Below are 111,894 nucleotides of genomic sequence, written 5' to 3' on the forward strand. Positions count from 1 at the left end.
GTCGGGGGCGCGGGGGCCGAAGGAACAGCCGGCGAGCGTTGCTACGATCGCAAGCCCAACCAGCCACTGGAGTCCATTTCTCATGGGTTTGATTCTGCTTGAAGCCCTCGCCGCGGGACTCGTCCTGATCTTGATCATCTGGTGGACCATGTTTTCCGGGCGCAACAAGGGTGAATTGCATGACGAACCCGACGCCGACCCCGGCGCCGAGCGTCCGGACCAGGATCCGCCGCCCAAAGTGTGAATTGCTCGTGTAGTCGCACGCTGCAGGCCGCTGTCGGACAAGCACCCTGTTGCTACAACTTTAGTAGCAATCATCGCAGTATTTACGCGCGATGGCGAAAGTTTTCTTATTTTCCGTAGGGCTTTGAGCACGTACCATCGCGTACCCGTCGGGGGCTAAGCTGTGGCCCGTTTGATTCAACCTGAAAGGGATCGCCATGAAAAAGTTCGTTCTTGCAACCACCGCAGCCGCCCTCGTCCTGTCCGGTTGTGCCGGCGGCATGACTGACACGCAGCGCAACACCGGCATCGGCGCCGGCATCGGCGCCCTGGGCGGCGCCGCGATCGGCTCGGCCACCGGCGGCAACCGCGGTGCCATCGGCACGGGCGCGGTGGTCGGCGCGGCAGCCGGCGCGCTCGGCGGCTACCTGTGGTCGCAGCGCATGGAAAACCAGAAGCGCCAGATGGAAGCCGCCACGCAGGGCACCGGCGTGGCCGTGACGCAGACGGCCAACAACGAGCTGAAGCTCGCCATTCCGAGCGACGTGTCGTTCGACGTGGGCCGCTCCAACATCAAGTCGAACTTCGCGCCCGTGCTCGACCAGTTCGCCAACGGCCTGCGCAACAACCCGAACGCCGAGGTGCGCATCATCGGCCACACCGACAGCACCGGCTCCGACGCCATCAACAACCCGCTGTCGGTGGACCGCGCCGCCAGCACGCGCGACTACCTGGTGGCGCGCGGCGTGAGCGCCGCGGCATTCCGCATCGAAGGCCGCGGCTCGCACGAGCCGGTGGCCGACAACAACAGCGACGCCGGCCGGGCACAGAACCGCCGCGTCGAGATCTACGTGGGCGAACGCGCGCAGCGCGGCTGATCGCAGCCCGCCCCCATCGGGAAACCGGCCGCATCGAACGGCCGGTTCCCGCCCCGGTTTTCAATGGTCCAAGCAGAGGGAAAATTCATGAGGAAGTTTGTTGTGTCCAGCGCGGCGATGGCCGCAGTGTTGTTCATCGCGGGTTGCGCATCGTCGCCCCCACCCGCCGAAGCGCCGCCCGCACAGCAGGCCGCTCCGGCCAACAGCTGGACCGCCCGCCTGGACGCGCTGAAGGCCGAACTCGAAAGCTCCACCAAGGGCACCGGCGTGGTGATCGAGCAGACCACCGACAACCAGCTTCACGTCGTGATTCCGAATGAACTCTCGTTCGACACCGGCCGCGCCAACGTCAAGCGCAACCTCGCGCAGGTGCTGGACAAGGTCGCCGAGGGCCTGAAGAACGCCACAACCGCCAGCCTGCGCGTGGTCGGCCACACCGACAGCACGGGCAGCGAGGAAGGCAACGAACGCCTCTCGGTGAGCCGCGCCGACAGCGTGCGCAACCACCTGGTGGGCCGCGGCGTGTCGACCACCGTGATCACCACCGACGGCCGCGGTTCGCGCGAGCCGCTGGCGGACAACGGCACGGCCGCCGGCCGCGCGCAAAACCGCCGCGTCGAAATCTTCGTCGCCGAGAAAATCTGAGCGTCGGGGCTGCACGCACGTCGCGCGGCCCCGCTTCTTTTTCTGAAACGCTGAGAAGCGACAGGCGCGGCGCCGTCAGGAAATCCCGCATCAGGGCACGGCACCGCCGGCCCTAACATCGCGGCCTGCACGCCAGGCGGCGCGCGCCATGCGCGCCATGCGCGCCGGGCGGACACGAGAGGAGACTCCGATGAACGCCATCGCGCCGGCCCCATCGCACGCCGCACCCCACTTCGCCCCGGACATCATCGCCGCGGGCACCGGCGCGCGCCCCCACTACCTCGTGACAGGCGGCGATCAGCTGTTCGCCGCCCGCTGGCAGCAGGAGGCGTGCTGGCTGCCCTTTCACGGCGCGGCGCATCACGTGCTGGTGCTGCACGAAAACGGCAGCACGGCGGTGCGCAAGTACGAGCGCGGCAAGCTCGTCGCCTCGCGTTCGCGACTGGGCACCGTGAGCTTCATCCCCTGCGACGGCACCGAATGGGAAATCGGCGGGCGCTGCGGCGTGGTGCACCTGTACATCGGACAAGCGCTGATCGCGCGTGTCGCGGCCGAGGAAGACCTGGGGCCGGCGGTGGAGATCGACCCCTTCTTCGCGATCCGCGATCCCTGGCTGCAGGGCTTCTTCCAGATGCTTGTGAGCGAGGTGGAGCTGTACGGCACCGTACCCATGAGCCCCGATTCGTTGCTGCTCTCGCAGAGCCAGCACCTGCTGGCCCATCACCTCGTGCGGCGCCACTCGGCCTCGGGGCGCGGCGTGCTGCCGCGCACGGAGGGCATGCGCCGGCAGCCGACGCTGACGCCACGGCAGTTGCGCCGGGTGACCGAGCACATTGACGCGCACCTGGCCACGCCGCTGGGCCTGGCCGACCTGGCAGGGCTGGTGCACCTGTCGCAGGACCACTTCATCCGCAGCTTCAAGGCGGCCAGCGGCATGGCGCCCTACCAGTACCTGCTGCGCCGCCGCCTGGAGGGCGCCGCCGAACTGCTGCGCACCAGCGACCTGCCCGTCGAGGCCGTGGCCCAACGCATGGGCTTCGGCAGCCCCGCCTACTTCTCGACGCGCTTCCGTGCGTTCCTCGGCGTGGCGCCGAGCGCCTACCGCCGCATGCGCTGAGCAAGCGGCGCGACGCGACGCAGCGCGGCCACTTGCGCAAAAGCGCGCAGCTTTCGACATCCCGTGCTTCGTTGGCGCCGACCGGCCCTGGCGTGAGAAGCCGCTCCTAGACTGGCTTCGCAGGCCGATCCCGGCCGCATCACCCCACGGAGACACCATGACCCTGACCGCCCTGAAAGCCACGCCGCCCGCCAGCGCCGCCCACGCGCGCATCACGCTGCCCTATCCGCATTTCCAGAAACTCGAGAGCTATCCGTGGAAGCCATGGGTCATGCCCGGCGTGGCCTACAAGCTGCTGAGCATCAACCGGCGCAGCGGCGGCTTCACCTGCCTGCTGAAGGTCGATCCCGGCACCGAGGCACCGGTCCACCATCACCTGGGCGCCATCGAAGTGATCGTGCTCGAGGGCGACATCTACTACGAACGCAACGACATCGGCCGCCCGGGCGACTACATGTACGAGCCCGCCGGCGACATCCATCAGCCCCGCTCCGACGGCGGCTGCGTGCTGTTCTGCGTGTTCGAGGGCGCCATTGCCGGCCTGGGCGAAGACGGCAACGTCGTCGGCATTCTCGACAGCCGCAGCATGCTCGAGATGGCCACGCGAGACGGCGCCGCGCAACACGTGCACAGCTGATCTGCGGGCTAGAGCTCCCGCAGGCGGTTGGCCAGCTCCACCGCCGACTTCACTTCCATCTTCTCGAACACGCGCGCGCGGTGGACTTCCACCGTGCGCACGCTGATCGCGAGCTGGTCGGCGATGAGCTTGTTCGGCAGGCCCTCGACCACGAGCCGCATCACGTCGCGCTCGCGGTCGGTCAGCTCGGCGATGCGGTCGGCCAGGCTGCGCCGCACGCGCTGCACCTCGAGGGCGCGCTGCGACATGCCCAGCGCCTGCTCGATGCGGTCGACCAGCGCGTTGTCCGAGAACGGCTTCTCGCAGAAATCGAAGGCCCCGCGCTTGACCGCCTCGACGGCGGTGGGCACGTCGGCATGGCCGGTCAGGAAGATCACCGGCATCTCGGCCAGCAGGCCGCGTTCGGCCAGCCGGTCGAACAGCACCAGCCCGCTCATGCCGGGCATGCGCACGTCCAGCAGCAGACAGCGCGGCTGATCGGGCAGCGGCGCCTCGGCCAGGTACTGCTCGAAGGCCTCGGCGCTGCCGAAGTGCTCGCTGGCCAGCCGGCGCGAACGCAGCAGCCAGGCCAGCGCCTCGCGCACGCTGGCGTCGTCGTCCACGATAAAGATCAAGCCATCGATCAGCGGTTGCATCTCAATTCCAAAAACGAATGCGAGCCCTTCGAGGGACACCGCGGAACCGGCTTCGCCGGGCCGCTGGTGTCGCCCCCGGCGAGGGGGAAGGAGAAGCGACACGAAGTGCGCGAAGCCTGGGGGTGAATCATGCACTCGGCAGCGTGAAGCGAAAGACGGTGCCGCGCGGCTTGTTGGGCTCGAACACCAGCGCACCGCCATGTTGCTCCACCACCGTGCGGCACAGGCTCAGGCCCAGGCCCATGCCGTCAGGGCGCGTGGTGAAGAAGGGCGTGAACAGGCGCGCCGCCACCTCGTCGCTGATGCCGCAGCCCATGTCGGCCACGGAGAACTCGAGCCAGCGCCGGCCATCGGCCGGCACGGCGGTGGCGCCCACGGGCAGGGCGCGTGCCACGCGCAGGCGCAGCACGCGGCTGCCGGGGCCGTGGTCGCCGCCGTCCATGGCCTGCATGGCGTTGCGCGCCAGGTTCAGCAGCACCTGCTCGACCAGCGTGCGGTCGCACACCACGGCGGGCAGGCGCTCTTCGAAGACGAGCTCGATCGTCACGTCGAGCTTGCGTGCCTGCAGCCGCACCAGCGGCAGCACGGCATCGATCAGCGCCTGCGGCGCCACGGCCTCGCGCATGCGGTCGCGCCGGCGCACGAAGTCGTGCACGCTACGGATCACCTGGCCCGCGCGGTCGGCCTGCTCGGCGATGCGCTTCACGGCCATGGCCACCTCGGCCTGCTCGCCGCGGGCATCGGGCCCGATCAGGTTGAGCGAGCCGGTGGCGTAGCTGGCAATGGCGGCCAGCGGCTGGGTGAGCTCGTGGCTCAGCAGCGAGGCCATCTCGCCCACGGTCGCCAGGCGCGCGCTGGCCTGCAGGCGCTCCTGGCTGGCGCGCGAGAGTTCCTCGATGCGGCGCTGTTCGCTCAGGTCGAGGAAGGCGCTCATCCAGCCGGTCTGCACCTTGTGCGCGTTGATCAGCGGCGCCTCGAAGATCAGCACCGGAAAGCGCGTGCCGTCCTTGCGCATGAAAACCGATTCGAAGCCCTCGCGCGGCGGCAGGCCGCCCGCGAACCGGCGCGTCTGCCGCAGGTGGTACTCGTGCGCCAGCTCGGTCGGCCAGTACGGCGCCTCGACGCTGTCGGCCATGAGTTCTTCGGGTGTGAAGCCGACCATCTCGCAGAAAGCCGGGTTGACGTAGGTGATGCGGCCCTGCAGGTCGCGCGCGCGCAGGCCGGTGACGACCGAGTCTTCCATCGCCTTGCGAAAGGCCAGCGCGTCGGCCAGGCCGCGCTCGGCGCGAAGGCGGCGGCGGGTGTCGCGCGCCAGCAGGATCAGCACCGACACGAGCGCGATCGAGATCGCCGTGACCAGCGCGGTGAGCATGTTGGGGAACAGGTCGGGCGCGGCGCGCCAGCCGTCCACGCGCAGCATCAGCGAGGCGCCCGGCAGTTCGATGCGCTGCTGCGAGGTGAACACGCGCGTGCCGATGCGCCGCGAGGTGCCCAGCGCCACCAGCCGCGTGCCGTCGGCCTCGGTGAAGGCGACCTCCTGGCCGCGCGTGAGCGTGGGGCCGACCAGCTCGATCAGCGTGTCGCGCAGCGAATAGCTCGCCACCAGGTAGTCGCCCGCGTCCATCGGCAGGCACAGCTCCATCACCTCGACGCCGCCGCCACCGGCCACGGGCACATAGTGACTGGGCGAATAGGCGGGCGCGCCGGCCTTGCGCGCGGTGGCGCAGGCCTGCACCACGTCGGCCTGCGCGGGGCCCCGGGTGTTCTCCTCGAGCAGGCGCATGCGGTAGGGCGTGTTCACGGCCTCGATCGGCTGCAGTTCGGCGTCGCGCCATTCGAGCCGCAGCCATTCGCGGTGCTCGCGCAGCTGCGCCGCCGCGCGGTCGGCCCAGTGCGCGCGCTCCATGCCCGGCGCGAGCGTGGCGCGCAGGCTCTGGGCGTTGCGCTGCAGGCCGCTGCGCAGGTCGACGACGGCGTCGGCGGTGTCGCGCTCGAGCGCCGCCTGCACCTGCTCGATCTCGTGCCGACCAGCCAGCCACACGACGGTGACCAGCAGCGCCGACACCAGCACCGCCAGCAGCAGCCAGAGGAACCAGCGCTGCCACAGCGAGCGCAGGCGCGCGAAGGCGACGACCCATGCCGGGCGCTGCCGCTGTTGTGGGGGCGGCGGCGGTGCGGGAACGTCCAGCGCCTCGTCGGCCATCGTCAGGCGAGCACGCGGTGCGTCAGCGCGGGCAACTGGGCGCGCGTGCGCTCGACCTGGCGGGCGTCGAGGTCGAACAGCACCACGCCCTCTTCGGCGGCCTGCTGCGCCACCACGGTGCCCCAGGGGTCGATGACCAGCGACTGGCCCCAGGTCTGGCGGCCGTTCTCGTGCGTGCCGCCCTGCGCGGGCGCGACCACCCAGGCCAGGTTCTCGATGGCGCGGGCGCGCAGCAGCACCTCCCAGTGCGCGGCGCCGGTGGTGCGCGTGAAGGCGCTGGGCACCAGCAGCAGGTCGGCGCCCTGCGCCGCCAGCGCGCGGTACAGCTCGGGAAAGCGCAGGTCGTAGCACACGCTCATGCCCACGCGCCAGGCGTGGCCGTCGCGCGAAGGCAGCTCGAACACCACGGGCTGCGCGCCCGGGGCGATGACGCGGCGCTCGTCGTAGCGCTCGGTGCCGTTGTCGAAGAAGAACAGGTGGATCTTGTCGTAGCGCGCCACGCACTTGCCGTCGGGCGAGAAGGCCAGCGAGCTGTTGAACACGTGGTCGGCGTCGTCGCTCTCGATGGGCAGCGTGCCGCCGACGATCCACAGGCCGAACTCGCGCGCCGCATCGGCCAGGAAGCCCTGCACGGTGCCGGCGCCGGCCGTCTCGCGCAGGCCGAGCTTGTCGGTGTCGCGCGCGCCCATCATGCAGAAATACTCGGGCAGCACCGCGAGCTCGGCGCCGTCGCGCGCCGCCTGCCCGAGCAGCGCGTGGGCCCGCACGAGGTTGGCTTCGCGGGTGATGGCGGACACCATCTGGATGGCTGCGACTTTCATTGCGTGGTCTCCGTTTTCTTGCCTTCGCCCGTGGTGGGCGCGCCCGGCAGGCCGGGCAGCAGCTGCAGCGAGCGCGGCACCTTGGCGATCTTCGGGTCGGCCCAGGTGCCTTCGACGTGGAACTCCTGCGTGGCGGCGGCCGCCAGCGGCTTGCTCAGCACCCACTGCGCGAGGAAAGTGCCCAGACCGATGGCCGGGTTGATGGCCGTGGCCACCAGCGCCGCGGTACCGGCGTTGATCTCGGGCACCACCACCACGCGCAGGTTCTGCGTCTCGCGCACGATGTCGGCCGAGCCGTCCATGAGCGCGGCGGCGTTGACGCCCTTCATCTGCAGGTTGTTGGTGCTGGCGATGCCCCGGTTGATCTTCGCGTCGCCGCGGATGAAGTCGAAGGCGAAGCCCTGGCTGAAGACGTCGCGGAAATCGAGCGTGAGCCGGCGCGGCAACGCCTGCAGGCTCAGCACGCCCAGCAGCTTGGCCAGGCCGGGGTCGGCCTTGAGAAACTGGCCCTGCTCCACGTCGACCTGCAGCTGGCCGCTCAGGCTCGGGTAGTCGAGCGAGAACGGCGAGCCGCGCCAGTTCACCTCGCCTTCGAGGCGGCCCTTGCCGCGCCGCAGCACGCCCGGCATGCCGAAGCGCGTGAGCAGGTCGCCGGCGTCGGCGATGTCGAGCTTGAAGTTCATGGCCGTGCGGCGCTGGCCTGCGCTCGCCCCGGCGGGCGCGGCCCACGTGCCCTTGGCGATGAAGGTGGCTTCGGGCACGCCGAACGCCAGCTTGTTGAGCAGCCATTCGCGCCCGCCCCGGTTGACGGCGTCGATCTCGGCGCGGCCCAGGCGCTTGCCCAAGAGCTCGAAGTCGTCGACCACGATGTCCAGCGCCGGCAGCGTGCCGGGTTGCTCGTCGAGCAGGGCCTCGACCTGCGTGGCCTCGGCCGGCGCGATCTTCAATCGGGCCAGCCGCGCGTAGAGCCTGCCGGCCTGGCTGTGGCTGTACTCGGCGTAGCCGCTCAGTTCGCTGGCGTCGACGTTGGCGCGCCACAGCGCCCCTTCGCGCGTGCCGCCGAGCACCACGTTGTGCAAGGTACGTCCCGCGATGCCCAGCTGCTGCGCGCGCACGGCGATGCGCGTGGGCAGATAGGCCAGGTCGGGATCGTCGGCGCGCTCGCCGGCGGCCGCTGCCGCGCCGGAGCCGACGAGCGTCTGCCAGGCGCCCATGTCGAGCTTGGCGATGTTGATGTTGGCGAACACGCCCCGGTCGGACGGCAAGGCCGTCTCGCCCGGCGCCAGCCCGATGCCGATGCCGCCGCGCAGCACGCGCGCCTCGCCCGTGGCCGACAGCTCGCGCACGTACTGGACCGTGCCGATGCGCCCGAGTTCGAGCGTCAGCTGGTCCTGCGTGGCGCGGCGGGCGTCGCGCGCCAGCACCTTCTTTTCGATGCGCAGCGGCATCTGCTCCTCGGCGGTCTTCACGAGCGGCGTCGGCAGTTGCAGTGCCAGCCCCTGCAGGCTGCTGGAGAGAGAGAACTCGGGCGTGTCGTCGCGCATCGAGAAGGTCGCGGCGTACGGCGTGCTGCCGGTGGCGTGCTTGGCCAGACGCGCGAGCCAGTCGACCTCGCGCGCGCCGCGCAGGCCTTCGGCGCTCGCCGTCCCCTGCGCCTTGAATGCCAGTTCACGCTGCGGCCCGCTGAAGCGGCCCTTGCCTTCGACGCGCACCTCGCCGCCCAGCAGGCGGGCCTGCACGCCGGCCAGCGAGAAGCCGGTGTCGGTGAAGTTGAGCGTGCCGCGCGCCTGCGTGAACGGCGGGGCCTCGGGCACCACCTGCAGCTCGTTGTCGGCCAACGTCACCGTCGCCTGCACCTTGGTGCTGTTGACGTTTTCCAGCGGCAGGTCGAGTCGCAGCTTGTAGTCGGCCGAGCCGGTGGCGCGCGCGTGCTGCAGGAAGGGGCCGGCCTCACCGGCCAGCGGTGCGCCCGCGCGCAGCACCTCGCCCAGCGGCCCCTTGGCCTGCGCGTCGACGCGCAGCAGCGCGGCGTGGTGCGACATGTCGGCGATCTGCGCCTCGGCCTTCGTGATCTCGACGCCGGGCGCGCCCGCGATGCGCCCGCGCGCATTACGCACCAGCATGCCCGCGCGCTCGAACACCAGCTCGCCCGACACCCCGGTGAGCGCCGGCCACACCGGCGGCGGCGCGGCGGGCGGGCCGGTGCGCGACGGCGGGGTCGCGGTGGCCGCCGCGAGCGAGGGCGGCACGTAGGCATAGTGGACATCCGACACCTTGGCCACGATGCGGAACTCGCCCTGCTTCGGGTCCATGAAGGGCATGTCGTGCAGGTCGCCGCGCACGCGGAAGTCGACACTGCTGGCCGTGCCCTTGATGACCGACTCGCGCACGTAGTCGCGCGTGTGCTGCGGGATGTCCAGCGGCAGGTAGCGGAACACGCGGGTGCCGTCGGCGCGCGTGAGCTTGCCCTGCAGGTCGAGCACGCCGGGGTGCTGCGCGCGGCTGCTCGAGGTGGCCGGGTCGCTGGTGCGCCAGGTGGCCTCGGCCTCGCCTTCGGCGTCGACGTTGGCGAAGCGCAGCTTCGACATCTGCACCTGCATGGCGCCGTTGTCGAGCTTCCACTGGAGCTGGGTCGAGAGCCGGTCGATGGGGATGACCGGGTCTTCGAACACGCCGGGGAATTCGAGCGTGCCCTTGGCCATGGCCAGCGTGGCGGTGCCGCCCGTGTGGCTGGCATCGAAGTCGAGCGTGGCGCCGCTGAGGCCGGGGGTGCCGGGGTGGATGCGGGGCGGCGCGGCAGCGGTGCCCGCCGGTGCCGAAGTGGTTGGCGTGGTCGGCGCCGGGGTGGCCGTGGCGGCCGGCGCCGGCTGCGATGCCACGCGCAGCCCGCTGACCCGGCCCTTGGCCTGGTAGCGCGCGATCGCGTCGGGCGCGCCCTGCCAGTTCATGTCGATGCGCTCGACCAGGCCGCGCGGCGCATAGGCGCCCAACAGGCGGTGCGTAGCCTCGCCCAGCGGCAGGCGGTCGGCGATGAGGGCCAGCGCCGCGAGATCGAGCCGGTCGGCCTTCAGCGCGCCGTGCTCGGGCGTGCGGCCCTTGGCCGGTGTGTGCTGCAGCCACAGGTTGCCGCCGGGCCAGCGCAGGCCGTCGACGGTGTCGAACTGCAGCGCGGTGGTCGAGAACTCGAAGGTGTCGGCGTTCAGCTGCCCCGCCAGCCGTCCGGTGACGGCGCGCAACACCAGCGGCTGCAACCCCTTGCCGAGCGAAGCGTCGACGCGGTTCAGTCCCAGGTCGGCGGCACCGCCGACGACGCGCCCGTCGTCCACGTCGGCCCACACGCGCAGCGCGCCGTTGCCTTCGCGGATGCGTGCGTCGAGCGAGACGTACTGGCCGAGCCGGGTGACGTCGATGTAGGGCAGGTCGGCATAGAGCTGGCCGTCCCAGGTCTGCCAGTGGCCGCTGCGCAGCGACAGCAGCGGCTGGCGGAACTGGCCGCGCAGCGTGAAGCGCTCGCCCCAACCGGCCGGCGGCGTGGCGTCCAGCCGCAGGCCGTGGCGGCGCGCGCCGTTGCGGGCCACGAAGCTCACGTCGGTCAGCAAGAGCGGCTCGGCACCGCGCTGCTCGTCGGTCCAGCGCACGGTGCCGCCCGCGATGACGAACTCGCGCTGCGCGAAAAACCAGTCGGCGGCGCGGGTTTCTCCGGTCGTATCGGTCTCCATGTGCAATCCAGCCACATGGAGTTTTCCCTGAGTGTCGCGGCGCACATCGAGCTGCGGGCCCTCGATGTAGAGCTGCTCGAAATTGAGGCGCCACAGCGACCGCGGCGACACGCTCGCCACCACGCGCACGAGGCGAAGCGCCTCGCGCTGGTCTGCGTCCTGCAGCACCACGTCGCGCAGTTCGAAGGCCGGGAATAGCCCTTCGGAGCGGGCGGTGATGGCGCCGATGCGCACCGGGACACCGATGGCCTTGCTAGCCTGCGCCTCGAGTGCACCGCGAAAATCGCCGATTCGCGGCACAATCCACGCGTGCAGGACCACGACTGACAGCGCCAGCAGAAGCCACGCAGCGAGAAGCAGACCCAATAGCCAGCGCGCTGTCACAGCGGTGATTTGGAGCAGACGTGAAGGGGAAGACGCCGTGTCGTTCATTGAGGATCGCGCTGTGTCGGGAATTATGACCGCCAGCCTTGAGCCGGGTTCCGCGCCAACCCACACCAGTGTGAATCAGTTGCCATCCAATCCGACGCCTCCCGCGTTTTCCTCCAGTTCCCGATTCGTCCAGCGGCTGCGCCGCCGCTATGCGGCCGAGCTCGACCTGCTGCCGCCCGGCGAGCCCCGGCGCGAATCGATGACCGTCGCCTACGACGCCCTGCGCGTACGCGGCGTGGCCGTGGGCGATGCGCTGCGCATCGTGCGGCAGCTCACGATGGAACGTCTGGTCACACTCGATTGCGACCAGCAGGCCCCGCTCGCGGTGGTGACCACCGCCGTCACCGAGCTGGCCGAACTGGCGCTGGACATCGCCTGCCAGGACGCCTGCCACGAACTCGACGCCCAGCACGGCGCGCCGCTCGGCCCCGAAGGGCAGCGCTCGCAGCTGTGGGTGATCGGCATGGGCAAGCTCGGCGCGCGCGAACTCAACGTGTCCAGCGACATCGACCTGATCTACCTGTACGACGTCGACGGCGAGACGGCCGGCGATGCCGACGGGCGCGGCAAGCTCTCGAACCAGGAGTACTTCGCGCGCGCCGTGAAGCGCATCTATGCGCTGGTGGGCGACGTGACCGAACACGGCTTCGTGTTCCGTGTCGATCTGGCGCTGCGGCCCAACGGCAACTCGGGCCCGAGCGTGGTCTCGCTCGATGCGCTCGAAGAGTATTTCCAGGTGCAGGGCCGCGAATGGGAGCGCTTTGCCTGGATGAAAAGCCGCGTGGTCGCGCCGCGCGACGTGGTGCTCGGCGGCCATGCCCAGGCGCTGCGCAACGTGGTGCTGCCCTTCGTGTTCCGCCGCTACCTCGACTACAGCGTGTTCGACTCGCTGCGCATCCTGCACCGGCAGATCCGCGAGCAGTCGGCGCGCCGCAGTGCCGGACGCCCCGAGCGCGCGAACGACGTGAAGCTCTCGCGCGGCGGGATCCGCGAAATCGAATTCACCGTGCAGCTCCTGCAGGTGGTGCGCGGCGGCCAGTTCCCCGAACTGCGCACCCGCCCCACGCTCGATGCCCTGCAGCGGCTGGCACGCGCCAACCTCATGCCGCAGGACACGGCCGACACGCTGGCCGCGGCCTACGAGTTTCTGCGCCGCGTGGAGCACCGCATCCAGTACCTCGACGACCAGCAGACCCACGTGCTGCCGGTCAACGACGACGACCTGCGCTGGATCGCGCAGTCGATGGGCTATGCCGACTGCTGCCCCTTCCTCGAGCAGCTCGACACGCACCGCGAGTTCGTGGCCCAGGAATTCGACAAGCTGCTGGGCGGCGAAAAGCCCTGCAACGGCAAGTGCAACGGCAAGAAGGCCGCGGCGCCCGCCGACCTGGTCGACCTGCTCGACGACCTGCCGCCCGCGTTCGCCGAACGCATCCGCGACTGGTGCGAAACGCCGCGCGTGCTCGCCTTGCGCGAAGAAACGCGCGGCCGCCTGCGCCAGCTGGTGCAGCGCACCGGCCAGTGGCTGAAGGAGCCCGACGGCGACGGCGCGGGACAGACACCACGCCACGTCGATGCCGCCATGCGCTGGGCCGACTGGATCGAGCCGCTGATGCGCCGCGAAAGCTACCTGGCGCTGCTGGTCGAACGCCCCGCCGTGCAGGAGCGCCTGCTGCGCCTGCTGGGCGCCGCGAAATGGCCGGCGCGCTACCTGATGCAGCACCCCGGCGTGATCGACGAACTCGCGAGCGACGAGATGCTCTCGGGCCGCTTCGTCGCCGAGGAGTTCGAGCGCGAGCTGGAAGCGCGCCACACCTCGCTCACCCGCACCGGTGAGGCCGATGAAGAGCGCCTGCTGAACCTGCTGCGCCACGCCCACCACGCCGAGGTGTTCCGCACGCTGGCGCGCGACGTGGACGGCCGCATCACCGTCGAGCAGGTGGCCGACGACCTCAGCGCACTGGCCGACACCACGCTGCGCGTGACCGCACGCTGGTGCTGGCCGCATGTGCGCAACCGCCATCGCGAGGTGGCGCAGTTCGCCATCATCGGCTACGGCAAGCTGGGCGGCAAAGAGCTGGGCTACGGCAGCGACCTGGACATCGTGTTCGTCTACGACGATGACGACGAGCGCGCCGGCGAGGTCTACGCGGCCTACGTGCGCAAGCTCATCAACTGGCTCACCGTGAAGACGCGCGAGGGCGACCTCTTCGAAATCGACACCGCGCTGCGGCCCAACGGCAACTCGGGCCTGCTCACCACCAGCTTCGAGGCCTACGAGAAGTACCAGCTCGGGCGCGGCAGCAACACCGCCTGGACCTGGGAGCACCAGGCCATGACGCGCGCGCGCTTCGTGCTCGGCAGCGAAGACCACGGCGCCGAACTCGGCGCGCGTTTCGACCAGGTGCGCGAGGCCGTGCTCGTGGCCCCGCGCGACCGCGAGGCGCTGAAGGCCGAGATCATCGGCATGCGCAACAAGCTGCGCGGCGCCCGCCCCGTCAAGGCCGACCGCTTCGACGTGAAGCACAGCCCCGGCGGCATGGTCGATGCCGAGTTCGCGGTGCAGTTCCTGGTGCTGTCGGCCTCGGGCGCGCACCCCGAGCTGATTCCCAACCTGGGCAACATCGCGCTGCTGCTGCGCGCCGAACAGGCCGGGCTGCTGCCCGAAGGCGTGGGCCGCGACGCGGCCAAGGCCTACCGCGAGCTGCGCCGCGTGCAGCACACTGCGCGCCTGAACGAAGAACCGACGCAGGTCACGCCACCTGCCCTGAGCGCCGAGCGCGACGCCATGCTGGCGCTGTGGAAGGCGGTCTTTGGCTGAATTGGCTCACCCCCAGGCTGCGCGCACTGCGTGTCGCTTCGCCAACCCCCTCACCGGGGGCAACACCAGCGGCCCGGCAGAGCCGGTTCCGCGGTGTTTCTGGCACGGGCCCCATCGACAACGAGTAGCCGCAGCGTGTGCGGTCGCCTTCGCCGTACTTCTCGCGGGCTGCGCCAGCGGGCCGCGTAGCAGCGGTGGCGGCGTGGCCAGCGGGCGTGACGGCCCCGGCACCAACATCCCCGCCGACCTCGACCGCGTGCCCGACGCCGAGCCGCGCATCGAGGCCATCCGCAGCAGCGGCGGCACCAGCAAGCCCTACACGGTGCTGGGCCGCGGCTACCAGCCGATCACCGACGACCGGCCGTTCCGCGAATCGGGCATCGCCTCGTGGTACGGCCGCAAGTTCCATGCGGCCTCCACCGCCAGCGGCGAGCCCTACGACATGTACGCCATGACGGCCGCGCACAAGACGCTGCCGCTGCCGAGCTATGTGCGCGTGCGCAACCCGGCCAACGGGCGCGAAGTGATCGTGCGGGTGAACGACCGCGGCCCTTTCGTGGACGGCCGCGTCATCGACCTCAGCTACACGGCCGCACTGAAGCTCGACCTGCTGCGCGGCGTGGCGCCGGTGGAAATCGAACGCATCACCAACGAAGACATTCGCACGGGTGCGTGGCGGCGCGATGCGGGCACGGCCTATGCCGCGGCACCTGTACCGACGCCAACTCCTGCGCCCCGGGTGGCCGCAGCGCCGGTGGCCGTGCCGTCGGCCTGGGTGGCGCCTGTCGCAATGACGGCCGCTGCGCCTGCGGCACCTGCAACTCCTGCGGCGACGATGCCCGTGGCACCACAGACGCCCGTGATGGCCTCCGCACCGTCGGAGCCCGAAGCACCGGCCGGACCGCGTGAAGCGATGGTGGTGACCGACCTCGCACCGCTGGCCCCGCTCTCGGCGCCCGCGGCCGCATCGACGCCTTCGTCCGCCGCTGCCACCTCCGGCTTCTGGGTGCAACTCGGCGCCTTCCGCGAACGCGATGGCGCCGAGACCTTGAGAAGCCAGGCGGCACGCGGCCTGCCAACGCTGGCACCGCAGCTGCGCGTGTTCAGCGAAGCCGGCACGCATCGACTGCAGGCCGGGCCGTTCCCGTCGCGCAATGCAGCGGGCGAAGCCGTCACGCAACTGCGCGACAACCTGCGCATCGCACCGATGGTGGTGGAGCGGCGCTGACGCGCGCCACTGCGTTCAGGCTCAGGGCATCGCCTTGGGCACGACCTGCGAACGCAGGCCCACACCCAGGCGGTTCCAGGCGTTGATCTGTGCCACGGCGAGCGAGAGCTCGACGATTTCCTGGTCGCTGAACACGGCCTTCAGGGCTTCGAATTCGGTGTCGCGCTCGGCGTGATGGTCGGCCAGGCGCGTCAGCGTCTCGGCCCAGTCGAGCGCCGCACGCTCGCGTTCGTTGAAAAGGCTCACCTCGCGCCAAGTGGCAAGGCTGTTGATGCGCTGCCAGTCTTCGCCCTGCACGCGAAGGTCGCGCACGTGCATGTCCAGGCAGTAGGCGCAGCCGTTGATCTGCGAGACGCGGGCAAAGACGAGGTCGATCAGCACCTTGCCGAGCGTGCTCGACTCGAAGCTGCCGTTGACGGCGATCATGGCCTGGAAGGACTTCGGGGCGAACTTGGTCCAGGCGAGACGGAGGGCGGGGGCTTGGCTCATGGCATGTACTCCAGGGTGGTGGGTGAAGAAAAGAGCAATCGAATCTGCTTGCTGCACCCTGAAGACGCGCCAGCCCTCGGCGCTGTGACACGCCGCCCGCTTTTTTTCGCTCAGTCGCCCTGTTTGGCCGCGAAAAGCTGCGCGATACGCGCCAGCTTGTCGGGGTTGCGCTGGGCGCGGATGCGCACGATGCGCTCGCCCTCGATCTCGAAGGTCTGGGCCGATTCGAGTTCGCCGTCGAGAAAGCGCAGCATCCCGGGCTCGCCGTTGAGTTCGACCAGCTCCATGCGCACGCCGGCGCCCATGCGGCGCCACAGCGCGAAGTACAGCTGCGCCAGCCGCTGGCTCCCGCGCAGGACCTTGCTGAAGGTCTGCACCTTGCCGCCGCCGTCGCCGATGAGTTCGACGTCCTCGGCCATCAGCGCCTTCAGGTCCTGCAGGCTGCCGCGCGCGGCGGCGTCGGCAAACGCGCGCAGCAGGCGCTGGTGGGTTTCGCGCGAGACCTGGAAGCGCGGGCGGGCCTCCTGCACCTGGGTCTTGGCGCGATGCACCAGCTGGCGGCAGGCCGCCTCGCTCTTGCCGAGGGTCTGGGCGATCTCGTCGTAGTCGGCGTCGAACACCTCGCGCATGAGGAAGGCGGCGCGCGCCTCGGGCGCCAGGCGCTCGAGCACGGCCAGGAAGGCGACCGAGATGTTGTCGGCGCGTTCGAGCACCTCTTCGGGCGTGTCGGGCGACGCCGTGAGCGTGGGCTCGGGCATCCACGGGCCGATGTAGTGCTCGCGCTGGACCTTGGCGGTGCGCAGCCGGTCGATCGACAGGCGCGTGACGACGGTCACGAGCCAGGCTTCGGCGCTGTCCAGACGTTCCTTGTCGGCTTCATGCCAGCGCAGCCAGGCGTCCTGCACCACCTCTTCGGCCTCGGCGACGGAGCCGAGCATCCGGTAGGCGATGCCTTGCAGGCGGCGGCGGTGGGTGTCGAAGGTGAGGGTCGGGTCGTCCATGCCCGATTAGACGTTCGACGCCGGCGCGCTGTGACAGCGCGCGCTCAAAAAAATCGCCCCGGCATGCGGGGCGATCTTTCGGTGCGTCGGGGCGACTCAGGCGCCCTGGTATTCCGGCCTGGGGCCGAGCGCCGCGGTGATTTCCTTGCGGTAACGGTTCAGCTCCTGCACGGTCTTGAAGCTGCGGTTCATCAGCAGGCTCAGGTTGTGCAGGATGCGCTCGCCCACCTTGGTTTCCCAGACGGCATCGAACTTGATCTGGTTGTCGAGCCAGTGCTCGAGCCAGTCCGGGTCGGGCATGCGGCTCTGGATGGTGTCGTTCGGGAACAGCGCCTTGTTGACGTGCAGGTTGGTCGGGTGCAGCGCCTGCGCCGTGCGGCGCGCGCTGGCCATCAGCACGCCGACCTTGGTAAAGGCGGCACGCGCCTCGTCGCCGAACTTTTCCATCGCGCGCTTCATGTAGCGCAGATAGGCGCCGCCGTGGCGGGCTTCGTCCTGGCTCAGCGTGGTGTAGATGTGCTTGATGACCGGCTCGGTGTGCCACTGGGCGGCGCGGCGGTACCAGTGGTTGAGGCGGATTTCGCCGCAGAAGTGCAGCATGAGGGTTTCGAGCGGCGGGGCCGGGTCGAAGTCGAAGCGCACATCGTGCAGCTCCTGCTCGGTGGGCGCATGCTGCGGGCTGAAGCGCTTGAGGTACTCCATGAGCACCAGCGAGTGCTTCTGCTCCTCGAAGAACCAGATCGACATGAACGCCGAAAAGTCGCTATCGTGTCGGTTGTCGCGCAGGAACATCTCGGTGGCCGGCAATGCCGCCCACTCGGTGATCGCGTTCATCTTGATGGTCTGCGCCTGCTCTTCGGTCAACAAGGAGGCGTCGAACGACTGCCAGGGAATGTCCTTGTCCATGTCCCAGCGGACGGATTCGAGTTGTCTGAAGAGTTCCGGGTACAGCATCAAAGTCTTTCTATGGCCGCCGATTTTAGTCGGCCCGTTTGGCGCGCCCATGACAGACGCGCGATGATGCGTGTACGTGCGCCCTCGCGCGACGGATGCACATCCCCCTTTTCGAATCAGGAGCCTGCCATGCGAACCCCCGCCCGATTGTCGACGTTGCGGCGCTGCGCCACGGCTTTTTCCCTCGTGGCGGGCCTGTCGGCGGCCCTGGCCGCGAACGCCCAGACAGCCCCTGCCGTACCGGCGGTCGGCGGCGGCGCGGGATGCCCGGCGATCCTGCAGCACACCTTCCCGCGGCTGCAGGATGAAAAGCCCCAGAACCTGTGCCAGTACTCTGGAAAGGTGGTTCTGGTGGTCAATACGGCCAGTTTTTGCGGCTTCACCCCCCAGTACAAGGGTCTGGAGGCGCTCGACGTGAAGTACCGCGAGCGCGGACTGGTGGTGCTGGGCTTCCCGTCGAACGACTTCTCGCAGGAATCGGGCTCCAACAAGGAGATCGCGGATTTCTGCGAAAGCACCTTCGGCGTGAAATTCCCGATGTTCACCAAGACGGCCGTGCGCGGCACCGACGCCAACCCGCTGTTCAAGCAGCTTGCGCAGGCCTCGGGCACGACGCCGAAATGGAATTTCTACAAGTACCTGATCGGGCGCGACGGCAAGGTGGTGCAGGCGTGGTCGAGCATGACGGCGCCGGACGAAAACGGCTTCATCAACGTCATCGAGAAGCAACTCGGGGCGAACTAGGACCGTGTCGCCCAAAAGGCGGCTCGGCAATGTGAACTTTCCGTCACAAACGTTTACGACTCAACCGGGAACCGTGTGCCGGGGCCGCGCTCATACTTCGGGTGGGCGGCCAAGGCCCACAGGTTTTCATGTTGCGAGGTCTTCCGGGCGCCTGCCGTCCGGTTGAAATCCCGAGGCGATTCTTCTCCTCCTCCCTCCCTCCCTCCTTCGTGTCGGGGCGCCTCGCAGCATTTTTGTCTTCATCCCCAGAACGGGAACTCCCAAAAAAAAAGCGCCGGTCGGCGCTTTTTTTCAGGGTTGCGTGTCGATGAAGCTCGGCCGCAGCATGAGCTTGTCGTACAGCTTCGCGAGGTTGGCGTGCTCGCCGCGCCAGTCGATCTCGGGAAAGCGCAACCCCAGCCAGCCCAGCGCGCAGCCGACCGCGATGTCCGACAGGCTCAGGTGGATGCCGCTGCAGAAGGGTTTGTCGCCCAGACCCTTGGCCATCGCAGCCACACCAGCCTCGACCTTGACGCGCTGGCGCTCGATCCAGGCGGCGCTGCGCTCGCCGTCGGCACGGCCGGCCCAGGTGGCCTCGAGGCGCCAGAGCACGCCAGCATCCATGACGCCATCGGCCAGCGCTTCCCAGGTCTTGACCTCGGCGCGCTCGCGGCTTTGCTGCGGAATGAGCTTGCCCACGGGCGACAGGGTGTCGATGTACTCGACGATGACGCGCGAGTCGAACATCGCCTCGCCGCCTTCCATGATCAGGCACGGCACCTTGCCCAGCGGGTTCGAATGGGCGATCGTGGTGTCGGCCGACCAGACGTCTTCGATCACGAACTGGTAGTCGAGCCGCTTTTCGGCCAGCACCACGCGCACCTTGCGCACATACGGGCTGGCGGCGGATCCGATCAGTTTCATGAAGGCTCTCTCCCCATCGCTTGTTAACGTTTGTTCGCAGGCATTTTAGGTGAACGGAAAATGACGGCACCCGAATTCCCCCGCGGCACGCCCACCCGGCGGCCGCCTAAAATTCGGGCATGAGCTTTTCCACCGTCTCCGCCCTCTCCCCCCTTGACGGCCGCTATGCGGCCAAACTCGCGGCCCTGCGCCCGCTGATGAGCGAACAGGGCTACATGCACCGTCGCGTGCAGGTGGAGGTGGCCTGGTTCATCGCGCTGTCCGACTGCGGCTTTGCCGAGTTCAAGCCCCTCACGGGCGGCGCCCGCAAGTACCTGATGGGGCTGGTGTCGCATTTCTCCGAGGCCGACGCCCTGGCCATCAAGGACATCGAGAAGACCACCAACCACGACGTGAAGGCCGTCGAATACTGGATCAAGTCGAAGTTCGAAGCCCGGCCCGAGCTGGTGGCCGCCGCCGAGTTCGTCCACTTCGCCTGCACCAGCGAAGACATCAACAACACCAGCCACGCCCTGCAGATCCAGGCCGCACGCGACACCGTGGTGCTGCCAGCCATCGACGGCCTGATCGCCAAGCTGCGCGAGATGGCGCACCAGTTCGCCGACGTGTCGATGCTTTCGCGCACCCACGGCCAGACCGCCAGCCCGACCACCGTCGGCAAGGAAATCGCCAATGTGGCGGTGCGCCTGACCAAGGCCCGCGCGCAGATTGCCGCCGTGCAGCTGCTGGGCAAGATGAACGGCGCGGTCGGCAACTACAACGCCCACCTGGCCGCCTGGCCCGAGTTCGACTGGGAAGCCTTCAGCCGCAAGGTCGTCGAGACGCCCGCGCCGCTGGGCCTGGGCCTGAGCTTCCAGCCGTACAGCATCCAGATCGAGCCGCACGACTACATGGCCGAGCTGTTCGACGCCGTGGCGCGTGTGAACACCATCCTGGTCGACTTCTCGCGCGACATCTGGGGCTATGTGAGCCTGGGCTACTTCAAGCAGCGCCTGAAGAAGGGCGAGATCGGCTCGTCGACCATGCCGCACAAGGTCAACCCGATCGACTTCGAGAACGCCGAAGGCAACCTGGGCCTGGCCAATGCGGTGCTGCGCCACCTGAGCGAGAAGCTGCCGATCAGCCGCTGGCAGCGCGACCTGACCGACAGCACGGTGCTGCGCAACATCGGCGTGGCCTTCGGCTACGCCACGCTGGCCTACGCGAGCCTGGCCACCGGCCTGGGCAAGCTCGAGATCAACGAAGAAGCGCTCGCCGGCGACCTCGACGCTTCGTGGGAAGTGCTGGCCGAGCCGATCCAGACCGTGATGCGCCGCTTCGGCGTGCAGGGCGCCTACGAGCAGCTCAAGGAAGTCACGCGCGGCAAGACCGTGACGGCCGAGGCGCTGCACGGGCTGATCCGCTCGCTGGCCATTCCCGAGGAAGAGAAAACCCGCCTGCTGGCCATGACGCCCGCGAGCTACACCGGCAAGGCGGCCGAACTGGCCCGTAGAATTTAGGCCTCCTCCGCGACGATCCACGGCCCGTACCCACGGGCAGTGCGGTCCGTTCGCTTTTCGATCTCTCCCAGCCAACGTGCCCTATGCAGGGCATGCCAGCCGACAACCCTGACGGGACGCTGCGACGTCCCCGCTGCGCATGCGCGCTCCGCTCAGACGCTACTGGCTCACGCTCCACCGATGGATCGGCCTCACGCTCGGTCCGCTGCTCGCCCTCACGGCGCTCCTGGGCGCCGTGCTGGTGGTGGCGCTGCCGCTCGACCGCGCCGTCCATCCTGAGTTCTTCACCGCGCGAAGCGGTGCCAGCACCGCCTCGACGCCGCTGGAGCCGCTGCGCCAGCGCCTGCTGGCCGAGTTCGGCCCCAACACCAACCTCACGCTGCGCCCGCCGCGCCAGCCCGGCGACACGCTCTGGGTGATGGTGCGCGGCCCGTGGGAAGGCACGCTCTACCTCGATGCGGCGACCGGCGTCGAACAGGGCCGCCGCGGCACGCACGAAGGCGCCTACAACCTGCTGTTCGAGCTGCACAGCAGCCTGCTGCTGGAAGACACGGGCAAGGGCATCCTCGCGATCGCAGCACTGGCCTACTTGTTCCTGCTGGTCACCGGCGTGGTGCTGTGGTGGCCGGTTCGCTGGCCGCCTTCGCTGCGCATCGTGCTGAATCGCGGCCTGCTGCGCGGGCTGTTCGACCTGCACCGCACCGGCGGCGCCGTGCTCGGGCTGCTGATCGCGGTGTCGGTCTTCACCGGCGCCTACATGGCCTGGCGGCCGCTGGGCGGCTTCATCTCGACCGCGCTCGGGCAGACGCCCGTCAAGCCGCCCGTGGTGCCCAAGGGCACATCCACCGGCCCTCGTCTGCCGCTCGACGAGCTCGTCGCCCGCGCACAGGCCGTGTTCCCCGACCAGCCCATCGGCTACGTGCAGGTGCCCGGCCGCCCGGACCGGCCGCTGCGCGTGCGCTTCCGGCTCGCCGACGACCCGCACCCGAACGGCATCGGCTCGGTGTGGCTGCATCCGGTCACGGGCGAAGTGCTCGGGACGCGCCGCTGGCAGGACCTCGACGCCGGCAACGGCGCGGTGGCCGTGATCTATCCGCTGCACACCGGCGTGCTGGGCGGCGTGGTGCACGAGGCGGTCACCGCGGTGCTGGGCCTGGCGCTCGCGGGCCTCGGCCTGAGCGGCGTGTGGCTCTGGTGGCGCCGGCGCGCCGTGGCTGCGGCCGCGCGCAGCAATGCGTTGTCCCGCGGCACGACGCCCTGAACAACGCCCTGACCGGCGAGCACCCCCACCCCTTCACTCCATCACTACTACACCGAAGAGGACCTCCCTTGTTCCTGCATCAAAGAACCGCCATCGCGCTGGCCCTGCTGCCCTTGAGCCTGCAGAGCTTCGCGGCCGACGCCGAGCCGTCGAAATCGCTCGACGCCATCACCGTCACCGGTGACTGGCTCGGCACGCCCACCGAGACCAAGGTGCTGGAACATGCCGGCGCGCGCAGCATCGTCGAGCGCCAGCAGATCCAGGAAAGCGGCTCGTCCAGCGTGCGCGACGTGCTGCGCCAGGTGCCCGGCGTGCAGGTGCAGGAGAGCAACGGCACCGGCGGCAGCGACATCTCGCTCAACGTGGGCGTGCGCGGCCTGACCTCGCGGCTGTCGCCGCGCTCGACCGTGCTGCTGGACGGCGTGCCGCTGGCCTACGCGCCCTACGGCCAGCCGCAGCTGTCGCTGGCGCCGGTGTCGCTCGGCAGCCTGGAGGCGGTCGACGTGGTGCGCGGCGCGGGCTCGGTGCGCTACGGCCCCCAGAACGTGGGCGGCATCATCAACTTCGTGACGCGCTCGATCCCGAAGCAGTTCGCGGGCGAAGTGGGCGTGGGCGTCGAGAGCGCCAGCCATGGCGGCGGCACCAAGACCACGCCCAGCCTGTTCATCGGCGGCACCAACGAGAACGGCCTGGGCCTGGCGCTGCTCTACTCGGGCACGCACGGCGACGGCTTTCGCCAGAGCAACGACAAGACCCGCATCGACGACCTGATGCTCAAGGGCGCCTACCGCCTCTCGAAGACCGACGACATCGCGATCTCGCTGCACCACTTCGAAGGCAAGGGACGCATGCCCGGCGGCCTGACGACGGCGCAGTTCGCGGCCAACCCGTTCCAGTCGGACCGCCCCTACGACGAATTCACGGGGCGCCGCACCGACGGCTCGATCAAGTACACGCACAACGACGGCGTGAACAAGTTCGAGATGCTGACCTACTACACGGACTCGTACCGCAGCAGCTACCTCGAGCAGGAAGGCACGGGCGCCAACGCCAACCGGCGCCGCCTGACCACCGCGCCGCGCAACTACAAGACCTACGCCTTCGAGCCCCGCTACTCGCGCCTGGTCGACTCGGGCAGCGTGGTGCAGGAAATCAGCATCGGCGCGCGCTACCTCAAGGAAGAGGCCTCCGAAGTGGCCACGCGCAGCGCCTACTACCGGCCGGCGCCGGGCTTCGACGCCTACGCGCTCGCGCAGCCCGCGTACCAGACCAGCAAGGGCGGCACGACCGCCCACGCGTTCTACATCGACGACCGCATCGACTTCGGCAACTGGACGGTCACGCCCGGCGTGCGCTACGAGTCCTTCCGCTCGTACAACGACGTGTTCACCATGGCGAACAACCGCATCACCAACGCGATCTATCCGAAGATCAAGTCCAACGAGGTGCTGCCCACGCTGTCGGTGCTCTACCGCATGAGCGAGCGCTGGTCGCTGTTCGCCAATGCCGGCGTGTCGTTCGGCCCGCAGCAGTACGCCCAGCTCGCGCAATCGACCACCAGCCTGCACCCCGAGAAGGCCAAGACCTATGAAATCGGCACCAAGTACAAGGGCGAATCCTGGAGCGGCGAGCTGACGCTGTTCAACATCAACTTCGACAAGGAGCTGCTGCTGGCGCGCTCCATCACCGGCGACGTCGGCCAGTGGACCGACCTGGGCGCCACGCGGCACCGCGGGCTGGAATCGGCGCTGCGCTACGACCTGGGCAGCCTGAGCGATGCGCTCAAGGGACTGTCGGTGTCGGGCACCTACACGTACACGCAGGCCACCTCGAAGGCCGGCGTGTTCGCGGGTCGCGACCTGCCGTTCTACTCGCGCCATGTCGCCACGCTCGGCGCGCGCTACGAGCGCGGGCCGTGGACGCTCAATGCCGACCTCTACGCGCAGTCCAAGCAGCGTTCTCCCGGCTCGCCGGATGACGGCGCGAAGTACCTCACCGTGGAAGATGCGACCGGCCGGTTCGGCGACATCCCGGGCTACGGCACGGTGAACCTGCGCGCCGCCTACGATTTCGGCCCCTCGCTGAGTCACCTGAAGCTGGCCGTGGGCGTGAAGAACCTGTTCGACCGCCGCTACTACAACCGCTCGGTCGACAACAACGGCGGCAAGTACGTGGGCCAGCCGCGCACGGTGTACCTGCAGGCGTCGGTGGCGTTCTGAGGCTGGAGGGGCGCAGGCAGGCGCGGGGCCTACACTCGCGCACCCATGGCCCTCAAATCCACCATCTTCAAGGCCACCCTCGCGGTGGCCGACATCGACCACGGCTACTACGCCGACCATGCGCTGACCCTGGCGCGCCACCCCAGCGAAACGGACGAGCGGATGATGATCCGCCTCGTCGCGCTGGCGCTCAACGCGCACCAACTGCAGGACGTGTGCAACGGCGACGGCACACTGGCCTTCGGCGCCGGCCTGTCGAACGTCGAGGAGCCCGACGTCTGGCTGCGCGACTTCACGGGCCAGACCAGGATCTGGATCGAGGTCGGCCAGCCCGAGGACAAGCCCATCATCAAGGCCTGCGGCAAGGCGGACGAAGTGATCGTCTACGCCTTCAACCACGCGGCCGAGATCTGGTGGCGCGGCATCGAAAGCAAGCTCACGCGGCCCCAGAACCTGAAGGTCTACCGCGTGCCGACCGAGGCTTCGCAGGCGCTCGCGAAGTTGGCGCAGCGCAGCATGCAGCTGCAGGCGACGATCCAGGAAAGCACGCTGACGCTGGGCGATGGCGTGAACAGCATCGACGTCGAGTTGCTCAGGTGGAAGTAGGCCTGCGCAGCTAGTGTGCTGTCCCGCAAATAACTGCGCATATGAAATCGATGCGTTTCACGCCAGGGCAAGGCGCAAACCGCAGCGATACCCGTAGGTATCGCGAGGATTTGCAACGCCGCCCTGGCGTGAAAGGCGCGATTTCATATGCGCAGTTATTTGCGGGACAGCACACTAGGCCGCCGGCATCATCTCGCCGCACTGCCAGCACTGCTCGAAGCCACCCTCGACCTGCTCGCCGCAGACGCAGCGCCAGCTGCGTTGCGGGCGGTGCTGCAGTTCGTGCAGCAGGCGCCGCGCGAGGTCGTACTGCGATTCGTCGTCGATCCAGATCTCGGGCAGGCACTGATCGGGCGGCAGCTGGCCCATGACCGCGCCGAGGAATTCGCGCTGCACCGTGGCGGCCACGCCCTCCTCGCGCAATGCGTGCGCCCACACGGTCGCGATCGCGAGGTTGGGCGCTTGCGCGAGGCGGCGCATGGTCAGGGCGCCCAGTTCTGTTCGTTGTCGGGATCGAATCCGGGTTCGGCGTCGGCCGGCTGCGCCGGCTCGGCTTCGCGCGCACGCTCGGCGTAGCGGTTGAAGCGCCAGGCCGAGTCTTCCATGGTGATGCGGCGCCAGGTGACGCGCTTCTCGACCGGCGTCATCGCCGGCCAGTACTGCACCTCGTCGAAGGTGCGACCGCACCCCTTGCACTCGTCGTCGCCCTGGCTGGTGGAGCAGATCGCGATGCAGGGCGTGTCGGGCGTGCTGTGGTACCAGTCGAGCCAGGCCGCCCAGGCCTTGGCGGGAAAGCCGACCTCGTCGACCTCGTCTTCGTGGTGAAACACCATGAGCGCGTAGACCTCGGCCAGCGCGCGCAGTTCGGGCGCCAGCGTGACGCCATCGGACGAGGGACTCTTCTCGCGCCAGTGGTTGATGGCGGCCTCGATGTCGGTGATGTGGATGGCGGCCATGGAGAGTGAAAAAACAGCGAGCGGGCGATCATAGTCCCGCAATGTCCCGCTCCTTCTTAGGGCCATAGGTGCTACGAAAAATAGAGCGCGCATTGCCCAATAGGCGGGGCTTTCGGAAGGATCGTCTTCAAATGCAAAGAAAACTTTCGGTTGCCTCTGCGCTGCCTTCAATGCTCTAATCCGCCCCACGAAGGGGAGTAGCTCCCGATCGCTGTCCTTGGGCAGCGTGAATCGTCAGGTCGTCAATACGAAGCAAAACACTTCCGGCCTGACGGGCGACACACGCGCCGACGCCTGTCGGCGCGCCTGCTGTTGTCGAGCGAGACCTTCGATTTGAACCTGCGCAGGTTTGGTCGAAGCGTTCGCAAGTCCCCGGTGTCACCCGGCCTTCGCTCTTTCGCTTTCGACCGCTCCCGCGCAGGATGAATCGAAACGCATCGGAGTGCGCCTGCCCGTCGTCGTTCCCATCCGGGGAGGCTCAGGCGTGGCGCCAAGACAAAGAGGAATCTATGGAACAGTTCATGGCCCCGGAATTCTGGGTCGCGGTCGGTCAGATCATCATGATCGACATCCTTCTGGGCGGCGACAACGCTGTCGTCATCGCGCTGGCGTGCCGCAAGCTGCCGCCCGCGCAACGCACCCAGGGCATCTTGTGGGGTACCGCCGGCGCCATCGTGCTGCGCGTGATCCTGATCTTCTTCGCGCTCACGCTGCTCGCGATTCCGTTCCTGAAGCTGGTCGGCGCGATCCTGCTGGTGTGGATCGGCGTGAAACTGCTGGCTCCCGACCATGACGACGCGCACGGCAACATCGCCGGCAGCGACAAGCTCTGGGGCGCCGTCAAGACCGTGATCATTGCCGACTTGGTGATGAGCGTGGACAACGTGATCGCCATCGCCGGTGCCGCACAGGGCGCGGGCGAAGGCCATCAGATGCCGCTGGTGATCTTCGGTCTGCTCGTGAGCATCCCGATCATCGTCTGGGGCAGCCAGTTGGTCATCAAGCTGATGGACCGCTTCCCGATGATCATCACGCTGGGCGGCATGCTGCTGGGCTGGATCGCCGGCACGATGGCCGTGTCCGACCCCGCGCTCGCGAACCCCGCCAACTGGACCTGGGTGCCGAAGGTGCCGCAGACCGACACGATCAAGTACGCAGCCGGCATCGCCGGTGCGCTGCTGGTGCTCGCGATCGGCAAGTGGGCGGCCTCGCGCAAGCCGGCCCCCGCCACCCCGGCCCACTGACCGTCTTCCGACGATCGACACCCCGCACTGAAACTTCTTGCATCAATCCAGTCTCTGTCACTCTAACTATCAAAGGAGAGCACTCATGGAAAAGATCATTCTTTACGTCGACGACGCCGTCTATGCCAGCGAACAGTTCGCAGAACTGGCGCCGGATGCGGACAACGTCGTGGCACGCCATTGGGTACTCGTGGCCTGCGCACCGCGCATGACACACCGGATCAGCAAGTGGGTGAGCCACAGCGCGCGCGAAAACTGGCGCGCCAAGTGGTTCAGCAAGGTGCAGGCGCAGATGCTGCCGCTGCTCGAGCGCAACGGCGGCCAGGTGACGGCGGTGCTGGCCAAGGGCCCGCTGACCGACCTGACGCAGCAACTCAAGCGTGAGCACGCGGCCACCCACGTGGTCGATGCGCGTCGCCCGAAGATCGGCGTCGACCTGGAACCAGTCACGCCCGACCAGACCCCGCCCAAGCAATCGGGCTGGGCCTTTCCCGGCGCCGTGATGGGCATGGGCGCACTGCTTGTGCTGGCGAACGAGCTGGCCGAGTAAGCCGCTTCGGGCCACACGCCCGACCAATCTCTCGACAAGCCCCGCTGCGGCAACGCAGCGGGGTTTGTTCTTTTGCGCAGCCCCGTGGGGTATCCTGCGGCGCATGCGCATCATCCTCAAATGGCTGCTCAGCGCCGTCGCGCTGCTCGCGGTCGCCTACCTCTACAGCGGCGTCCAGGTCCAGAGCTTCGGTTCGGCGCTGCTCGCGGCGGCCGTGATCGGCCTGCTCAACATGATCGTGCGGCCGGTGCTGGTGATCCTGACCTTGCCGGTCACCATCGTCACGCTCGGGCTGTTCCTGTTCGTGATCAACGCCCTGCTGTTCTGGGCGGCCTCGGGCCTGCTCGGCGGCTTCCACGTGAACGGCTTCCTTGCCGCGCTGCTGGGCTCGCTGATTTACTCGCTGCTCGGCCTGCTCATCGAGAGCGCGCTGGGCGGGCTGCTGTCGTCCCGGCGCTGAGCGGCGCCGGCAACAGCCCTTTCCTCTTCACTTCAGCGGCGGCTCCTCGGCCTGCTGCTTGACCAGCACATCGACCGCCCGCGCGCGCGTGTCGATGATCGATGCCTCATAGTGGTCGATGGGCGCCCCCGACTTGCGGACCAGCTCCTGCGCCGCCTTGAAGCGGTCGCGCGCCGCCGGGTAGTCGAGGATCGCCACGTTCGCCTCGGCATCGGCACGAATGGCGCGCAGCGTGTCGTTCTGCGCCCCATACAGGTTGGCCAGCGTGCGCCAGGCCGTGGCGTCCCGCGGATGGACAGCCACCCAGTCGCGCAGCGCAGGCACCATCGGCGCGGGCTGGCGCTGGGCGATCGCCGCTTCGGCCGCGAGGATCATCTCGGGCCGCTCCTTCGATTTGGCATCGAGCAGCGCCGCCGCGCGGGGGGCCGCACCGGCGGCGAGTTCGATCTCGGCCTGCAGCCAGCGCGCCTGCTTCGATGCCGCAGCGTCGTCGGTCGTGCGGGCCACGAGCCGTTCAACCAGCGCGCGCGCCGCCTTGAAGTCGCGCAGCTCCTTGGCCGCCATCGCCGCCGCGTAGAGCGTGCCCGCCTGCTGCGCCGGCGAGCTGCCCGCGAACTCGCCGCTCGACGCCGCGTTGACCCACAGCCGCAGCACATCGACACCCGGACGCGTCAGCACGCGGGCGCGCGAGGCGACCATGGCGTGGTCCATCACCAGCGGCACCGTCGGCGGCGCCCCGTCGGCGCGGAACTGGAAGCGGCCCTGCATGTCCGAGATGCGCTCGGTCGTCAGCGGGTGGCTGCGCAGATAGGGGTACGAGCCGTTGTCGTTCAGGCGCGAGGCGTACTGCAGCTTCTCGAACATCGCGGCCGCACCCTGCGGCGCAAAGCCCGCCTGCGTCATCACGCCGAAACCGATGCGGTCGGCCTCGCGCTCCATGTCGCGCGAGAAAGCCAGCTGGTTCTGCATGAACAGCGCCTGGCTGCCCATGATCACCGCCTGGCCGGCGTCGGCGTTGCGGCTCTTGCTGGCCGCGATCATCCCGAGGATCAGGCCCGCGATCATCAGGGGCATCTGCTTGCCCTGCTTGCTCATGATGCGCGAGATGTGGCGCTGCGTGACGTGCGACAGCTCGTGCCCGAGCACCGTCGCCAGCTCGTCGCGGCTGCCGACCGCGGCCAGCAGCCCCAGGTTGAGGCCGAGGTAACCGCCCGGCAGCGCGAAGGCGTTGATGTTGCGGTCGCGCCCGAGCAGGATCGTCCACGCAAAGCGCTCGTCGAGCTCGGGCGTAAGCTCGCCACGCGATCGCGCAGCGGCGAGCAGGCGCTGCCAGATGTCCTGCACGTAGGCGGCGATCACCGGGTCGTCGATGTAGTCGGTGTCGCGGTACAGCTCGCGCACGATCTGGTCGCCCAGCTGGCGCTCGGCGCTCGCCGTCATCTCGCCACCGTCACCGAGGCCCGGCAGGATCTGCTGCACCTGCGCCAGCGCGGGGGCAGGAAGCAGCACCTGGGAAGCTATCAAAAAAGTAGCACACACCGCATGCCGGATGGGCGTCGGACGTTTTTTCTTTGGGGCAGAAGGAGTCAAGCGCGGCATTCCTCGTCAGTGGCTCGGACTCGTATGATGCCTCTTCAAAACGAACGTTCATCCATGCGCGCAACGCCATGCGACGCAGAAGGCACTCCCATGACCACCCTCACCCATTTCGACGCCCAAGGCCAGGCCCACATGGTCGACGTGGCCGCCAAGCCCGCCACCCACCGCGTGGCCGTGGCCACCGGCCGCATCGAGATGCAGCCCGCGACGCTGGCGCTGATCGCATCGGGCACCGCCAAGAAAGGCGACGTGCTGGGCATCGCGCGCATCGCCGGCATCCAGGCGGCCAAGAAGACCAGTGACCTGATCCCGCTGTGCCACCCGCTCGCGCTGACCCGCGTCGCCTTGGCCTTCGCGCTCTCGGAGGGCGGCGAGGCGCCGCAGGTGGCCTGCACCGCGACCGTCGAGACCGTCGGTCCCACCGGCGTCGAGATGGAAGCCCTGACCGCCGTGCAGGTCGCGCTGCTCACCATCTACGACATGTGCAAGGCCGTCGACCGCGGGATGCGGATCACCGACGTGCATGTGCTGGAGAAGCACGGCGGGAAGTCGGGGAGCTACGTCGCGACGGCGGGCTGAGCCGCAGCAGCGGCTACAGCTCGGGCGCGTCGTCCGGCCGGTTGTCCAGCCAGCGGGCGAAAGCGGCCGGAAACGCCACCCGGAAGCGCTCGGCCAAGGCATGTGCCTCGGCATCGCGCCCCAGCAGCTCGGCGCTTTCAATCAACTTCATGATGACGCGCGGCTCGGGCGAGAAGTGCAGCACACGCCCGGCCAGTTCGTGCATGTGCGCCGCATTCGCCGGGGTGACGGCCGTGAGCGTCACTTCGGCGAAATCCACCTGGCGTGAGAACAGCCACGAACCCTGGAGCTTGGCGAGGGTGTCGTCACGGTAGGCCGGCATGCGCGCGTCGCGTGGCAGGTAGATCTGGCTGATGCGGGTGTAGTCCCAGGCGGCGTAGCCGATGACGGCCATCCACGCTGCGGCGGCGAATGCGGCGAGCTTTTTGCCGTTCGCTTTTGAACGGTCAGACAACGGCTGCGGCGCCGGCCACAGGATGCCGAGGCACAACCCGAACACCAGCTGGAACGGCCCGTACCAGAGCGGGTACTCGAGCAGGCTGTGCAACAGGATCACGCCGAGCAGGCCCCACGCCATCAGCCGCAAGGGATCGCGCTCCCGCCACGGCTTCGCCGTCCACACCATCCACAAGAAGCCGCCGCAGATCAACAGCGCCGCCGGAATACCCAGCTCGACCGCAAGGTGCAGCGGCAGGTTGTGGGCGTTGTCGAGGATCACGGGGAAACGCGGGCCGTTGTAGAGCGTGGCGAAGTGCGCGAAGCTGAGTTCGCCCCAGCCCCAACCAGTGAAAGGGCGTTGGGCGATCAGGGACAGGACGTTCCGCCAGAGGACGACGCGGCTGTCGGAGCTGACGGTGGCGGGTTGAAGGCGGTGGAGCATGCCGCTGCCGGCGGTTGCCGCGTGGCCGACATCGCCTCCGCTGGCCAGGTACGGCATGAACCAGTGCAGGGCGGCATACAGCGGGATTGCGGCGAGCAGGATTGCAGGAGCCGGCAGGCGAAAGTCCCCTGCAGGTTGCGATGCCACCCGGCGCTCCCGCCAAGCCATGACGCTGGCTCCGGCGACGATCAGGACCAGTTGCAGCACGCCGGTGCGTGACCCTGAGGCCACCAAGGCTGCAATCAGGAGCACCGCAGCCGGGGCAAGCAGCCCGCGGGCACGTCGCGATCTGTGCGCGGCGTGCCACCAGAGCGCGGCGACCAGCGCCATGCTGATCAAGGTGGCGAACTGGTTGCGCTGACGCAGATTGCCCCAGGCGCGGCCGGTCGGGGGCGACGAGGTCAGCGGGCCGAGGAACTCTGTGAAGCCGTAGTACTGCAGCAGGCCGAGCAGGGCGCTGAGCAGGCCGGCGGCGAGCAGGCCTGCCGCCAGCGCGCGAACCAGAGGACCGCGGTGCTGCATGGCTCCCGCGCCCAGACAGGCCGCCGTGGCGACCCCGGCCAAAGCGCCCAATGTTGGCAACAAGAGCGTGGCCCCCGTACCCACTGCCGCGGACAACACAGCGAAACAAGCGATCACTGCCAGCCCGACACGCAATCCCCGAGAGGGAAACGCGGACGGTGCCATCGCGAAAAGGCCCGCGAGGCACCCCCACGTCATCAACTGCTGCCAGACATTGATCGAGGGGCCGCCCGCCAACGGGGAAAGAAAAGGCCAGGCCACAAGCGCGGCGCAGGCGAATTCCCTGATCCGCAAGGGCGCAGGCAAAGGAGGCGCCGGCAAGGGCGCATCAAGACGATTCATTGCCCCAGATCATGCCAACCGACCGTCGCCGATGAGTGGCAGCAGGCGGCGGATGAGTGGATTTGCATTTAGAAACAGTTATAGACAATCTATCACCATCCTAAATAACCATTGCCTGCTGCTTAGCCACTCAGCGGCAGCCGAGAGGCCCGTTCAATGACCAGACCCCAGATCGCCATGAAAGCAGCTGCCGCGCAGCGCCGCAACTTGCGGGGTTTCACACTCATCGAGGTCATGATCGTCGTAGCCGTTATCGGCATCCTCGCGGCCATCGCTCTCCCAAGCTACAACGACTACGTTCGGCGCGGGCAACTGCCAGAAGCGTTCAATACGCTTTCCGCCTACCGGGCGACGATGGAACAGTACTACCAGGACAACCGGAACTACGGCCCCTCGGGAACCAATTGCGCCGCCAACGCGGCGGCCGCCTTTACACCTTCCGGTGCCAAGTACTTTGGCTATACCTGCTCGACGTCAGCCAGTCAGCAGAACTACGTCATCACGGCCACCGGCAGTGCGGGGCGGGCGGTCGGCCATACATACACCATCAACCAGAACGGCGAGCGCGCCACGACCCAATTCAAAGGTAGCACCGTGACGCAACCGTGCTGGCTTACCAGCACCAACGCCTGCTGATCGAACCATGCCGATCACCATGCGTCAACGCGGCTTCACACTGGTTGAACTGGTCGTCACCATCGCGGTGCTGGCGCTGATCCTCTTTGCCGCCATGCCGAGCATCGGCTCATGGCTGGAAAACACCCGCATCCGCAACGTTGCCGATTCGCTGCAAAACGGGCTCCAACTGGCACGCGGCGAAGCTGTGCGGCGCAATCAGAACATATCGGTATGGCTGGTGTCGCTCGACGACCCTGCGGTGCTGAGCGATGACTGCTCCCTCTCGGGCGCCAGCGGCGCCTGGATCGTGAGTGTGAATTCACCTGTGGGGCATTGTGCCGATGCGCCGTCCACGACCAGCTCCCCCATGATCGTCACAGGACGTGCGTCTGGAGACAGTGGGGGACGCGTCTCGGTGGCGGCCGTGCAATCCGTAGACGGCTCGACCGAGGGCACGCGCGTCACGTTCAACGGATTTGGGCGCGTTGCCAACACCGACGCGATTGGCCAGATTGACGTGACAGGAACGAGCACTGGCGCCCGGGCGCTGCGCATCGTTGTCTCGCCCTCAGGCTCGGTGCGGATGTGCGAACCGGCCATCGTCGATAGCACGGCAAAGGATCCCCGTAAATGCTGAATCGAATGAATCGCGTCCGTGCGACCGAGCGGCTCAGCCCTACACGAGGCAAGCCTCGCGCAGCACGACATGCTCGAGGCATCGCCCTGATCGAAGTGCTCGTGGCGCTGCTGATTTTCATGCTTGGCGTGCTCGGGCTGATCGGCCTGCAAGCATCGATGACACGTGCCCAAACCGAATCCAAGGTGCGCGCCGATGCCGCCTACCTCGCCAGCGAATTGAATGGACGGATGTGGTCCGATCTCGCAAATCTCGCGAGCTATGACGGCACCGGCTGCGCCTCTCAAGCCCGCTGCAGCGAGTGGCAGAGCAAGGTCGGCAGCAGCCTGCCTGGTGGGACCGGAGCAGTCACTGTCAACGCAACCTCAGGCGACGTCGCCGTCACCATCAGCTGGACGATGCCAAACGGGGAGACCCATCGGTATGTCACGCATACAACCGTCACGAAGGCTGCGAACTGAGATGCGCACCATTCAATCCACCCTATCCAGACGGCTTTCCCTACGAGGATTCACCTTGGTCGAGCTCATGGTCGGCCTCGTCCTGGGACTGCTCACGGTTCTGGTGATCAGCCAAGTACTCGCGCTCGCCGAAGGCAAGAAGCGTTCGATCACCATGGGCGGCGATGCGCAGGTCAATGGAGCGCTGTCGCTGTTCACCCTCCAGCGCGACGTGCAGATGGCTGGCTATGGTGCCGCGGCCAGTCCAGATGCCCTCGGCTGTTCAGTGACGGGAAAGTACGACACAGGCGGCGCGTCGTTCGTTTTTCCACTGGCGCCGGTCGTCATCACCAACGGTACCAGCACCGACACCGATGCTCCGGACACGATCACGGTCTTGCAGGGTCAGACCACCAACTTTTCGGTGCCCATGGTCCTCAAGGAGGAACACCCGCAGTCCAGCAACTATTTCGAGGTAGCCTCCTCGTTGGGCGCTGCGGTCGGCAACATGATGATTGCCGTGCCGAAACTCCAAGGTTCCGGCGTGGGGTGCACGCTCTTCAGCGTGACCAACGACACCACATCCCCAGCCACGACCCTGGGGCCTACACGCGTACCTCACGCCGCCACCGCTGCAAGCAAATGGAATCAGAACAGCATATTTCCAGCGAGCGGATACATGTCAGGCAGCTACTTGCTGAACATGGGTTCGATGGTCTATCGCAGCTACTCGGTCAGCAGCGTCCATAGCCTTCAAATGGTCGAACGCTCCCCGATAAACGGAGCACTGACCGACCCACCACTAGAGCTCTATCCACAGATCGTCAACCTTCAGGCCCTCTACGGCAAGGACACCGATGGCGACGGCGTCGTCGACACCTATGACAACGTAACGCCGACCACCAACGCAGGCTGGCTCCAGGTGCTCGCAATCCGTATCGCGGTGGTGGCGCGCAGCAATCAGTACGAGAAAGAAATCGTCACGGCGAGTGCCCCCCAGTGGGACGTGGGTGCCAACGCAACCATCGCAGGCACCACGACCTGCCACGGTGCCAGCAAGTGCATTGCACTGAGAGTGAGCCAAGTCGCCGAGTGGCAGCACTACCGCTTCAAGGTCTACGACACGATCGTGCCGCTGCGCAACGTCCTCTGGAATTCCTGAGTCACCGTCATGCAAATCAGATTCTTGAAGCTTTCCCCGCCCCGGCGCGCGCAACACGGTGTCTCACTGCTCTTTGCCCTGCTGACCCTGGTCGCGCTCTTGCTTGCAACGTTGGCGCTGGTGCGCTCGGTGGATACCAGCACCCTGCTGCTTGGCAATATGGGCTTCAAGCAGGACGCCACCTCTGCAGCAGACCAGGCCGCGCGCCAGGCAATTGATTGGTTGACCGCCAACAGCGCCAGCCTGAACACCGATCTCGCATCGAACGGCTACTACGCAAGCACGCAGGAACTTGCTGCCGACGGGGTCACGGCAAGACCACCCATCGATGTCACCGGCCGGCAACTCGCGGCCAGCAACAACCGCCAATTGATCGACTGGGACGGCAACAGTTGCCAGTCCGCCACGACGGGCACATACAACGGCTGCACCGTCACCACGGCGGATGCTGGTGCCATCAACAGCAACAACGCCCGATTCGTCATCTTCAGGCTGTGCTCCAAGCCGGGCAACTACGCCACAGACGCGAGCATCAGTTGCGCCAAACCGATTTCGGGCGCTGGCGCCAACGTGAGCAAGAAAGGCGAAATGAACTACGCCGAGCAGCCATTTGCCGGCGGCACATCCGGCCCGTACTACCGCATCGTGGTACGCGTGCTGGGTGCCCGCAACACCGCCAGCTTCACCGAAACCATTGTGCATTTCTGATGAGGGAGCGCCTCCTCCAGCGCGAGACACAGAGAACTCAACACCATGAAAAATAGACCCAATCCTGTCCTCGACCGCAAATATCAAAGACAGGCCATCTGCTGCGCGGTGATGGTCTGCGCGTTGCTGCTGGGGTCGTTCGCGCCCGTGATCGAAGCGGCCCCCACTGACCTCTCGAATCAGCCGCTTGCGACGCTCCCTGCAGTTCAAGCCAAGCCGAACCTGTTGTTCGTTCTGGACGATTCGGGAAGTATGGACAACGACTACATGCCGGACGAAATGTCCAATGGCAACGGCAGGTATGGATACCGTTCTGCGCAGTGCAATGGCGTGGCCTACGACCCCAAGATGACCTATTCGCCGCCACTCTATGCGGATGGGACGCCCTATCCCAATGCGGTTTTTACAGCAGCACGCGTCGACGGTTATGACACGTCGAGTTCCACTACGAATCTCAACAACCGGTTGTACTACACCTACCGCGGCACTCAGCCCAAGATGGGCTGGGTATACACCAGCAGTGGCGCTGTTCGGAACACTTTTTATAACGAGTGCAGAAGTTCGACTGACTCGTGGAGCGACGTTTTCTCCCCTGTAACGGTCACCAGCGCTTCTGACGAGGCCCAAAATTACGCTAATTGGTACTCGTACTACCGCAAGCGCTACCTGTTGATGCGCACCGCCATGGGTCGGGCGATATCAGTACTCGACTCGAGTTATCGAGTTGGCTTCAGCACGATCAGCGATGGAACTGCAGTGGATGGCGACAACTACTTCCGCGACGTCAAAGATTTCGATACCGACCAGAAGGCCAACTTCTACAGGAGTCTCTACAACGCTTCGCCAAACGGCTGGACACCCTTGCGCGCGGCCTTGTCCAAGGCAGGGCGCTACTTCGCCAATAAAGCGCCCGGCCAAACTTATGATCCGGTCCAGTACTCCTGCCAACGCAACTACGCATTGCTTTCCACGGACGGCTACTGGAACAAGGCCAAGGGCCTGCAGCTCAACGGTACCAGCGAAATCGGGCAGCAGGATGGGAGTGAAGCCCGCCCGATGCGGGACGACACGCGGGTGATCATCACGACAACAACGCCCTATACCGTGGCGCTGACCCGAAATGCGCTTTCCGCCCAAACACAAACCAGGGATTGGACGCGCACCTCAGTCACCGTTTCTTCAACACCCAAGACCAACAATCCGAACAAGGGTAAATATCTCGTCACTACGCGCACCAATCAGCGCTACACCGAGACACAAACCCGGACCCGTACAACGCCGCAATCCGCGACTGAGTCCTACACCGAGACGGTAGTGACCACCGATGGCGTCGAGACATCCCGAAGCATCGGCTCGCGCACCACCTCCACCTGGATCAACACCGCGACGCCAACAGAGACGTTCACTGGCAACGGCCCTCCTACCGTCAACAGCAGCTTCACGGATGGAACCGCAGCGAATCCTACTTACCAGACTGCTCCAGGCAATGGCCAACCGGACTATTCGAATCCAGTCGCACTGGCTTGGGGTGCATGGTCCACACCAGCAATCACATCCAACTCGACAACGGTTCGCCAGCCTCCTGTTGCAGGCACACCCACTCAAACGCCGTCCACATCTGGAGGTACCGGCAACACACTGGCCGACGTTGCCCAGTACTACTTTGCAACGGACCTGCGCACCAGTGCGCTCGGCAATTGCACCTCGAGCAGCTCGGGTAGCAGTCAAGATGTTTGCAGCAACATCGTGCGCCCGATTGGTAACGACAGGGCCGCATGGCAGCACATGAATTCGTTCACGATCGGACTTGGCGTGAGTGGCACGCTGCCTTATGACAAGAACTACCTGACCCAGACCGCCGGCACCTACGTCGACCTGACCAGCGGCGCTTTGACCTGGCCTGTGCCAGAGGGCACGGATCTGAACAACGGCGAAGGTGGCAATGCCACCAACGTCGACGATCTGTGGCACGCTGCCGTCAATGGCCGCGGCCAGTACTATTCGGCACTCGATGCCGGTGCGCTGAGCGAGGCCATCAATGGCGTCGTTACCTCGGTGCAGCAGGTGGCCGGCTCGGGCGCGACCGCTTCAACCAGTTCGCTCCAGCTGGTGGCCGGCGACAACAACCTCGTCTTCCGAGCCAGCTACACCACGCAGTTGTGGACCGGCGATCTCCAGGCCTTTTCGATCAATGGCTCTACAGGTGTCATTGCGACTACCGCTACGTGGTCGGCGCAAGCCAAACTCGACGCGAAGGCCGCGTCGTCTCGCAGGATCTACTTCAGCGACGGCTCGGCCCTCCAGAGCTTCGAGTACGGGAATCTGAGTGCCGCGCAAAAGGCTTACTTCGACAATTTTTGCGGCCAGACACTCGTCGCGGCGCAATGCTCGCAGCTGTCGTCCAGCAACAAGACCGTGGCCAACAACGGCACCAACCTGGTCAACTACCTGCGCGGCGTACGAACCCACGAATCGGCCAGCGTCGATGCGTCCAACACCGACATCGCCGCGCTCTATCGCAAGCGCGATCATTTGCTGGGTGACATCATCAACGGCGCCCCAGTTTATGTCGGGAAGCCCCCGTTCCGGTACGCCGACTCGGGCTACGCCGATTTCGTCGCGGCGCAGGCAACGCGCACGCCGGTGGTGTATGTGGGGTCGAACGACGGCATGCTGCACGCCTTCTCAGCCGCCACCAACGACACGGGCGGCACCGAACTCTGGGCGTATGTTCCGAGTGCAGTCATGCCCAACCTCTACAAGATGGCCGACACGAGCTATGGGTCGAAGCACCAATACTCCGTGGACGGAGCTCCAGTCATGGGCGACATCAAGGTCGGAACCACCTGGAAGACCATCGTCGTTGGCGGCCTCAACAGCGGCGGACGCGGCTACTACGCACTCGATATCACAGACCCCAACGATCCGAAGGCTCTTTGGGAGTTCACCAACACCAACCTGGGGCTCAGCTTCGGCAACCCGGTGATTGCCAAGCGCAGCGATGGCACCTGGATCGTTGCCTTCGCCTCTGGCTACAACAACGCCGATGGCAAGGGTCATCTCTACGTGTTGAATGCCAATACCGGCGCCCTGCTACTGGACATCGCCACCAGTGACGGCAGCAACACGGATCCGAGCGGTTTGGCAAAGATCAACGCCTGGATCGAAAGCGCCAGTGACAACACCGCCAAGCGCTTCTATGGCGGAGATCTGCAAGGCAACCTCTGGCGTTTCGATATTGACGCGCTCCTGCTACCCAACCGGGCAGCGATGCGACTCGCCAAGTTCCAGGTCGACGCCTCGACGCCCCAGCCCATCACCACCAAACCGGAAACCGTCGAGATTTCAGGCCGCCCAGTGGTCGTGGTCGCGACAGGTCGCTACCTCGGTGCAAGCGACATCACGGACTCGACGCAGCAAAGCATCTATGCGGTGAGAGACACGCTGACCGCCACCGGATGGAGCGACGTGCGCGCCGATACCGCGAATTTCGTCAGGCAGACATTCACCTTGAATGGCCCTGTGGCAACGGCCACGGCAGCCTCTGTATCCAACACGGCGGTCAACTGGTCGACCAAGGGAGGATGGTGGATCGATCTGCCGCATTCACGTGAACGCGTGAACACGAACCTAGGCCTGCAATACAGCACCCTGTCGGTTGCCACTGCAATTCCGAACGGCGATGCCTGTGCATCGGGCGGCACGGCTTGGCGCTATTACCTCAACGTGGCCAATGGCGGCGTAGTCACCACCAACCCGGCTGGAGGACTCTGGAGCACGGACGGGTTGATCATGGGCATGACATGGGTGCAGGACAGCAACGGCAACGCCCGCATCATTTATCAGAAGAGCAATGGCGACAACGTGGTTGAAACGCCGCCGGTGGCAACGTCCTCCGGCTCCGGCAGTGTGCATCGGACCTCCTGGCGCGAGCTGGTGGACTGATCTGCGATGAAAGCGGTCCTGGCCAGGCATGCGTCGGGCCAGGCAAAGATGCGATACATACTTTGTGCGAGCGCAGTGCTCTCTCTAGCGCTTCACGCCGCTGTGCTTTCGATGCGCACCTCACCCGCCGTTCCAAAGCACACGGCGAGCACTGCAGTTGGAAGTGCTATTGCCTACATGCAAGTGCGAACGGTCCTCGCCCATGCTTCTCCATCACCACTTTTGGTAGCCCATGCCTCCCTGCGAACGCTAGGAGCGCCTCATGCATCTGGGCGTGCGCCAATCCTCAAAGAAGAACCGTCGACAAGCGAGCCGCCTACGCCCCCCGCCTCGACCACAACAGAGGCAGAGGTCGACAACTACATGCCCCGCAGTCAGCTGTCGAGGCCACCGATTGCCTTAACGGCTATCGTGCTCGAACCTCCGCCCGGCGAACTGGTGGGAGATCGACTTGTTGGCATTCTTTCGCTCTTCATCGATGAGCAAGGCCACGTGGAGCGCGTTGACGCCGAGGAGCCGACACTTCCCCCAGCTTTCGAGCAGGCCGCACGCGAAGCCTTCATCGCCGCGGAGTTTTCTCCCGGTGAGATCGATGGCCGAGCAGTCAAGTCACGGCTGCGAGTGGAAGTAGTGTTCGACAACACGTCGCTTTCAATGCCTTGAAGATGCGCTCTATCGCTCCCCTCACGTCAAATTTTGCCCGCATGCGACGAGGTGCGTAGTCGTCGATTCAATCCAGGAAGATCCGCCAGCCGCCCAAGATGGTGTCGATAGATACAGGCTTCAGGACAACGCGGCGCTCAATCATGGCCATGCAAGGCGATAGGACTACCTAACTCTTCGGGCCTGTGAGATGCGGGGGGAGACGCAAAAAAAGCCGCCCGAAGGCGGCCGATCCAGTCGCAAACTGAAATTACGGGCAGTCGCCTTGACCCGGCTTCAGGCCTCGCGACGCATTGCAAACCGTTCCAGATTGGGTAAAGACCATGGTGGGCTGGCCGGCGGCGGGAATGGTCGGGGTCAGAATGTAAGTCAATGCCACGCCGCCAGCATCGGTAGCACCCGTGGTGGTGTTAATCGCGCCAGTTGCAGCGGTGATCGTGACTGCAGCCGTGACGTTCTTGGTCGTCGCAGTCGGCGTATTGGGGATTCCATTGGAGCCCAGCGTGACGCAGTTGGCGAGCACATTGCCCTGTTCGGACATGCAAACTGCAAAGGCTTGCTTAAAGGCCGTCATTTCAGCCGCAGCGCCAGCTGCTCGTGTACGCGACGTGTAGTCCGAGTACTGCGGGATCGCGATTGCAGCCAAGATACCAATGATCGCCACAACGATCATCAATTCAATCAGGGTGAAACCCTTTTGCACATTGCGTGCGATAGAACGACGGTTCATTCAATTAACTCCAGGTTGGTTTGTAAAGCCCGGGAACCAGCCCGGAGCGCAGGACCTTCCGCAGCATCCGTGCCACCCGGCTTCCCCACCCTGCAGCCCTCGATCAGGCCGTCTTTGGTCACAAGATGGTTACATGATGTGACACAACTCGCACTCAGATGCCAAATGTGTCGACAAATTTGTCATGCCCGGCCGGGCACGGTCAGAAGGTCAGCACCCCATCCGCCTTGAGCCAGCGGATGTCCCGCTGCGCCAGCCCCGCCACCTCCCGGCCGGCCAGCATCTCGATCTGGCTCATGATTTCCTCGGTCTCCGCCGGCTTGGTGTGGGTGATGTAGATCGGGTACTGCTTCCCCGGATCGATGTGCGCCAGCTCTTGCGCGAGCGCGACGGGCGACAGGTGCAGGCTGCGTTCGGCCAGGGCCTCCTCGCGGGTGCTGAAGGCGGTTTCGATGACCAGCATCGCCACGTCGATCGCGTTGACGCGCTCCCAGAAGGGCGGGTTGCGTTCGGTGTCGCCGCTGAAGACCCAATGGGCGCCGCCTTCGGCCCGGCGGATGGCGAAGCCGCAGGCTGGCACGGTGTGGACGGCCGGGAGCACCTCGATGAGCTTGGGTGCATCGCCGAGTTCGAGACGCTGGCCGACGGCGATCTCGTGGAAGCTCACGAAGGGCAATTCCGGGCTGGGAATGCGCTCGAAGTTCGGCCATATGACGTTGTTGAACACATGCGCGCGCAGCGCGTTGATGGTGGCCGCGAGAGCATGCACGCGCAGCGGCCGGGTGCGGCGGCTGCCGACGGCGTCGAGCATCAGGGGCAGGGCGGCGATGTGATCGAGGTGCGAGTGGGTGAGCACCACGTCGTCGATGCCGGCCATTTCGTCGAGCGTGAGGTCGCCGACACCCGTGCCCGCATCGACGAGCAGGTCCGCATCGACCAGGAACGAGGTGGTCCGGCAGTCTTTGGCAATGGCGCCAGAGCAACCCAGCACGCGAACCTGCATTGTGGAAGACCCCTTGTATGCGTGTGTCGTCATTTGGTGTCGAACCGGGTGGAGCCGTCCCAGTCCGGGTCTTGCGGGCGTAGCGCCATCGAGGCTAAACGCTGCGCATAAAGCTGGTAAAGGACTTTTTTGGCATCCCCCGCGAGCAGCGGAGCCAGCAAGTTCCGGCCCAGCGCCCAATCCTGCTGTCGGTAGGCGGCCAGCACCTGGCCCCAACGCGCGAGCATCCCGTCTTGCTGCGCCGCCGCAGCGGCTTCGGGCGTGAGCGGGGTGTAGACGGCAACGGCCTGGGCCTTGCCCTTGACGCGCACGCTGTCGAGCTCCTGCCACGCGAAACCGGGCGCGGCCTCGCGCGTCGCGCCGCTGGCCACGATCTCGACACCGTAGTGTCCGCTCAAGCCCTCCAGGCGGGAGGCGAGATTGACCGCGTCGCCGACCACGGTATAGCTGCGGCGTGCCGTGGAGCCCATGTCGCCGACGCTCATGAGGCCGCTATTGAGGCCGATGCCCACGCTGATCTCGGGGCGTCCGTTGGCGCGGTGAAGGGCGTTGATGTCCTGCACGACGTTCGCCATGTCGAGTGCGGCCTGCACGGCGAGCGCGGCGTGGTCGGGCGCATCCATCGGCGCGCCCCAGAAGGCCATGACGCAATCGCCCATGTATTTGTCGACTGTGCCGCGGTTGGCGCTGATCACTTCGGTCAGCTGGCTGAAGACGGTGTTCAGGAAGGCTTGCAGCTCGGCCGGCGTCATCTGCTCGGACAACCGCGTGAAGCCGCGCATGTCGCAGAACATCACGGTCATTTCCTTGCTCTCGGCGCGCATGCTGTAGCGGCCGGGGCGCACGAGCATTTCGTCGACCAGCTGCGGCGGCACGTAGGTGCCGAAGAGCCGCACGAGCCCGCGCCGCGCGCGCGATTCGACGAAGTAGCCCCAGCTCATGTTGAGCGCGAAGGCCAGCGCCACCATGACGAGCGCCGACGCCAGCGGGAGCACGAGGTTGTGGCCGATGTAGAGCCAGGTGTTCAGTCCGACCAGCGCGGCGACCACGCCCGCCCCGAGCAGCACGGCGCGCGATGCCGACAGCAGTGACAGCCCGAACGCCAGCAGGAGTCCGGCCGCCAGCACGGTGAGCACTTCGTAGCCCGGCGCGTAGTCGGGCACGGCCAGCAGGCGCTGGTCGAGCAGGCCCGAGACGATGTTGGCGTGCACTTCGACGCCCGGGAACGCCGCGCCGACCGGGGTGGCGCGCAGGTCCTGCAGGCCGGGCGCGGTGGCGCCGAGCAGCACGATCTTGCCCTTGAGCTCGCCGGGCGCCAGTCGCCCTTCGAGCACGTCGGCGGCCGCCACATAGCGGAACGAGCCCGCGCGCGGGCCGCCGGGGCCACGGAACGGCACCTGCATGCTGGCGGTCTGGTCGACCGGGATGCGCAACGATCCCAGCACCAGCGCCTGGAGGCGCGGGAAGTTCCCGTCGCCGGCCACGAGCACCGTTCGCACCGGCGGCGAGCCGTTCGCGATCCGGTAGACGGCCAGCGCCAGCGACTCGTAGTGTCCGGGCGACGCGTGCTCGCCTTCGTAGCGGGCGATCAGCGGCACGCTGCGGATGACGCCGTCGTCGTCGCCATCGTCACCGACCAGGGTGTTCAGGAAGCCCGCGACCGGCGCCGCGCGCGCCAGCACCGGCAGGCTGGCGCCGAAGCCGTTCCAGAGCGTGACGAAGGCGGCATGGGCCGGAAAGGCGTCGGGTGGCAGTGCCGGCGTCGCCGGCAGCAGCCCCTTGGCGCTGGGCTGCTCGGTGCGCGTGAAGTAGTAACCCAGCGCCACGGGCTGGCCGCGCAGGGCCTGGGCCAGCGTGGCATCGTGGTCGAGGGTCGGTGCGAGCTGGTCGATCTCTGCGGCAAGGCCCGGCACGTCCCGCAAGGGGCCGGCTGCGATCTCCCTCAGGCGCCCGAGCCCGGAGCTGCGATCGGGCTCGAGAAACATGACGTCGAAGCCCAGCACGGCCGCGTGCTGGCGGGCGAGCAACTCCGTCGTGAGGCTGGCGATCTTGTCGCGGGGCCAGGGCCACTGGCCCTCGCGCGCCAGGCTGGCGTCGTCGACATCGACGATCACGACCCGCGTGTCGGGCGTGCCCGGCATGGTGGCCCGCAGGCGGGCGTCGTAGATCAGATGGTCCAGATGCTGGATCACGCCCAGCCGCCAGACGCCGGTGGCGTGGAGCAGTGCCAGCAACACCGGCAGCAGCGTGAGGGCGATGCGCGGCCAATGTCGCCGCAATGCGCTCATGGCCGGCCTACTTCGGACAAGGAATGCCGGAGGGCGAGAAAACGGGGAGTGGAGCCGGGCGCCTGGGGCGGCTCAGATCCGGACGAACTGCATGCGCGTGGCGCCGCCGAGCTCGAACACGTCGCCTTCCTGCAGCGCGACAGCCTCCGCGCCCAATTGCACGCCATTGAGCGTGACGCTGCCGACGACGGTGGCAGCCACGTAACCTTGCCGGCGTCGGGTGACGACGGCCACGGCCACGCCGGGCTTGCCGATGGTGGTGACCACCTTCTGCAGTGGAACGTCCTGGCCTTCGTTGGTGCCCGAGAGCACGCGCAGCATGGGCACGCCCAGTTCGACCAGCGCGCCCGATTCGGTGGGCGCCGACGAGAGCGGCATCGGGGCGGAATACTCGGAGAGCGAGGCCCGCACGGAGCCGGGGCCGACCATGAGATTGCTGTGCGCCCGGAAATGAATGCGGCAGCCACCGACCTCGATGACGTCGTTGTCCTGGAGCGCCTGCTTCTGGATGGCCAGCGCATTGACGTAGGTGCCGTTGGTGCTGTTGAGATCTTCAATTTCGACTTCGCCGCCGCTCATGTGCAGCACGGCATGCTCGCCGCTGACGGCGAGATTGTCGATCACGATGTCGTTGTAGGCGCGCCGGCCCAGCGTCGTGCGGTTCTTGGCGAGCGCCACTTGGCCGATGACGACGCCATCGACCGAAATGATCATCTTCGGCATGGCCGACTCCCCGTTTGCAAAGATCCAGCACCGTCAGGCGGGGCAAACGGTCTGCCGCCCGGCTTGGCTGCTACATGGCTCCGCGGGTCGCTTCGCTGACGCCCGCCTTGGCCAGAACAACGGAAATGTTATCCCGGCCGCCATTGTCGTTTGAAATTGCAACCAAAAGTGAAGCCTTTTCTCTGAGTCCCAGATCGCGACTCAAAAGCGTGAAAAGCTGCGCATCCGACACCATCTCGCTCAGCCCGTCGGAACAGAGCATGTAGAGGTCGCCCGCCCGGGCGCTGTGCTCGTGCATTTCCAGCAGGACTTGCGCCTCCACGCCGACCGCCCGCGTCACGAGGTTGCGGTTGGGGGAGTTCAGGGCTTCCTCGGCGGTGATCACTCCCGCGTCGAGCTGCTGCTGGCGCAGCGAATGGTCGCGGGTGAGCTGCTCCAGCTTGTTGTTGCGCAGGCGATAGCAGCGCGAATCGCCGATGTGGCCGACCACCACGCGCTGCGGGCGGAAAGCCGCCAGCACCAGGGTCGTGCCCATGCCCCGCAGCTCTTCGTGGGTGGCGCCGGCCTGGAGGATGGCGCCATTGGCCTCGTCGGTGGCCGCCTGCAGCGCACGCCGGACCACGCGGGCGGGTGCCTGCATGCCGGCCTGGGCAAACCAGCGGCCGAAGCTCGCGTGCAGCAGCGAAATGGCCATGGCGCTGGCCACTTCACCGCCCTTGTAGCCGCCCATGCCGTCGGCCAGCAGCGCCAAGCCGAGGGCCGGGTCGACGTGCACCGCGTCCTCGTTGTGGGCGCGCAGGCGCCCGACATCGGTCAGCGCCGCGAACTCCCAGCTCAGCGCCGGTCGACTGGAGAAAAGAGAAACGCCAACACCCGCCATCGTTTGTCAGCGCCTACTCTCGAAAATCAGTGTGCCGCAGCGCGCGCGCGCTGTTGCAGAAGCTTGCCCAGACCCACGACCACCACCACGCCGGCAATGGCGCCCGCGTAGTGCATCCAGGGGTTGGCCGCCAGCATGCCGTGCAGCGACACGTCGCTCACGATGGTCTCGCCGCCGACCCAGCCGATCAGCGCGGCGCCCAGCATGACGATGATCGGGAAACGTTCCATGAGCTTGATCATGAGCGTGCTGCCGAAAATCACCAAGGGGATGCTGATGGCCAGACCCAACACCAGCAGCACCATGCTGCCCTGTGCGGCGGCGGCCACGGCGATCACGTTGTCCAGGCTCATCACGAGGTCGGCCAGCAGGATGGTCCGCACGGCGACGAACATGCTGCCGTACTCCTTGGACTCGCCCTCGCCTTCGTCCTCTTCGCCGAGCAGTTGCAGGCCGATCCACAGCAGCAGCAGGCCGCCGATGATCTGCAGGTAGGGCAACGCGAGCAGCTTGGCCGCCACCACCGTCAGCACGATGCGCAGCACCACGGCCGCGCCCGAGCCGAACAGCACGGCTTTTTTCTGTTGCGCGGGCGGCAGCGATCGCGCCGCCATGGCGATCACGACGGCGTTGTCGCCCGACAGGATGATGTTGATCCAGACGATCTTGATCAGACCGATCCAGAAGTCTGTGCTTTGAAGAAATTCCATGTCTCTGATCCCACTGTGTTGTAGTGAAAAAAGCGCCCGCAACTCAATGCGGGCGCTTTTTTATTTCTGCGTGGTATTGCGAGCGGCGGGAACGCCGCCAGCGGTAGGGGTGCTTCTTACAGCTTGCCCTTGAGCAGCTTTGCGAGCTCCGAGAAGTTGCGCGTCACGGTGAAGCCGCACTCTTCCATGATGGCGAGCTTGGCTTCGGCCGTGTCGGCACCGCCCGAGATCAGCGCGCCGGCGTGGCCCATGCGCTTGCCGGGAGGGGCCGTGACACCCGCGATGAAGCCGACGACCGGCTTCTTCATGTTGTCCTTGCACCAGCGGGCTGCGTCAGCCTCGTCCGGGCCGCCGATTTCACCGATCATGATGACGGCATCGGTGTCCGGATCGTCGTTGAAGGCCTTCATCACGTCGATGTGCTTCAGACCGTTGATCGGGTCGCCGCCGATGCCGACTGCCGACGATTGGCCCAGGCCGATTTCCGTCAGCTGAGCCACGGCTTCGTACGTCAGCGTGCCCGAGCGCGAGACCACGCCGATGCGGCCCTTGCGGTGGATGTGGCCGGGCATGATGCCGATCTTGATTTCGTCGGGCGTGATCAGGCCGGGGCAGTTCGGGCCCAGCAGCAAGGTCTTCTTGCCGCCGGCCGCTTCCTTGGCCTTCATCTTGTTGCGCACTTCGAGCATGTCGCGAACCGGAATGCCTTCGGTGATGCAGATCGCCATGTCCAGGTCGGCTTCGACAGCTTCCCAGATGGCGGCCGCGGCGCCTGCCGGCGGCACGTAGATCACCGACACGGTGGCACCGGTCTGCGTGGCGGCTTCCTTGACCGAACCGAAGATCGGGATGTTGAAGATCGACTCGCCGGCCTTCTTCGGGTTCACGCCGGCCACGAAGGCGTTCTTGCCGTTCGCGTATTCCTGGCACTTCTCGGTGTGGAACTGACCGGTCTTGCCGGTGATGCCTTGCGTGATGACTTTGGTGTCTTTGTTGATGTAGATCGACATGACTTGTTCCTTAGGCCTTCTTGACTGCTGCCACGACCTTCTGGGCCGCGTCCGCCATGGTGTCGGCGCTGATGATCGGCAGGCCCGAGTCGGCCAGCAGCTTCTTGCCTTCGGCTTCGTTGGTGCCCTTCATGCGCACGACCAGCGGCACTTGCAGGTTCACGGCCTTGCAGGCTGCGATCACGCCGGTGGCGATGGTGTCGCACTTCATGATGCCGCCGAAGATGTTCACGAGGATGGCTTCCACGTTCTTGTTCTTCAGCATGATCTTGAAGGCTTCGGTGACCTTCTCGGGGGTGGCGCCGCCGCCCACGTCCAGGAAGTTGGCCGGCTCGCCGCCGAACAGCTTGATGGTGTCCATGGTGGCCATGGCCAGACCGGCACCGTTCACCAGGCAGCCGATGTTGCCGTCCAGCGAGATGTAGGCGAGGTCGAACTTCGAAGCCTCGACTTCGGCCGGATCTTCTTCGTCCAGGTCGCGCAGGGCCACGATTTCGGGGTGGCGGAACAGCGCGTTGCTGTCGAAGTTGAACTTGGCGTCCAGGGCGACGACGTTGCCCTTGCTGTCGCGGTTGAGCGGGTTGATCTCGACCAGCGAGGCGTCCGTCTCCATGTAGCAGGTGTAGAGCTTCTTCAGGATGTCGACCGTTTGCGCGGTCGAATCGGCCGGCATGCCGATGCCGTCGGCGATCTGCTTGGCTTGTGCGTCGGTCAGGCCGTCCTTGGGATCGGCGTAGACCGTGATGATCTTCTCGGGGGTGGAGTGGGCCACTTCCTCGATGTCCATGCCGCCTTCGCTCGAAGCGATGAAGGCCACCTTCTGGGTGGCGCGGTCGGTCACGGCGGAAACGTAGTATTCCTTCTGGATGTCGGCGCCGTCTTCGATGTACAGGCGGCGGACCTTCTGGCCTTCAGGGCCGGTCTGGTGCGTCTTGAGCTGCATGCCGAGGATCTCGCCAGCCAGCTTCTTGACGTCTTCGATCGACTTGGCGACCTTGACGCCGCCGCCCTTGCCGCGGCCACCCGCGTGAATCTGGGCCTTGACGACCCAGACCGGGCCTCCAAGTTTCTGGGCGGCCTCGACCGCCTCCTGAACCGTATATGCCGGGATGCCGCGCGGCACCGGCACGCCGAACTTGGCAAGGATTTCCTTGCCTTGGTACTCGTGAATCTTCATGAGGGATGTCTCTCGGAAGGAGGAGGTTGAGAACGGGAGATCGGGAGTGAGACTGTTTCTGCTCTGTTGTTCGCGGGCGACGGCAGCCTGACGGCTGGGGGCGGCGAACAACCGCGGACTGTATCATGGTGCGCCGCACCAATACTCGACGTGCGGTTGCGGTCAATACGTACTTTCTTCTAGCCACCCTACGCATACTCCGATATGGCCAAGGTTTTCATCGACGGCGAAGCCGGCACCACCGGCCTGCAAATTCGCGAGCGGCTGCAAAAGATGCCGCAGATCGAACTCGTGAGCATCGCTCCCGAACTGCGCAAGGACGTGGCCGCCAAGCGCGAGCTGATGGCCGGCGTCGACCTCGTGGTGCTGTGCCTGCACGACGACGCGGCGCGCGAATCGGTCGCGCTGATCGACCAGCTGCCGGGCAAGAAGCCCAAGATCATCGACGCCTCGACCGCCCACCGCATCGCGCCGGGCTGGGTCTTCGGCTTTCCCGAACTCGTCGAAGGCCACTGGCAGGCCGTGGCCAAGGCCGACCGTGTGGGCAACCCCGGCTGCTACGCCACCGGCGCCATCGCCATGGTGCGCCCGCTGGTCGACGCGGGCATCCTGCCGGCCGACACGCCGATCTCGCTGCCTTCCGTGAGCGGCTACTCGGGCGGCGGCCGGACCATGATCGAGGACTACGAAGCCGGCAAGGCGCCACTCTTCGAGACCTACGCGCTGGGCCTGAAGCACAAGCACATCCCCGAAATCATGGCCTACACCGGCCTCACGCGCCGCCCGGTCTTCATTCCGTCGGTGGGCAACTTCAAGCAGGGCATGCTGGTGCAGTTGCCGCTGCACCTCGACCTGCTGCCCGGCAAGCCGAAGGCCGGCGACCTGCAGGACGCCCTGGCCGCGCACTACGCAAAGAGCAACACGCCCGAACAGTTCGTGAAGGTGCTGCCGCCCACGGACGACGGCAAGCTCGAGGCGCTGGCCCTCAACGACACCAACAACCTCGAGATCCGCGTGTTCCCGAACGAAGACCACCGCCACGCCGTGGTGATCGCGCGCCTGGACAACCTGGGCAAGGGCGCCAGCGGCGCCGCAGTGCAGAACCTGAAGCTGATGCTGGCGCTCTGAGCCACTTCAACCCCTGACAGGAAAGGCCGGCCCGCAAGGACCGGCCTTTTTGCTTTCAGTCCGGCCGCATCGTGCCCGTGTCGCGGTAGCGCACATGCCACGAAAAAGCCTCTTCGAGCCGATGCGGTGTGTGGCCGCCGCAGGTCGCCACGGCGCGCGCGTGGTAGTCCTGCAGCATCCCGCGGTACGGCTCGGCCGCGCAGTTCGCGATGATCGCCGCCGCCCGTTCGCGCGGCGCCAGCCCGCGCAGGTCGGCCAGCCCCACCTCGGTGACGAGGATGTCGACGTCCTGCGGCGCATGGTCCACGTGCGACACCATCGGCGCGATGCTCGACACCGCACCCTGCTTGGCGACCGACTTGGTCGCGAAGATCGACAGGTAGGCGTTGCGCGCGAAGTCGCCCGAGCCGCCGATGCCGTTCATCATGTGCGTGCCCAGCACATGGGTCGAATTGACGTTGCCGTAGATGTCGGCCTCCAGCGCCGTGTTCAGCGCGATGATGCCCAGGCGCCGGATGATCTCCGGGTGGTTGCTCACCTCCTGCGGCCGCAGCACCAGCCGGTCCTTGTAGCGATCCAGGTCGCCGAACACCTGCCGCGCCTTCGCGGGCGACAGCGTGATCGACGAGCCCGAGGCGAAGTCGAGCTTGCCGGCGTCGAACAGATCGAAGGTCGAATCCTGCAGCACCTCCGAGTACATCGTGAGGTGCTCGAACGGCCCCGCGCCCAGCCCCGACATCACCGCGTTGGCGACGGTGCCGATGCCCGCCTGCAGCGGCAGCAGCCGCTCGGTGAGCCGGCCCTGCGCCACCTCGCGCTCGAAGAACGCCACCAGGTGCGCCGCGATGGCCGCCGTCTCGGCGTCCGCCGGCAGCACGGTGGAGGTGCTGTCGGCCTTGTCGGTGATGACAATGCCCAGGATCTTCTCGGGCGGGATCTCGATGGCCGACGTGCCGATACGGTCGTGCGGCGCCACCAGCGGCATCGGCTCGCGCTGCGGGCGGTGCTTGGGAATGAAGATGTCGTGCAGCCCTTCGAGCGCCGGCGACTGCGAGGTGTTGATCTCCACGATCACCTTGTCCGCCAGGATCGCGAAGCTCGCGCTGTTGCCGATCGAGGTGGTCGGCACGAGGGCGCCGGTCTCGGTGATGGCCACGGCCTCGATGATCGCGATGTCGATCGGCGGGATCTGCCGCGTGCGCAGCATCTCGACGGTTTCCGACAGGTGGTGATCGATGAACATCACCTCGCCGCGGTTGATCGCCTGGCGCAGCACGGTGTCGACCTGGAACGGCATGCGGCGGCTGATCGCGCCGGCCTCGGTGAGCTGGCGGTCGACGTCGCCGCCGAGCGAGGCACCGGTCATGAGCGTGATCTTCATCGGCTCGCGGCGCGCGCGGGCCGCGAGCGCGAGCGGCACCGCCTTGGCGTCGCCGGCGCGCGTGAAGCCGCTCATGCCGACCACCATGCCGTCGCGGATCCATTCGGCGGCGGCCTCGGCGGTGGTGATGCGGCTTCGCAGCGCGGGCAGGCGGATTCGGTCTTCGTGCGACATGGTGGGCAGAGCGTCTTTCGTGAAAGGAAACAGGGCCGGCGCCACGCGGGGCGGGGCGTCAGCGCAGGAAGTAGTCGACGGGCACCAACGGCTGCGGCGCGGGTGCGCCCACCGACTGGCACAGGTCGATCTCGAGCGTGCGGCACAGCGCCTCGAGCGGCAGGTCGTTCGACTCGGTGCCGAAGGGCTCCTCGATCTCGTCACCGAGCGCGTCGAGACCGAAGAAGGTGTAGGCCACGATCAGCACCACCACCGGCGTCATGAACCCGACCGAGTCCACCAGCCCGAAGGGCAGCAGGTAGCAGTAGAGGTACGCCGTGCGATGCAGCAGCAACGTGTACGAAAAGGGAATGGGCGTGCTGAGGATGCGTTCGCACGAGGCGGCCGCGGCGCTCAGCGCCGACAGCGTGCCGTCCACGCCGGCTGCCAACGCCGGGTCGATGCGCCGTTCGCGCAGCGCTTCACGCAGGTCCGCGCCCATGTGCATGAGCAGTGCGTGCGGCCGGTTGGCGACCTGCGTCAGGCCTTGCCATTCCGCCTCGCGCAGGAAGGGCCGGGTGTCGGCTGCAGCATCGGTGCCGCGCAGCTGGTGGCGCAGCGCATGGGCGAAGGCCGCGGCGCGCAAGGTCATGCGCACGCGCAGGTCGTCCAGGCGGCGAACCGTGTCCGCGCCGGCGTTCACCGGCACATCGCCATCGATGAGGCTCTGGCACTGGCGCGCCAGGTTGCGCGAACGCAGGATCACCTCACCCCAGAGCTTGCGCGCTTCCCAGAAGCGGTCGTAGGCCGCGTTGTTGCGAAAGCCCAGGAAGATCGCCAGCGGCAGGCCGAGCAGCGTGAAAGGCACGGTGCCGAGCGGGATCTTGATCGAGCCGAAGCTGCCGTGCAGCACCGTGACGACGATCGCCACGAGCACATTGAGCGTCAGCGCCGCGGCGATGCGCGGCAGGACGGAGCCCCGCCAGGACAGAAACAGCTTGAGCCCGGACGGGCGTTTCCGGACGATCATGAAAGCGGGGAAAGAGACGGACAGGGAGGCATGGATGCCGCGCACGCCGCAAGGCCCGCGCGGGCGCTCATTGTCGCCCAGGCGTCAGCGCGGCAACAGCCACGCACCTCAAGACCGACGAAGACGGTCGGGCTCAGCGCACCAACCAGAGCCCGATGCCGAACAGGACCGCATGCACGGCCAGCGCGATGTAGAAGAGCTTGCGCGAGGGCGTCGCCATGTCCTGCAGCACCTCGTGGATGCGGCGCGTGAGCAAGGCGCGCAGCGCGGGGTCCTGCACCACACCGTCGCCCGTCGCCGGCGCAGCGCCCTGGGCGGCGCGCTCCTGCTGCCACTCGGCCAGCATGTCGCTCAGGGGCAGGCGGTCCACCACGAAGCCGACCACGGTGCGCACGGCCCGACCTTCGCCGAGCACTGGCGCGAGCTGCTGGCACAGGGCGTCGGGCGAGAGCCAGTCGGACACGCGCTGCAGGCCGCTGTGCGTGCGCGGCATAGCTTCGATGCGGCCCGCGATGGCATCGCCGAGCCGCTGCGACACGGCTTCGCCGCGTGCCGCGACCAGGTGCTGCATCGCACGGGCGCGGCCCTGCTGCACACCGAGCAGGAAGTACACGCCGACGAACAGCGCCAGGAGAACGCCCACCAGCAGCGGCGGTGAAGTGATCAGCGCCACGACGGCGCCCACACCACCGGCCCGCGCGGCCGGGTTGCCCGGCCCTTGGAGTTGGGTCAGGTAGTAGAGGAACACGCCACCGCCGAGGAACAGGCCGATCAGCGCGCCCTTGATGGCCGAGCCGGCGAAGGCGAAGCCGGCCTTGGCGCCGGTGCGAACGAGAGACTGGGGTTGCGACGACATGAACGGTTCCTCCGGTTTTTTGGAAAGCCGCCTCCTTCGTGACTGGGAGGCCGGTCGCTGGCGATCATGCCATTGCCTTCCCGCACCATAATCGCGCCACACAAACGAGGAGGATCGCCATGGGAACCGTCAGATTTCAGAAACCGACCGCTGCATTCGTCGCCGCCTCCTGGGCCGCGCTGATCATCGGTGCCATCGTCTACCTGCTGGGGCTGTGGAATGCCGCCATGCAACTGAACGAGAAGGGCTACTACTTCACCATCCTCATGTACGGCCTGTTCTCCGCCGTGTCGCTGCAAAAGACCGTGCGCGACCGGCTCGAGGGCATCTCGGTCACCGGCATCTACTTCGGCCTGTGCTGGGTCTCGCTGCTGCTGTCGGTGGGCCTGCTCGCCGTCGGCCTGTTCAACGCCACGCTGGCCCCCAGCGAAAAGGGCTTCTACGCCATGGCCTTCCTGCTGAGCCTGTTCGGCGCGGTGGCGGTGCAGAAGAACGTGCGTGACATCGCCGCGTACAAGGCCGAGAACCCGCTGGCCGACGACATCGCCGCCACCGAGTAAGCCAGGCCGGGCTCAGCCCGCCTCGAGCAGGCGGCGCAGGGCCTGCAGGTCGCGCGCGATCCACTCGGCATCGCGTGCAAAGGCCGCATCGTCCATGTGCGGCTGGCGCAGCAGCGTGAACTGCAATTCGCACACCCCCGGCGCCACACCGATCACGCGAAACGGCAGGTAGACCTCGGGCACGCCTTCGGGCGCCACCCAGTGGTCGAGCACGCCGAGGTCGTTGGGCGGTGCAAAGCGCATGCGGGCCTCGCCGCTTTCAGGCGTGCGCACGATCCAATGATCGCCATGCGGCACGAGCGCACTTTTCGCCAGGCCGCTGGCCCAGTCGGGCAGCCGCTTCGGGTCGGACGCAAGCGCATAGGCGTCGCGCCATTCGCAGTTCACGCGCTGCGTGATGACGCGGGAAGGCGCGCCACCTTCATTCTTCGTGATCGTCGTCGGCTGTGTCATCGAACTCGCTCCTGAGCACCTTGGACACGACGGCGCCCGAGAAACCGCGCGCCATCAGGAATCGCATCTGCTTCGCGCGCTCCTTCGCATCGGCGGGCGGCGCCTCGAAGCGGCGGCGCCACAGGGCCGTGGCGCGCTCGACTTCGGTTTCCTGCAAGCCGGCCACCGCTTCGGCGATGGCTTCGGGCGCGATGCCCTTGGCCTGCAGTTCCTGCTTCACGCGCAACGCGCCCGAGCGGGCGGCGCGCTGGTTCAGCACCGAGGCCACGACGCGCGGCTCGCTGATGAAGTCCTTGGCGGCCAGTTCATCGAGCGCCTTGGCCAGCGTGCCGGGCTCTTCCTCGTGCTTCGCCAACTTGCGCTCCAGCTCCGCGCGCGAATGCTCGCGCTGGCTCAGGAGGCGCAGCGCGCGGCCTTTGAGGGAGGGGGCGCTGAAAGCCATTCGGTGAGTCGCTCACGCGGCCCTCGCAGTGCGCAAGGGCCGCCTTCATTGAACTTACTCCGCCGCCTTGTCAGCCTTCGATGCCTTGGCGGGCTTCTCGGCCTTCTCGGGTTCGGCGCCGGCATCGGCGGCCAGCAGCGGGATGCCCAGCGACTCGCGCACCTTGTTCTCGATCTCGCGCGACAGCTCGGGGTTCTCGCGCAGGAACTCGCGGGCGTTGTCGCGGCCCTGGCCGATCTTCTCGCCGTTGTAGGCGTACCAGGCGCCCGACTTGTCGATGATCTTGGCGTTCACGCCCATGTCGATGATCTCGCCCTCGCGGCTGATGCCCTCGCCGAACAGGATGTCGAACTCGGCCGTCTTGAACGGGGGCGAGACCTTGTTCTTCACCACCTTCACCTTGGTTTCGTTGCCGATGGCCTCGTCACCCTTCTTGATGGTGCCGATGCGGCGGATGTCCAGGCGCACCGAGGCGTAGAACTTCAGCGCATTGCCGCCGGTGGTGGTTTCGGGCGAGCCGAACATCACGCCGATCTTCATGCGGATCTGGTTGATGAAGATGACCATGCAGTTGGTCTTCTTGATCGTGGCCGTGAGCTTGCGCAGCGCCTGGCTCATCAGGCGGGCCTGCAGGCCGGGCAGCGAGTCGCCCATTTCGCCTTCGATTTCGGCCTTGGGCGTGAGCGCGGCGACCGAGTCGACCACGATCAGGTCGACGGCACCCGAGCGCACCAGCGAATCGACGATTTCCAGGGCCTGCTCGCCGGTGTCGGGCTGGCTGATCAGCAGGTCCGACAGGTTCACGCCGAGCTTCTGGGCGTACTGCACGTCGAGGGCGTGTTCGGCGTCGACGAAGGCACAGGTGCCGGCCTGCTTCTGCATGGCGGCGATGACCTGCAGCGTGAGCGTGGTCTTGCCCGAGGATTCCGGGCCGTAGATTTCCACGACGCGGCCGCGCGGCAGGCCGCCGACGCCCAGCGCGATGTCCAGGCCCAGCGAGCCGGTGGAGACCACCTGGATGTCTTCCAGCGCCTCGCCTTCGCCGAGCCGCATGATGGTGCCCTTGCCGAACTGCTTTTCGATCTGGGCCAGCGCGGCCTGGAGAGCCTTGGCCTTTTCGCTGTTGGCGCCTGCGATGCTCGAACCCTTGACGACTGCGTCCATGTGGAAATCTCCTTGAAAATCAACGATGTATGTGTTGCCTCATCCATCTGCTTTTAACCACAGGCTGGATGCTTGAACAGTAGTGTAGGGGCTCATGGTGTTTCGCAAACTCACTTTATGGTCAGTTTGCCTTACGATCTGCCGCCATGGCCGACCCCGCCTTTCCCACCGATCCCGACGCCTGGCGACAGACCCACCTGGGCCGCCTGCTGGGCCATGCAATGCGCCGCTTCGACGAGCGCGTGCTGGCGCTCATGGCGCACGACATCGAGGTGCCGCTGGCACTGTCGAACCTCGCGGCGCGCGCGCAGGTGAGCGCGGCGCACATCCACATCACGCGGCACCTGGCACGCGAAGGTTCGCGCCTGACCGAGCTGGCCGAGCGCGCCGGCATGACCAAGCAGGCCATGGGCGCGCTGGTCGACCAGTGCGAGGCCTGGGGGCTGGTCACGCGCGGGCCCGACCCGCTCGACGCGCGCGCCCGGCGCGTGCTGTTCACGGCGGACGGACTGGCCTGGCTCGACGCCTTCCGACGCGCCGTCACGCAGGCCGAGCGCGAGTTCCGCGCCAGCGTGGGCGACGAGATCGCCACCGTGGTAACCATCGGACTCGAAGCCTACACAGCGGGCTAGACTTCGCCCAGGGACAACGTGCGCCGAGAGGCGCCGAGACTGATTGAGAGCCGGAGGTGGCGCACATGCGGATACTGATTGCCGAAGACGACCAGGTGCTGGCCGATGCCCTGCTGCGCAGCCTGCGCACCTCGGGCGCGGCGGTCGATCATGTGGCCAACGGCTCGCAGGCCGACACCGCGCTCATGACCCACAGCGAGTTCGACCTGCTGATCCTCGACCTCGGGCTGCCCAGCCTGCACGGCATCGAGATCCTCAAGCGCCTGCGCGCGCGCGGCTCGCAGCTGCCGGTGCTGGTGCTCACGGCGGCCGACAGCGTGGAAGAGCGCGTGAAGGGCCTGGACCACGGCGCCGACGACTACATGGCCAAGCCCTTCAGCCTGCAGGAACTCGAGGCGCGCGTGCGTGCCCTCACGCGGCGCGGCATGGGCGCCACCAGCAACGCGATCCGCCACGGTCCGCTGGTCTACGACCAGGCCGGCCGCGTGGCGACCATCGACGGCAAGATGATCGAACTGTCGGCGCGCGAACTGGGCCTGCTCGAGGTGCTGCTGCAGCGCGCCGGCCGGCTGGTCAGCAAGGACCAGCTGGTGGACCGGCTGTGCGAATGGGGCGAAGAGGTGAGCATCAACGCCATCGAGGTCTACATCCACCGCCTGCGCAAGAAGATCGAGAAGGGACCGGTGCGCATCGCGACGGTGCGCGGGCTGGGCTACTGCCTCGAGAAGATTCCGTCCTGATGCCTGCCGCGAACCCGCGGCCAGCGTCGCGCCGCCCGGACGGCGGGAGGCGCGCATGAAGCTCTTCCAGCGCGCCCAGCGCTCCCTGTTCGGGGAAATCCTCGACTGGATGCTCACGCCGCTGCTGCTGCTCGTGCCGGTGAGCATCGGCGTGACCTGGCTGGTGGCGCAGGGCATCGCCAACGCGCCCTTCGACCGCGCGCTGGAGCACAACGTCAAGGTGCTGGCCGAGCTGGTCACGGTGAAGGAGGGACAGACGCATTTCGTGCTGTCGCAGTCGGCGCGCGAGATCCTGCGCGCCGACGACGCGGGCCACATCTACTACCAGCTGCTCGATGGCCGCGGCAACCTGCTGCACGGCGAGCGCGACCTGCCGCAGCCCAACGTGGACGACCCGCCCGGCACCAACGTGGTCCTGCTGCACAACAGCACGGTGCACGGCCAGCCGGTGCGCATGGCCTCGCTGTGGATTCCCAGCGGGAGCGAAGACGTTCCCCCCTCGCTGCTGCAGCTGGCCGAGACGCGCGAAAAGCAGTCGGTGCTGGCCACCGAGATCATCAAGGGCGTGCTGCTGCCGCAGTTCGCGATCCTGCCGCTGGCGGTGCTGCTGATCTGGCTGGCGCTGGTGCGCGGCATCAAGCCGCTGTCGGTGGTCGAGGCGCGCATCCGCGAGCGCCGCCCGGGCGACCTGAGCCCGCTCGACGAGTCCTCGGTGCCGCTCGAGGTGGTGCCGCTGGTGTCGTCGGTGAACGAGCTGCTCGACAAGCTCAACGACTCCATCGACACGCAAAAGCGCTTCCTGGCCGATGCCGCCCACCAGCTCAAGACGCCGCTGGCGGGCCTGCGCATGCAGGCCGACCTGGCGCAGCGCGAAGGCGCCAACGCCGACGAGCTCAAGCAGTCGCTCAAGCAGATCGGCCGCGCCAGCGTGCGCGCCACGCACACCGTGAACCAGCTGCTGTCTCTGGCGCGCGCCGAGGGCACCAGCGCCATGACGCATTGCCAGCCCTGCGATCTCGCGCGGCTGACCATCGAGGTGGTGCGCGAAGCCGTGCCGCGCGCGATCGAGAAGCGCATCGACCTGGGCTACGACGGCGCCCAGGCCGGCGCGCCCGGCGTGATGGTCGACGGGAATCCGACGCTGCTCAAGGAGCTGGTGCGCAACCTGGTCGACAACGCGCTCAACTACACGCCCTCGACGCCCGAGCGCCCCGGCGTGGTCACCGCGCGCGTGCTGGCCGACCCCTTCGGCCACGTGCAGCTGGTGCAGGTGGAGGACAACGGCCCCGGCATCGCCGAAGCCGACCGCGAGCTGGTGTTCGAGCCTTTCTACCGCGTGCTCGGCAACGAGGCCGACGGCTCGGGGCTGGGCCTGCCGATCGTGCGCGAGATCGCCAACCAGCACCGCGCACAAGTGAAGCTGGAAGACGCACACCCCGGCAAGCATCCGCCGGGCGCGCTTTTCACCGTGCGCTTCGAGGAGGCGCCTTCGGAATGAATCCGCCCGGCGGGTGTGCTGTCCCGCAAATAACTGCGCCTATGAAATCGATGCGTTTCACGTTGGGGCAAGGCGCAAACCGCAGCGATACCCGCAGGTATCGCGAGGATTTGCAACGCCGCCCCGGCGTGAAAGGCGCGATTTCAGGCGCAGTTATTTGCGGGACAGCACACTAGGGCGCCGGCGTATCCACCGGTTTGGTGTCCTTGCGGATCTGCACCCACTCGGGGTGGATCTGCCGCGCCATGCGCTGCGGCTCGCGCTCGTCGAGCGCTGCGGGTGCGAGCCCGAAGCCGGCCAGGTCGCCGCGCGTCCACAGCCAGTAGCCCGCATTGGCCGCGAGCAAGGCGATGAGGAGCAGGCGCAGCTTCATGCCCTCGCTCAGAAAGACATGCCGCGCGGGCGCACGCTCACTTCGTCGCTCGAGATGAGCTGCAGGCCGGCGTCGGTGCGCACCTGCAGCTCGCCGCCCCAGGCCACGCCTTCGCACAGGCCGGCGGTGCCGTCGCTGAGCGTCACCTCGCGTCCGCGCAATACGTCGCGCGCCGCAAAGCGTTCGGCAAAGGGCGCGAAGCCATGGGCCTCAAAAGCCAGCACGCTGCGCACCAGCGGTTCGGCCACCGACTGCAGCACCTCGGGCGCGGAAGCCTCGGGCTGCCACTGGCGCAGCCAGGCCGGCGGCGTGCGCATGCCGTCGGCCTCGCGCGGGCCGATGTTGATGCCGATGCCGATCACGAGATAGCGCGCGGCATCGGGCTGGGCTGTCTGCGGCATGGCGGTTTCGATGAGGATGCCGACCAGCTTGCTGTCGTTCACCCAGATGTCGTTGGGCCACTTCAGGCCGACCTTGTGCGCGCCCGTCGGGTCGAGGCTCTCGGCGACGCTCACGCCCACGGCCAGCGACAGGCCCGACCAGTCGGCCGGCGCCAGCGGCATGCCCAGCGAAAAGGTGAGCGAGGACTGCGCCTCGGGTTGCTGTGCGCTCTGCCAAGGACGGCCGAGGCGACCGCGCCCGGCCGTCTGGCGCTCGGCCACGAGCAGCACGGGGTCGGTGCGACCGGCGCGCGCGCGGCGCATCAGCTCGGTGTTGGTGGAATCGATCTCGGCCACGGCCTCGACCATGAAGCCGGGCAGCAGCGGCGCGACCGCCGCGGCGATCCGTTCTTCGAACCAGGCGGAGGTCGGCGTGCCCATGGTCAGTCTCCGGCGGGGGCCGGGGTGTCGTCCTTGGACTTCTTCTTGCCGTCGGCCTTTTTCTTGTCGGCCTTCTTGTCCGCTTTTTTCTCGGCTTTCTTTTCAGCCTTCTTCGCTTCCTTGGCCTCGGCCTTCTTCTTCTCCGCCTTTTTCTTGGCCTTCTTCTTTTTCTTCTTGCTCTTTTCTTCGTCCTCGTCCTTCGGCGTGAGCAGCGTGCCGCGGCACATCTCGGAGCCGCACCAGCACGGGAACTCGGACAGCAGCTTCTCGGTGTACGGCTCGTCGATGATCAGGCCGTAGTCGTAGTTCAGTTCCTCGCCGGCAGCAATGTTTCTCAGCGCCTTGATATAAACGCGCCCGTCGACTTCGTCGGCCTCGCAGTTCGGCTCGCATGAGTGATTGATCCAGCGGGCATCGTTGCCCTGGACGTTGCCGTCGATCACACGCCCGTCGTCGATATGGAAGTAGAAGGTGTGGTTGGGCTGCGAAGGGTCGTGCGGATGGCGGCGCAGTGCCTCCTTCCAGCTGATGACCTGGCCCTTGTATTCGATCAGCGTTTCGCCTTCCGCCAGGTCCTGCACGGCGAACACGCCGTTGCCATGGACGTCGGAGCGCCGCATCTGGATTCGGCGACCGCCGGAAAGTGGGGATTTGGAAGGCATCGCCGAAGTCTGTTAGGTTGAATATGCACACATGCGCGTGTGCGCGTGCGCACACGCGGGAAGCCGCAGATTGTATGTGGCCCCCACGCTCTCGCACTGCGTGTCGTCGCTGCCCCCCGAGGGGGCCGCAGGCCGCCTTGAGGCGGCTCGGCGCCGGCCTGAACTTTTATTAGGAATTTGTTGATGAAGACGTTGGTAATCGCAGAAAAGCCGTCGGTGGCCCAGGACATCGTCCGCGCCCTCACGCCGGTCGCCGGCAAGTTCGACAAACATGACGAGCATTTCGAGAACGACAGCTACGTCGTGACCAGCGCTGTCGGTCACCTGGTCGAGATCCAGGCGCCCGAGGAGTTCGACGTCAAGCGCGGCAAGTGGAGCTTTGCCAACCTGCCGGTGATCCCGCCGCACTTCGACCTCAAGCCGGTCGACAAGACCAAGACGCGCCTGAACGCGGTGGTCAAGCAGGCCAAGCGCAAGGATGTGACGCAGCTCATCAACGCCTGCGACGCGGGCCGCGAGGGTGAGCTGATCTTCCGCCTGATCGAGCAGTACGCCGGCGGCAAGAGCCCGCTGGGCAAGCCGGTCAAGCGCCTGTGGCTGCAGTCGATGACGCCGCAGGCGATCCGCGACGGCTTCGATGCGCTGCGCAGCGAGAAGCAGATGCAGGGCCTGGCCGACGCCGCGCGCTCGCGCTCCGAGGCCGACTGGCTGGTGGGCATCAACGGCACGCGCGCCATGACGGCGTTCAACTCGCGCGACGGCGGCTTCTTCCTCACGACGGTGGGCCGCGTGCAGACGCCGACGCTGTCGGTGGTGGTGGAGCGCGAAGAGCAGATCCGCAAGTTCGTTTCGCGCGAGTACTGGGAAATCCACGGCAGCTTCGCGGCCGAGGCCGGCCAGTACCCGGGCAAGTGGTTCAACCCCGACTGGAAGAAGGCCAACGCGCCTCTGCTGGCCAACGGCGAACCCGATCCCGAGCAACGCGCCGACCGCGTGTGGTCCGAGCAGGAAGCTCGCGCCATCGCCGACGCCTCGCGCGGCAAGCCCGCCACGGTCACGGAAGAAAGCAAGCCCACCACGCAGGCCTCGCCCGCGCTGTTCGACCTGACCTCGCTGCAGCGCGAGGCCAACGGCCGCTTCGGCTTCAGCGCCAAGACCACGCTCGCGCTGGCCCAGAGCCTGTACGAACGCCACAAGGCGCTGACCTACCCGCGTACCGATTCGCGCGCGCTGCCGGAAGACTACCTGCCGGTCGTCAAGCAGACCATGGGCATGCTCGCCAACAGCGGCATGAAGCACCTGGCGCCGTTCGCCCAGCAGGCGATCGACGGCAACTTCGTGAAGCCCAACAAGCGCATCTTCGACAACGCCAAGGTGTCGGATCACTTCGCCATCATCCCGACGCTGCAGGCACCGAGCGGCCTGAGCGAAGCCGAGCAGAAGCTGTATGACTTCGTCGTGCGCCGCTTCCTGTCGGTGTTCTTCCCGAGCGCCGAGTACCAGGTGACCACCCGCATCAGCACGGTGGAACAGAACGGCAAGAAGTACCCCTTCCGCACCGACGGCAAGGTGCTGGTGAAGCCGGGCTGGCTTGCCATCTACGGCAAGGAAGCCCAGGACGACGAGAAGGAAGACGACAAGGACGGCAAGCGCCTCGTGCCGGTGAAGCCGGGCGAAGTCGTGCAGACCGAGTCGGCCGACCTCAAGGGCCTGAAGACGCGCCCGCCCGCACGCTATTCGGAAGCCACGCTGCTGGGCGCCATGGAAGGCGCTGGCAAGATGATCGACGACGACGAGCTGCGCGAGGCCATGCAGGAAAAGGGCCTGGGCACGCCAGCCACGCGCGCGGCCACCATCGAAGGGCTGATCGCCGAGAAGTACATGCTGCGCGAAGGCCGCGAACTCATTCCGACCGCCAAGGCCTTCCAGCTCATGACGCTGCTGCGCGGCCTGGGCGTGGAAGAACTCTCCAAGGCCGAACTCACGGGCGAGTGGGAATACAAGCTCGCGCAGATGGAAAAGGGTGCGCTCAGCCGCGACGCCTTCATGCGCGAGATCGCCGAGATGACAGAGCACATCGTCAAGAAGGCCAAGGAGTACGACCGCGACACCGTGCCCGGCGACTACGCCACGCTGGCCACGCCCTGCCCCAACTGCGGCGGCGTGGTGAAGGAAAACTACCGCCGCTACGGCTGCACCGGCAAGAGCGGCACGGGCGAGGACGCCTGCGGCTTCTCGTTCGGCAAGTCGCCGGCCGGGCGCACCTTCGAGGTGGCCGAGGCCGAGCAGCTGCTGGCCAACAAGCACATCGGTCCGCTCGAAGGCTTCCGCTCCAAGGCGGGCTGGCCCTTCACCGCCGAGATCATCCTCAAGTACGACGGGGAAGAAGCCAAGAACTGGAAGCTGGAGTTCGACTTCGGCGACGACAAGAACGAAGACAGCGGCGAAATCGTCGATTTCAGCACGCAGGACACCGTGGGCCCGTGCCCGGTGTGCGGCGCGCCGGTGTTCGACCACGGCAGCAACTACGTCTGCGAGAAGTCGGTGCCGACGAACTCGCAGCCCACGCCCAGCTGCACCTTCAAGACCGGCAAGATCATCCTGCAGCAGCCGGTGGAGCGCGACCAGATGGAGAAGCTGCTGGCCACCGGCAAGACCGACCTGCTCGACAAGTTCGTGTCGATGCGCACGCGCCGCGCCTTCAAGGCCTTCCTCACGTGGAACGCCGAAGAAGGCAAGGTGACCTTCGAGTTCGCACCGCGCGAAGGCGGCAGCAAGTTCCCGCCGCGCAAGACCTTCGGCAAGCCGGCGGCAAAGACCGCGGCAGCCAAGAAAGTCGCGGCGAAGAAGACGCCCGCCGCCAAGAAGGCACCGGCCGCGAAGAAGGAAGCCAAGCCACGCAAGCCGGGCGCGGGCCTCAAGCCCAGCGACTCGCTGGCCGCGGTGATCGGCGCCGAACCGGTGGCGCGCACCGAGGTCATCAAGAAGCTGTGGGACTACATCAAGGCCAACGGCCTGCAGGACGCGGCCAACAAGCGCGCGATCAACGCCGACGCCAAGCTCAAGCCGGTGTTCGGCAAGGACCAGGTGACGATGTTCGAACTCGCGGGCATCGTGGGCAAGCACCTCTCGGCACCCGACGCGGCCTGAACGCCGCAGGCGCCCCGGCCTTGTCAGGCCGGCGGCGCCGCCTCTTTCCCATCTTCCCCGTCTTCCCCGCTGCGCTCGGCATCCGCGAGCAGCCAGCGGCGGAAGTGCCCCAGCGTGGCAAGCTCGCCGCGCCCCTCGGGGTAGCAGAACCAGTAGCCCTCGCTGCCCCGGTAGCCGCCGTCGGGCAGGGGCTCGTCCACCAGTCCTGACGCGATTTCGTCCTGCACCAGGCAGCGCGGCACCAGGGCCACGCCCATGCCGGCCATGACGGCGCGGATCATGGTCTGGAACTGGTCGAACTGCGGCCCGGCCAGCGGGTCGAGCCCGCGCACGCCGTGCGCCTCGCTCCATTGCAGCCACGACTGCGGCACGCTCACGTGGCGCAGCAAGGTGCAGCGCGCCACGTCCTGCGGCGTGCGGATGGTGGCCTCGGCCTGCGCGGCGCGCGGTGCGATCAGCGCCACGTCCTGCCCCGCGAGGTAGTGCGAGCGCGCGCCGGGCCAGTGGCCATCGCCGAACAGGATGGCGCAGTCGAGCTCGGGCCGCTCGAAGTCGTAGCCGTGCACGAAGGGCACGAAATGCAGCGTGATCTGCGGGTGACGCTGCTGGAAGTCGGGCAGACGCGGAATCAGCCACTTGGCGCCGAAGGTCGGCAGGGTCGACAGGTGCAGCGCGCCGCCGCCGTCGCCGCTGGTGATGAGCTCCAGCGTGGCGGCCTCCAGCTGCGCCAGCAGGGCACGCACCGCCTTCTCGTAGCGCTCGCCGGCCGGCGTGAGCGCCAGGCGCTTGCGGCTACGCTCGAACAGCGGCGCGCCGATCCAGCGCTCGAGTTCCTGCACCTGCTTGCTCACCGCGCCCTGCGTGAGGTGCAGCGCCTCGGCCGCGCGCGAGACGCCGCCGAAGCGCACCACGGTGGAGAAGGCGCGCAGCAGGTTCAGGGGCGGGTTGAGGCGTCGCAGCGGCATGGGGAGCCCATCAAATCATTCCAAATGGGAATGATATCGGGTATATCCTTTGCTTCAGGTGAGCTGCAGCTTTGCACATTCACTCATCGTTCCATTGGAAGAACCCTCATGCAACGTCGTCATTTCCTTTCCACCCTGGCCGCCGCTTCCTTCGTGCCGGGAATATCCTTTGCCCAAGGCAAGCCGATCCGCCTGGTCGTGCCCTTCCCGCCCGGCGGCGCCACCGACATCACGGCCCGCGTGCTCTCCGAGCCCCTGGCCAAGATCCTCCAGCAGCCCGTGGTGATCGACAACCGCGCCGGCGCGGGCGGCTCGATCGGCATGGCCGAGCTGGCGCGCGCCGCGCCCGACGGCCTGAGCTTCGGCGTGGCCACGCTCTCCACGCATGGCGTGAACCCGGCCGTGTACCAGAAGCTGCCCTACGACCCGATCAAGGGCTTCGCCGCCGTCACCGAACTGGTGAAGGCGCCGGGCGTGATCGTCATCAACCCGGCCGTGCTGCCGGTGGGCAGCTTCGCGGAACTCGTGAAGTACCTGAAGGCCAACCCCGGCAAGGTGTCGTACGCCTCGCCGGGCAACGGCACCATCGGCCACATGTGGGGCGAGCTGTTCAAGAGCAGCACCGGAACCTCGATGGTGCACATCCCCTACCGCGGTGCGGGCCCGGCCATCAACGACGTGCTCGCGGGCCAGGTGCCGGTGTACTTCGACCAGGTGGCTTCGTCGCTGCCGCACGTGAAGGCCGGCAAGCTGAAGGCGCTGGCCGTGTCCTGGAGCGGCCGCCTCGACGTGCTGCCCGAGGTGCCGACCTACGGCGAACTGGGCTACGCGGCCAGCAACGACCCGTCGTGGTTCGGCATGATCGCGCCCGCCGGCACGCCGGCCGAGCTGGTGCTGCGCATGCAGCAGGCCGTGGCCACCGCGCTGAAGGACCCCGCGGTGCGCGAGCGCCTCGCGCTGCAGGGCCTCTACGCCTCGGGCACCACGCCGGCGGAGTTCACGAAGCAGATCGCGAGCGAGATCGAGAAGATGAAGAAAGTGGCCGCCTTCGCGCGCATCCGATTGGACTGACCGACCCTGCCTATGCATCCAGTCCTGAAACTGATTCAAACCCGCGCCCAGGTGACCAGCGTCGCCGGGCACACCCCGCTGGTGCTGGACTCGCCGCACAGCGGCACCGCCTACCCCGAGGACTTCCGGCCCGTGTGCGACCTCGCCACGCTGCGCCGGGCCGAGGACACCCACGTCGAGAAGCTTTACGCCTTCGCGAGCGCCATGGGCGCGGCCTGGGTCGAGGCGCACTTTCCGCGCAGCTATCTCGATGCCAACCGCGACATGACCGAGGTCGACACCACGATGCTCGACGGCCCGTGGACCGACCCGGTGTCGACCGACCCGCGCGTGCTGTCGAAAGTGCGCCTGGGCAAGGGCCTGATCTGGAAGCTCACCGACGAAGGCCTGCCGATCTACGACCGGCCGCTCACGGTGGCCGAGGTGCGCCAGCGCATCGACCAGTGCTGGCGTCCGTACCACGCGGCGGTGGCGCAAGCCATCGACGACGCGCACGCGCGGCACGGCTACAGCATCCACATCAACTGCCACTCGATGCCGGCCATTGCGGGCAGCCACGCGACCGACTTCCCGGGGATGGCGCACGCCGACTTCGTGATCGGCGACCGCGACGGCAGCACGGCCGACCCGGCGCTGTCGCACAAGCTGTGCGAGCACCTGCGCGCACACGGCTACAGCGTGGACTACAACCACCCGTACAAGGGCGTGGAACTGGTGCGCCGACACGGCAACCCGGCGAACAACCGCCACAGCATCCAGGTCGAGATCAACCGCAAGCTCTACATGGACGAAGCCACGCTGGCGCTCGACGAAGCCGGCGCAGCGCGGCTGCGGGCCGACCTGCAGTCGATGGTGCGGATGCTGCTGGCGACCGACCCGCGCATCGCCCCCTGAACGGCGCCGCGCCGCAACCCCTGCCGCGGCTGGTGTCTTTGTTACAGGGCGGCCGGGGCCGCGGCCTATAGTGGGACGTCCTTTGTTCTCTGGAGTCCTGCCGTGAAGTCGATCCTTGCCGCCCTCGCCGTCCTTGCGACCGGCCTGCTGGTTTCGGGCTGCGCCGGCACCGCGCCGTCGCCGTCTTCGTCCTCCACGTCTTCATCGGGCAGCGGCGTGACGGTGTTCGGCACCATCGACGCCGGCGTCAGCGGCACGACGAACAAGTCGTCGCGCTGAGCGACAGCCGATAGCGCTTTCGACCCTCACCCCGCATCAGGCGACCGTCGCCAGGTAGCCCCCCAGCGCGTCACGCAGCTGGCGTGACAGCGCCTGCAGATCAGGCCGCCCGCCCGTACCCAGGTGCGTGTGCGCGACCAGGCCGTAGATGATGGTCTGGCACACGCGCGCCGCCTCTTTCTTCTTCGGACCGTCGGCCTTCACGTCGCCCGCCGCGTCCAGCACGCCCACCCATTCGGCCACGAAGCGGTCGTACATCTTGCGGTAGGCCTCGGGGCTGGAGAGGTGCCGCTCCAGCAGGTAGTGCGCGCCCCATGCCACGGGCTGCGCGCGGTGCGCATCGAGCTGCGCCTCGATCACCACGTCGACGATCTCGCGCCACGGCCGGCCGGCGTTCGCGGCCACGGCCGCGCGCATGTCCAGCAGCAAGGCCTTGGAGCGCAGGTGCAGGCACACGCGCGCCAGGTCGTCCTTGTTCTCGAAGTATTCGTAGAAGCTGCCCAGGCCTGTGCCCGCCACGGCGACGATCTCGCGGATCGTGATGGCGGCGTAACCCTTCTCGACCAAAAGCCGAACAAAGGCTTCCTGCAGCGCCTGCGAGGTGTGGCGCGCGCGGGACTGGCGCGGCTTTCTCCTCGGGGCGGCCACGGGCGCGCGCACGCCTGTCATGGCCGCCGAACCCGAACACCTTGCGGGCGGGTTGTTCCTAGAATTTTTGATCCCATCGAAAGGCATTCTGCAATGACCTCGCACGACCGCGCCCCCGAGACAACGCCCCCCGCCGTCTACACCGGCGAAGGCGATGCGTGGCTCCCCGACACCCTCTCGCGCGGCCCATGGGACCCGCGCGCACAACACGGCGGCGCGCCCGCCGCGCTGCTCGCGTACGTGGCCGAGCAGCAGGCGCCCGGCCCGGGCTGGCAGCTGGCGCGGCTCACGCTCGAACTGGTGAAGCCGGTGCCGGTGGCGCCGCTGGTCACGCGCACGCAATCGCAGGCCTCGCGCGCCACGGTGCGCGTGGGCATCGACCTGCTCGCGGGCGACACGGTGGTGGCGCGCGCGCATGCGCTGCTGCTGAAGACCAACCCGCTCACGCTGCCGTCCCACCTGCCCGCGGGCGACGCGCCGCGCGAACTGTTGCCGCGGCCCGAGGACTGCAGCCAGCGGCTGCGCATTCCGGGCCTGCCCGACGGAACCTCGTTCCACCAGACCGCCGTCGAATCGCGCCTCGCGCAGGGCGACATCTCGCAGCCCGGCGCGGGCGCCGCGTGGTTTCGCCTCGCGGTGCCGATGGTGCGCGGCGTGGCGACCTCGCCCGCGATGCGCGCGGCGGCCGCCGCCGACTTCGGCAACGGCCTGAGCTGGGTGCTGCCGCCCACCGACTTCCTGTTCTCGAACGCCGACCTGAGCCTGAACCTCTTTCGCGTGCCCGAGGGCGAATGGATCGGCCTGCGCGCCAGCACCGAGATCCATGGCGGCGGCGCGGGCCTCACCGTGTCCCACCTGTACGACACGCGCGGCCTCATCGGCCTGGCGACCCAGACGCTGGTGGTGCGCGAACGCGCCGCCGCCTGACCGCCCTCTTTCATCGATTCACGGAGACAACCCCATGACCACCACCGGCATCCACCCCGACAACCAGGTCCCCGAACTCAAGGACTACAACGTCTACACCAGCGACCCCACCCTGCGCGCCGCCGTGGGGCGCGGTGGCGCGGCCTGGCGCGACGACGAACTGGTGCGCCAGGGTGCCGAGTACGGCGCCGAGGCCACGCTGCGCGCCGCCGAGGACGCCAACCGCCACGAACCCGAGCTGCACACGCACTCGCGCACCGGCACGCGCATCGACAGCGTGCAGTTCCATCCCGCGTGGCACACCATGATGTCGATCGCGCGGCGCAACGGCATCGCCAACCTGCCCTTCTTCGACGCGCGGCCGTCGGCCTGGGTGGGTTACGGCGCGTCGCTGTACATGCACAGCCAGATCGAGTCGGGCTCGACCTGCCCGACCACCATGACCAAGGCCTGCATCCCCGTGATGCGCCGCAACGCCGCGCTGTACGCCGACCTGCAGGGCAAGCTCGCCTCGGGCGAACACGATGCGCGCGACATCCCGCTCGAAGGCAAGACCTCCATCACCGTCGGCATGGGCATGACCGAGAAGCAAGGCGGCAGCGACGTGCGCACCAACACCACGCGCGCCGTGCCGGCCGGCCAGGGCCCGTGGGGCAGCGAGTTCCTCATCACCGGCCACAAGTGGTTCTTCTCCGCGCCGATGTGCGACGGCCACCTGGTGCTGGCCAAGACCGACGAGCACGGCTCCTCGTGCTTCTTCGTGCCGCGCTGGCGGCCCGACGGCAGCAAGAACGCGATCCACATCCAACGGCTGAAGGACAAGGTCGGCAACCGCTCCAACTCCAGCAGCGAGGTCGAGTTCAAGGAAGCCTGGGGCGTGCTCGTGGGCGACGAGGGGCGCGGCATCCCGACCATCATCGAGATGGCCACCGTGACGCGCCTGGACTGCGCGCTCGCCAGCGCCGGCTTCATGCGCCAGGGCTTCGCGCAGGCGCTGCACTACACGCGCAATCGCTTCGCCTTCGGCAAGGCACTGGTCGACCAGCCGGTGATGACCGAGCTGCTGGCCGACATGGCGCTCGAAACCGAAAGCGCCACGCTGCTGGCGATGGAACTCGCCTCGCGCTTCGGTTCGGCCGCGCCGCTGGACACCGCGTGGCGCCGCCTGCTCACGCCCGCCGCCAAGTTCTGGAACTGCAAGCGCGCAGTGGCACTCACCGGCGAGGCGATGGAGGTGTTCGGCGGCAACGGCTACGTGGAAGACGGCCCGATGGGGCGCCTGTTCCGCGAGGCGCCGGTCAACTCGATCTGGGAAGGCTCGGGCAACGTGATGTGCCTGGACGTGCTGCGCGCCGTGTCGCGCAACCCGGACGACGCGCACCTCGTGCTCGATCACCTGCAGGAAGTGACCACCGGTGAAGCGCGTCTGCAAACCGAAGTGCAGGCCCTGCGCCAGATGGTGCAGCTGGCGCCGCAGGACCTCGAACGCCAGGCGCGCCGCTTCACGCAGCGGCTGGTGCGCGCGGCACAGGCCGGCCTGATGCTGCAGCACGCGAGCCCGGCGGCCTCGGCGGCTTTCGTGTCGAGCCGCTTCGATCCCGACTGGGGCCCGGTGACCGGCATCAGCGCCGGCACCAGCGACCCCGGCGCCCTCGTGCGCGCCGCCTGGCACTGAACGCGCGGAGACGACACGGATGGATTTCGTTTCGCTGCTCGACCAGCACGCCCGCACCCAGCCCGATCACGAATGCCTGCGTGCCGCAGGCCGTGCCTGGACCTACGCCGAGTTCGCCGACCTCTCGCGCCGCGCCGCCACCGTGCTGCACGCACAGGGCGTGGGCAACGGCGACAAGGTCGCCTTGCTGTGCTTCAACACGATCGGCTTCGTCGCCGCGATGTTCGGCGCCTGGCGCCTCGGCGCGGCGGTGGTGCCGGTCAACCACAAGCTGCAGGCGCCGGAGATCGACTACGTGCTGGCCCATGCCGGCGTGCGCCTGTGCGTGGCCGATGGCACGCTCGCAGCGCAGGTCGCGTCGCGCATCGCGCACCGCTGCGACTGGCTCGCGACCGACAGCGCCGCCGACGGCCTGCCGCTGTTCGATGAGTTGATGGTGCAGGCCGCGCCGCTCGGCGACGAGCTGGCCGCACCCGGCGCCGACACCCTGGCCCAGGTGCTCTACACCTCGGGCACCACGGGCAAGCCCAAGGGCTGCCTGCACAGCCATCGCAACGTCTTCATGGCGGCGGTGTGCACGGCGGCGGGCATGTCGCTCACCCGCAATGAGCGCACGCTGGTCGCGATGCCGGTGTGGCATTCGTCGCCGCTGAACAACTGGCTGCTGGGCACGCTGCTCATGGGCGGCACCGTGGTGCTGCTGCGCGAGTACGCGCCGAAGGCCTTCCTCGACACGCTGGCCGAAGAGCGCATCACCTTCACCTTCGGTGCGCCGATCGCCTTCCTGGCGCCGCTGTCGGTGGTGCCCGACGTGGCACGCTATGACTTCAGCGCGATGCGCCTGTGGGCCTACGGCGGCGGTCCGCTCGGCGCCGACATGGCGCGCAAGCTGGCCCAGAGCTACCGCAGCGACCGCTTCGTGCAGGTCTACGGCATGACCGAATCCGGGCCGCTGGGCACGGTGCTCTACCCGGAGGACGCGATCGCCAAGGCCGGTTCCATCGGCCGCGCAGGCGTGCCGGGCGTGGCGATCGAGGTGCGCCACCCCGACGGGCGGCGCTGCGGCGCAGGCGAGGTCGGCGAGATCCATCTGCGTTCGCCGGCCGCGATGCAGGGCTATCTCGACAACCCGCAGGCCACCGCCGAGGCCTTCGACGCGCAAGGCTGGTACCGCACGGGCGACCTCGCGCGAGTGGACGAGGACGGCTTCCTGTTCATCGTCGACCGGCTGCGCGACATGATCATCACGGGCGGCGAGAACGTCTATTCGAAGGAGGTCGAAGACGCGCTGGGCGCCCACCCCGACGTGCAGGACGTGGCCGTCATCGGCCGTCCGCACCCCGAGTGGGGCGAGACCGTGACCGCGATGCTGGTGGCACGTGGCGGACGCGCGCTCGAAGCGCGCGAGCTGGTGCGCTTTCTGGAGGACCGGCTGGCGCGCTACAAGATTCCGCGCATCTTCGAGGTGCACGAGAGCCTGCCGCGCACGGCGACGGGCAAGCTGCTCAAGCACCTGCTGCGCGACGCAGCGTGATCACGTAGATCAGCGGCGCAGCAGCGCCTGACGCAACAACCGGGACGCCCGGTTGCGGATGCGCCCCGGCATCTCGCGCATGCTCGTGCGCGGCGCCACGCGGGCGGTGGCACAGGCCCACAGGAAGTCGTGAAGGATGGGCGTGTCGTCCACCGTCTCGGTGCTGCCGTACTTGTGGAACTCGGGGTGCCACTGCGTCGCGGCGATGTAGCCGCGGCCTTTCTCGGGTCGGCGGCGGATGGCCTCGGGCACGCGGTCGGGCAGGCTCCAGGCCTCGATCTCGAAACCCGGTGCAAGCCCCTTGATGCCCTGGTGGTGGATGCTGTTGACGCGCGCCGTGCGCACCTCGGGGAACAGCTTCGACAGCCGCGTGCCCTGCACGATCTCGATCTGGTGGAAGTTCTGGTCGTAGGTCACCGGGTCGCGGTGGCGCAGCGTCTCGGGGTGGCCGTGCTGCTCCTCGATGTCCTGGTAGAGCGTGCCGCCGAAGGCCACGTTGATGAGCTGCAAGCCCCGGCACACGCCGAAGATCGGCTTGCCGGCCTGCTCGAAGGCCTCGACCAGCGCGAGGTCGTACAGGTCGCGGATCTGGTCGCCGATCCACGCGTCTTTCAAGGGCTCTTCGCCGTAGCTGCCGGGCCAGACATCGGCACCACCGTGCATCACCACGCCATCGAGCCACTCGGCGTAGTGCGAGAGCTTGGTGTCGCCGCGCGCCGTCTCGCCCGTGGGGCACGGCACCATCACCACCATCGCGCCGGCCGACATGAGCCAGTGTGCGATCGACTGTTCGACGTACTGCAGCGTCTTGTTCGTGAAGAGCGAGCGGGCCGGGTCGGCGTGCGAGAAGCAGGCGGACAAGCCGATCTTGAGCCGGGCGGCGACAGGCTGAGACATCTCGATGGGTTCCCTGTGGACAAAGTTCATTGTGCGCCCATCGAACTTCGGTCGTGTGTCAGCCGAACCCCCGAAGTATGCTGTGCGGCGCATCAGGAGACACGCATGAAGACGATCAAGGGGCCGGGCATTTTCCTGGCCCAGTTCGCGGGCGACACGGCCCCGTTCCACTCGCTCGACGCCATCGCCGGATGGGCCGCGAGCCTCGGCTACAAGGGCGTGCAGATCCCGAGCTGGGACACGCGCCTCATTGACCTGAAGCGCGCCGCCGAGAGCAAGACCTACTGCGACGAGATCAAGGGCACGCTCGCCAACCACAGCCTGGAGATCACCGAGCTCTCGACCCACCTGCAAGGCCAGCTGGTCGCGGTGCACCCGGCCTACGACGCCGGCTTCGATGGCTTCGCGGCGCCCGAGGTGCGCGGCAACCCCGTCGCGCGCCAGCAGTGGGCGGTGCAGCAGCTGCACCATGCGGCCAAGGCCTCGGCGAACCTCGGCCTCACGGCGCACGCGACCTTCTCGGGCGCGCTGGCCTGGCCGTACCTCTATTCATGGCCGCCACGCCCGGCCGGCCTCATCGAGGAAGCCTTCGACGAACTGGCGCGCCGCTGGCGGCCGATCCTCGATGCCTTCGATGCCGTGGGCGTCGACGTGGGCTACGAAATCCATCCCGGTGAAGACCTGCACGACGGCGTGAGCTACGAGATGTTTTTGGAGCGCGTGAACAACCATCCGCGCGCCTGCCTGCTCTACGACCCGAGCCACTTCGTGCTGCAGCAGCTCGACTACCTCACCTACATCGACCACTACCACGAGCGCATCAAGCTCTTCCACGTGAAGGACGCCGAGTTCAACCCGACCGGCAAGCAAGGCGTGTACGGCGGCTTCCAGAGCTGGATCAACCGCGCCGGGCGCTTCCGCTCGCTGGGTGACGGACAGGTCGACTTCAAGGCCATCTTCTCGAAGATGGCGCAGTACGACTTCCCGGGCTGGGCGGTGCTCGAATGGGAGTGCTGCATCAAGCACCCGGAAGACGGTGCGCGCGAAGGAGCCCGCTTCATCGCCGACCACATCATCCGCGTGGCCGATCGCGCTTTCGACGACTTCGCGGCCGGCGGCGCGGATGTGGCGGCGAACCGGCGGATGCTCGGGATCGGCTAGCGCCCGCCTCCATTTGCTATATTTTCAATAGCATTCAAGCCATGACAGAAGGCCCTTCGGGGCCTTTTTCTTCGGGGTGTGTTTTTAAGACAAGCAACTGTCATGCCCTGCAAGCTATAATGTCGGGTTCGTTTCGATGCCACGACGAAGAATTTCGTCATATGTGCCGGTTGTTCTGCGCCGCCCCTGAATGCCTTTGCTCATTCAGGCCCCGCGTCTTTCCAGCTGGCGTCTCAGTGTGTTGAGCGCCTCACCCGGCGCCCATGAATGCCACCACTGGCTTCGTTCCTGTTGAAGCGAATCGCGCCGGCGGCGCGCCCGTTTTCAATTAATTTTCGGCACTTCGCGCATTCCGTCGGCGCGTGGCGCCCAGGCTTCATGGACACATTCGCAACAGCATCGCGGTGGGCAGGCCTCTTGCTCCTTCCCTTCGCAACCCGACTCCCGGACGCCGGCTGACCCGCCGGCCGACTGAAACCAAGACACCCATCTTCATCTCCAACGTACATCGAACGATTCAGAGGTAATCACACATGCCCAAGGAAGAACTGATCGAAATGAACGGCGCAGTGACCGAAGTCCTGCCCGACTCGCGCTATCGCGTCACGCTGGACAACGGCCATCAGCTGATCGCCTACAGCGGCGGCAAGATGCGCAAGCACCACATCCGCATTCTGGCCGGCGACAAGGTCTCGCTCGAGCTGTCGCCCTACGACCTGACCAAGGGCCGGATCACCTTCCGTCACCTGGAACGTCGCGGCCCGCCGCCGACCAACACCGGCGGCAACAACACGCCCCGTCGCTGAGCGACGCCCGGCCGGCCTTGCAGAGCGCCCTCGCGCAGGGGGCCCTGCAAGGCCTTTGTCATTTCCGGGCCCTCACTTTTTCTCTGCATTCCTTCCCGCCTCCGGCCGCCGAACGATGAACACCCCCACCTCCCCGGCCGAGCCCCACGGTTTCGCTTCGCTGGCGCTCTCGCCGCAGACGCTGGCCAACCTCACCCAGCTCGGCTACACGCAGATGACGGCCATCCAGGCCGCCGCGCTGCCGCCCGCACTGCTCGGCAAGGACCTGATCGCCCAGGCCAAGACCGGCAGCGGCAAGACCGCCGCCTTCGCGCTGGCGCTGCTGGCCAACCTGAACCCGCGCCGCTTCGCCATCCAGGCGATGGTGCTGTGCCCCACGCGCGAGCTGGCCGACCAGGTGACGACCGAGATCCGCCGCCTGGCGCGCGCCGAAGAAAACATCAAGGTGGTCACGCTGTGCGGCGGCGTGGCGCTGCGCGGGCAGATCGCCAGCCTGGAGCACGGCGCGCACATCGTCGTGGGCACGCCGGGGCGGATCATGGACCACCTGGAGCGCGAGAACCTCGACCTCTCGGCACTCAACACGCTGGTGCTCGACGAAGCCGATCGCATGCTCGACATGGGCTTCTTCGACGACATCGTGAAGGTCGCGCGCCAATGCCCTTCGGCCCGCCAGACGCTGCTGTTCTCGGCCACGTATCCCGAAGGCATCGCCAAGCTCGCGCAGCAGTTCATGAAGAACCCCGAGCAGATCGTGGTGCAGGCCCAGCACGAAGGCAGCAAGATCCGCCAGCGCTGGTACCAGGTGAAGGACAGCGAGCGGCTGCACACCGTGAGCCTGCTGCTCGACCATTTCCGTCCCGTGAGCACGCTGGCCTTCTGCAACACCAAGCAGCAGTGCCGCGACCTCGTCGACGTGCTGCAGGCGCAGGGCTTCAGCGCGATGGCGCTGTTCGGCGAGTTGGAGCAGCGCGAGCGCGACCAGGTGCTGGTGCAGTTCGCCAACCGCAGCTGCTCGGTGCTGGTGGCCACCGACGTGGCGGCACGCGGGCTCGACATTGCGCAGCTCGAAGCCGTGATCAACGTCGACGTGACGCCCGATTCCGAGGTTCACATCCACCGCGTGGGCCGCACCGGCCGCGTCGGCCAGCAGGGCGGCTCGGAAGGCATGGCGCTGAACCTGGCCAGCATGAACGAGATGGGCTTCGTCGGGAAGATCGAGCAGCTGCAGGGCCGCGAATCCGAATGGCACAACGCGGCCGAACTCACGCCGGCCCAGGGCGCGCCGCTCACGCCGCCGATGGCCACGCTGCAGATCGTCGGCGGTCGCAAGGAAAAGATCCGCGCCGGCGACGTGCTGGGCGCGCTGACCGGCGACTGCGGCTACACCAAGGACCAGGTCGGCAAGATCAACGTCAACGAGTTCTCGACCTATGTCGCGGTGGACCGCAGCATTGCCGAAGAAGCCGCGCGCAAGCTCGGCAACGGCCGCGTGAAAGGCAAGAGCGTCAAGGTGCGACTGCTGACGCCGCAGTCGATCTGACACCCCTCCCGAACCCTCTGTTTGGCCTCCGTTCGGCCTTCTGGCAGGTGAAATCTGCCGATGTGGCCTAATCGGGGGTCGAACATCTTTTTTATCCGAGCTTTCCATGCCCAAGAAAATCCGTACCGAAGCCGACCGTCTTGCCAGCCCGAAGCCGATCCCCATGCCCGGCTACACCGTGCCGCGTAACGGTGGCGGCCAGAAGGTCAGCCTCGAGCGCGGCACCGCCACGCGCAGCAAGAAGAACCCGGGCAAGCGCCCCAGCAAGGGCGGCTGATCCAGCCCCCGAGGCTCGCGCCAGGCGAGCCGCGACGAACGCGCCCCCGGGCGCGTTTTGTCATTGGGGCCCGCCATCCACCAAGCCGCCATGTCCGACGACAACCAGATCTACATCCCGCCCTCGTTCTTCGCGGTCTACAGCGACGCGCGCCAGCGCCTGCGCGAGCCGATCGACGTGGTGCGCGCGCGCTACGAGATCTGCGAAGACCTCGCCAGCCACCTCGTGGGCCATGCGCAGATCCAGCACCACACCGAGGTGCCGGTCGAAAGCGAGATCCTGCGGCGCATCCACGCCGGACTGGCGGTGCCCGAGTCGGGCGTCTCCGTGCCCGAAGCCGGCTGGATCGTGCAGCGGCTGGCCGAATTGCTGGGGTGGGAAGCGCCCGAGCCTGAGCCGACGCCGGACGCCGAATAGGCCAGCCCCTCAACGCGCGGCGAAGCGCTCCAGCAGGAAGTCGACGAAAGCCCGCGTCTTGGCCGCCAGGTGACGCGAGGGGTAGACGGCGTAGACGGGCGTGCGGTCGGCCTCCCAGTCTTCGAGCACGGCTTCGAGCCGCCCCGCTGCCAGCTCGCGCTCGACGTAGATGCGCGGCACCAGGCTCACACCGAAGCCCGCGAGCAGCGCGTCGCGCACGGCGATGCTGGAGCTGACCTTGTAGCGCCCGTCGATGGGCACCGCCACGCTGCGGCCGGCGCGGCTGAAGGTCCATTTGTTCGCGTGGCCCGACAGGGTGAACTGCACGCACTCATGGGCCTTCAGGTCTTCGGGCGCGGCGGGCCGGCCGTGCGCCGCGAAGTAGCCGGGCGCGCCGCACAGCACATGGGTCATGGTCATGAGTTCGCGCGCGACGAGGCTCGAGTCTTCCAGCCGGTCGCTGCCGCGGATCGCGAGGTCGTAGCCCTCGCCGATCAGGTCGGTGCGGGTGTCCTGCAGGTTCAGCTCGAGCCGCAGCTTCGGGTGGCGGTCCATGAAGGCGGGGATGTGCGGCGAGATGCAGGTCAGCGCAAAGGTCAGCGGCGCGCTCACGCGCAGCACGCCGCCCGGGCTTGCGCCCACGGGCGCCAGCGCAGCGTCGGCCTCCTCCAGGTCGTCGAGGATGCGCGCGAGCCGCTCCACGTACGCCGCGCCCGCCTCGGTGAGGCTCATGCTGCGCGTGGTGCGGTTGATCAGTCGCACGGTGAGATGCGCCTCCAGCTCGGCGATGTTCTTGCTGACGGCCGCGGCCGACAGCCCCAGCTGCCGCGCGGCGCCGGCGAAGCTGCCCGCCGCGGCGGTGGTGCGGAAGACCTTGAGGGCGGTGAGATGGTCCATGGGGCTATGCAGGTCCGTGCGTGAGTCCTGCGTTCGATTGACGACTGACAGTAAAGAATCAATTCATTATTCGAGCATTCACAACCAGGGGTCAACGGCATAGATTCGAGCCATGACCTCCTCCGCCCCGAACCGCACCACCGACGTCCTGCTCACCGCGATGGCGCCCGCCGTCTGGGGCAGCACCTACATCGTGACCACCGAGCTGCTGCCGGCGAACTACCCGCTGACAGTGGCGCTGCTGCGCGCGCTGCCGGCGGGCCTGCTGCTGATGCTGATCGTGCGCCAGCTGCCGCCCAGGGCGTGGTGGGGGCGCATCTTCCTGCTGGGCGCGCTGAACTTCTCGGTGCTGTGGGCGATGCTGTTCCTCGCGGCCTACCGGCTGCCGGGCGGCGTGGCGGCCACCATCACCTCGGTGCAACCGCTGTTCGTGGTGTTCCTTGCCGGCCTGCTGCTGGGCGCGCCGGTGCGTGCACTGTCGGTGGCGGCGGCGGTGATCGGCATGGGCGGGGTGGCGCTGCTGGTGCTCACGCCGAATGCCGCGCTCGACGCACTGGGCATCGCCGCGGCGGTCGCGGCGGCGGTGTCGATGGCCTTCGGCACGGTGCTGAGCCGCCGCTGGCAGCCGCCGGTGTCGGCGCTGACCTTCACGGCGTGGCAGCTGACGGCCGGCGGCCTGCTGCTCTTGCCGGTGGCGCTGTGGCTGGAGCCGCCGCTGCCCGCGCTCACGGCGATGAACTGGGTCGGCTTCGCCTGGCTCGGGCTGATCGGCGCCGCGCTCACCTACATCGTGTGGTTCCGCGGCGTGGCCCGGCTGGAGCCCTCGGCGATCGCGCCGCTGGCCTTCCTGAGCCCGGTGACGGCGGTGATCCTGGGTTGGGCGCTGCTGGGCCAGAGCCTGTCGGGCTGGCAGACGGCGGGCATCGCCATCGTGATCGCGAGCATCTGGCTGAGCCAGCAGGCGCAGCGCGGTGCGCAGCCGATGCGGATGGCCTCTGCGCCCAGCCGCTGAGCACCGAGGTGCTTACGTCGCGGGGCCCTTGAGCTCCACGCCGTTGCCGTCCGGGTCGCTCAGGTAGATCGAAGGACCGTTGCCTTCGGCGCCGAAGTTGTTCTGCACCTCGCCTTGCACCGGCACACCGTGGCGGGCCATGCGCGCACGGATCGCGGCCTCGTCGAAGGGCTCGATGCGCAGGCACAGGTGATCGACGTTGCGGCCCTCGCGCCCGGCGAGCGCGCCGCCTTCGCGGCCGAGCTTGCCATCGTGCGTGACGAGATCGATCAGGCTGCTGCCGGCGCGCAGATGGATGAGGCCGAGGTCGTCGCGGCGCTTTTCCACCGTGCAACCGAGCACGTCGCAATAGAAGGCCATGGACCGCGCGGCATCGCGCACACGCAGCACGATGTGGTCGATGTGCAGCACCGCGAACGGTACCGTGCCGGTCGGATCGTGAGGTGGGCGGGCCGTCATGCCCGCCAGTGTGTCAGACCACCCCGGCGGCGCGCAACGCCTCGAAGCGCGTGGCATCGACACCCATCTCGGCCAGCACCTCCTGCGTGTGCTGCCCCAGCGCAGGCGGTGCGCGGCGCAGCACGGGCGGCGTGGCCGTCAGGCGCAGCGGGCTCGCCACGCCGGTGATGCTGGCGATGCCGTCGCCCGCGTCGCGCGGCAGCGTGACCGCGAGGCCCCGCGCCTTGACCTGCGCATCGTCGAAAGCCTGCGCGATGTCGTTGATGGGGCCGCAAGGCACGGCCTTGTCTTCGAGCAACGCGATCCACGCGGCGGTGGTGCGAGTGCGCGTGAGTTCTTCCATCATCGGGATCAGCACGCCGCGGTGCTTCACGCGCAGCGTGTTGGTCGCGAAGCGCTCGTCGGCGGCCCACTCGGCGTGACCGGCCGCTTCGCAGAAACGCGCGAACTGGCCGTTGTTGCCGATGGCCAGCAGCATCGCGCCGTCCTGCGTCGGAAAGTCTTGATAAGGCGCGAGGCTCGGGTGCGTATTGCCCTGCCGGCCCGGCGCCTTGCCGGTGTTGAGGAACGCGCTCGCCTGGTTGGCGAGGATCGCCATGCCCACGTCGAGCAGCGCCATGTCGATGTGCTGGCCTTCTCCGGTGCGGTCGCGCACCTGCAGCGCCGCGAGGATGGCGGTGCTGGCGTACACGCCGGTGAAGAGATCGGTCAGCGCCACGCCCACGCGCAGCGGGCCGCCGCCGGGTTCGCCGTCGGGGCGGCCGGTGATGCTCATCATGCCGGTCATGGCCTGGATCATCAGGTCGTAGCCCGCGCGCTCGGCGTAGGGACCGTCGTGGCCGAAACCGGTCACGCTGCAGTAGATGAGGCGCGGGTTCGCCGCGCGCAGGCTCTCGTGGTCGAGGCCGTACTGCTGCAGGCCGCCGGTCTTGAAGTTCTCGACCACGATGTCGGCCTGCGCCGCCATCTGCTGCAGCAGCGCCTGCCCTTCGGGCGTAGCCATGTCGATGGTGACCGAGCGCTTGTTGCGGTTGCAGGAGGTGAAGTAGCTGGCCTGGTCGGTGTCGCGGCCGTCCGCGTCCTTCACGAAGGGCGGGCCCCAGGTGCGCGTGTCGTCGCCGACGCCGGGGCGTTCGATCTTGACGACATCGGCGCCCAGGTCCGCGAGGATCTGCGTACACCACGGGCCCGCGAGCACGCGGGACAGATCGAGGACCTTGATGCCGTCGAGTGCTGCGGGCTTGGTCATTCGCTTTTGATTAGTTCGCGAACGCTGCAATGCCGGTAATGGCGCGGCCCAGGATCAGGGCGTGGATGTCGTGCGTGCCTTCGTAGGTGTTCACCACTTCCAGGTTCACCAGGTGGCGGGCCACGCCGAACTCGTCGCTGATGCCGTTGCCGCCCATCATGTCGCGCGCCATGCGGGCGATGTCCAGCGACTTGCCGCAGTTGTTGCGCTTCATGATCGAGGTGATCTCGACGGCGGCGATGCCTTCGTCCTTCATGCGGCCCAGGCGCAGGCTGCCTTGCAGGCCCAGCGTGATCTCGGTCTGCATGTCGGCCAGCTTCTTCTGAATCAGCTGGTTGGCGGCGAGCGGGCGGCCGAACTGCTTGCGATCGAGCGTGTACTGGCGGGCGCGGTGCCAGCAGTCTTCGGCGGCGCCGAGCGCGCCCCACGAGATGCCGTAGCGGGCGCTGTTCAGGCAGGTGAAGGGGCCCTTGAGGCCTTGCACTTCGGGGAAGGCGTTCTCTTCAGGGCAGAACACGCCGTCCATGACGATCTCGCCGGTGATGCTGGCGCGCAGGCCGACCTTGCCATGGATGGCGGGGGCCGAGAGGCCCTTCATGCCCTTCTCGAGCACGAAGCCGCGGATCGGGCCGACGGTGCCGCTTTCGCTGACTTCCTTGGCCCACACGACGAACACGTCGGCGATGGGCGAGTTGCTGATCCACATCTTCGAGCCGCTGAGCGAGTAGCCGCCCGGCACCTTCTTGGCGCGCGTGGCCATGCTGCCGGGGTCGGAGCCGTGGTCGGGTTCGGTCAGGCCGAAGCAGCCGATCCATTCGCCGGTGGCGAGCTTCGGCAGGTACTTCTGCTTCTGGCCTTCAGTGCCGAATTCGAAGATCGGCACCATCACCAGCGAGCTCTGCACGCTGGCCATCGAGCGGTAGCCCGAATCGACGCGCTCGACTTCACGGGCGATCAGGCCATAGGCCACGTAGTTCAGGCCCGGGCCGCCGTACTGCTCGGGGATCGTCGGGCCCAGCAGGCCCAGCGCGCCCATTTCGCGAAAGATCGCGGGGTCGGTCTCGCCGGTACGGAAACCTTCGATGACGCGGGGCGCCAGGCGCTCCTGGCAGTAGGCATTGGCCGCGTCGCGGATCATGCGTTCTTCGTCGGTCAGCTGCTGGTCGAGAAGAAGGGGGTCGTCCCAGTGGAATTGCGCTTTGGCGGCCATGTGATGTCTCCGGAAAAGGGAAATGAGAGAAACAGGAAGGGAATGGGCCGATCCTAGCCACGCGCATGCACTCAGGCAAACGATGAATCCTCACCCAGATATGCGTTTGTAGAATGTCTTGCGAGACGTTTCCCATGCGTCTCCAGAGATAAACGCCCGTTTCCATTCATACGATCCAGGCATACATGCGCCGCAAGATCCCGCCCCTGCAGACCCTCGTGTGCTTCGACGCCGCCGCGCGCCACGAGAGCTACACCCGCGCCGCGCAGGAACTCGCGCTCACGCAGAGCGCGGTGTCGCGCCAGATCGGCGCGCTGGAGGCCTTCCTGGGCGTGGCGCTGTTTCGCCGCACGCGGCACGGCGTGGCGCTCACGGCCAGCGGCGCGGCCTACGCGCGCCAGATCGCCCGGCGCCTGGAGGCCATGGAGCGCGACACGCTCGACGCCATGGCCCATCAGGGCGAAGGCGGTTCGCTGTCGCTGGCGGCCGTGCCCACCTTCGCCACGCGCTGGCTGGTGCCGCGCCTGCGCGGCTTCGCGGCGCTGCAGCCGGACGTGGTTGTGCACATCGAGACGCGCACCCGCCCCTTTCTCTTTGCCGACGCGGAGTTCGACGCCGCGCTCTACGCCGGCACGCCCGCGCAGGTCGAGAACTGGGCCGGCACGCGCGCGCTGCTGCTGATGCATGAGGACGTGGTGCCGGTGTGCAGCCCGTCGCTGTTACCGCACGGTCGCGCCGTCTCGCCCGCGGCCATCGCGAAGATGCCCCTGCTGCAGCAGAGCACGCGTCCCGACGGCTGGCGCCAGTGGTTCGACGCGCAACAGATCGACGCCCCCAACGCACGCGGCGGCCCGCGCTACGAGCTGTTCTCGATCCTCGCCGCCGCCGCCTCGCACGGCCTCGGCGTGGCGCTGATGCCGACCATGCTGGTGGCCGACGAACTCGCGCGCGGCGAACTGGTGGTGGCCTGCCCGCGCGCGCTGTCGGCGGAGCGCAGCTACTACCTCGTGACGCCGGAGCGGGCGGATCAGCGGCCGCTGTTGAAGTTGTTCAGCGACTGGCTGCTGTTGCAGGCGCGGGAAGGCTGAAGCAGCCAAAGATGCATCTCAAGCTAGACATTTTCTTGAGTTTGCCCAACATGGCCCGCCTGCTGGGTCGCAGGCCACTGGATGTTTGAGCGCGCCCACCATCGCCAGGTGGCCCAGGTGCTCGCGACGCTGGAGGCGGCCCGCAACCCCGGCGCTTGAGCCGAAACGGGGACCGAGGCAGCTCCGATCTCAGGCCTTCGCAGCCGGCCGCATGCCCTCTTGCGCGTACGCCTGGATCATCGCGGGGAAGGCAGAGAACTCCGGCAGCTTGCCGAAGCTGTGCTTCGCGGGCGTCGTGGCCCAGGGCAGCTTCTCGTCGGTCCAGGTTTCCGCGAAAGGCACGACCCATTCGTGTCGGTCGAGCATGGTGGCGCGCAGGTTGACGAACTCGTCCATGCCTTCGGTGCGCGTGAACATCCAGCTCTTGCAGTGCGGGCAGAAGAAGTGGTGCGACTCGTCGCCATGCAGCCCGCCGATGACGGGCTCGCCCGACACCACTTCGAAGCCCGGCGTAGGGATCGCCAATGACAGCGAGAACGCACTGGCGCTCATGCGCTGGCAACCGGTGCAGTGGCAGGCCATGGCCAGCAGCGGCGGCGCGGTGATCCGCAGGCGCACCTGGCCGCAGCGGCAGCCGCCGGTCCAGGGGAGTTGCCAGTCGCTGGCGGTGTCTTGAGGGGTGTGGTTCTGGGTGCTCATGGAATGCTTTCGGGCTGGGTCTTCGGGATGATCGCTCAAGCCGAGGTCCGCCCTACCGAAACCCGCGTCCGAAAACGGCGAGCCCACGCCCCGCAGCCACGCGACACTGGACGCATGACCTCCCCCGTTCCCTCCCGCGTCGACGCCCTCGACTGGCCCCGCATCGACGCCGACCTCGCCACCCGCGGCTGCGCCGCCACCGGCGTGCTGTTCACGCCGAAGGAATGCGCCGCGCTCGCCGCGATGTACGAACAGCCGCAACATTTCCGCAGCCGCGTCGTCATGCAACGCCACGGCTTCGGCCAGGGCGAGTACCAGTACTTCGCGAACCCGCTGCCGTCCAAGCTCGTGGCGTTTCGCAGCGCGCTGTACGAGCGCCTCGCACCGCTGGCCAACGCATGGGCCACCGCGATGGGCCAGCCGGCCGATTACCCGCCGGACCACGCGTCCTACCTCGATCGGTGCCATGCCGCGGGCCAGTTGCGCCCGACGCCGCTGCTGCTGCGCTATGACGAAGGCGACTACAACTGCCTGCACCAGGACCTGTACGGCGACCTGCAATTTCCGCTGCAGCTCACGGTGCTGCTGAATCGGCCCGGCGAGGACTTCACGGGCGGCGAGTTCGTGCTGACCGAGCAACGCCCGCGCATGCAGTCGCGTGCCGAGGTGGTGCCGCTCGCGCAGGGCGAGGCGGTGATCTTCGCGGTGAACCAGCGGCCCGTGGCCGGCACGCGCGGCAGCTACCGCGTGACGATGCGCCACGGCGTGAGCCGCGTGCGCAGCGGAAGGCGCCACACGCTGGGACTGATCTTTCACGACGCGCGCTAGGACGAACGTTCGTTCACATGCAAGCCCTTGGGCGCGACGACATTGCACTCAGTGTGCAAAGTTGCACACATGTGCCGAATACAAGCGAGAATCCCGCGCGCATCCGGGGCATTGCCAGGATGGCCGGCGCACACGATCGGCCCCGCAACTCCCCCCGGACGCCGGACCACGACCTCGTGAGGAGGACCCGAGGTCCGTTCCGAGTTGTCGTCAGGGAGCTGTATGTACAAGGAATCGTCCGAGCCTCCGGATGGGGCGGGTCGCCCGTCTTTCGCGCACGTCACCACGCCGGTGCCACCGTCTTCGTCTCCCTCCACCGCTGACCCCCCGCCGCCCCGACGCCCGCGCCGCTTCCGGGTCGATGTCGGGTCCATCGTCAGTGCCGTGGCGCTCGCGCAGTCGCTGCTGCTGGTCACGCTGGGCTACTGGGGTTCGCAGCGGCTTGTGACGACGATCGGCACCTCGGCGCACAAGTCGAACCACGACCGCATCGAGGACAAGGTGCTGGCCTTCCTGGCCAAGGCCGAATCGGCCGTCGGTGCGATCGGCAACTCGCCCAGCCTCACGCCCGCGGGCGAGACCGTCGACCGCACGGCCGAGCTCCTGTGGACGCTGCTGCAGCAGTCGCCCGAACTCGACAGCGTCTACGTGGCGAACGTCGAAGGCAAGATGCTGATGGCGCTGCGCTACCCCGTGCCCGCGATCCGGCACATTGCGCGCAGCAGCGACTTCACCACCGAGACCTGGCAGTACAAGTTGCCGCTGGGCTCCGAGGCCGACGTGCAGCAGCGCTTTGCCACGCAGCGCGTGGAGGCCTACCGCAGCAGCTACAACCCGACGCAGCGCAGCTGGTTCGTGCAGGCGCGCAAGACGCAAGGGCCGGTGTGGACCGCCCCGTATGTCTTCGCCGCCGCTCAGGAACTGGGCGTGACCTACGCCTTGCCGAGCCAGCGCCGCCAGGCCGAAGGCAGCCCGCAGGCGATGGTGGTGGCGGGCGACGTGTCGCTGGGCCGGCTGTCGGAGTTCGTGCGCCAGTTCAGCCGCAACGGCAACGGCAACAGCGCCCTGCTGAGCGCCGACCACAAGGTGCTCGCACGCAGCGACATGCCGGGCGTGCTGCACACGCTGGAGGCGCCCACGGGCGCGCTCGGTGCGCTGGATGCACAGATGGTGGCCGACGGCATCGCCGGCAGCGGCACCGACAAGGCCTTCGCCTTCAGCCACGAGGGGCGGCGCTACCTGGTGCAGGCCTCGCGCATTCCCGCCACCGGCTGGCAGCTGGTCAGCTGGGTGCCCGAAGACGTGCTGCTGGGCGGCCTGCGGCGCGCGGTGGCATGGTCGCTGCTGCTGGCACTGGTGTTCCTCGGGCTGGCGCTGTACATGTCGCTGAAGCTGTCGAAGCTGGTGACGGCGCCGGTCGAGAACCTCTCGCGCATCGCGCGGCGCATCGGTCGCCTCGAACTCGACGACCTGCCGCGCGAACCCAGCCGCGTGCTGGAGATCCAGCACCTCGACCAGGCACTCGACGATTCAGCGCGCAGCCTCAAGGCCTTCAGCAAGTTCGTGCCGGTGGACGTGATCAACCAGCTGGTGGCGCAGGGCCACGCGCTCGCACCCAACGGCTCGTCGCGCCAGGTGACGGTGATGTTCACCGACGTGGAAGGCTTCACCTCGATCTCCGAGTCGATCCCGGCCGACGTGCTGGTGCGTCAGCTCACCGAATACTTCAACCTCGCGACCGGCGTGTTCGCGCGCCACGGCGGCGTGATCGACAAGTTCATCGGCGACGGCATCATGGTGCTGTGGGGTGCGCCGGCCGACGTGGAAGACGCCGAGTACAAGGCCTGCCGCGCCGCGCTGGAACTGCACGCGGAGATGCACGAACTCAACCGGCAGTGGGCCGAACAGGGTCTGCCCGAATTCCGCACGCACATCGGCATCCACACGGGCGTGGTGGTGGCGGGCGTGCTGGGCTCGAACGACCGGCTGTCTTACACGGCGTTCGGCGACGTGGTGAACGTGGCGAGCCGCATCGAAGGCGCGAACCGGCAGCTGGGCACGCGCATGCTGATTTCGGAGGTGACCTTCGCGGCCCTGAAGGGCCGGCTCGCCACGCGGCGCATCGAAGAGCTGGTGGAGCTGCGCGGCCGGCAGACGCGCATGGTGCTCCACGAATTGCTGACCTGATCTGAACGACCCGCGCGAACATCGCGCGGGGTCGCCGATCAGCGCGAGGGACGTGGTGGCGCGGGCGGTGTGGCCACGCGCACCAGCACCAGGTTGGCCGTGGTGCCGTTGCCCTGCGTGAGCACCGAATACTGCGTGTCGTTGATGAACAGCAGCTGCTCGCCGCGCGTGATGCGCGCCGCCACGGCGTAGCGCATGCGCGGATCGATGCGTGCGGGATCCACGCTGAGTTCGAACGCGAAAGGCGGCTGCTTGCCATCGGCCTTGAAGCGCTGCTCGGCGAGCGTGACCGAGGGCGCGTCCATGCGCGACACGTCAAGCAACTGCACAGTGATTTCAGCCGCCGGGTCGAGCGCGATGCGCTCGCGGTAGGCCACGGTGCCGGTCACGCGCAGCGGCGCGGCGCCGGGCTTCGGCGTGGCGGGTGTGCCCGGGGAAGCGCAGGCGCTCAGGACAGAGGCGCCGGCAACGGCGGAGAGCATGAGGAGGCTGGTGCGTCTTTTCATCGCCCCATTATGCGGAGGCACGCTGCGCGGCAAAAGCCACATACCAATCCAGACTGCCGGGGTTTGCCATCGCCTCGCGGTTCACGACCTTCTCGATGGGCTGGCCCAGCAGCAGCTTCTTGATCGGCAGCTCCTGCTTCTTGCCCGAGAGCGTGCGCGGAATCTCGGCCACCTGGAAGATGTCGTTGGGCACGAAGCGCGGCGACAGCGAGGTCTTGATGGCGTTGCCGATCTTCGCGCGCATGGCGTCGTCGAGCGCCACGCCGGGTCGCAGCACCACGAACAGGGGCATGTAGCTGTCGCGGCCCAGGTATTCGAGGTCGACCACCATCGAGTCGAGCACTTCGGGCAGGCCTTCGACGGCGCTGTAGATCTCGCTGGTGCCCATGCGCAGGCCCTGGCGGTTGATGGTGGCGTCGCTGCGGCCGTAGATGATGCAGCCGCCGTCGGTGCCGACCTTGATCCAGTCGCCGTGGCGCCACACGCCGGGGTAGGTGTCGAAGTAGCTCGACACGTAGCGCGCATTGCCTTCGTCGCCCCAGAAGTACAGAGGCATCGATGGAATGGGCTGCGTGCACACCAGTTCGCCGACCTCGCCGACGACCGGCTGGCCCTGCTCGTTCCAGGCCTCGACCGCGTGGCCGAGTTCGCGGCATTGCATCTGGCCCGGCACTTCGGGCAGCTCGCGGTTGCCGCCGACGAAGGCGCCACAGAAGTCGGTGCCGCCGGAGATGTTGCACCACCAGACCTCCTTCGAGCCGGCATCGAGGATCTGCTGCGAGCCCCAGCGCTGCACCTCGTCGGGCAGCGGCGAGCCGGTGCTGCCGAGCGCGCGCACGCGCGACAGATCGCCGCAGTCCTTGGCGACGAGGCCGGCCTTCATGCAGTTGGTGAAGTAGGCCGCGCCCGCGCCGAAGAAGGTGACGCGATGCTTGGCGACGAAGCGCCACAGCACGCCCCAGTCGGGCTTCTCCTTGCTGCCCGCCGGGTTGCCGTCGTAGATGCAGATGGTGGCGCCGAAGGCCAGGCCCGAGAGCTGCGAGTTCCACATCACCCAGCCCGTGGAGCTGTACCAGTGGTAGCGCTCGCCGAAGTTGTTGGCGCCGTAGCTCGCGCCCACGTCGTTGTGCAGGCCGCAGGCGTGCATGGTGAGCAGGATGCCGCCCTGCCCGTGCACGATGGGCTTGGGCAGGCCGGTGGTGCCGCTCGAGTAGACGATCCAGATCGGATGGTCGAAGGGCAGCCACTCGGGCTCGAAGGCCGCGACCTCGGCGTCATTGCGTGCAATGGCCTGCTGCCATTCGACGTCGTGCGGCACGGCGTTCGCGGCAAAGGGCGTCTGCACGAGCAGCAGCTTCTGCACGCTCGGCAGCTGGCCGCGCAGCTCCTGCAGCACGGCGGAGCGGTCCAGCGGCTTGCCGCCGTAGTGCACGCCGTCGACCGCGATCAGCAGCGTGGGTTCGATCTGGCGGAAGCGGTCGGCCACGGCGGCCGTGCCCATGTCGGGCGCGCACACGCTCCACACCGCGCCGATGCTGGAGCACGCAAGAAAGGCCACCATGGTCTCGGGCACGTTCGGCATGTAGGCCGCCACGCGGTCGCCGCGGCGCACGCCGAGCGACTTCAGCGTGAGCGCCACCGCCGCCACCTGGCGGCGCAGCTCGGGCCACGACAGCTCGCGCACTTCGCCGCGCTCGTTGTCGCTCACGATGGCCGGCAGGCCGGCCGCATGGGCCGCGTCGGCGTGACGCAGCACTTCGCGCGTGTAGTTGACCTGCGCGCCGGGAAACCAGCGCGCGCCGGGCATGCGCCGTTCGGCGAGCACCGCGGTGTGCGGCGTGGGCGAGTGCAGGCCGGCGTAGTCCCAGATGCTCTGCCAGAAGGCGTCGAGGTCGGTGACGGACCAGCGCCACAGCGCGTCGTAGCTGTCGAAGGCCAGGCCGCGCGTGTCGCGCAGCCAGTTCTGGTAAAGGCGGATCTGGGGGATGTTGGGAGCGGACATGCCACGAGCGTAGCGCTGCGAACGGTCGTGCTCAATGAGGGTTGACCTCAGGGTTTGTACGTGTGTTCAACATTTTTGTACAGCCGTTCAATACGCCCCCATGAACGCTCGCACACCGACAGCCCGCAAACGCACCGTGTCGCGTACCTCGGCCGTCGCGCCCGAGACCGCGCGGCCCGACCGCCGCCAGGCGATTCTGCTGGCGGCCGAGAAGCTCTTCGCGCAGCACGGCTACCACGCCGTGACGATCCGCCAGATCGCCGAAGAAGCCGGCGTGCCGCTCGCGCTCGTGGGCTACTACTTCGGACCGAAGCACGAGCTGTTCCACGCGATCTTCGAACACTGGAGCCACACCATCGACGAACGGCTCGCGCGCCTTGCGGCCGTGACCGTCGACCCCGACGACGCGCGCACGCTGCCGCGCATCATCGAGGCCTTCACCGCGCCCGTGCTGGCGCTGCGCGCGAGCACCGAGGGCGAGTACTACGCGCTGCTGGTGGCGCGCGAGCTGTACCACGCCACCGAGGAAGCCGACCGCGTGCTGCGCGGCTACTTCGATCCGCTGGCCGAGGCCTACATCGACGCGCTGCATGTCGCGCTGCCGCACGCCTCGCGCAGCCAGGTCGCGTGGGGCTACCAGTTCGCGCTGGGCGCGCTGCTGCACCACCTGAACGACACGCGCATCGAGCGTCTCTCGCGCGGCGAGAACCGGCGCGCCGACCCGGCCGTGGCGCCGATGCTGGTGAACTTCATCGTTGGCGGCCTGCGCGCCGCACTGCCGCGCCCCAAGGCGGCACGCCCCCAAAAAACCATCCCCAGGAGACAAAAGCCATGATGAAAAGACGCACCCTGCTGTCGGCGCTCGCGGCCGCATCGGCCGCCACGGCCCTGCCTTCGCGCGCGCAGCAGGCCCATCCGAAGATCGTGTTCGGCTACACGGCGGTGACCGACTTCGCCTCGGTCTTCGTCGCCGCCGAAGAGGGCTACTTCAAGAAGCGCAACCTCGACGTGGAGCTGAAGTTCATTCCGCTGAACTCCACCATCCCGGCCGCGCTGCAGTCCGACTCGCTGCAGATCGGCGGACCCACGCCCTCGGTGTTCCTGCAGGCGGTGGACGGCGGCCTCGACCTCGTGCTGGTGGCCGGCGGCGGCCTCACCTCGAAGACGATCACCGGCTTCGGTCTCGTGGCGCGCGCGGGCTCGGGCATCAAGAACGCGCAGGACTGCGTGGGCAAGAAGATCGGCGTGCCCGGCCTGGGTGCCTTCCTGCATGTGACCTTCCGCGCGTGGCTGAAGGACAGCGGCGTCGACTACCGCAAGGTCAACTTCGTCGAAGCCGCGTTCCCGCAGCATGCCGACCTGCTGCGCGGCGGCTCGGTCGATGCGGTGGTGTCGGCCGACCCGTTCATGAGCCGCATCACCGACAGCGGCGCGGGCTACGTGGCCTCGTACTACTCGACCTTCCTGCCCGAGAACAACCAGACCATCGTGCACGCGGCCAAGCGCGAATGGGTCGCGAAGAACCCTGCCACGGCGCGCGCGTTCCGCGAAGCGTTGGTCGAGGCAGGCGCCTTCATCCAGCAAGCGAAGAACGATGCGAAGGTGCGCACCGCCATCGGCAAGTACATCAAGCTGCCACCTGAAGTGCTGGCCAAGGTGCAGGTCTCCCCGCCCGGCCCCGTCGTCACCGACAAGCAGCTGGGCTACTGGACCGGGCTGATGAAGGAGCAGGAGATGCTCAAGACGAACATCGACGTCGCGAAGCTGATCGCCAAGTGATCTCCGCCCCCTCCCCGATCACCGCACGCGCCGCGCTGTCGGCCAGCGCGGCGCGCTCGCACACAGGTTCCACGATGCAAGCCAGCCCCTTCCTGCGCTTCGACGGCGTCACCATCCGCCTCGGCGGGCGCGAGATCCTCTCGCCCACGTCCTTCGACGTGGCGCGCGGCGAGTTCGTCTGCATCGTCGGCCCCAGCGGCTGCGGCAAGACCACGCTGCTGCGCGCGGCCAGCGGCCTCGTCACCGCCAGCGCCGGCGAGGTGCGGCGCAAGGGTGTCGCGATGACCGAGCCCTCGCGCGAAGTGGCCTTCGTGTTCCAGGACTACGGCCGCGCGCTGCTGCCGTGGCGCACGGTGGAAGGCAACGTGAGCCTCGCGCTCGAAGCGGCCGGCGTGCCCGTGGCCGAACGCGCGGCGCGCATCGCCGACGTGCTGGGCAAAGTCGGGCTCGCGAAGCACACGCACAAGTTTCCCGTGCAGCTGTCGGGCGGCATGCAGCAGCGCGCGCAGATCGCGCGCTGCCTCGCGCAGAAGCCCGAGCTGATGATGATGGACGAGCCCTTCGGCGCGCTCGACGCGCTCACGCGCCAGAGCCTGCAGGACGAACTGGCGCGCCTGGTGCGCGACGACGGCCTCACGGTGCTGTTCGTCACGCACGATTTGGAAGAAGCGATCTACCTCGGCGACCGCGTGATCGCGCTGCAGGCCAACCCCGGTCCAGGCCGTCCGAGCCTCGCGCGGATGATCGACGTGAAGATCCCGCGCCCGCGCGACCAGCTCTCGACCAAGGAGCATCCGGAGTACCTGCACCTGCGGCGTGAGCTCTTTGCTTTCATCGAGCAAGGCCATGACTGAAGGCCGACTCTTCCGCTGGCTGCGGCCGTGGGTGTTTCCCGTGCTGCTGGTCGGCGCCTTCGAGTGGTACGCACGCCGCGCCTCCGCGCTGGGCAGCGATTCGCTGGCGCCACCGAGCGCGGCGGCCAAGGCCTTCGTCGGCGCGGCCATGGACGGCTCGCTCTGGCAGGCGACGGGCTTCACGCTCGGCACGGCAGCGCTCGGCCTGCTGCTGGGTGCGGTGCTCGGCATTGCGCTGGGGCTGGTGCTCGGGCTTTCGCGCCGCGCGGCGCAACTGGGCTCAGTGTCCATCGAAGTGCTGCGGCCGGTGCCTTCGGTCGCCCTGATCCCGCTCGCGATGCTGGGCTTCGGTTTCGGTGTGCGCATGGAAGTGGCCATCGTCGCCTTCGCCACCTTCTGGCCGCTGCTGGTGCTGGTGCAATCGGCGGTGCAGCAGATCGAGCCCCGGCTGCTCGAGGTGAGCCGCGTGCTGGGCCTGTCGGCGCGCGAGCGTGCCTTCAAGATCGTGCTGCCGGCCATCGTGCCGCGCCTGTTCGTCGCCTTGCGCCTGGGCGTGGCGGTGGCGCTGGTGGTGGCCGTGACGGTCGAGATCGCCGCCAACCCGCACGGCATGGGCTACGCGATGATGATTGCGCAGCAGAGCTTCGACCCCGCGCTGATGCTCGCGTGGCTGGGCTGGATCGGCGTGGTGGGCTTCGCGGTCAACGCAGGCATGGTGCGCCTGCAGGCCTTCGTCGCGCGTCGCATGGGGGTACAGCCATGAGCAACGAACGCACGAAACACAACGCCCTGAACGGGCTCGGCTCGCTCGGCGTGCTGCTGGCGCTGGTCGCGCTGTGGTGGGTCACGAGCAATGCGGGCTGGGTCAGCCGCGTGTTCCTGCCGACGCCGCAGGCCACGGTCGCGAGCCTGCTCGAAGGCCTCAACCTGGCCGGCGGCGATGGCAATGGCGAACTGCTCGCGTTCACGCAGGCCACGGTCGGGCGCATGGTCGAAGGCTGGCTGCTGGCCTCGCTCTTCGGCGTGGTGTTGGGCGCGGCCATCGGCGTGTCGCCGGGCGTGCGTGCCTGGGTGCAGCCGACGCTGGAGTTCATCCGTCCGCTGCCCGCTTCCGCGCTGCTGCCGCTGGCCATCGCGATCTTCGGGCTGAACCCCGGCATGGTGCTGTTCGTGGTCGCCTTCGGTGCGATGTGGCCGGTGCTGCTGGCCACAGTGCACGGCTTCGCGGCGGTGGAGCCGCGCCTGTCGGAGGTGGCGCGCTGCCTGCAGATGTCGCGCACCGCGTACATCTGGAAGATGGGCCTGCCCAACGCCATGCCCGACATCCTCGCCGGCATGCGGCTGGCGCTGACCATCGCGCTGATCGTCGCGGTGGTGGGCGAAATGATCGCCTCGCAAAGCGGCCTGGGCCAGGCGATTCTCCTGGCGGCGCGCGCGTTCCGCGCCAGCGACCTCTTCGCCGGCATCGTGCTGCTCGGGCTCATCGGCTTCGTGAGCAACGCACTGCTGGCCTTTGCCGAAAAGCGGCTGCTGCGCTGGCAGCAACCCTGATTCCTTCCTTCTTCCAACACGAACACCCCACAAGGAGCCCCTCCATGACACGCAAGTTCGTCGACCTGTCGATCTTTCTCGAGAACGACGTGCTGTCCGATCCGCCGGCCTTCGCGCCGAAGATCCAGTACTTCACGCACGACAACACCTTCGAGCAGATCGAGCCCTTCTTCCCGGGCCTGAAGAAGGAAGACCTGCCCGACGGCGAGGGCTGGGCGGTGGAGATGGTGCAGCTGTCCACGCACAACGGCACGCACCTCGACGCGCCCTACCACTTCCACTCGACGATGGACAAGGCGCTCGGCGAGAAGAAGCCCGCGATCGCGATCCACGACGTGCCGCTCGAATGGTGCTTCCAGCCCGGCGTGAAGCTGGACTTTCGCCACTTCGCCGACGGCTACGTGGTCACGGCCGCCGACGTCGAGGCCGAGCTCAAGCGCATCGGCCACACACTGAGCCCGCTGGAGATCGTGGTGGTCAACACGCGCGCCGGCTCGCGCTACGGCAACAACGACTACGTGTCGGCCGGCGCGGGCATGGGCTACGAAGCCACCATGTATCTGCTGGAACGCGGCGTGCGCCTCACGGGCACCGACGCCTGGAGCTGGGACGCGCCCTTCGTGCACACCGCGAAGAAGTACGGCGAGACGCACGACGCCTCGCTGATCTGGGAAGGCCACAAGGCCGGCCGCGACATCGGCTACTGCCACATCGAGAAGCTGCACAACCTCGAGGTGCTGCCGCCCACGGGCTTTTTCATCAGCTGCTTCCCGCACAAGATCCGCGGCGCCTCGGCCGGCTGGACGCGCGCGGTGGCGATCTTCGACGACGCGCTGATGGCGTCGTCGTCCTGAGGCACGGGATACGCACGGACATGATCGAACTCAACCACACGCACGACGCAAGCGCCCGCAGCTGGGTCGTCTCGGCCAATGCCGAAGGCAGCGACTTCCCGATCCAGAACCTGCCGTACGCGGTGTTCCGCCGCGCCGGCAGCCCCGAGCCGTTTCGCGGCGGCGTGGCCATCGGCGACCAGGTGCTCGACCTCGCGGCACTGGCGGCGGGATCGCACGTCGATGGCCTCGCGCTCGATGCGGCGCGCGCGGCGGCCCTGCCCACACTCAACGACTTCTTCGCACTCGGCCCCTTGGCCTGGCAGGCGCTGCGCCACGCGGTCTTCGCAGTGCTGCACAGCGACGCGCCAGCAGCGACGGCGAGCGACCTGCGCCCCTGCCTCGTGCCGCAGGCCGAGGTCGAATACACCGTGCCCGCGCGCATCGGCGACTACACCGACTTCTACACCTCGATCGACCACGCACTGAACATCACCCGCCTGATGAACCCCGACGGCGACGTCACGCCCAACTTCCGTTGGGTGCCGACGGCGTACCACGGGCGCGTGTCGACCATCGGCGTGAGCGGCCAGCGCTTCCGCCGCCCGATGGGCCAGGCGATGGCGCCCGGCGCGAAGGCGCCCACGTACCAGGCCTGCGCGCGGCTCGACTACGAACTGGAACTGGGCGTGTGGATCGGCCAGGGCAATGCGCAGGGCGAGCCGATTCCGCTCGAACGCGCGGAAGAACACATCTTCGGCATCTGCCTGCTCAACGACTGGTCGGCGCGCGACATCCAGTTCTGGGAGATGGCGCCGCTCGGGCCCTTCCTCGCGAAGAACTTCGCCACCACGATCTCGCCGTGGATCGTGACGATGGAAGCACTCGCGCCCTACCGGCAGGCCTGGACGCGGCCCGCGAACGACCCGCAACCGCTGGACTACCTCGAAAGCACCGCGAACCGCGCAGGCGGTGCGCTCGACATCCGGCTGGAGGTGTGGCTCGAAAGCGAGAAGGCGCGCAAGGAAAAGACGGGCCCGTCACGCCTGTCGACGACCAGCTTCAAACACCAGTACTGGAGCGTGGCGCAGATGGTGGCGCACCACACGGTGGGCGGCTGCAGCCTGAACCCGGGCGACCTGTTCGGCAGCGGCACCATCTCGGGCCCCGGCGAAGGCGAGGCCGGGGCGATCATCGAACTGACACGCGCAGCCCAGACACCGGTGACGCTGGCCAACGGCGAGACGCGCGGGTTCCTGGAAGACGGGGATGCAGTGCTGCTGCGCGGCTGGTGCGAAAAGCCCGGCCATGCGCGCATCGGCTTCGGCGAAAGCCGGGGGACCGTGCTGCCGGCGCGAGCTTGACCCGGAAGGCGCAACCGACGCGCCAATGAAAAAAGGCCACCTGGTGAGGTGGCCTTTTTCTTCTGCGATCTGGAGCGGGAAAAGAGTCTCGAACTCTCGACCTCAACCTTGGCAAGGTTGCGCTCTACCAACTGAGCTATTCCCGCGGAAGCCCTCGATTATAGGGTGCTTTGAAGCACTTTTCCAGTGTTGGTCGAAAAAATTTGAAATCAGGCCCCGAACACCAGCGCGCGGTGCATCGACACCCCGGCGAAAAGCCCGTCGGCCGAGGCCAGCGTGGCGTTGGAAAAAGCCATCGCCACATCGCCCGCCGCGTACACGCCGGGCACCGTGGTCGTCTTCATTGCGTCGACGCGCAGCACCGGGCCGGTCGGGCCGTCGTCGAACGCGCAGCCCAGTTGTTCGGCCAGCGGGCTGGTGGGCCGCGTGTGCGGCGCGACGAACAGCGCCTCGATCGGCACGCGCCGGCCGTCGACCAGGCGCACGGCCGCCAGGTCCGCCCCCTGCCCTTCCAGGCTGGCGATGCGCGCGGGCTCGACGGTCACGCCACGCGACTGCAGCCGGGCACGCGCCTCGGCATCCAGCGCCTCGCTGCCGTTCAGGAAGAGCGTGGTCGGTCCCCACTCGGCGATCAGCAAGGCGTGGTCCGGGGGATGCGCGCTGTGGAAGAGCACGCCCAGCGATCGATCGCCGAATTCGTAGCCGTGGCAATAAGGACAGTGCAGCACGCTCTGGCCCCAGCGCTCGCCCAGGCCCGGAATGTCCGGCAGGCCATCCTGCACGCCGAAGGCCAGCAGTAGCTTGCGCGTCGACAGTTGCTGCCCGTCGTTCAAAGAGACGGTGAAACCCTCCGCGCCATCAGCCGTTGCCGCCACCGCCGTGCCTTCGACGAACGTGACGGACGGATAGGCAAGCAGCTTCTCGCGCGCGTCGGCAATCATCTGCAGCGGCGGCATGCCGTCCTGCCCGAAGAAACCGTGCGAGGCCGCGGCGAAGCGGTTGCGCGGCGCGCCCGCATCGACGACGCAGACCTTCCTGCGTGCGCGCGCCAGTTGCATGGCGGCGGAGAGGCCGGCAAAGCTGCCGCCCACGATGAGTGCGTCATGACGCATGTTCGATGTCCTTCGCGGTGAAGCCGCCGCCCGTCATGCGGCGATGAAAGTCCTTGGACAGATCGGCCAGCGTGATGCCGTTGAGCCGCCGCAACAGCAGCGCCTCGGCCTCCTGGCAGGCGCCGTCGAGCGCGGCGTTCACCGCCTGCTCGACGATGCAGCCCGGGCTCTCGGTGCGGTTGCCCATGGCCAGCAGCGCGGGCGCACCGACGGCGTTGTGGATGTCGCCCAGCGTCACCGAGCCCAATGAGCACGACAGCACCCAGCCGCCGCCGTGCCCCTTGGCCGAGCTGACGAAGCCGGCCTGCCGCAGGCCCGCCATGAGCCGACGCACGACCACGGGGTTGGTCTGCATCGCCGCGGCGAGCGCCTCGGAAGTGATGGGTGCGTTCAGCTCGGCCATGTGCAGCAACACGTGGAGCACGCCGGAAAGCTTGCTGTCTCGTTTCATGCAACATTATGAGTTGCATGTGTTGTGCGTCATGGCGCGTCGCGCCGGAAGACCCAGGATCGCGCGGGGATTTGCAAACGCCGCCCTAACGCACGAGCCCCCGATTCCGCCGACGGCCAGTTCCCACAGCGTCGGGCGAAGCTGCCGCACATGGCGACAACCGATCGGCCCGTCATGGTTGCCCCCGAATCGATCGAACCCCGGTCGGTTCTGGAAACCGTGACTCAGCAACGAAAGGAACTGTCACTCATGACTACACATGCAACCAACCGCATCTTCATCGGCGCCATGCTGGCCGGCCTCCTGGCCCTCGGCGGAACAGCCCAGGCGCAAGGCGTCGGTGTCGGCGTGGGGGTCAACGCCGATGTGAAGGCATCCGGCGCCACCAGTGCGACCGGCGCGGGCTCGACGCAAGGCGCGGCGGGCGCACGCACACAGACCGGCGCATCGGCCGATGCCAACACCAAGGCCAACGCAGACACCTCCGCCTCCGGCGCGACCGGTGGCGTGGGCAATGCCGTCGGTGGCGTGCTCGGCACGGCCACGGGTGCGGTCGGCGGTGCCACCGGCGCAGTCGGTGGTGCGACCGGCGCCGTGGGCGGCGCGACGCAGGCTGTCGGCGGCGTGACCAACACCGTGGGCAGCACCGTGAACAGCGCGACCGGTGCCGCGGGCGCGGTCGGCGGCGCCGTGAAACCGGCCACGGCCGGTGCCAAAGCGAGCGGCAAGGCCCAGGGCTCGGGCGCGGTCGACCTGCACAAGAAGTAAGTCGCGCGCCACCCGCCTGCAGCGGCCGGACGCGGCTGCTGCAGCGCTCTGCCCTTCAAATGAAACAAGCCCGCAGCGCCTGTGCGTTGCGGGCTTGTGTCGTTCAGAGGCTGGGCGCGGGCAGCTTGAAGAGGCTGGTGACCTCGGTGTCGAGCACCACCAGCGCGCGCTGGTTGAACAGCCGCCAGCGCCAGCGCAGGATGCCGAGCGTGGGACGCTTCTCGGAGCGGCGCACCTCGATCACATCGGCCACGAGCCGCAGCGCATCGCCGGGCCGCACGGGATTCGGCCAGCGCACATGCTCGAGCCCCGGTGACGCGAACGACTCGGAGCCGGCGAGCGCCGCCTCGACCACCAGCCGCATCGCGATCGAGCAGGTGTGCCAGCCGCTCGCGATGAGCCCGCCGAAGGGGCTGTCGGCGGCCGCCTCGGCGTCGGTGTGGAACCACTGCGGGTCGTAGGCCCGCGCGAACTGCAGCAGCTCGGCTTCGGTGAGCACATAGGGCCCGGCCTCGATGACCTGGCCCGGATGGAAGTCGGCGAACTGCATCCGCCGCAGCTTAGTAGGTTTCGAGGTGCAGGCGGCCTTCGCGCTTGAGTTGCGCACCGACGGTGTCCCAATCGAGCCCCGCGTCCTTCGCCACGTCGCGCAGTGCGAGCACCACGCCTTCTTCCATGCTCTTGAGGCCGCACACGTAGAAGTGGCTGGCGCCGTCTTTCAGCAGCGCGGCCAGGTCGGCCGCGCGTTCGCGCATCAGGTCCTGCACGTAGCGCTTGGGTTGGCCTGCCGTGCGCGAGAACGCGAAGTTGATGTCGATGAAGTCCTTGGGCAGCGACTGCAGCGGACCGAAGTACGGCAGCTCCTGCTGCGTGCGCGCGCCGAAGAACAGCATCAGCTTGCCGCCTTCGAACTTGCCGCTCTTGCGCAGGCGACGGCGCCACTCGGTCATGGCGCGCATGGGAGCACTGCCGGTGCCGGTGCAGATCATCACGATGTGCGACTTGGGGTGGTTCGGCATCAGGAACGACGAGCCGAAGGGGCCCACCACCTGCACCGTTTCGCCCACCTTGAGGTCGCACACGTAGTTGGAGCACACGCCGCGCACCGGATCGCCTTCGTGGTCTTCGGTGACGCGCTTCACGGTGAGCGACACGTTGTTGTAGCCGGGCCGCTCGCCGTTGCGCGGGCTGGCCACCGAGTACTGGCGCGCATGATGGCGCTTGCCGATGGCATCGACGCCCGGCGGCACGATGCCGATCGACTGGCCTTCGAGCACCGGGAACGGCACCACGCCGAAGTCGAGCACGATGTGGTGGGTCTCGCTGTCGAAGCCGGCCTCGGTGCAGTTGAAGTTGCCCACCACGGTGGCGGTGGTCGGGGTCTTCGGCGGAAAGAGGTTGGTGTACGCATGTGCGGCCGACCACGGCGGCACGCTGGCGCCGTACTGCGCGGAGTTGAAGACGGGCTCGACGGCACTGGCTGCCGCCTGGGCCTGCGTCTGCGCGGGCACTTCCGCTGCTTCGGCGGCAGCGCCGGACACGCCGGCCGCCTCGAGTTCTTCGGGCGTCAACTCGGCGGGCAGTTCTTCCCAGGTGAGCTGTTCTTCGATGGTGTACGCACGCACCAGGGGCATGGTGCGCCAGTTGTCGATCGAGCCCGTGGGGCACGGCGAGATGCACGCCATGCAGCCGTTGCAGACGTCCGCGCGAACGACGTAGTTGTTGTCGTCGTGCGTGATCGCGTTGACGGGGCACGTGGCCTCGCAGGTGTTGCAGCGGATGCAGATCTCGGGGTCGATCAGGTGCTGCTTGATGACCCCGGCTTCAACGACCATGTCCATGTTGTTCTCCATGCCCTCGCCGTGGGGACGAGGGCTTCATATCCAGACGCTCAGCCGAAACGCACGTACTCGAAATCGACGGGCTGGCGATTGATACCCATCACCGGCGGCGCGATCCAGCCCGCGAACTTGCCCGGCTCGATGACGCGGCCCATCAACGATGCCACGAAAGCGAAGTCTTCGGAACTCGGCAGCCATTCGTCGCGCTTGGCGGCCCATTCGACGTCGTTCACCACGCGGCCTTCCGGCGACATCTTGATGCCCGCGAGCGCACCGATCTGGCGGTTGAAGGCCTTGTGCGGCACGACCAGGCGCGTGGGAATGCCGGCCTTCTCGAGCACCTTGTTCCAGCGGCCGACGCCGGCCACCGAGTCCTTGATGAAGTCGTCGCGCAGCACTTCGTTCAGCGCGTTGAGCATCGGCACGTCCTTCTCGACGAGCTGGCCGTCCTTCACCTCGAGCACCTTGTAGGTCTGGCCCTTGAGCACGTGGTCGTCGTCGCGCTTGCCTTCTTCGTAGCGGCCCTTCAGGCCCGAGCTGTAGAAGATGGCGGCGTTGCTCGACTGGTCGGCGCCGAACAGGTCGATGGTCACCGAGTAGTGGAAGTTCAGGTAGCGCTGGATGGTGCCCAGGTCGATACACCCGGCGGCGCGGATCTTCTGCGCGTCGTCGGTCTTCAGCTCGTTCATGACCTGTGCGGTGCGCGCAATGACGCGCGACACGCCGCTCTCGCCCACGAACATGTGGTGCGCTTCTTCGGTCAGCATGAACTTCGTGGTGCGCGCCAGCGGGTCGAACGCACTCTCGGCCAGCGCGGCCAGCTGGAACTTGCCGTCGCGGTCGGTGAAGTACGTGAACATGAAGAACGCGAGCCAGTCGGGCGTCTTCTCGTTGAAGGCGCCCAGGATGCGCGGGTTGTTGTCGTCGCCCGAGGTGCGCTGCAGCAGCGCATCGGCTTCCTCGCGGCCGTCGCGGCCGAAGTGCTTCTGCAGCAGGTAGACCATGGCCCACAGGTGGCGGCCTTCTTCCACGTTGATCTGGAACAGGTTGCGCAGGTCGTACATCGACGGCGCCGTGAGGCCCAGGTGGCGCTGCTGCTCGACCGACGCGGGCTCGGTGTCGCCTTGCGTCACGATGATGCGGCGCAGGTTCGCGCGGTGTTCGCCGGGCACGTCCTGCCAGACCTTCTCGCCCTTGTGGTCGCCGAAGTGCACTTCGCGGTTGGCGTCACCCGGGTTCAGGAAGATGCCCCAGCGGTAGTCGCGCATCTTCACGTGGCCGAACTGCGCCCAGCCCTGCGGGTCGACGCTCACGGCCGTGCGCAGGTACACCTCGTGGTTGGTCGAGCCCTCGGGGCCCACGTCGTCCCACCAGTTGATGAAGTTGGGTTGCCAGCCTTCGAGCGCGCGCTGCAGCGTGCGGTCTTCGCCGAGGTTGACGTTGTTGGGGATCTTCTCGCTGTAGTTGATCGTGCTCATCGTTGTTCCTTGGGTTGTACGGACTGCTGTGTGCTCAAACGCGGTTCAGGTCGAAGCCGGCCTTCTGGCCGGTGCCATAGACCTTCAGGGCGCCCTTCTCGCCGACGGCGTTGGGACGGTTGAAGATCCAGTTCTGCCAGGCGGTGAGCCGGCCGAAGATGCGGGTGGCCATGTTTTCCTTGCTCGCGAAGCGCAGGTTGGCTTCGAGGCCGGTGAGCGCGTCGGGCGACATGGCGGCGCGCTCTTCGATGGCGATGCGGATCTCGTCGTCCCAGTCGATGTCGTCGGGCGCGGCGGTCACGAGGCCGAGCTTCACGGCTTCGTCGGCGTCGAGCGCCTGGCCGGCAGCGGCGCGCGCGGCTTCGAGCGGCGCGGCCTCTTCGTAGAAGCGGCGCTGCAGGCGGCTCTGGTCGTTCACCATCGGGAAGAAGCCGAAGTTGAATTCGTTCAGCACGAGCTTCGGTGCGCGATCGGCGTCGTCGGGCAGCGCGAGCATGTAGGTGCGGTCGGCCGCGAAGGCCAGCTCGGCCAGCGTGCCGGCGAAGCACGAGCCGGCCTCGACCAGCGCGAACAGGCTGCGCGACGACACGTCCAGGCGCGCCAGCGTGCGGCGCAGCGCGCCGATGGTCTCGCGCACCAGCCAGTGGTCCTTGTTGGCGAACATCACGGCATCCGATGCGAGCACGGCGGCGGCATCGCCTTCGGTCTTGAGCAGCCAGGTGCCGACGTCGAGTTCGTTGGTGCGCAGGTTGAGGATCGCGTCGTCGAGTTCGCGGCACATCGCCAGCGGCCACCAGGCGGCGCCCGCGGCTTCGATGGCGGCGATGTCGGCCGGCTGCGCGCCGGTGGGGGCCTTCACCGTGATCGTGGCGGTGCGCTTGCTGCGGTCGATCTGCACGTTGACGTTCGCATACGCGATGCCGTCGGCGCTGTCGGTGCGCTCGACGCGGGTCAGGGCCACGCCCTTGGCGCCGGCCGGGCGGTCGCTGTCGGCAGCGAGTTGCGTGGCGCGGTCCTGCACGGCGGCGGGGAACTGCGCGGGCTTGGCCACCGCATCGACCAGGCGCCAGTCGACTGCACGCTGGCCGCGCACGCCTTCGACGCTGGTGCAGAAGATGTCGGCGAGGTCGTGGCGCACGTGGCGCTTGTCGGTCACACGGGTCAGGCCGCCGGTGCCGGGCAGCACGCCGAGCAGCGGCACTTCGGGCAGCGAGACGGACGAGGAGCGGTCGTCCACCAGCAGGATCTCGTCGCAGGCCAGGGCCAGCTCGTAGCCGCCGCCGGCGCAAGCGCCGTTCACGGCCGCGATGAACTTCAGGCCCGAGTGCTTCGAGGTGTCTTCGATGCCGTTGCGCGTTTCGTTGGTGAACTTGCAGAAGTTCACCTTCCAGGCGTGGCTGGAGACGCCGAGCATGAAGATGTTGGCGCCGGAGCAGAAGATGCGGTCCTTGCCGCTGGTGACGATCACGCTGCGCACTTCGGGGTGTTCGAAGCGCACGCGGTTGAGCGCGTCGTTCAGTTCGATGTCCACGCCCAGGTCGTAGCTGTTGAGCTTGAGCTTGTAGCCGGGGCGGATGCCACCGTCTTCCGCGATGTCGAGCGTCAGGCGCGCAATGGCGCCGTCGAAGCTCAGCGACCAGTGGCGGTACTGGGCGGGTTCGATGCGGTAGTCGACGCGCTGGGGCGCCTGGAGCGTGGTGTCGGTCATGCGAAGTCTCCTGTGGGTCGGGGTTCTGTGGGAAACCGTGAACAGGAAAGATAATGCACTTTCTTGCTCCGATGACATGCATCATGCTGCATGCAAACAGGCAAGTCAATGCCTGCTGCACTTTTTTTCAGGTTCGGGGACTCTTTCCCAGCAAACACCGCGGAACCGGCTTTGCCGGGCCGCCGGTGTTGCCCCCGGCAGGGGGTTGGCCGCAGCGACACGAAGTGCGCGCAGCCTGGGGGCGAGCCTAGATATTCATGGCCTGGCGGGCGACGCCGCGCAGCGCCTGGAAGCTCTGCGACAAGGTCTTGCCGCTGGTGTCCACCGACAGGTCGGCCTTCGAATAGAACGCGGCGCGGCCGTTCAGGATGCGGCGCAGGTCTTCCATCGCTTCCTTGCTGGCCGCCATCGGGCGGGTGTCGCCTTGGGCGGCCACGCGGCCCATGTGCTCTTCGGGCGCGGCCTGCAGCCACACGGTGGTGCAGTGCGCGAGCAGCTCGTTGAAGGTGGCCGGGTCGGACACGATGCCGCCGGGCGTGGCAATGACCACCTCGCTGTAGATCTGCACCGCCTCCTCGAGCGCGCGGCGCTCGTAGCGGCGGTAGGCGTTGGTGCCGTACAGGTCGTGAATCTCGCGCACGCTGCAGCCGGCGAGCTTCTCGATCTCGCGGCTCAGCTCGATGAACGGAATTTCGAGGTCTTCGGCCAGCATCTGCCCCAGCGTCGACTTGCCCGCGCCGCGCAGGCCCACGAGCGCGATGCGCCGGTGCCGCGCCGGATCGACCGAGGCCGTGCCCAGCATCTCGCCGAGCGCGACGCGCACGCGGCGCAGGTCAGCCTCGCTGCGGTGCTCCAGCAGCTCGCGGATCAGCAGCCACTCGGGCGAGCTGGTCGTGACGTCGCCCACCAGCTCGGCCAGCGAGCAATGCAAGGCGCCGGCCACCTGCTGCAGCACCAGGATCGATGCGTTGCCGATGCCGTATTCCAGGTTCGCCAAGTGGCGCTCCGACACCTCGGCCGACAGGGCCACCGCCTTGCGCGTGAGGCCGCGCTGCGCGCGCAGGTTGCGCACGCGGTCGCCCAACGCCGCCAGCAGCGGGTTCTTGGCCTCCCCGGCCACGGCGACGCCGTTGCCGGTGCCGCCCTCGGGCGCGGTGGCCAGCACCGCGTCTACATGCTCATTCATGCCGTTCCTCGTTCTTCGCCGGGATTGTGCGCGCTCAGGGTAAACACCATAGATGCACTATATTGCTTGACACCTGTTGTCTCGCTGCTTATTGTTCGATCACACGCAAGATACTGCACACGCAGCCATCCTGCAAGAAGACGATAGTTCATCTGTTCGAGGCCCACGATGTCCGACACCTCCACGCCCGCCACCGGCAAGGCGGCATTTCACCAGCTGATCGCCGGCCTGACCGCCGAGATCGCCGGCAAGCCGCTCGACAGCACGCTCGACCAGTGGCTCAACGCCACCCACGGCGCCGGCAGCACCCGCTTTGCGCAACTGCGCCAGGCCTGCATCGGCGGTGTCGCCGAAGGCTGGCTGTGCGACCGCGAAGGCGGCGGCATCAGGTACGGCCGCGTCTTCAAGGCCGAGGACGCGCTGCACCGCTTCTCGGTCGACGTGGTCGACATGCAGGACCTCGCCGGCCCGCACCACACGCATCCCAACGGCGAGATCGACCTGATCATGCCGCTGGACGACTCCCCCGCCGCCACCTTCGACGGACGGCCCGCGGGCTGGTGCGTCTACGGGCCCGGCACCGCACACCGCCCGACCGTGGCCCAGGGCCGCGCGCTCGTTCTCTATCTCCTGCCTGAAGGGCAGATCAAGTTCACGCAATGACCGAACTCCTTCCCAACCACGTCGCCGGCCGCTGGCAAAGCGGCACGGGCGCCGGCACGCCCTTGTTCGACCCGGTGCTCGGCACCGAACTCGCGCGCGTCGACGCCACCGGCCTCGACCTGCCTGAAGCCTTCGCCTTTGCCCGCGAGCAAGGCGGCCACGCGCTTCGCGCCCTCACCTACCGCCAGCGCGCAGGCCTCCTCGGCGCCCTCGTGAAGGTGCTGCAGGCGAACCGCGATGCGTACTACGAGATCGCCACCGCGAACTGCGGCACGGTGAAGAACGACTCGGCCGTCGACATCGACGGCGCGATCTTCACGCTGGGCCAGTACGCGAAGTGGGGCGATGCGCTGGGCGACGTGCGCGCGCTGCGCGACGGCGACGCCGTGAAGCTCGGCAAGGAGCCGGTGTTCCAGTCGCAGCACCTGCAGGTGCCGACGCAGGGCGTGGCGCTGTTCATCAACGCCTTCAACTTCCCCTCGTGGGGCCTGTGGGAAAAGGCCGCGCCCGCGCTGCTGTCGGGCGTACCCGTGATCGTGAAGCCCGCCACGGCCACTGCGTGGCTCACGCAACGCATGGTGAAGGACGTGGTCGATGCGGGCGTGCTGCCCGCCGGCGCACTGTCGGTCATCTGCGGCAGCTCGGCCGGCCTGATGGACCAGCTGCAGCCCTTCGACGTGGTCTCGTTCACCGGCTCGGCCGAAACGGCCGCCGTGATCCGCTCGCACCCGGCCGTGGCCGCGCGCTCGGTGCGCGTGAACATCGAGGCCGACAGCCTCAACAGCGCCCTGCTGCTGCCCGGCGCCGCGCCCGGCAGCGACGCCTTCCACCTGCTCGTGCGCGAAGTGGTGCGCGAGATGACCGTCAAGTCGGGCCAGAAGTGCACCGCCATCCGCCGCATCCTGGTGCCGACCGAGGTGTACGACGCCGCGGCCGAAGCCATCGGCGCGAAGCTCGCGGGCGTGACCGTCGGCAACCCGCGCAACGAGAGCGTGCGCATGGGCTCGCTCGTGAGCCGCGCGCAGCTCGATGCGGTGCGCGAAGGCCTGGATGCACTGGCCGCGCAGACCACCGTGCTGCACGACGGCCGCAACAAGCCCTTGGTCGATGCCGACCCCGCCGTCGCCGCCTGCATCGGCCCCGTGCTGCTGGGCGCGCGCGACGCCGACGCGGCACAGCGCGTGCACGACGTGGAAGTGTTCGGCCCGGTCGCCACGCTGCTGCCATACAACGACCTGGCGCACGGCATCGCGCTCGCGCACCGCGGCCAGGGCTCGCTCGTCACCTCGCTGTACGGCAGCGACGATGCCGCGCTCGCACAGGCCGCCGTGGCGGTGGCCCCCAGCCACGGCCGCGTGCATGTGATCACGCCCGAGGTGGCGCAGGCCCACACGGGCCACGGCAACGTGATGCCGATGTCGATGCACGGCGGCCCCGGCCGCGCGGGCGGCGGCGCCGAGCTGGGCGGGCTGCGCGCGCTCGACTTCTATCACCGCCGCGCAGCGGTGCAGGCGAGCCCCGGCGTGCTCGCCGCCCTCGGCCTCTAGAGCAACGCACGGGCCCCAAGGAGACACACGATGAGCAGCCTGCCCCCACGATTCAACTTCGCCGAACACCTGTTCGCCCTCAACCGCGGCCGCGCCGCGCGCACCGCCTACATCGACGACCGCGGCACGCTGAGCTACGGCCAGCTCGAAGACCGCGCGCGCCGCCTGGCCGCCGCGCTGAAGGCCGTGGGCGTGCGGCGCGAAGAACGCGTGCTGCTGCTGATGCTCGACGGCAGCGACTGGCCCGTGAGCTTCCTGGGCAGCCTCTACGCGGGCGTCGTGCCGGTGGCCGTCAACACGCTGCTCACGGCCGACGACTACGCCTACATGCTCGACCACAGCCGCGCACAGGCCGTGCTCACATCAGGCGCGCTGCTGCCGGTGCTGCAGGAGGCGATGGCGCGCGGCGGTCATGAAGTGCATACGCTGATCGTGTCGCAGCCCTCCGGCGCCCTGCCCGCGAACGCACAGGAATTCGAGGCCGCGCTCGCCGCCGCCGAACCGCAGGACGCACCGGCGCTCACCGCATCGGACGACCCGGGCTTCTGGCTCTACTCCTCCGGCTCCACCGGCAAGCCCAAGGGCACGGTGCACACGCACGCCAACCTCTGGTGGACGGCCGAGCTCTTCGGCAAGCCGGTGCTCGGCCTCACCGAAGACGATGTGTGCTTCTCGGCCGCCAAGATGTACTTCGCCTACGGCCTGGGCAATGCACTGACCTTCCCGCTGTCGGTCGGCGCCACCGTGGTGCTGATGGCCGAGCGGCCCACGCCCGACGCCACCTTCCGCCGCTGGGTGGACCACCAGCCGACCGTGTTCTTCGGTGCGCCCACCGGCTTCGCGGGCATGCTCGCCTCGCCGAAGCTGCCCGCGCGCGAGGCCGTGGCGCTGCGCATGTGCTCGTCGGCCGGCGAAGCGCTGCCGGGCGAGATCGCGCAGCGCTTCAAGGCGCATTTCGGCTGCGAGATCATCGACGGCATCGGCTCGACCGAGATGCTGCATGTCTTCATCTCCAACCGCCCCGGCGACGTGCGCTACGGCACCACCGGCAAGCCGGTGGACGGCTACGAGATCGAGCTGCGCGGCGAGGACGGCCGCCCCGTGGCCGACGGCGAGGTCGGCGACCTCTACATCCGCGGCCCGAGCGCGGCGCTGATGTACTGGGCCAACCGCGAGAAGTCGCGCGAGACCTTCCAGGGCGGCTGGACCAAGAGCGGCGACAAGTACACGCGCGACGCCGACGGCTACTACACCTACGCCGGGCGCAGCGACGACATGCTCAAGGTCAGCGGCATCTATGTCTCGCCCTTCGAGGTCGAGTCGACGCTGATGCAGCACCCCGCGGTGCTGGAAGCCGCCGTCATCGGCAAGGAAGACGCCGAAGGGCTGACCAAGACCAAGGCCTTCGTCGTGCTCAAGGATGGCGCCGCCGCCACCGAGGACGAACTGAAGGCCTTCGTGAAGGAACGCCTGGCACCCTACAAGTACCCGCGCTTCCTGGAGTTCGTGAGCGAGTTGCCGAAGACGGCGACGGGCAAGATCCAGCGCTTCCGGCTGCGCGAGAAGGAAAAGCAGGCATGAGCCGCACCGACTTCGCCACCATCGACTGGCGCGGCCGCCCCGTGCGGATCGAATGCCAGTGGATCGACCCCGAACGCGGCGCCGGCACCCCGCTCATCGTGTTCCTGCACGAAGGCCTGGGCTCCGTCGCGATGTGGAAGGACTTCCCCGCCAGGGTGTGCGAAGCCGCCGGCGCACGCGGCCTCGTGTTCTCGCGCCCCGCCTACGGCCGCTCCACGCCGCGCGCCGAAGACGAGATCTGGGACGTCGACTTCATGCACCGCCAGGCGCACGAGGTGCTGCCCGCGCTGTTCACCGCATTGAAGCTCGGCGACGAGAAGCCCTGGCTCTTCGGCCACAGCGACGGCGGCTCGATCTCGCTGCTGTATGCCGCGCGCTTCCCCGACAAGGTCGAGGGCCTGGTGGTGCTCGCGCCGCACATCTTCGTGGAAGACAAGACCGTCGCGAACATCGAGATCGCGCGCACCGCGTATCGCACGACCGACCTGCCGCAGAAGCTCGGCCGCTACCACGACAGCGCCGACTCGGCCTTCTGGGGCTGGAACCGCATCTGGCTGCATCCGCCCTTTCGCGACTGGAACATCGAGGCCGAGCTCGGCACCATCCGCTGCCCCGTGCTCGCGGTGCAGGGCATCGACGACGAGTACGGCACGCTCGCGCAGATCCGCGACATCGCGCCCCGCGTTGCCGGGATTTGCGAGCTGCTCGAAATCCCTGAATGCGGGCATTCCCCGCATCGCGATCAGCCGGATCGTGTCATCGTCGCGACCGCTTCTTTCATCACCAACAACAGGAGACAGACACCATGACGAACCTTCGCACCGCGCGCCTGGCGCTCACGGCCATCGCCTTCGCTGCCCTGGCCTCCGCGGCCGGCGCACAAGGCACCGGCAAGCTCAAGGTCGGCCTCATGCTGCCCTACAGCGGCACCTACACCGCGCTGGGCGTGGCCATCGAGAACGGCTTCAAGCTCTACGTGGAACAGCAGGGCGGCAAGCTCGCCGGCCGTGAGATCGAGTACTTCAAGGTCGACGACGAATCCGATCCGGCCAAGGCCACCGACAACGTCAACAAGCTCATCAAGCGCGACAACGTCGACGTGATCGTGGGCACCGTGCACTCGGGCGTGGCGATGGCCATGGCCAAGGCCGCGAAGGAAAGCGGCACCGTGCTGATCGTGCCGAACGCCGGCGCCGACGCCGTCACGGGCCCCATGTGCGCGCCCAACATCTTCCGCAGCTCGTTCAGCAACTGGCAGCCGGCCTACGCCATGGGCGAGGTCGCGGCCAAGCAGCAGGGCAAGAAGAAGATCATGACGATCACCTGGAAGTACGCGGCCGGCGAGGAGTCGGTCAACGGCTTCAAGGAAGGCTTCGAGAAGAACGGCGGCAAGGTCGAGAAGCAGCTCACGCTGCCCTTCCCCAACGTGGAGTTCCAGGCGCTGCTGACCGAGATCGCGGCGGCCAAGCCCGATGCGGTGTACGCCTTCTTCGCGGGCGGCGGCGCGGTGAAGTTCGTCAAGGACTACCAGGCCGCCGGCCTGAACAAGACCATTCCGCTGTACGGCCCCGGCTTCCTCACCGACGGCACGCTCGATGCGCAAGGCGAATCGGCGCAAGGCATGCTCACCACGCTGCACTATGCCGACGGCCTGAACACCGCGCGCGACAACGCCTTCCGCGTGGCCTATGCCAAGTCGTTCAAGCTGCAGCCCGACGTGTACGCGGTGCAGGGCTACGACGCCGCGCAGATGCTGGGCGTGGGCCTGAATGCCACCAAGGGCGACATCTCGAAGAAGGCCGACTTCTCGGCCGCGATCGAGAAGGCCAAGATCGACAGCCCGCGCGGCACCTTCACGGTGAGCAAGTCGCACAACCCGGTGCAGGACATCTACCTGCGCAAGGTCGAGGGCAAGGAAAACAAGCTGGTGAGCACGGCCATCAAGGGCTTGGCTGACCCGGCCCGCGGCTGCCGGATGTAAGCCAGGCCACGGGCCTTCGGTTCTTTCTCGTTCCCTCGCGGCCCTGACCGGGTTCAGGGCCGCGAGCCGCCTTGCGGCAACCACACTCAATCAACTGGGATCACACGGTGGATTTCGGAACCTTCCTGGTGCAGTGCCTGAACTCCGTTCAGTACGGCCTGCTTCTCTTCCTCGTGGCCTCGGGGCTGACGCTGATCTTCGGGATCATGGGCGTCATCAACCTCGCCCACGGGAGCTTCTACATGATCGGCGCCTACATGGCGTTCTCGCTGGCACCGCTGTTCGGTGACCAGTTCCTGCTGATGCTGGTGGCCGGCGTGGTGCTGGCCGCGATCTTCGGCTACGTGCTGGAGTGGGCCTTCTTCAGCTACCTCTACCAGCGCGACCACCTGCAGCAGGTGCTCATGACCTACGGCCTGATCCTCGTGTTCGAGGAGCTTCGCTCCATCCTCGTGGGCAACGACGTGCACGGCGTGAAGGTGCCCGCGTGGCTCGACGGCAGCTTCGCGCTGGGCAACGTCATGAGCTACCCGTGGTATCGCCTGTTCGCCTCGGCCGCGTGCATCGTGCTGGCCGTGGGCCTGTACTACGTGGTCAACCGCACGCGCCTGGGCATGATGATCCGCGCCGGCGCGAGCAACCGCGACATGGTGCGCGGCCTGGGCATCGACGTGAAGCGGCTGTACCGCATCGTGTTCGCAGCCGGCGTGGCGCTCGCGGCGCTGGCCGGCATGATCGCCGCGCCGATGTCCTCGGTGTACCCGAACATGGGCGCGAGCGTGCTCATCATCTGCTTCGTGCTGGTGGTGATCGGCGGCATCGGCTCCATCACCGGGGCGCTCGTCGCTTCGCTGCTGGTGGGCTTCGTCGACACCTTCGGCAAGGTGTTCTTCGCCGACCTCGCGGGCATCGGCATCTACCTCCTGATGGCCATCGTGCTGATCTGGAAACCTGAAGGCTTGATGGGGAGGCGGCCATGAGCCCGGTGGTTGCATCCATGTCTGCATCGCCTCGCCGCGGTGCCTTCATCGTGCCCGTGCTGTGCGCCATCGCCCTCGGCGTGGCCGGCCCGCTGCTGGGCAACTACGCGTCGGACTTCATCGTCAAGGTGATGATCCTGTCGATCTTCGCGCTGAGCCTGGAGCTGCTGGTCGGCATGACCGGCCTCGTGAGCCTGGGCCATGCGGCCTTCTACGGCATCGGTGCCTACGTGACCGTTCTGGCCTCGGGCAACGAGGGCGGCAACTTCGCGGTGCTGCTGGCGCTGGCCATGGGCGCGGCGGCGCTGTATGCGCTGTTCGTCGGCGCCTTGAGCCTGCGCACGCGCGGCGTGTACTTCATCATGGTCACGCTGGCCTTCGCGCAGATGGCGTTCTTCGTGTTCCACGACACCAAGGTCGGCGGCGGCAGCGACGGCATCTACCTGTACGTGCGCCCGGCCCTCGGCGCGCTCGACCTGGAGAACCGCACGGTGCTGTTCTACGTGGTGCTGGGCGCGCTCGTGTTCACCTACGGCCTGCTCGCGCTCGTGCGCCGCTCGCGCTTTGGCGCGGCGCTGGCGGGCATCCGCGTGAACGAGCAGCGCATGCGCGCGGCGGGCTTTCCGGTGTACGGCTACAAGCTCGCGGCCTTCGTGCTGGCGGGCGCGCTGGCCGGCCTCGCGGGCTTCCTGCTGGCCTCGCGCGACGGCGTGGTCAACCCCGAGCTGATGGCCTGGCACAACTCGGGCGAGGTGCTGCTGATGGTGATCCTGGGCGGCCTCGGCCACCTGCGCGGCGCGGTGATCGGCGCCGTCGCGTTCACGCTGCTGAAGGAAATCTTCTCGACCCACGCCGTGATGGGCCCGCTGGCCGACCACTGGCAACTCACGCTGGGCATCGCGATCATCGTGTTCGTGGCGCTGCTGCCCAAGGGCCTGATCGGCCTGGTGCAACGCCTGTCGCCGAAGGGAGGCGCATGACCACCGCACTGCTTTCCGTCGACAAGCTCACCCGCCGCTTCGGCGGCCTCACCGCCGTCAACGCCGTCACGCTCGACCTGCACGTCGGCGAAGTGCATGCGGT

105 protein-coding genes, 1 tRNA gene and 1 pseudogene (1 of these 107 only partly in view) are annotated in these 111,894 nt (G+C 67.7%); 60 read left to right on the forward strand and 47 right to left on the reverse strand.

The genetic code is table 11. The annotated features are described in order from the left end of the window. The 5 genes from D3H34_RS34240 to D3H34_RS12055 all read left to right on the forward strand — a co-directional run. On the forward strand, positions 1-244 hold a 244-nt coding region (locus D3H34_RS34240), incomplete at its 5' end, for a hypothetical protein (RefSeq protein WP_205736717.1). Positions 245-440: 196 nt separating this feature from the next. Beyond that, positions 441-1,100: a YiaD family glycine zipper/OmpA-like lipoprotein gene (locus tag D3H34_RS12040; RefSeq protein WP_062480790.1), complete on the forward strand. Its 660-nt coding sequence runs from the start codon at positions 441-443 to the stop codon at positions 1,098-1,100. An 87-nt stretch (positions 1,101-1,187) separates the two neighbouring features. Continuing rightward, a complete protein-coding gene (locus D3H34_RS12045; protein WP_119553695.1) occupies positions 1,188-1,745 on the forward strand; it encodes an OmpA family protein in 558 nt (185 codons plus the stop codon). 190 nt (positions 1,746-1,935) lie between these two features. Beyond that, positions 1,936-2,862, forward strand: coding sequence for a helix-turn-helix domain-containing protein (locus D3H34_RS12050; protein ID WP_167481178.1), 927 nt, complete (start codon positions 1,936-1,938; stop codon positions 2,860-2,862). A 157-nt stretch (positions 2,863-3,019) separates the two neighbouring features. Continuing rightward, positions 3,020-3,499, forward strand: a complete 480-nt coding sequence (locus D3H34_RS12055) for a 2,4'-dihydroxyacetophenone dioxygenase family protein (protein ID WP_119553697.1) — start codon at positions 3,020-3,022, stop codon at positions 3,497-3,499. An 8-nt stretch (positions 3,500-3,507) separates the two neighbouring features. Here D3H34_RS12055 and D3H34_RS12060 read toward each other — a convergent pair whose 3' ends face one another. From D3H34_RS12060 to D3H34_RS12080, 4 genes are all read right to left on the reverse strand, one after another. Then, positions 3,508-4,134 carry a response regulator transcription factor gene (locus D3H34_RS12060; RefSeq protein ID WP_119553698.1) on the reverse strand — a complete coding sequence of 209 codons (627 nt, stop codon included), beginning with the start codon at positions 4,132-4,134 and terminating at the stop codon, positions 3,508-3,510. A 127-nt stretch (positions 4,135-4,261) separates the two neighbouring features. Continuing rightward, positions 4,262-6,337 (reverse strand): ATP-binding protein, encoded by a 2,076-nt coding sequence (locus D3H34_RS12070; protein WP_119553699.1) that lies wholly within the window; start codon positions 6,335-6,337, stop codon positions 4,262-4,264. A 2-nt stretch (positions 6,338-6,339) separates the two neighbouring features. Continuing rightward, positions 6,340-7,158 carry a carbon-nitrogen hydrolase family protein gene (locus D3H34_RS12075; RefSeq protein WP_119553700.1) on the reverse strand — a complete coding sequence of 273 codons (819 nt, stop codon included), beginning with the start codon at positions 7,156-7,158 and terminating at the stop codon, positions 6,340-6,342. Beyond that, positions 7,155-11,309 carry a YhdP family protein gene (locus D3H34_RS12080; RefSeq protein WP_119553701.1) on the reverse strand — a complete coding sequence of 1,385 codons (4,155 nt, stop codon included), beginning with the start codon at positions 11,307-11,309 and terminating at the stop codon, positions 7,155-7,157. The genes D3H34_RS12075 and D3H34_RS12080 overlap by 4 nt, the downstream gene beginning before the upstream one ends. 25 nt (positions 11,310-11,334) lie before the next feature. On the opposite strand from D3H34_RS12080, the gene glnE reads away from it, so the two are divergent. After that, on the forward strand, positions 11,335-14,130 hold the full coding sequence (gene glnE, locus D3H34_RS12085; protein WP_119553702.1) for a bifunctional [glutamate--ammonia ligase]-adenylyl-L-tyrosine phosphorylase/[glutamate--ammonia-ligase] adenylyltransferase: 2,796 nt from the start codon (positions 11,335-11,337) through the stop codon (positions 14,128-14,130). 202 nt (positions 14,131-14,332) lie between these two features. Then, positions 14,333-15,358, forward strand: a complete 1,026-nt coding sequence (locus D3H34_RS12090) for a septal ring lytic transglycosylase RlpA family protein (protein WP_286185655.1) — start codon at positions 14,333-14,335, stop codon at positions 15,356-15,358. 21 nt (positions 15,359-15,379) lie between these two features. Here D3H34_RS12090 and D3H34_RS12095 read toward each other — a convergent pair whose 3' ends face one another. The 3 genes from D3H34_RS12095 to D3H34_RS12105 all read right to left on the reverse strand — a co-directional run bounded on the left by D3H34_RS12095 (position 15,380) and on the right by D3H34_RS12105 (position 17,802). Then, positions 15,380-15,847, reverse strand: a complete 468-nt coding sequence (locus D3H34_RS12095) for a carboxymuconolactone decarboxylase family protein (RefSeq protein WP_119553704.1) — start codon at positions 15,845-15,847, stop codon at positions 15,380-15,382. A 110-nt stretch (positions 15,848-15,957) separates the two neighbouring features. Then, complete coding sequence (locus D3H34_RS12100; protein ID WP_119553705.1) at positions 15,958-16,848, reverse strand: RNA polymerase sigma-70 factor; 891 nt, start codon at positions 16,846-16,848, stop codon at positions 15,958-15,960. A 96-nt stretch (positions 16,849-16,944) separates the two neighbouring features. Further along, positions 16,945-17,802, reverse strand: a complete 858-nt coding sequence (locus tag D3H34_RS12105) for a ferritin family protein (protein ID WP_119553706.1) — start codon at positions 17,800-17,802, stop codon at positions 16,945-16,947. Positions 17,803-17,931: 129 nt separating this feature from the next. Between D3H34_RS12105 and D3H34_RS12110 the strand changes: the two genes are divergently transcribed. Further along, positions 17,932-18,546 carry a glutathione peroxidase gene (locus D3H34_RS12110; RefSeq protein WP_119553707.1) on the forward strand — a complete coding sequence of 205 codons (615 nt, stop codon included), beginning with the start codon at positions 17,932-17,934 and terminating at the stop codon, positions 18,544-18,546. A gap of 291 nt (positions 18,547-18,837) precedes the next feature. On the opposite strand, the gene D3H34_RS12115 is transcribed toward D3H34_RS12110, so the two are convergent. Further along, positions 18,838-19,449, reverse strand: coding sequence for a glutathione S-transferase N-terminal domain-containing protein (locus D3H34_RS12115; protein ID WP_119553708.1), 612 nt, complete (start codon positions 19,447-19,449; stop codon positions 18,838-18,840). 119 nt (positions 19,450-19,568) lie between these two features. Between D3H34_RS12115 and purB the strand changes: the two genes are divergently transcribed. From purB to D3H34_RS12135, 4 genes are all read left to right on the forward strand, one after another. Beyond that, a complete protein-coding gene (gene purB / locus D3H34_RS12120; RefSeq protein WP_119553709.1) occupies positions 19,569-20,948 on the forward strand; it encodes an adenylosuccinate lyase in 1,380 nt (459 codons plus the stop codon). 139 nt (positions 20,949-21,087) lie between these two features. Continuing rightward, positions 21,088-22,209 (forward strand): PepSY-associated TM helix domain-containing protein, encoded by a 1,122-nt coding sequence (locus D3H34_RS12125; protein ID WP_119553710.1) that lies wholly within the window; start codon positions 21,088-21,090, stop codon positions 22,207-22,209. 68 nt (positions 22,210-22,277) lie between these two features. Then, positions 22,278-24,428, forward strand: coding sequence for a TonB-dependent receptor family protein (locus tag D3H34_RS12130; protein WP_119553711.1), 2,151 nt, complete (start codon positions 22,278-22,280; stop codon positions 24,426-24,428). Between the two features lie 45 nt (positions 24,429-24,473). Then, positions 24,474-25,034 carry a YaeQ family protein gene (locus D3H34_RS12135; protein WP_119553712.1) on the forward strand — a complete coding sequence of 187 codons (561 nt, stop codon included), beginning with the start codon at positions 24,474-24,476 and terminating at the stop codon, positions 25,032-25,034. Positions 25,035-25,208: 174 nt separating this feature from the next. On the opposite strand, the gene D3H34_RS12140 is transcribed toward D3H34_RS12135, so the two are convergent. Continuing rightward, on the reverse strand, positions 25,209-25,514 hold the full coding sequence (locus tag D3H34_RS12140; RefSeq protein ID WP_119553713.1) for a putative signal transducing protein: 306 nt from the start codon (positions 25,512-25,514) through the stop codon (positions 25,209-25,211). A gap of 2 nt (positions 25,515-25,516) precedes the next feature. Next, positions 25,517-25,990 carry a DUF3717 domain-containing protein gene (locus tag D3H34_RS12145; protein ID WP_119553714.1) on the reverse strand — a complete coding sequence of 158 codons (474 nt, stop codon included), beginning with the start codon at positions 25,988-25,990 and terminating at the stop codon, positions 25,517-25,519. Between the two features lie 509 nt (positions 25,991-26,499). Here D3H34_RS12145 and D3H34_RS12150 point away from each other — a divergent pair. The 3 genes from D3H34_RS12150 (at position 26,500) to D3H34_RS12160 (ending at position 28,244) form a co-directional block, all read left to right on the forward strand. Then, positions 26,500-27,234: a TerC family protein gene (locus D3H34_RS12150; protein WP_119553715.1), complete on the forward strand. Its 735-nt coding sequence runs from the start codon at positions 26,500-26,502 to the stop codon at positions 27,232-27,234. 85 nt (positions 27,235-27,319) lie between these two features. Further along, positions 27,320-27,784 (forward strand): hypothetical protein, encoded by a 465-nt coding sequence (locus D3H34_RS12155; protein ID WP_062475284.1) that lies wholly within the window; start codon positions 27,320-27,322, stop codon positions 27,782-27,784. A gap of 103 nt (positions 27,785-27,887) precedes the next feature. After that, positions 27,888-28,244 carry a phage holin family protein gene (locus D3H34_RS12160; RefSeq protein WP_119553716.1) on the forward strand — a complete coding sequence of 119 codons (357 nt, stop codon included), beginning with the start codon at positions 27,888-27,890 and terminating at the stop codon, positions 28,242-28,244. 27 nt (positions 28,245-28,271) lie between these two features. Here the strand turns inward: D3H34_RS12160 and D3H34_RS12165 are convergent, their stop codons facing one another. Continuing rightward, positions 28,272-29,843: a M48 family metalloprotease gene (locus D3H34_RS12165; protein WP_119553717.1), complete on the reverse strand. Its 1,572-nt coding sequence runs from the start codon at positions 29,841-29,843 to the stop codon at positions 28,272-28,274. 90 nt (positions 29,844-29,933) lie between these two features. Here D3H34_RS12165 and moaC point away from each other — a divergent pair, with 90 nt between their 5' ends. Then, on the forward strand, positions 29,934-30,422 hold the full coding sequence (gene moaC, locus D3H34_RS12170; protein ID WP_119553718.1) for a cyclic pyranopterin monophosphate synthase MoaC: 489 nt from the start codon (positions 29,934-29,936) through the stop codon (positions 30,420-30,422). 13 nt (positions 30,423-30,435) lie between these two features. On the opposite strand, the gene D3H34_RS12175 is transcribed toward moaC, so the two are convergent. Beyond that, entirely contained in the window at positions 30,436-32,166 is a 1,731-nt protein-coding gene (locus tag D3H34_RS12175) for a PglL family O-oligosaccharyltransferase (RefSeq protein ID WP_167481179.1), read from the reverse strand. 156 nt (positions 32,167-32,322) lie between these two features. Here D3H34_RS12175 and D3H34_RS12180 point away from each other — a divergent pair, with 156 nt between their 5' ends. The 7 genes from D3H34_RS12180 (at position 32,323) to D3H34_RS34245 (ending at position 40,339) form a co-directional block, all read left to right on the forward strand. After that, positions 32,323-32,802 carry a type IV pilin protein gene (locus tag D3H34_RS12180; RefSeq protein ID WP_286185657.1) on the forward strand — a complete coding sequence of 160 codons (480 nt, stop codon included), beginning with the start codon at positions 32,323-32,325 and terminating at the stop codon, positions 32,800-32,802. A 7-nt stretch (positions 32,803-32,809) separates the two neighbouring features. Continuing rightward, positions 32,810-33,421 (forward strand): GspH/FimT family pseudopilin, encoded by a 612-nt coding sequence (locus tag D3H34_RS12185; protein ID WP_119553808.1) that lies wholly within the window; start codon positions 32,810-32,812, stop codon positions 33,419-33,421. After that, positions 33,415-33,882 (forward strand): type IV pilus modification PilV family protein, encoded by a 468-nt coding sequence (locus D3H34_RS12190; protein ID WP_119553720.1) that lies wholly within the window; start codon positions 33,415-33,417, stop codon positions 33,880-33,882. Before D3H34_RS12185 ends, D3H34_RS12190 begins: the two co-directional genes overlap by 7 nt. Positions 33,883-33,937: 55 nt before the next feature. Then, on the forward strand, positions 33,938-35,023 hold the full coding sequence (locus D3H34_RS12195) for a PilW family protein (RefSeq protein WP_167481180.1): 1,086 nt from the start codon (positions 33,938-33,940) through the stop codon (positions 35,021-35,023). Between the two features lie 9 nt (positions 35,024-35,032). After that, positions 35,033-35,731, forward strand: coding sequence for a pilus assembly protein PilX (locus tag D3H34_RS12200; RefSeq protein WP_147400418.1), 699 nt, complete (start codon positions 35,033-35,035; stop codon positions 35,729-35,731). 45 nt (positions 35,732-35,776) lie between these two features. After that, complete coding sequence (locus D3H34_RS12205) at positions 35,777-39,676, forward strand: pilus assembly protein (protein WP_119553723.1); 3,900 nt, start codon at positions 35,777-35,779, stop codon at positions 39,674-39,676. A gap of 363 nt (positions 39,677-40,039) precedes the next feature. After that, positions 40,040-40,339 (forward strand): energy transducer TonB, encoded by a 300-nt coding sequence (locus D3H34_RS34245; protein WP_167481181.1) that lies wholly within the window; start codon positions 40,040-40,042, stop codon positions 40,337-40,339. Positions 40,340-40,589: 250 nt separating this feature from the next. On the opposite strand, the gene D3H34_RS34915 is transcribed toward D3H34_RS34245, so the two are convergent. The 8 genes from D3H34_RS34915 to sucC all read right to left on the reverse strand — a co-directional run bounded on the left by D3H34_RS34915 (position 40,590) and on the right by sucC (position 48,860). Next, on the reverse strand, positions 40,590-41,069 hold the full coding sequence (locus D3H34_RS34915; RefSeq protein ID WP_119553725.1) for a pilin: 480 nt from the start codon (positions 41,067-41,069) through the stop codon (positions 40,590-40,592). Positions 41,070-41,271: 202 nt separating this feature from the next. Next, positions 41,272-42,072, reverse strand: coding sequence for an MBL fold metallo-hydrolase (locus D3H34_RS12220; RefSeq protein ID WP_119553726.1), 801 nt, complete (start codon positions 42,070-42,072; stop codon positions 41,272-41,274). Positions 42,073-42,101: 29 nt separating this feature from the next. Next, entirely contained in the window at positions 42,102-44,360 is a 2,259-nt protein-coding gene (locus tag D3H34_RS12225; protein ID WP_119553727.1) for a CHASE2 domain-containing protein, read from the reverse strand. Between the two features lie 72 nt (positions 44,361-44,432). Further along, positions 44,433-45,083, reverse strand: a complete 651-nt coding sequence (locus D3H34_RS12230) for an FHA domain-containing protein (RefSeq protein WP_119553728.1) — start codon at positions 45,081-45,083, stop codon at positions 44,433-44,435. Positions 45,084-45,153: 70 nt separating this feature from the next. Next, the gene (locus tag D3H34_RS12235) at positions 45,154-45,963 is read right to left on the reverse strand and encodes a Stp1/IreP family PP2C-type Ser/Thr phosphatase (protein ID WP_119553729.1); all 810 of its coding nucleotides are present in this window, start codon (positions 45,961-45,963) and stop codon (positions 45,154-45,156) included. 26 nt (positions 45,964-45,989) lie between these two features. Beyond that, positions 45,990-46,673 (reverse strand): TerC family protein, encoded by a 684-nt coding sequence (locus D3H34_RS12240; protein WP_119553730.1) that lies wholly within the window; start codon positions 46,671-46,673, stop codon positions 45,990-45,992. A gap of 116 nt (positions 46,674-46,789) precedes the next feature. Then, the gene (sucD, locus tag D3H34_RS12245; protein WP_056575184.1) at positions 46,790-47,683 is read right to left on the reverse strand and encodes a succinate--CoA ligase subunit alpha; all 894 of its coding nucleotides are present in this window, start codon (positions 47,681-47,683) and stop codon (positions 46,790-46,792) included. Positions 47,684-47,693: 10 nt separating this feature from the next. Further along, the gene (gene sucC / locus D3H34_RS12250; RefSeq protein WP_119553731.1) at positions 47,694-48,860 is read right to left on the reverse strand and encodes an ADP-forming succinate--CoA ligase subunit beta; all 1,167 of its coding nucleotides are present in this window, start codon (positions 48,858-48,860) and stop codon (positions 47,694-47,696) included. Positions 48,861-49,064: 204 nt separating this feature from the next. Between sucC and argC the strand changes: the two genes are divergently transcribed. After that, positions 49,065-49,988 carry an N-acetyl-gamma-glutamyl-phosphate reductase gene (gene argC, locus D3H34_RS12255; protein ID WP_119553732.1) on the forward strand — a complete coding sequence of 308 codons (924 nt, stop codon included), beginning with the start codon at positions 49,065-49,067 and terminating at the stop codon, positions 49,986-49,988. A gap of 55 nt (positions 49,989-50,043) precedes the next feature. Here argC and scpC read toward each other — a convergent pair whose 3' ends face one another. The 3 genes from scpC to D3H34_RS12270 all read right to left on the reverse strand — a co-directional run bounded on the left by scpC (position 50,044) and on the right by D3H34_RS12270 (position 53,408). Further along, positions 50,044-51,543 carry a succinyl-CoA:acetate CoA-transferase ScpC gene (gene scpC, locus D3H34_RS12260; protein WP_119553733.1) on the reverse strand — a complete coding sequence of 500 codons (1,500 nt, stop codon included), beginning with the start codon at positions 51,541-51,543 and terminating at the stop codon, positions 50,044-50,046. A gap of 58 nt (positions 51,544-51,601) precedes the next feature. Further along, on the reverse strand, positions 51,602-52,552 hold the full coding sequence (locus D3H34_RS12265; RefSeq protein WP_119553809.1) for a bestrophin family protein: 951 nt from the start codon (positions 52,550-52,552) through the stop codon (positions 51,602-51,604). A 133-nt stretch (positions 52,553-52,685) separates the two neighbouring features. After that, complete coding sequence (locus D3H34_RS12270) at positions 52,686-53,408, reverse strand: hypothetical protein (protein ID WP_119553734.1); 723 nt, start codon at positions 53,406-53,408, stop codon at positions 52,686-52,688. 119 nt (positions 53,409-53,527) lie between these two features. On the opposite strand from D3H34_RS12270, the gene yiaA reads away from it, so the two are divergent. Beyond that, positions 53,528-53,968, forward strand: a complete 441-nt coding sequence (gene yiaA / locus D3H34_RS12275; protein ID WP_119553735.1) for an inner membrane protein YiaA — start codon at positions 53,528-53,530, stop codon at positions 53,966-53,968. Between the two features lie 12 nt (positions 53,969-53,980). On the opposite strand, the gene D3H34_RS12280 is transcribed toward yiaA, so the two are convergent. From D3H34_RS12280 to recA, 3 genes are read right to left on the reverse strand one after another with little or no spacing between them, the layout of a single operon-like run. Then, positions 53,981-54,421: an SRPBCC family protein gene (locus tag D3H34_RS12280; protein WP_119553736.1), complete on the reverse strand. Its 441-nt coding sequence runs from the start codon at positions 54,419-54,421 to the stop codon at positions 53,981-53,983. Next, a complete protein-coding gene (recX, locus tag D3H34_RS12285) occupies positions 54,390-54,863 on the reverse strand; it encodes a recombination regulator RecX (RefSeq protein ID WP_119553737.1) in 474 nt (157 codons plus the stop codon). Before recX ends, D3H34_RS12280 begins: the two co-directional genes overlap by 32 nt. Positions 54,864-54,917: 54 nt before the next feature. Further along, the gene (gene recA / locus D3H34_RS12290) at positions 54,918-56,027 is read right to left on the reverse strand and encodes a recombinase RecA (RefSeq protein ID WP_119553738.1); all 1,110 of its coding nucleotides are present in this window, start codon (positions 56,025-56,027) and stop codon (positions 54,918-54,920) included. A 146-nt stretch (positions 56,028-56,173) separates the two neighbouring features. Here recA and D3H34_RS12295 point away from each other — a divergent pair, with 146 nt between their 5' ends. The 3 genes from D3H34_RS12295 (at position 56,174) to D3H34_RS12305 (ending at position 58,897) form a co-directional block, all read left to right on the forward strand. Further along, positions 56,174-56,659: a MarR family winged helix-turn-helix transcriptional regulator gene (locus D3H34_RS12295; protein ID WP_119553739.1), complete on the forward strand. Its 486-nt coding sequence runs from the start codon at positions 56,174-56,176 to the stop codon at positions 56,657-56,659. A 65-nt stretch (positions 56,660-56,724) separates the two neighbouring features. Continuing rightward, positions 56,725-57,399: a response regulator transcription factor gene (locus D3H34_RS12300; protein WP_099794156.1), complete on the forward strand. Its 675-nt coding sequence runs from the start codon at positions 56,725-56,727 to the stop codon at positions 57,397-57,399. A gap of 55 nt (positions 57,400-57,454) precedes the next feature. Further along, positions 57,455-58,897: a sensor histidine kinase gene (locus D3H34_RS12305; RefSeq protein ID WP_119553740.1), complete on the forward strand. Its 1,443-nt coding sequence runs from the start codon at positions 57,455-57,457 to the stop codon at positions 58,895-58,897. Positions 58,898-59,069: 172 nt separating this feature from the next. Here the strand turns inward: D3H34_RS12305 and D3H34_RS12310 are convergent, their stop codons facing one another. The 3 genes from D3H34_RS12310 to D3H34_RS12320 are packed head-to-tail and all read right to left on the reverse strand — an operon-like array spanning position 59,070 to position 60,753. Continuing rightward, positions 59,070-59,270, reverse strand: coding sequence for a sporulation protein (locus D3H34_RS12310; RefSeq protein WP_119553741.1), 201 nt, complete (start codon positions 59,268-59,270; stop codon positions 59,070-59,072). 8 nt (positions 59,271-59,278) lie between these two features. After that, complete coding sequence (locus D3H34_RS12315; protein ID WP_119553742.1) at positions 59,279-60,091, reverse strand: biotin--[acetyl-CoA-carboxylase] ligase; 813 nt, start codon at positions 60,089-60,091, stop codon at positions 59,279-59,281. 2 nt (positions 60,092-60,093) lie between these two features. Next, positions 60,094-60,753, reverse strand: a complete 660-nt coding sequence (locus D3H34_RS12320; RefSeq protein WP_119553743.1) for an SET domain-containing protein — start codon at positions 60,751-60,753, stop codon at positions 60,094-60,096. A 183-nt stretch (positions 60,754-60,936) separates the two neighbouring features. Here D3H34_RS12320 and D3H34_RS12325 point away from each other — a divergent pair, with 183 nt between their 5' ends. After that, complete coding sequence (locus D3H34_RS12325; protein WP_119553744.1) at positions 60,937-63,903, forward strand: DNA topoisomerase III; 2,967 nt, start codon at positions 60,937-60,939, stop codon at positions 63,901-63,903. Positions 63,904-63,926: 23 nt separating this feature from the next. On the opposite strand, the gene D3H34_RS12330 is transcribed toward D3H34_RS12325, so the two are convergent. Beyond that, positions 63,927-64,868 (reverse strand): LysR substrate-binding domain-containing protein, encoded by a 942-nt coding sequence (locus tag D3H34_RS12330; protein WP_119553745.1) that lies wholly within the window; start codon positions 64,866-64,868, stop codon positions 63,927-63,929. A gap of 108 nt (positions 64,869-64,976) precedes the next feature. Between D3H34_RS12330 and D3H34_RS12335 the strand changes: the two genes are divergently transcribed. The 3 genes from D3H34_RS12335 to D3H34_RS34250 all read left to right on the forward strand — a co-directional run bounded on the left by D3H34_RS12335 (position 64,977) and on the right by D3H34_RS34250 (position 67,112). Further along, the gene (locus D3H34_RS12335; RefSeq protein ID WP_119553746.1) at positions 64,977-65,939 is read left to right on the forward strand and encodes a tripartite tricarboxylate transporter substrate binding protein BugE; all 963 of its coding nucleotides are present in this window, start codon (positions 64,977-64,979) and stop codon (positions 65,937-65,939) included. Between the two features lie 12 nt (positions 65,940-65,951). Then, the gene (locus tag D3H34_RS12340) at positions 65,952-66,833 is read left to right on the forward strand and encodes an N-formylglutamate amidohydrolase (RefSeq protein ID WP_119553747.1); all 882 of its coding nucleotides are present in this window, start codon (positions 65,952-65,954) and stop codon (positions 66,831-66,833) included. A 102-nt stretch (positions 66,834-66,935) separates the two neighbouring features. Beyond that, positions 66,936-67,112: a hypothetical protein gene (locus D3H34_RS34250; protein WP_167481182.1), complete on the forward strand. Its 177-nt coding sequence runs from the start codon at positions 66,936-66,938 to the stop codon at positions 67,110-67,112. Between the two features lie 36 nt (positions 67,113-67,148). Here D3H34_RS34250 and D3H34_RS12345 read toward each other — a convergent pair whose 3' ends face one another. Then, positions 67,149-67,781, reverse strand: coding sequence for a TetR/AcrR family transcriptional regulator (locus tag D3H34_RS12345; protein WP_119553748.1), 633 nt, complete (start codon positions 67,779-67,781; stop codon positions 67,149-67,151). Positions 67,782-67,853: 72 nt separating this feature from the next. Between D3H34_RS12345 and D3H34_RS12350 the strand changes: the two genes are divergently transcribed. From D3H34_RS12350 to D3H34_RS12360, 3 genes are read left to right on the forward strand one after another with little or no spacing between them, the layout of a single operon-like run. Continuing rightward, positions 67,854-68,687 carry a thioesterase family protein gene (locus D3H34_RS12350; protein WP_119553749.1) on the forward strand — a complete coding sequence of 278 codons (834 nt, stop codon included), beginning with the start codon at positions 67,854-67,856 and terminating at the stop codon, positions 68,685-68,687. A gap of 34 nt (positions 68,688-68,721) precedes the next feature. Then, complete coding sequence (locus D3H34_RS12355; RefSeq protein ID WP_119553750.1) at positions 68,722-70,362, forward strand: acyl-CoA dehydrogenase family protein; 1,641 nt, start codon at positions 68,722-68,724, stop codon at positions 70,360-70,362. Positions 70,363-70,381: 19 nt separating this feature from the next. After that, complete coding sequence (locus D3H34_RS12360; protein WP_119553751.1) at positions 70,382-71,896, forward strand: class I adenylate-forming enzyme family protein; 1,515 nt, start codon at positions 70,382-70,384, stop codon at positions 71,894-71,896. Positions 71,897-71,905: 9 nt separating this feature from the next. Here the strand turns inward: D3H34_RS12360 and D3H34_RS12365 are convergent, their stop codons facing one another. Continuing rightward, the gene (locus tag D3H34_RS12365; RefSeq protein ID WP_119553752.1) at positions 71,906-72,793 is read right to left on the reverse strand and encodes a gamma-glutamyl-gamma-aminobutyrate hydrolase family protein; all 888 of its coding nucleotides are present in this window, start codon (positions 72,791-72,793) and stop codon (positions 71,906-71,908) included. A gap of 105 nt (positions 72,794-72,898) precedes the next feature. Between D3H34_RS12365 and D3H34_RS12370 the strand changes: the two genes are divergently transcribed. The 5 genes from D3H34_RS12370 to D3H34_RS12385 all read left to right on the forward strand — a co-directional run bounded on the left by D3H34_RS12370 (position 72,899) and on the right by D3H34_RS12385 (position 76,997). Then, positions 72,899-73,954, forward strand: a complete 1,056-nt coding sequence (locus D3H34_RS12370; protein WP_119553753.1) for a sugar phosphate isomerase/epimerase family protein — start codon at positions 72,899-72,901, stop codon at positions 73,952-73,954. A gap of 533 nt (positions 73,955-74,487) precedes the next feature. Then, complete coding sequence (infA, locus tag D3H34_RS12375; protein ID WP_119553754.1) at positions 74,488-74,760, forward strand: translation initiation factor IF-1; 273 nt, start codon at positions 74,488-74,490, stop codon at positions 74,758-74,760. 115 nt (positions 74,761-74,875) lie between these two features. Further along, positions 74,876-76,303 carry an ATP-dependent RNA helicase DbpA gene (dbpA, locus tag D3H34_RS12380; RefSeq protein ID WP_119553755.1) on the forward strand — a complete coding sequence of 476 codons (1,428 nt, stop codon included), beginning with the start codon at positions 74,876-74,878 and terminating at the stop codon, positions 76,301-76,303. Between the two features lie 106 nt (positions 76,304-76,409). Then, complete coding sequence (locus tag D3H34_RS34255) at positions 76,410-76,580, forward strand: hypothetical protein (protein WP_167481183.1); 171 nt, start codon at positions 76,410-76,412, stop codon at positions 76,578-76,580. A gap of 90 nt (positions 76,581-76,670) precedes the next feature. Then, positions 76,671-76,997, forward strand: coding sequence for a hypothetical protein (locus D3H34_RS12385; protein ID WP_119553810.1), 327 nt, complete (start codon positions 76,671-76,673; stop codon positions 76,995-76,997). Positions 76,998-77,006: 9 nt separating this feature from the next. On the opposite strand, the gene D3H34_RS12390 is transcribed toward D3H34_RS12385, so the two are convergent. Further along, the gene (locus D3H34_RS12390; RefSeq protein WP_119553756.1) at positions 77,007-77,894 is read right to left on the reverse strand and encodes a LysR family transcriptional regulator; all 888 of its coding nucleotides are present in this window, start codon (positions 77,892-77,894) and stop codon (positions 77,007-77,009) included. Between the two features lie 112 nt (positions 77,895-78,006). Between D3H34_RS12390 and D3H34_RS12395 the strand changes: the two genes are divergently transcribed. Next, on the forward strand, positions 78,007-78,906 hold the full coding sequence (locus tag D3H34_RS12395; protein WP_119553757.1) for an EamA family transporter: 900 nt from the start codon (positions 78,007-78,009) through the stop codon (positions 78,904-78,906). A gap of 12 nt (positions 78,907-78,918) precedes the next feature. Here the strand turns inward: D3H34_RS12395 and D3H34_RS12400 are convergent, their stop codons facing one another. The 3 genes from D3H34_RS12400 to D3H34_RS12410 are packed head-to-tail and all read right to left on the reverse strand — an operon-like array spanning position 78,919 to position 81,824. Further along, complete coding sequence (locus D3H34_RS12400; protein WP_119553758.1) at positions 78,919-79,365, reverse strand: VOC family protein; 447 nt, start codon at positions 79,363-79,365, stop codon at positions 78,919-78,921. A 13-nt stretch (positions 79,366-79,378) separates the two neighbouring features. Continuing rightward, positions 79,379-80,614 carry a CaiB/BaiF CoA transferase family protein gene (locus tag D3H34_RS12405; RefSeq protein ID WP_119553759.1) on the reverse strand — a complete coding sequence of 412 codons (1,236 nt, stop codon included), beginning with the start codon at positions 80,612-80,614 and terminating at the stop codon, positions 79,379-79,381. A 10-nt stretch (positions 80,615-80,624) separates the two neighbouring features. Continuing rightward, complete coding sequence (locus D3H34_RS12410; RefSeq protein WP_116911830.1) at positions 80,625-81,824, reverse strand: acyl-CoA dehydrogenase; 1,200 nt, start codon at positions 81,822-81,824, stop codon at positions 80,625-80,627. 185 nt (positions 81,825-82,009) lie between these two features. Here D3H34_RS12410 and D3H34_RS12415 point away from each other — a divergent pair, with 185 nt between their 5' ends. Further along, entirely contained in the window at positions 82,010-82,912 is a 903-nt protein-coding gene (locus D3H34_RS12415) for a LysR substrate-binding domain-containing protein (RefSeq protein WP_119553760.1), read from the forward strand. Positions 82,913-83,101: 189 nt separating this feature from the next. Here the strand turns inward: D3H34_RS12415 and D3H34_RS12420 are convergent, their stop codons facing one another. After that, entirely contained in the window at positions 83,102-83,611 is a 510-nt protein-coding gene (locus tag D3H34_RS12420) for a GFA family protein (protein ID WP_119553761.1), read from the reverse strand. 114 nt (positions 83,612-83,725) lie between these two features. Between D3H34_RS12420 and D3H34_RS12425 the strand changes: the two genes are divergently transcribed. Continuing rightward, a complete protein-coding gene (locus D3H34_RS12425; protein WP_119553762.1) occupies positions 83,726-84,439 on the forward strand; it encodes a 2OG-Fe(II) oxygenase in 714 nt (237 codons plus the stop codon). Between the two features lie 222 nt (positions 84,440-84,661). Further along, positions 84,662-86,626: an adenylate/guanylate cyclase domain-containing protein gene (locus D3H34_RS12430; protein WP_119553763.1), complete on the forward strand. Its 1,965-nt coding sequence runs from the start codon at positions 84,662-84,664 to the stop codon at positions 86,624-86,626. A 38-nt stretch (positions 86,627-86,664) separates the two neighbouring features. On the opposite strand, the gene D3H34_RS12435 is transcribed toward D3H34_RS12430, so the two are convergent. Together D3H34_RS12435 and D3H34_RS12440 are read right to left on the reverse strand one after the other, a co-directional pair. After that, a complete protein-coding gene (locus D3H34_RS12435; protein ID WP_119553764.1) occupies positions 86,665-87,108 on the reverse strand; it encodes a YbaY family lipoprotein in 444 nt (147 codons plus the stop codon). A 31-nt stretch (positions 87,109-87,139) separates the two neighbouring features. Next, positions 87,140-89,134 (reverse strand): acetoacetate--CoA ligase, encoded by a 1,995-nt coding sequence (locus D3H34_RS12440; protein ID WP_119553765.1) that lies wholly within the window; start codon positions 89,132-89,134, stop codon positions 87,140-87,142. A gap of 100 nt (positions 89,135-89,234) precedes the next feature. On the opposite strand from D3H34_RS12440, the gene D3H34_RS12445 reads away from it, so the two are divergent. The 7 genes from D3H34_RS12445 to fahA are packed head-to-tail and all read left to right on the forward strand — an operon-like array spanning position 89,235 to position 95,515. Further along, entirely contained in the window at positions 89,235-89,969 is a 735-nt protein-coding gene (locus D3H34_RS12445; protein ID WP_119553766.1) for a TetR/AcrR family transcriptional regulator, read from the forward strand. Continuing rightward, positions 89,966-90,913 (forward strand): ABC transporter substrate-binding protein, encoded by a 948-nt coding sequence (locus D3H34_RS12450; protein WP_119553767.1) that lies wholly within the window; start codon positions 89,966-89,968, stop codon positions 90,911-90,913. Before D3H34_RS12445 ends, D3H34_RS12450 begins: the two co-directional genes overlap by 4 nt. After that, positions 90,910-91,767 carry an ABC transporter ATP-binding protein gene (locus D3H34_RS12455; RefSeq protein ID WP_119553768.1) on the forward strand — a complete coding sequence of 286 codons (858 nt, stop codon included), beginning with the start codon at positions 90,910-90,912 and terminating at the stop codon, positions 91,765-91,767. Before D3H34_RS12450 ends, D3H34_RS12455 begins: the two co-directional genes overlap by 4 nt. Then, the gene (locus D3H34_RS12460; RefSeq protein WP_119553769.1) at positions 91,760-92,530 is read left to right on the forward strand and encodes an ABC transporter permease; all 771 of its coding nucleotides are present in this window, start codon (positions 91,760-91,762) and stop codon (positions 92,528-92,530) included. The genes D3H34_RS12455 and D3H34_RS12460 overlap by 8 nt, the downstream gene beginning before the upstream one ends. Then, positions 92,527-93,318 (forward strand): ABC transporter permease, encoded by a 792-nt coding sequence (locus tag D3H34_RS12465; RefSeq protein WP_119553770.1) that lies wholly within the window; start codon positions 92,527-92,529, stop codon positions 93,316-93,318. Before D3H34_RS12460 ends, D3H34_RS12465 begins: the two co-directional genes overlap by 4 nt. 44 nt (positions 93,319-93,362) lie before the next feature. Continuing rightward, positions 93,363-94,172, forward strand: a complete 810-nt coding sequence (locus D3H34_RS12470) for a cyclase family protein (protein WP_119553771.1) — start codon at positions 93,363-93,365, stop codon at positions 94,170-94,172. 20 nt (positions 94,173-94,192) lie between these two features. After that, positions 94,193-95,515, forward strand: a complete 1,323-nt coding sequence (gene fahA / locus D3H34_RS12475) for a fumarylacetoacetase (RefSeq protein ID WP_119553772.1) — start codon at positions 94,193-94,195, stop codon at positions 95,513-95,515. A gap of 70 nt (positions 95,516-95,585) precedes the next feature. Here the strand turns inward: fahA and D3H34_RS12480 are convergent. The 3 genes and pseudogenes from D3H34_RS12480 to D3H34_RS12490 all read right to left on the reverse strand — a co-directional run. Beyond that, positions 95,586-95,661 (reverse strand) — tRNA-Gly (locus D3H34_RS12480). Between the two features lie 63 nt (positions 95,662-95,724). Further along, the gene (locus D3H34_RS12485) at positions 95,725-96,627 is read right to left on the reverse strand and encodes an NAD(P)/FAD-dependent oxidoreductase (RefSeq protein ID WP_119553773.1); all 903 of its coding nucleotides are present in this window, start codon (positions 96,625-96,627) and stop codon (positions 95,725-95,727) included. A 64-nt stretch (positions 96,628-96,691) separates the two neighbouring features. Beyond that, positions 96,692-97,078 (reverse strand): annotated as a pseudogene (locus D3H34_RS12490) (Rrf2 family transcriptional regulator); the annotation flags it as partial. A 249-nt stretch (positions 97,079-97,327) separates the two neighbouring features. On the opposite strand from D3H34_RS12490, the gene D3H34_RS12495 reads away from it, so the two are divergent. Beyond that, a complete protein-coding gene (locus tag D3H34_RS12495; RefSeq protein ID WP_119553775.1) occupies positions 97,328-97,846 on the forward strand; it encodes an adhesin in 519 nt (172 codons plus the stop codon). A gap of 103 nt (positions 97,847-97,949) precedes the next feature. Here D3H34_RS12495 and D3H34_RS12500 read toward each other — a convergent pair whose 3' ends face one another. The 5 genes from D3H34_RS12500 to D3H34_RS12525 form a co-directional block, all read right to left on the reverse strand. Beyond that, entirely contained in the window at positions 97,950-98,396 is a 447-nt protein-coding gene (locus tag D3H34_RS12500; protein WP_119553776.1) for a MaoC family dehydratase, read from the reverse strand. 10 nt (positions 98,397-98,406) lie between these two features. After that, positions 98,407-99,687, reverse strand: a complete 1,281-nt coding sequence (gene boxA, locus D3H34_RS12505; protein ID WP_119553811.1) for a benzoyl-CoA 2,3-epoxidase subunit BoxA — start codon at positions 99,685-99,687, stop codon at positions 98,407-98,409. Positions 99,688-99,737: 50 nt separating this feature from the next. Then, entirely contained in the window at positions 99,738-101,165 is a 1,428-nt protein-coding gene (gene boxB, locus D3H34_RS12510; RefSeq protein WP_119553777.1) for a benzoyl-CoA 2,3-epoxidase subunit BoxB, read from the reverse strand. 34 nt (positions 101,166-101,199) lie between these two features. Beyond that, positions 101,200-102,873 (reverse strand): 2,3-epoxybenzoyl-CoA dihydrolase, encoded by a 1,674-nt coding sequence (boxC, locus tag D3H34_RS12515; protein ID WP_119553778.1) that lies wholly within the window; start codon positions 102,871-102,873, stop codon positions 101,200-101,202. A 247-nt stretch (positions 102,874-103,120) separates the two neighbouring features. Further along, entirely contained in the window at positions 103,121-104,059 is a 939-nt protein-coding gene (locus D3H34_RS12525) for a helix-turn-helix transcriptional regulator (protein WP_119553780.1), read from the reverse strand. Between the two features lie 168 nt (positions 104,060-104,227). On the opposite strand from D3H34_RS12525, the gene D3H34_RS12530 reads away from it, so the two are divergent. The 8 genes from D3H34_RS12530 to D3H34_RS12565 form a co-directional block, all read left to right on the forward strand. Next, complete coding sequence (locus D3H34_RS12530) at positions 104,228-104,722, forward strand: 4-hydroxylaminobenzoate lyase (protein ID WP_119553781.1); 495 nt, start codon at positions 104,228-104,230, stop codon at positions 104,720-104,722. Beyond that, the gene (locus D3H34_RS12535; protein WP_119553782.1) at positions 104,719-106,269 is read left to right on the forward strand and encodes a 3,4-dehydroadipyl-CoA semialdehyde dehydrogenase; all 1,551 of its coding nucleotides are present in this window, start codon (positions 104,719-104,721) and stop codon (positions 106,267-106,269) included. Before D3H34_RS12530 ends, D3H34_RS12535 begins: the two co-directional genes overlap by 4 nt. A 30-nt stretch (positions 106,270-106,299) precedes the next feature. Then, entirely contained in the window at positions 106,300-107,850 is a 1,551-nt protein-coding gene (locus D3H34_RS12540) for a benzoate-CoA ligase family protein (RefSeq protein ID WP_119553783.1), read from the forward strand. After that, positions 107,847-108,659 carry an alpha/beta fold hydrolase gene (locus D3H34_RS12545; protein ID WP_119553784.1) on the forward strand — a complete coding sequence of 271 codons (813 nt, stop codon included), beginning with the start codon at positions 107,847-107,849 and terminating at the stop codon, positions 108,657-108,659. Before D3H34_RS12540 ends, D3H34_RS12545 begins: the two co-directional genes overlap by 4 nt. Continuing rightward, a complete protein-coding gene (locus tag D3H34_RS12550) occupies positions 108,656-109,831 on the forward strand; it encodes an ABC transporter substrate-binding protein (protein ID WP_119553785.1) in 1,176 nt (391 codons plus the stop codon). The genes D3H34_RS12545 and D3H34_RS12550 overlap by 4 nt, the downstream gene beginning before the upstream one ends. A gap of 107 nt (positions 109,832-109,938) precedes the next feature. Further along, positions 109,939-110,811 carry a branched-chain amino acid ABC transporter permease gene (locus tag D3H34_RS12555; RefSeq protein ID WP_119553786.1) on the forward strand — a complete coding sequence of 291 codons (873 nt, stop codon included), beginning with the start codon at positions 109,939-109,941 and terminating at the stop codon, positions 110,809-110,811. Between the two features lie 17 nt (positions 110,812-110,828). Next, positions 110,829-111,791 carry a branched-chain amino acid ABC transporter permease gene (locus tag D3H34_RS12560; RefSeq protein WP_119553787.1) on the forward strand — a complete coding sequence of 321 codons (963 nt, stop codon included), beginning with the start codon at positions 110,829-110,831 and terminating at the stop codon, positions 111,789-111,791. After that, positions 111,788-111,894 carry the 5' portion of an ABC transporter ATP-binding protein gene (locus D3H34_RS12565; RefSeq protein ID WP_119553788.1) on the forward strand. The gene runs 646 nt beyond the window's last position, so only the first 107 of its 753 coding nucleotides appear in the window; it begins with the start codon at positions 111,788-111,790; the stop codon falls past the right edge of the window. Before D3H34_RS12560 ends, D3H34_RS12565 begins: the two co-directional genes overlap by 4 nt.

Source organism: Acidovorax cavernicola (genome assembly GCF_003581445.1).

Coding starts and splice junctions, on each gene's coding strand:
- D3H34_RS12040 (WP_062480790.1), top strand. CDS start 441: ATGAAAAAGTTCGTTCTTGCAACCACCGCAGCCGCCCTCGTCCTGTCC.
- D3H34_RS12045 (WP_119553695.1), top strand. CDS start 1,188: ATGAGGAAGTTTGTTGTGTCCAGCGCGGCGATGGCCGCAGTGTTGTTC.
- D3H34_RS12050 (WP_167481178.1), top strand. CDS start 1,936: ATGAACGCCATCGCGCCGGCCCCATCGCACGCCGCACCCCACTTCGCC.
- D3H34_RS12055 (WP_119553697.1), top strand. CDS start 3,020: ATGACCCTGACCGCCCTGAAAGCCACGCCGCCCGCCAGCGCCGCCCAC.
- D3H34_RS12060 (WP_119553698.1), bottom strand. CDS start 4,134: ATGCAACCGCTGATCGATGGCTTGATCTTTATCGTGGACGACGACGCC.
- D3H34_RS12070 (WP_119553699.1), bottom strand. CDS start 6,337: ATGGCCGACGAGGCGCTGGACGTTCCCGCACCGCCGCCGCCCCCACAA.
- D3H34_RS12075 (WP_119553700.1), bottom strand. CDS start 7,158: ATGAAAGTCGCAGCCATCCAGATGGTGTCCGCCATCACCCGCGAAGCC.
- D3H34_RS12080 (WP_119553701.1), bottom strand. CDS start 11,309: ATGAACGACACGGCGTCTTCCCCTTCACGTCTGCTCCAAATCACCGCT.
- glnE (WP_119553702.1), top strand. CDS start 11,335: ATGACCGCCAGCCTTGAGCCGGGTTCCGCGCCAACCCACACCAGTGTG.
- D3H34_RS12095 (WP_119553704.1), bottom strand. CDS start 15,847: ATGAGCCAAGCCCCCGCCCTCCGTCTCGCCTGGACCAAGTTCGCCCCG.
- D3H34_RS12100 (WP_119553705.1), bottom strand. CDS start 16,848: ATGGACGACCCGACCCTCACCTTCGACACCCACCGCCGCCGCCTGCAA.
- D3H34_RS12105 (WP_119553706.1), bottom strand. CDS start 17,802: ATGCTGTACCCGGAACTCTTCAGACAACTCGAATCCGTCCGCTGGGAC.
- D3H34_RS12110 (WP_119553707.1), top strand. CDS start 17,932: ATGCGAACCCCCGCCCGATTGTCGACGTTGCGGCGCTGCGCCACGGCT.
- D3H34_RS12115 (WP_119553708.1), bottom strand. CDS start 19,449: ATGAAACTGATCGGATCCGCCGCCAGCCCGTATGTGCGCAAGGTGCGC.
- purB (WP_119553709.1), top strand. CDS start 19,569: ATGAGCTTTTCCACCGTCTCCGCCCTCTCCCCCCTTGACGGCCGCTAT.
- D3H34_RS12125 (WP_119553710.1), top strand. CDS start 21,088: ATGCGCGCTCCGCTCAGACGCTACTGGCTCACGCTCCACCGATGGATC.
- D3H34_RS12135 (WP_119553712.1), top strand. CDS start 24,474: ATGGCCCTCAAATCCACCATCTTCAAGGCCACCCTCGCGGTGGCCGAC.
- D3H34_RS12140 (WP_119553713.1), bottom strand. CDS start 25,514: ATGCGCCGCCTCGCGCAAGCGCCCAACCTCGCGATCGCGACCGTGTGG.
- D3H34_RS12145 (WP_119553714.1), bottom strand. CDS start 25,990: ATGGCCGCCATCCACATCACCGACATCGAGGCCGCCATCAACCACTGG.
- D3H34_RS12150 (WP_119553715.1), top strand. CDS start 26,500: ATGGAACAGTTCATGGCCCCGGAATTCTGGGTCGCGGTCGGTCAGATC.
- D3H34_RS12155 (WP_062475284.1), top strand. CDS start 27,320: ATGGAAAAGATCATTCTTTACGTCGACGACGCCGTCTATGCCAGCGAA.
- D3H34_RS12160 (WP_119553716.1), top strand. CDS start 27,888: ATGCGCATCATCCTCAAATGGCTGCTCAGCGCCGTCGCGCTGCTCGCG.
- D3H34_RS12165 (WP_119553717.1), bottom strand. CDS start 29,843: ATGCCGCGCTTGACTCCTTCTGCCCCAAAGAAAAAACGTCCGACGCCC.
- moaC (WP_119553718.1), top strand. CDS start 29,934: ATGACCACCCTCACCCATTTCGACGCCCAAGGCCAGGCCCACATGGTC.
- D3H34_RS12175 (WP_167481179.1), bottom strand. CDS start 32,166: ATGAATCGTCTTGATGCGCCCTTGCCGGCGCCTCCTTTGCCTGCGCCC.
- D3H34_RS12180 (WP_286185657.1), top strand. CDS start 32,323: ATGACCAGACCCCAGATCGCCATGAAAGCAGCTGCCGCGCAGCGCCGC.
- D3H34_RS12185 (WP_119553808.1), top strand. CDS start 32,810: ATGCCGATCACCATGCGTCAACGCGGCTTCACACTGGTTGAACTGGTC.
- D3H34_RS12190 (WP_119553720.1), top strand. CDS start 33,415: ATGCTGAATCGAATGAATCGCGTCCGTGCGACCGAGCGGCTCAGCCCT.
- D3H34_RS12200 (WP_147400418.1), top strand. CDS start 35,033: ATGCAAATCAGATTCTTGAAGCTTTCCCCGCCCCGGCGCGCGCAACAC.
- D3H34_RS12205 (WP_119553723.1), top strand. CDS start 35,777: ATGAAAAATAGACCCAATCCTGTCCTCGACCGCAAATATCAAAGACAG.
- D3H34_RS34245 (WP_167481181.1), top strand. CDS start 40,040: ATGCCCCGCAGTCAGCTGTCGAGGCCACCGATTGCCTTAACGGCTATC.
- D3H34_RS34915 (WP_119553725.1), bottom strand. CDS start 41,069: ATGAACCGTCGTTCTATCGCACGCAATGTGCAAAAGGGTTTCACCCTG.
- D3H34_RS12220 (WP_119553726.1), bottom strand. CDS start 42,072: ATGCAGGTTCGCGTGCTGGGTTGCTCTGGCGCCATTGCCAAAGACTGC.
- D3H34_RS12225 (WP_119553727.1), bottom strand. CDS start 44,360: ATGAGCGCATTGCGGCGACATTGGCCGCGCATCGCCCTCACGCTGCTG.
- D3H34_RS12230 (WP_119553728.1), bottom strand. CDS start 45,083: ATGCCGAAGATGATCATTTCGGTCGATGGCGTCGTCATCGGCCAAGTG.
- D3H34_RS12235 (WP_119553729.1), bottom strand. CDS start 45,963: ATGGCGGGTGTTGGCGTTTCTCTTTTCTCCAGTCGACCGGCGCTGAGC.
- D3H34_RS12240 (WP_119553730.1), bottom strand. CDS start 46,673: ATGGAATTTCTTCAAAGCACAGACTTCTGGATCGGTCTGATCAAGATC.
- sucD (WP_056575184.1), bottom strand. CDS start 47,683: ATGTCGATCTACATCAACAAAGACACCAAAGTCATCACGCAAGGCATC.
- sucC (WP_119553731.1), bottom strand. CDS start 48,860: ATGAAGATTCACGAGTACCAAGGCAAGGAAATCCTTGCCAAGTTCGGC.
- argC (WP_119553732.1), top strand. CDS start 49,065: ATGGCCAAGGTTTTCATCGACGGCGAAGCCGGCACCACCGGCCTGCAA.
- scpC (WP_119553733.1), bottom strand. CDS start 51,543: ATGTCGCACGAAGACCGAATCCGCCTGCCCGCGCTGCGAAGCCGCATC.
- D3H34_RS12265 (WP_119553809.1), bottom strand. CDS start 52,552: ATGATCGTCCGGAAACGCCCGTCCGGGCTCAAGCTGTTTCTGTCCTGG.
- D3H34_RS12270 (WP_119553734.1), bottom strand. CDS start 53,408: ATGTCGTCGCAACCCCAGTCTCTCGTTCGCACCGGCGCCAAGGCCGGC.
- yiaA (WP_119553735.1), top strand. CDS start 53,528: ATGGGAACCGTCAGATTTCAGAAACCGACCGCTGCATTCGTCGCCGCC.
- D3H34_RS12280 (WP_119553736.1), bottom strand. CDS start 54,421: ATGACACAGCCGACGACGATCACGAAGAATGAAGGTGGCGCGCCTTCC.
- recX (WP_119553737.1), bottom strand. CDS start 54,863: ATGGCTTTCAGCGCCCCCTCCCTCAAAGGCCGCGCGCTGCGCCTCCTG.
- recA (WP_119553738.1), bottom strand. CDS start 56,027: ATGGACGCAGTCGTCAAGGGTTCGAGCATCGCAGGCGCCAACAGCGAA.
- D3H34_RS12295 (WP_119553739.1), top strand. CDS start 56,174: ATGGCCGACCCCGCCTTTCCCACCGATCCCGACGCCTGGCGACAGACC.
- D3H34_RS12300 (WP_099794156.1), top strand. CDS start 56,725: ATGCGGATACTGATTGCCGAAGACGACCAGGTGCTGGCCGATGCCCTG.
- D3H34_RS12305 (WP_119553740.1), top strand. CDS start 57,455: ATGAAGCTCTTCCAGCGCGCCCAGCGCTCCCTGTTCGGGGAAATCCTC.
- D3H34_RS12310 (WP_119553741.1), bottom strand. CDS start 59,270: ATGAAGCTGCGCCTGCTCCTCATCGCCTTGCTCGCGGCCAATGCGGGC.
- D3H34_RS12315 (WP_119553742.1), bottom strand. CDS start 60,091: ATGGGCACGCCGACCTCCGCCTGGTTCGAAGAACGGATCGCCGCGGCG.
- D3H34_RS12320 (WP_119553743.1), bottom strand. CDS start 60,753: ATGCCTTCCAAATCCCCACTTTCCGGCGGTCGCCGAATCCAGATGCGG.
- D3H34_RS12325 (WP_119553744.1), top strand. CDS start 60,937: ATGAAGACGTTGGTAATCGCAGAAAAGCCGTCGGTGGCCCAGGACATC.
- D3H34_RS12330 (WP_119553745.1), bottom strand. CDS start 64,868: ATGCCGCTGCGACGCCTCAACCCGCCCCTGAACCTGCTGCGCGCCTTC.
- D3H34_RS12335 (WP_119553746.1), top strand. CDS start 64,977: ATGCAACGTCGTCATTTCCTTTCCACCCTGGCCGCCGCTTCCTTCGTG.
- D3H34_RS12340 (WP_119553747.1), top strand. CDS start 65,952: ATGCATCCAGTCCTGAAACTGATTCAAACCCGCGCCCAGGTGACCAGC.
- D3H34_RS12345 (WP_119553748.1), bottom strand. CDS start 67,781: ATGACAGGCGTGCGCGCGCCCGTGGCCGCCCCGAGGAGAAAGCCGCGC.
- D3H34_RS12350 (WP_119553749.1), top strand. CDS start 67,854: ATGACCTCGCACGACCGCGCCCCCGAGACAACGCCCCCCGCCGTCTAC.
- D3H34_RS12355 (WP_119553750.1), top strand. CDS start 68,722: ATGACCACCACCGGCATCCACCCCGACAACCAGGTCCCCGAACTCAAG.
- D3H34_RS12360 (WP_119553751.1), top strand. CDS start 70,382: ATGGATTTCGTTTCGCTGCTCGACCAGCACGCCCGCACCCAGCCCGAT.
- D3H34_RS12365 (WP_119553752.1), bottom strand. CDS start 72,793: ATGTCTCAGCCTGTCGCCGCCCGGCTCAAGATCGGCTTGTCCGCCTGC.
- D3H34_RS12370 (WP_119553753.1), top strand. CDS start 72,899: ATGAAGACGATCAAGGGGCCGGGCATTTTCCTGGCCCAGTTCGCGGGC.
- infA (WP_119553754.1), top strand. CDS start 74,488: ATGCCCAAGGAAGAACTGATCGAAATGAACGGCGCAGTGACCGAAGTC.
- dbpA (WP_119553755.1), top strand. CDS start 74,876: ATGAACACCCCCACCTCCCCGGCCGAGCCCCACGGTTTCGCTTCGCTG.
- D3H34_RS34255 (WP_167481183.1), top strand. CDS start 76,410: ATGCCCAAGAAAATCCGTACCGAAGCCGACCGTCTTGCCAGCCCGAAG.
- D3H34_RS12385 (WP_119553810.1), top strand. CDS start 76,671: ATGTCCGACGACAACCAGATCTACATCCCGCCCTCGTTCTTCGCGGTC.
- D3H34_RS12390 (WP_119553756.1), bottom strand. CDS start 77,894: ATGGACCATCTCACCGCCCTCAAGGTCTTCCGCACCACCGCCGCGGCG.
- D3H34_RS12395 (WP_119553757.1), top strand. CDS start 78,007: ATGACCTCCTCCGCCCCGAACCGCACCACCGACGTCCTGCTCACCGCG.
- D3H34_RS12400 (WP_119553758.1), bottom strand. CDS start 79,365: ATGACGGCCCGCCCACCTCACGATCCGACCGGCACGGTACCGTTCGCG.
- D3H34_RS12405 (WP_119553759.1), bottom strand. CDS start 80,614: ATGACCAAGCCCGCAGCACTCGACGGCATCAAGGTCCTCGATCTGTCC.
- D3H34_RS12410 (WP_116911830.1), bottom strand. CDS start 81,824: ATGGCCGCCAAAGCGCAATTCCACTGGGACGACCCCCTTCTTCTCGAC.
- D3H34_RS12415 (WP_119553760.1), top strand. CDS start 82,010: ATGCGCCGCAAGATCCCGCCCCTGCAGACCCTCGTGTGCTTCGACGCC.
- D3H34_RS12420 (WP_119553761.1), bottom strand. CDS start 83,611: ATGAGCACCCAGAACCACACCCCTCAAGACACCGCCAGCGACTGGCAA.
- D3H34_RS12425 (WP_119553762.1), top strand. CDS start 83,726: ATGACCTCCCCCGTTCCCTCCCGCGTCGACGCCCTCGACTGGCCCCGC.
- D3H34_RS12430 (WP_119553763.1), top strand. CDS start 84,662: ATGTACAAGGAATCGTCCGAGCCTCCGGATGGGGCGGGTCGCCCGTCT.
- D3H34_RS12435 (WP_119553764.1), bottom strand. CDS start 87,108: ATGCTCTCCGCCGTTGCCGGCGCCTCTGTCCTGAGCGCCTGCGCTTCC.
- D3H34_RS12440 (WP_119553765.1), bottom strand. CDS start 89,134: ATGTCCGCTCCCAACATCCCCCAGATCCGCCTTTACCAGAACTGGCTG.
- D3H34_RS12445 (WP_119553766.1), top strand. CDS start 89,235: ATGAACGCTCGCACACCGACAGCCCGCAAACGCACCGTGTCGCGTACC.
- D3H34_RS12450 (WP_119553767.1), top strand. CDS start 89,966: ATGATGAAAAGACGCACCCTGCTGTCGGCGCTCGCGGCCGCATCGGCC.
- D3H34_RS12460 (WP_119553769.1), top strand. CDS start 91,760: ATGACTGAAGGCCGACTCTTCCGCTGGCTGCGGCCGTGGGTGTTTCCC.
- D3H34_RS12465 (WP_119553770.1), top strand. CDS start 92,527: ATGAGCAACGAACGCACGAAACACAACGCCCTGAACGGGCTCGGCTCG.
- D3H34_RS12470 (WP_119553771.1), top strand. CDS start 93,363: ATGACACGCAAGTTCGTCGACCTGTCGATCTTTCTCGAGAACGACGTG.
- fahA (WP_119553772.1), top strand. CDS start 94,193: ATGATCGAACTCAACCACACGCACGACGCAAGCGCCCGCAGCTGGGTC.
- D3H34_RS12485 (WP_119553773.1), bottom strand. CDS start 96,627: ATGCGTCATGACGCACTCATCGTGGGCGGCAGCTTTGCCGGCCTCTCC.
- D3H34_RS12495 (WP_119553775.1), top strand. CDS start 97,328: ATGACTACACATGCAACCAACCGCATCTTCATCGGCGCCATGCTGGCC.
- D3H34_RS12500 (WP_119553776.1), bottom strand. CDS start 98,396: ATGCAGTTCGCCGACTTCCATCCGGGCCAGGTCATCGAGGCCGGGCCC.
- boxA (WP_119553811.1), bottom strand. CDS start 99,687: ATGGACATGGTCGTTGAAGCCGGGGTCATCAAGCAGCACCTGATCGAC.
- boxB (WP_119553777.1), bottom strand. CDS start 101,165: ATGAGCACGATCAACTACAGCGAGAAGATCCCCAACAACGTCAACCTC.
- boxC (WP_119553778.1), bottom strand. CDS start 102,873: ATGACCGACACCACGCTCCAGGCGCCCCAGCGCGTCGACTACCGCATC.
- D3H34_RS12525 (WP_119553780.1), bottom strand. CDS start 104,059: ATGAATGAGCATGTAGACGCGGTGCTGGCCACCGCGCCCGAGGGCGGC.
- D3H34_RS12530 (WP_119553781.1), top strand. CDS start 104,228: ATGTCCGACACCTCCACGCCCGCCACCGGCAAGGCGGCATTTCACCAG.
- D3H34_RS12535 (WP_119553782.1), top strand. CDS start 104,719: ATGACCGAACTCCTTCCCAACCACGTCGCCGGCCGCTGGCAAAGCGGC.
- D3H34_RS12540 (WP_119553783.1), top strand. CDS start 106,300: ATGAGCAGCCTGCCCCCACGATTCAACTTCGCCGAACACCTGTTCGCC.
- D3H34_RS12545 (WP_119553784.1), top strand. CDS start 107,847: ATGAGCCGCACCGACTTCGCCACCATCGACTGGCGCGGCCGCCCCGTG.
- D3H34_RS12550 (WP_119553785.1), top strand. CDS start 108,656: ATGACGAACCTTCGCACCGCGCGCCTGGCGCTCACGGCCATCGCCTTC.
- D3H34_RS12560 (WP_119553787.1), top strand. CDS start 110,829: ATGTCTGCATCGCCTCGCCGCGGTGCCTTCATCGTGCCCGTGCTGTGC.